85 protein-coding genes (2 of these 85 cut by a window edge) are annotated in these 115,343 nt (G+C 50.6%); 56 read left to right on the top strand and 29 right to left on the bottom strand.

What is annotated here, in order from left to right:
- On the bottom strand, positions 1-1,665 hold the 5' portion of the coding sequence (gene sppA, locus BMX82_RS03470) for a signal peptide peptidase SppA (protein ID WP_091766086.1). 144 nt of this gene lie to the left of the window's left edge; 1,665 of the gene's 1,809 nt are visible here — the first part of the coding sequence; its start codon is at positions 1,663-1,665; its stop codon lies off the left edge, out of view.
- Between the two features lie 133 nt (positions 1,666-1,798).
- Here sppA and BMX82_RS03465 point away from each other — a divergent pair, with 133 nt between their 5' ends.
- The 9 genes from BMX82_RS03465 (at position 1,799) to BMX82_RS03425 (ending at position 16,125) form a co-directional block, all read left to right on the top strand.
- On the top strand, positions 1,799-3,148 hold the full coding sequence (locus BMX82_RS03465; protein ID WP_091766084.1) for a rhamnogalacturonidase: 1,350 nt from the start codon (positions 1,799-1,801) through the stop codon (positions 3,146-3,148).
- A 117-nt stretch (positions 3,149-3,265) separates the two neighbouring features.
- Positions 3,266-3,538, top strand: coding sequence for a co-chaperone GroES (locus BMX82_RS03460; RefSeq protein WP_036913332.1), 273 nt, complete (start codon positions 3,266-3,268; stop codon positions 3,536-3,538).
- A 141-nt stretch (positions 3,539-3,679) separates the two neighbouring features.
- Entirely contained in the window at positions 3,680-5,311 is a 1,632-nt protein-coding gene (gene groL, locus BMX82_RS03455; RefSeq protein ID WP_091766081.1) for a chaperonin GroEL, read from the top strand.
- 441 nt (positions 5,312-5,752) lie between these two features.
- Positions 5,753-8,080, top strand: coding sequence for a fimbrillin family protein (locus BMX82_RS03450; RefSeq protein ID WP_177172001.1), 2,328 nt, complete (start codon positions 5,753-5,755; stop codon positions 8,078-8,080).
- Positions 8,081-8,637: 557 nt separating this feature from the next.
- Positions 8,638-11,592, top strand: a complete 2,955-nt coding sequence (locus tag BMX82_RS03445; RefSeq protein ID WP_091766075.1) for a DUF4450 domain-containing protein — start codon at positions 8,638-8,640, stop codon at positions 11,590-11,592.
- A gap of 41 nt (positions 11,593-11,633) precedes the next feature.
- A complete protein-coding gene (locus BMX82_RS03440; protein ID WP_091766072.1) occupies positions 11,634-13,181 on the top strand; it encodes a RapZ C-terminal domain-containing protein in 1,548 nt (515 codons plus the stop codon).
- A 73-nt stretch (positions 13,182-13,254) separates the two neighbouring features.
- On the top strand, positions 13,255-13,992 hold the full coding sequence (locus tag BMX82_RS03435; RefSeq protein ID WP_036913321.1) for a nucleotidyltransferase family protein: 738 nt from the start codon (positions 13,255-13,257) through the stop codon (positions 13,990-13,992).
- 5 nt (positions 13,993-13,997) lie between these two features.
- Positions 13,998-15,608 carry a glutamine-hydrolyzing GMP synthase gene (gene guaA, locus BMX82_RS03430; RefSeq protein WP_036913318.1) on the top strand — a complete coding sequence of 537 codons (1,611 nt, stop codon included), beginning with the start codon at positions 13,998-14,000 and terminating at the stop codon, positions 15,606-15,608.
- Between the two features lie 25 nt (positions 15,609-15,633).
- A complete protein-coding gene (locus BMX82_RS03425) occupies positions 15,634-16,125 on the top strand; it encodes a nucleoside deaminase (RefSeq protein WP_036913730.1) in 492 nt (163 codons plus the stop codon).
- 58 nt (positions 16,126-16,183) lie between these two features.
- On the opposite strand, the gene mscL is transcribed toward BMX82_RS03425, so the two are convergent.
- Positions 16,184-16,564: a large-conductance mechanosensitive channel protein MscL gene (gene mscL, locus BMX82_RS03420; RefSeq protein ID WP_091766069.1), complete on the bottom strand. Its 381-nt coding sequence runs from the start codon at positions 16,562-16,564 to the stop codon at positions 16,184-16,186.
- A gap of 259 nt (positions 16,565-16,823) precedes the next feature.
- On the opposite strand from mscL, the gene gap reads away from it, so the two are divergent.
- A complete protein-coding gene (gene gap / locus BMX82_RS03415) occupies positions 16,824-17,849 on the top strand; it encodes a type I glyceraldehyde-3-phosphate dehydrogenase (protein ID WP_027451058.1) in 1,026 nt (341 codons plus the stop codon).
- Between the two features lie 108 nt (positions 17,850-17,957).
- Positions 17,958-19,472: a helix-turn-helix transcriptional regulator gene (locus tag BMX82_RS03410; protein ID WP_091766066.1), complete on the top strand. Its 1,515-nt coding sequence runs from the start codon at positions 17,958-17,960 to the stop codon at positions 19,470-19,472.
- Between the two features lie 27 nt (positions 19,473-19,499).
- On the opposite strand, the gene ald is transcribed toward BMX82_RS03410, so the two are convergent.
- Positions 19,500-20,600, bottom strand: coding sequence for an alanine dehydrogenase (ald, locus tag BMX82_RS03405; RefSeq protein ID WP_091766063.1), 1,101 nt, complete (start codon positions 20,598-20,600; stop codon positions 19,500-19,502).
- A gap of 218 nt (positions 20,601-20,818) precedes the next feature.
- Here ald and BMX82_RS03400 point away from each other — a divergent pair, with 218 nt between their 5' ends.
- From BMX82_RS03400 to BMX82_RS03340, 13 genes are all read left to right on the top strand, one after another.
- Positions 20,819-21,004: a hypothetical protein gene (locus tag BMX82_RS03400; protein ID WP_036913307.1), complete on the top strand. Its 186-nt coding sequence runs from the start codon at positions 20,819-20,821 to the stop codon at positions 21,002-21,004.
- 42 nt (positions 21,005-21,046) lie between these two features.
- Positions 21,047-21,466: a bactofilin family protein gene (locus tag BMX82_RS03395; RefSeq protein WP_143058301.1), complete on the top strand. Its 420-nt coding sequence runs from the start codon at positions 21,047-21,049 to the stop codon at positions 21,464-21,466.
- A gap of 46 nt (positions 21,467-21,512) precedes the next feature.
- The gene (locus tag BMX82_RS03390; protein ID WP_091766060.1) at positions 21,513-22,937 is read left to right on the top strand and encodes a TMEM43 family protein; all 1,425 of its coding nucleotides are present in this window, start codon (positions 21,513-21,515) and stop codon (positions 22,935-22,937) included.
- A gap of 15 nt (positions 22,938-22,952) precedes the next feature.
- A complete protein-coding gene (locus BMX82_RS03385) occupies positions 22,953-24,530 on the top strand; it encodes a YARHG domain-containing protein (protein WP_091766057.1) in 1,578 nt (525 codons plus the stop codon).
- A 43-nt stretch (positions 24,531-24,573) separates the two neighbouring features.
- On the top strand, positions 24,574-25,611 hold the full coding sequence (locus BMX82_RS03380; protein WP_081911148.1) for an AAA family ATPase: 1,038 nt from the start codon (positions 24,574-24,576) through the stop codon (positions 25,609-25,611).
- 20 nt (positions 25,612-25,631) lie between these two features.
- Positions 25,632-26,042, top strand: a complete 411-nt coding sequence (locus tag BMX82_RS03375) for a hypothetical protein (protein ID WP_091766054.1) — start codon at positions 25,632-25,634, stop codon at positions 26,040-26,042.
- Between the two features lie 79 nt (positions 26,043-26,121).
- Positions 26,122-27,036, top strand: a complete 915-nt coding sequence (gene miaA, locus BMX82_RS03370; protein WP_177172008.1) for a tRNA (adenosine(37)-N6)-dimethylallyltransferase MiaA — start codon at positions 26,122-26,124, stop codon at positions 27,034-27,036.
- Positions 27,027-27,962, top strand: a complete 936-nt coding sequence (locus BMX82_RS03365; protein WP_036913294.1) for a diacylglycerol/lipid kinase family protein — start codon at positions 27,027-27,029, stop codon at positions 27,960-27,962. The genes miaA and BMX82_RS03365 overlap by 10 nt, the downstream gene beginning before the upstream one ends.
- Positions 27,963-28,110: 148 nt before the next feature.
- Positions 28,111-30,060 (top strand): glycogen debranching enzyme N-terminal domain-containing protein, encoded by a 1,950-nt coding sequence (locus tag BMX82_RS03360; RefSeq protein WP_091766051.1) that lies wholly within the window; start codon positions 28,111-28,113, stop codon positions 30,058-30,060.
- Positions 30,061-30,072: 12 nt separating this feature from the next.
- Positions 30,073-31,344, top strand: coding sequence for a glycosyltransferase family 4 protein (locus BMX82_RS03355; RefSeq protein ID WP_036913290.1), 1,272 nt, complete (start codon positions 30,073-30,075; stop codon positions 31,342-31,344).
- A gap of 36 nt (positions 31,345-31,380) precedes the next feature.
- On the top strand, positions 31,381-32,784 hold the full coding sequence (locus tag BMX82_RS03350) for a glycoside hydrolase family 57 protein (protein ID WP_091766048.1): 1,404 nt from the start codon (positions 31,381-31,383) through the stop codon (positions 32,782-32,784).
- Positions 32,785-33,008: 224 nt separating this feature from the next.
- Positions 33,009-34,904 carry a rhamnogalacturonan lyase gene (locus BMX82_RS03345; protein WP_410524400.1) on the top strand — a complete coding sequence of 632 codons (1,896 nt, stop codon included), beginning with the start codon at positions 33,009-33,011 and terminating at the stop codon, positions 34,902-34,904.
- A gap of 7 nt (positions 34,905-34,911) precedes the next feature.
- On the top strand, positions 34,912-36,306 hold the full coding sequence (locus BMX82_RS03340) for a glycoside hydrolase family 88/105 protein (RefSeq protein ID WP_091766045.1): 1,395 nt from the start codon (positions 34,912-34,914) through the stop codon (positions 36,304-36,306).
- On the opposite strand, the gene BMX82_RS03335 is transcribed toward BMX82_RS03340, so the two are convergent.
- Positions 36,296-37,639, bottom strand: coding sequence for a histidine-type phosphatase (locus BMX82_RS03335; RefSeq protein WP_091766042.1), 1,344 nt, complete (start codon positions 37,637-37,639; stop codon positions 36,296-36,298). The genes BMX82_RS03340 and BMX82_RS03335 overlap by 11 nt on opposite strands.
- 216 nt (positions 37,640-37,855) lie before the next feature.
- On the opposite strand from BMX82_RS03335, the gene xyl3A reads away from it, so the two are divergent.
- Positions 37,856-40,438 (top strand): xylan 1,4-beta-xylosidase, encoded by a 2,583-nt coding sequence (xyl3A, locus tag BMX82_RS03325; RefSeq protein ID WP_091766036.1) that lies wholly within the window; start codon positions 37,856-37,858, stop codon positions 40,436-40,438.
- Positions 40,439-40,715: 277 nt separating this feature from the next.
- Here xyl3A and BMX82_RS03320 read toward each other — a convergent pair whose 3' ends face one another.
- From BMX82_RS03320 to BMX82_RS03295, 6 genes are all read right to left on the bottom strand, one after another.
- Entirely contained in the window at positions 40,716-42,812 is a 2,097-nt protein-coding gene (locus tag BMX82_RS03320; protein WP_091766259.1) for a RagB/SusD family nutrient uptake outer membrane protein, read from the bottom strand.
- A 19-nt stretch (positions 42,813-42,831) separates the two neighbouring features.
- Complete coding sequence (locus BMX82_RS03315; RefSeq protein ID WP_036913276.1) at positions 42,832-45,852, bottom strand: SusC/RagA family TonB-linked outer membrane protein; 3,021 nt, start codon at positions 45,850-45,852, stop codon at positions 42,832-42,834.
- 160 nt (positions 45,853-46,012) lie between these two features.
- Complete coding sequence (locus BMX82_RS13270; protein ID WP_091766256.1) at positions 46,013-50,779, bottom strand: glycoside hydrolase family 88 protein; 4,767 nt, start codon at positions 50,777-50,779, stop codon at positions 46,013-46,015.
- 112 nt (positions 50,780-50,891) lie between these two features.
- The gene (trpC, locus tag BMX82_RS03305; protein WP_091766033.1) at positions 50,892-51,683 is read right to left on the bottom strand and encodes an indole-3-glycerol phosphate synthase TrpC; all 792 of its coding nucleotides are present in this window, start codon (positions 51,681-51,683) and stop codon (positions 50,892-50,894) included.
- Between the two features lie 18 nt (positions 51,684-51,701).
- Positions 51,702-53,489: a glycoside hydrolase family 2 protein gene (locus BMX82_RS03300; RefSeq protein WP_091766030.1), complete on the bottom strand. Its 1,788-nt coding sequence runs from the start codon at positions 53,487-53,489 to the stop codon at positions 51,702-51,704.
- Between the two features lie 27 nt (positions 53,490-53,516).
- Positions 53,517-54,503: an ROK family protein gene (locus BMX82_RS03295; protein WP_091766027.1), complete on the bottom strand. Its 987-nt coding sequence runs from the start codon at positions 54,501-54,503 to the stop codon at positions 53,517-53,519.
- A gap of 165 nt (positions 54,504-54,668) precedes the next feature.
- On the opposite strand from BMX82_RS03295, the gene BMX82_RS03290 reads away from it, so the two are divergent.
- The 9 genes from BMX82_RS03290 to rpe all read left to right on the top strand — a co-directional run bounded on the left by BMX82_RS03290 (position 54,669) and on the right by rpe (position 63,923).
- Complete coding sequence (locus BMX82_RS03290) at positions 54,669-55,334, top strand: LysE family translocator (RefSeq protein ID WP_036913263.1); 666 nt, start codon at positions 54,669-54,671, stop codon at positions 55,332-55,334.
- Between the two features lie 36 nt (positions 55,335-55,370).
- Positions 55,371-55,916 (top strand): DUF4924 family protein, encoded by a 546-nt coding sequence (locus BMX82_RS03285; RefSeq protein ID WP_036913261.1) that lies wholly within the window; start codon positions 55,371-55,373, stop codon positions 55,914-55,916.
- 147 nt (positions 55,917-56,063) lie between these two features.
- A complete protein-coding gene (gene rfbD, locus BMX82_RS03280) occupies positions 56,064-56,951 on the top strand; it encodes a dTDP-4-dehydrorhamnose reductase (protein ID WP_091766024.1) in 888 nt (295 codons plus the stop codon).
- Positions 56,952-57,045: 94 nt separating this feature from the next.
- The gene (locus BMX82_RS03275; RefSeq protein ID WP_036913255.1) at positions 57,046-57,456 is read left to right on the top strand and encodes a GxxExxY protein; all 411 of its coding nucleotides are present in this window, start codon (positions 57,046-57,048) and stop codon (positions 57,454-57,456) included.
- Positions 57,457-57,575: 119 nt separating this feature from the next.
- Positions 57,576-59,162, top strand: a complete 1,587-nt coding sequence (locus BMX82_RS03270; protein WP_091766021.1) for a peptide chain release factor 3 — start codon at positions 57,576-57,578, stop codon at positions 59,160-59,162.
- Between the two features lie 139 nt (positions 59,163-59,301).
- On the top strand, positions 59,302-59,886 hold the full coding sequence (locus BMX82_RS03265; protein ID WP_036913252.1) for an L-threonylcarbamoyladenylate synthase: 585 nt from the start codon (positions 59,302-59,304) through the stop codon (positions 59,884-59,886).
- Between the two features lie 214 nt (positions 59,887-60,100).
- The gene (locus BMX82_RS03260) at positions 60,101-61,906 is read left to right on the top strand and encodes a chloride channel protein (protein WP_091766018.1); all 1,806 of its coding nucleotides are present in this window, start codon (positions 60,101-60,103) and stop codon (positions 61,904-61,906) included.
- 220 nt (positions 61,907-62,126) lie between these two features.
- The gene (gene fmt, locus BMX82_RS03255) at positions 62,127-63,101 is read left to right on the top strand and encodes a methionyl-tRNA formyltransferase (protein ID WP_091766015.1); all 975 of its coding nucleotides are present in this window, start codon (positions 62,127-62,129) and stop codon (positions 63,099-63,101) included.
- Between the two features lie 174 nt (positions 63,102-63,275).
- On the top strand, positions 63,276-63,923 hold the full coding sequence (gene rpe / locus BMX82_RS03250) for a ribulose-phosphate 3-epimerase (RefSeq protein WP_036913244.1): 648 nt from the start codon (positions 63,276-63,278) through the stop codon (positions 63,921-63,923).
- A gap of 1 nt (position 63,924) precedes the next feature.
- Here the strand turns inward: rpe and BMX82_RS03245 are convergent, their stop codons facing one another.
- A complete protein-coding gene (locus tag BMX82_RS03245; protein ID WP_255396538.1) occupies positions 63,925-64,521 on the bottom strand; it encodes an RNA polymerase sigma factor in 597 nt (198 codons plus the stop codon).
- Between the two features lie 186 nt (positions 64,522-64,707).
- Here BMX82_RS03245 and BMX82_RS03240 point away from each other — a divergent pair, with 186 nt between their 5' ends.
- The 11 genes from BMX82_RS03240 to BMX82_RS03195 all read left to right on the top strand — a co-directional run bounded on the left by BMX82_RS03240 (position 64,708) and on the right by BMX82_RS03195 (position 80,660).
- Positions 64,708-66,639, top strand: coding sequence for a sugar phosphate nucleotidyltransferase (locus BMX82_RS03240; protein ID WP_091766009.1), 1,932 nt, complete (start codon positions 64,708-64,710; stop codon positions 66,637-66,639).
- Between the two features lie 496 nt (positions 66,640-67,135).
- Positions 67,136-67,690 carry a DUF3575 domain-containing protein gene (locus tag BMX82_RS03235; protein ID WP_091766006.1) on the top strand — a complete coding sequence of 185 codons (555 nt, stop codon included), beginning with the start codon at positions 67,136-67,138 and terminating at the stop codon, positions 67,688-67,690.
- A gap of 38 nt (positions 67,691-67,728) precedes the next feature.
- Positions 67,729-68,724 (top strand): hypothetical protein, encoded by a 996-nt coding sequence (locus tag BMX82_RS03230; RefSeq protein ID WP_036913233.1) that lies wholly within the window; start codon positions 67,729-67,731, stop codon positions 68,722-68,724.
- On the top strand, positions 68,717-69,868 hold the full coding sequence (locus BMX82_RS03225; protein WP_091766003.1) for a fimbrillin family protein: 1,152 nt from the start codon (positions 68,717-68,719) through the stop codon (positions 69,866-69,868). Before BMX82_RS03230 ends, BMX82_RS03225 begins: the two co-directional genes overlap by 8 nt.
- Positions 69,869-69,964: 96 nt before the next feature.
- Positions 69,965-70,942 carry a fimbrillin family protein gene (locus BMX82_RS03220; RefSeq protein ID WP_091766000.1) on the top strand — a complete coding sequence of 326 codons (978 nt, stop codon included), beginning with the start codon at positions 69,965-69,967 and terminating at the stop codon, positions 70,940-70,942.
- A 26-nt stretch (positions 70,943-70,968) separates the two neighbouring features.
- The gene (locus BMX82_RS03215; RefSeq protein WP_091765997.1) at positions 70,969-71,979 is read left to right on the top strand and encodes a fimbrillin family protein; all 1,011 of its coding nucleotides are present in this window, start codon (positions 70,969-70,971) and stop codon (positions 71,977-71,979) included.
- An 18-nt stretch (positions 71,980-71,997) separates the two neighbouring features.
- Positions 71,998-74,439 carry a fimbrillin family protein gene (locus BMX82_RS03210; RefSeq protein ID WP_091765993.1) on the top strand — a complete coding sequence of 814 codons (2,442 nt, stop codon included), beginning with the start codon at positions 71,998-72,000 and terminating at the stop codon, positions 74,437-74,439.
- Between the two features lie 85 nt (positions 74,440-74,524).
- Positions 74,525-76,789 carry a fimbrillin family protein gene (locus tag BMX82_RS03205; protein WP_091765991.1) on the top strand — a complete coding sequence of 755 codons (2,265 nt, stop codon included), beginning with the start codon at positions 74,525-74,527 and terminating at the stop codon, positions 76,787-76,789.
- A gap of 134 nt (positions 76,790-76,923) precedes the next feature.
- Entirely contained in the window at positions 76,924-77,100 is a 177-nt protein-coding gene (locus BMX82_RS12950; RefSeq protein WP_177171999.1) for a hypothetical protein, read from the top strand.
- A 173-nt stretch (positions 77,101-77,273) separates the two neighbouring features.
- Positions 77,274-79,679: a fimbrillin family protein gene (locus tag BMX82_RS03200; protein WP_091765988.1), complete on the top strand. Its 2,406-nt coding sequence runs from the start codon at positions 77,274-77,276 to the stop codon at positions 79,677-79,679.
- 69 nt (positions 79,680-79,748) lie between these two features.
- Positions 79,749-80,660 (top strand): sensor histidine kinase, encoded by a 912-nt coding sequence (locus BMX82_RS03195; protein ID WP_177171998.1) that lies wholly within the window; start codon positions 79,749-79,751, stop codon positions 80,658-80,660.
- An 87-nt stretch (positions 80,661-80,747) separates the two neighbouring features.
- Here the strand turns inward: BMX82_RS03195 and rfbA are convergent, their stop codons facing one another.
- A complete protein-coding gene (rfbA, locus tag BMX82_RS03190; protein WP_091765982.1) occupies positions 80,748-81,620 on the bottom strand; it encodes a glucose-1-phosphate thymidylyltransferase RfbA in 873 nt (290 codons plus the stop codon).
- A 167-nt stretch (positions 81,621-81,787) separates the two neighbouring features.
- Between rfbA and BMX82_RS03185 the strand changes: the two genes are divergently transcribed.
- The 4 genes from BMX82_RS03185 (at position 81,788) to rny (ending at position 84,669) form a co-directional block, all read left to right on the top strand.
- On the top strand, positions 81,788-82,402 hold the full coding sequence (locus BMX82_RS03185) for a hypothetical protein (protein WP_036913213.1): 615 nt from the start codon (positions 81,788-81,790) through the stop codon (positions 82,400-82,402).
- A gap of 76 nt (positions 82,403-82,478) precedes the next feature.
- Positions 82,479-82,775, top strand: coding sequence for a coiled-coil domain-containing protein (locus BMX82_RS03180; RefSeq protein WP_036913210.1), 297 nt, complete (start codon positions 82,479-82,481; stop codon positions 82,773-82,775).
- Between the two features lie 16 nt (positions 82,776-82,791).
- Positions 82,792-83,112, top strand: a complete 321-nt coding sequence (locus tag BMX82_RS03175; RefSeq protein ID WP_036913207.1) for a cell division protein ZapA — start codon at positions 82,792-82,794, stop codon at positions 83,110-83,112.
- A gap of 15 nt (positions 83,113-83,127) precedes the next feature.
- Complete coding sequence (rny, locus tag BMX82_RS03170; protein WP_036913204.1) at positions 83,128-84,669, top strand: ribonuclease Y; 1,542 nt, start codon at positions 83,128-83,130, stop codon at positions 84,667-84,669.
- Between the two features lie 45 nt (positions 84,670-84,714).
- Here the strand turns inward: rny and BMX82_RS03165 are convergent, their stop codons facing one another.
- Positions 84,715-85,119 carry an FMN-binding protein gene (locus BMX82_RS03165; protein WP_255396537.1) on the bottom strand — a complete coding sequence of 135 codons (405 nt, stop codon included), beginning with the start codon at positions 85,117-85,119 and terminating at the stop codon, positions 84,715-84,717.
- A 184-nt stretch (positions 85,120-85,303) separates the two neighbouring features.
- Between BMX82_RS03165 and eno the strand changes: the two genes are divergently transcribed.
- Positions 85,304-86,611, top strand: a complete 1,308-nt coding sequence (gene eno, locus BMX82_RS03160) for a phosphopyruvate hydratase (RefSeq protein ID WP_036913197.1) — start codon at positions 85,304-85,306, stop codon at positions 86,609-86,611.
- Positions 86,612-86,716: 105 nt separating this feature from the next.
- Here the strand turns inward: eno and BMX82_RS03155 are convergent, their stop codons facing one another.
- The 5 genes from BMX82_RS03155 to BMX82_RS03135 all read right to left on the bottom strand — a co-directional run bounded on the left by BMX82_RS03155 (position 86,717) and on the right by BMX82_RS03135 (position 92,946).
- Positions 86,717-87,859: a Rid family hydrolase gene (locus BMX82_RS03155; protein WP_091765979.1), complete on the bottom strand. Its 1,143-nt coding sequence runs from the start codon at positions 87,857-87,859 to the stop codon at positions 86,717-86,719.
- Positions 87,856-88,437 carry a hypothetical protein gene (locus tag BMX82_RS03150; RefSeq protein WP_091765976.1) on the bottom strand — a complete coding sequence of 194 codons (582 nt, stop codon included), beginning with the start codon at positions 88,435-88,437 and terminating at the stop codon, positions 87,856-87,858. The genes BMX82_RS03155 and BMX82_RS03150 overlap by 4 nt, the downstream gene beginning before the upstream one ends.
- Entirely contained in the window at positions 88,438-90,192 is a 1,755-nt protein-coding gene (locus tag BMX82_RS03145) for a di-heme oxidoredictase family protein (protein WP_091765973.1), read from the bottom strand. It abuts the gene before it with no gap.
- A gap of 85 nt (positions 90,193-90,277) precedes the next feature.
- The gene (locus BMX82_RS03140; RefSeq protein ID WP_091765970.1) at positions 90,278-91,600 is read right to left on the bottom strand and encodes an imelysin family protein; all 1,323 of its coding nucleotides are present in this window, start codon (positions 91,598-91,600) and stop codon (positions 90,278-90,280) included.
- A gap of 44 nt (positions 91,601-91,644) precedes the next feature.
- A complete protein-coding gene (locus BMX82_RS03135) occupies positions 91,645-92,946 on the bottom strand; it encodes a hypothetical protein (protein WP_036913186.1) in 1,302 nt (433 codons plus the stop codon).
- 207 nt (positions 92,947-93,153) lie between these two features.
- Here BMX82_RS03135 and BMX82_RS03130 point away from each other — a divergent pair, with 207 nt between their 5' ends.
- Positions 93,154-94,116, top strand: a complete 963-nt coding sequence (locus BMX82_RS03130; RefSeq protein WP_177171997.1) for a LuxR C-terminal-related transcriptional regulator — start codon at positions 93,154-93,156, stop codon at positions 94,114-94,116.
- Between the two features lie 36 nt (positions 94,117-94,152).
- Here the strand turns inward: BMX82_RS03130 and BMX82_RS03125 are convergent, their stop codons facing one another.
- From BMX82_RS03125 to BMX82_RS03105, 5 genes are read right to left on the bottom strand one after another with little or no spacing between them, the layout of a single operon-like run.
- Positions 94,153-94,746 (bottom strand): response regulator transcription factor, encoded by a 594-nt coding sequence (locus BMX82_RS03125; RefSeq protein WP_036913707.1) that lies wholly within the window; start codon positions 94,744-94,746, stop codon positions 94,153-94,155.
- Complete coding sequence (locus tag BMX82_RS03120) at positions 94,746-95,903, bottom strand: sodium ion-translocating decarboxylase subunit beta (protein WP_036913184.1); 1,158 nt, start codon at positions 95,901-95,903, stop codon at positions 94,746-94,748. Before BMX82_RS03120 ends, BMX82_RS03125 begins: the two co-directional genes overlap by 1 nt.
- 3 nt (positions 95,904-95,906) lie before the next feature.
- Positions 95,907-96,362, bottom strand: coding sequence for a biotin/lipoyl-containing protein (locus BMX82_RS03115; RefSeq protein WP_091765967.1), 456 nt, complete (start codon positions 96,360-96,362; stop codon positions 95,907-95,909).
- 17 nt (positions 96,363-96,379) lie between these two features.
- Positions 96,380-97,321: an OadG family protein gene (locus BMX82_RS03110; RefSeq protein WP_081911142.1), complete on the bottom strand. Its 942-nt coding sequence runs from the start codon at positions 97,319-97,321 to the stop codon at positions 96,380-96,382.
- A gap of 57 nt (positions 97,322-97,378) precedes the next feature.
- Complete coding sequence (locus tag BMX82_RS03105; RefSeq protein WP_036913176.1) at positions 97,379-99,070, bottom strand: putative transporter; 1,692 nt, start codon at positions 99,068-99,070, stop codon at positions 97,379-97,381.
- Positions 99,071-99,281: 211 nt separating this feature from the next.
- On the opposite strand from BMX82_RS03105, the gene mutA reads away from it, so the two are divergent.
- The 3 genes from mutA to BMX82_RS03090 are packed head-to-tail and all read left to right on the top strand — an operon-like array spanning position 99,282 to position 104,400.
- Complete coding sequence (gene mutA, locus BMX82_RS03100; RefSeq protein WP_091765964.1) at positions 99,282-101,171, top strand: methylmalonyl-CoA mutase small subunit; 1,890 nt, start codon at positions 99,282-99,284, stop codon at positions 101,169-101,171.
- 19 nt (positions 101,172-101,190) lie between these two features.
- A complete protein-coding gene (gene scpA / locus BMX82_RS03095) occupies positions 101,191-103,356 on the top strand; it encodes a methylmalonyl-CoA mutase (RefSeq protein ID WP_036913170.1) in 2,166 nt (721 codons plus the stop codon).
- Complete coding sequence (locus tag BMX82_RS03090; RefSeq protein ID WP_091765961.1) at positions 103,357-104,400, top strand: NAD(P)/FAD-dependent oxidoreductase; 1,044 nt, start codon at positions 103,357-103,359, stop codon at positions 104,398-104,400. It begins immediately after the preceding gene.
- Positions 104,401-104,418: 18 nt separating this feature from the next.
- Here BMX82_RS03090 and BMX82_RS03085 read toward each other — a convergent pair whose 3' ends face one another.
- From BMX82_RS03085 to radA, 3 genes are all read right to left on the bottom strand, one after another.
- Positions 104,419-104,820, bottom strand: a complete 402-nt coding sequence (locus tag BMX82_RS03085; protein WP_143058300.1) for a hypothetical protein — start codon at positions 104,818-104,820, stop codon at positions 104,419-104,421.
- A gap of 170 nt (positions 104,821-104,990) precedes the next feature.
- Positions 104,991-106,265: a phosphoglycerate kinase gene (locus BMX82_RS03080; RefSeq protein ID WP_091765958.1), complete on the bottom strand. Its 1,275-nt coding sequence runs from the start codon at positions 106,263-106,265 to the stop codon at positions 104,991-104,993.
- 151 nt (positions 106,266-106,416) lie between these two features.
- Positions 106,417-107,802, bottom strand: coding sequence for a DNA repair protein RadA (radA, locus tag BMX82_RS03075; protein WP_091765956.1), 1,386 nt, complete (start codon positions 107,800-107,802; stop codon positions 106,417-106,419).
- A gap of 117 nt (positions 107,803-107,919) precedes the next feature.
- On the opposite strand from radA, the gene BMX82_RS03070 reads away from it, so the two are divergent.
- Both BMX82_RS03070 and BMX82_RS03065 read left to right on the top strand, forming a co-directional pair.
- The gene (locus tag BMX82_RS03070) at positions 107,920-108,837 is read left to right on the top strand and encodes an ABC transporter substrate-binding protein (RefSeq protein ID WP_091765953.1); all 918 of its coding nucleotides are present in this window, start codon (positions 107,920-107,922) and stop codon (positions 108,835-108,837) included.
- 12 nt (positions 108,838-108,849) lie between these two features.
- Complete coding sequence (locus tag BMX82_RS03065) at positions 108,850-111,024, top strand: tetratricopeptide repeat protein (RefSeq protein ID WP_091765950.1); 2,175 nt, start codon at positions 108,850-108,852, stop codon at positions 111,022-111,024.
- Here BMX82_RS03065 and BMX82_RS03060 read toward each other — a convergent pair.
- The 3 genes in view from BMX82_RS03060 to BMX82_RS03050 are tightly spaced (at most 4 nt apart) and all read right to left on the bottom strand, a layout consistent with a single transcriptional unit that may run on beyond the window.
- Entirely contained in the window at positions 111,012-112,127 is a 1,116-nt protein-coding gene (locus tag BMX82_RS03060; RefSeq protein WP_091765947.1) for an acyltransferase family protein, read from the bottom strand. The genes BMX82_RS03065 and BMX82_RS03060 overlap by 13 nt on opposite strands.
- Positions 112,128-112,131: 4 nt before the next feature.
- The gene (gene cls / locus BMX82_RS03055; protein ID WP_091765944.1) at positions 112,132-113,370 is read right to left on the bottom strand and encodes a cardiolipin synthase; all 1,239 of its coding nucleotides are present in this window, start codon (positions 113,368-113,370) and stop codon (positions 112,132-112,134) included.
- Positions 113,367-115,343 carry the 3' portion of an AraC family transcriptional regulator gene (locus BMX82_RS03050; RefSeq protein ID WP_091765941.1) on the bottom strand. Its footprint extends 1,806 nt past the window's final position, so the window shows 1,977 of its 3,783 coding nt (coding positions 1,807-3,783); its start codon lies off the right edge, out of view; the stop codon is at positions 113,367-113,369. The genes cls and BMX82_RS03050 overlap by 4 nt, the downstream gene beginning before the upstream one ends.

The raw sequence follows: 115,343 nt of genomic DNA, 5'->3' as shown, positions 1-115,343 counted from the left end.
CTTCTCTTCAGAAGACATGAACTGATCCAGCCAACTGCCTTTTGTGGGATAGGCAGACGTGTAGTATTCATCCAGTTTGGCCAGTTCGGCAGCCTTCTTCACGGCGTCACCCAAACTGCCGATCTTGTCTACAAGCTTGATCTTTACAGCATCGGTAGCCAGCCAGACGCGGCCCTGTCCGATTGAGTCAACCTCGGCAGGCTTCAGTCCGCGACCTTCCGATACGATGTTCAGGAAGTTCTGGTAACCACGATCTATGTAAGTCTGCAACTGTTTCATCTCTTCAGCGTTATCCTTGCTAAGTATGAGGTTGGTCTCGTAGTCAGTAAACTTGTTGGTGGTCACGCCGTCGAAGGTCACACCCAGTTTGTCTGTTACCAGGCCGCTGAAGTTAGGAATAAGACCGAAGATACCGATGCTACCGGTGATGGTGGTCGGTTCTGCAATGATGTAGTTGGCCGATGAACTGATCCAGTAACCACCGGAAGCAGCTGCACCACCCATCGATACAACCACAGGTTTCTTGGCCTTCAGCAGCTTGATGGCATGGCGGATCTGCTCAGAAGCTACAGCACTACCGCCGCCGGAGTTTACACGGAACACCACCGCCTTCACGTCGTCATCGTCTGCCAGTTTGCGCAGATCCTCTGCAGTGGACTTACCTACGATGCTGTGGCCAGAGCCCGACAGCAGATCCATGGCGTCGCTGTCAACGATGTTGCCATATGCGTAGTAGATAGCAATCTTCTCGCCATCCATCTTGTTTTTTGTCTTCACGTTCAGCATGTCTGCCAGACTCAGCTGGTTGACGTCGTCATCCTCGTCGAGCTTCAGACGGCCCTTGATCTCTGCCTTGATATCTTCAGGGAACAGCACCTTGTCGATGAGTTTGGCTTTCACGTAGTCGTCTGTGTTTAAAAGAGCCACGATGCTCTCGTCTGCCAGTTTGTTCAGCTGCTCAGGTGTCACCTTGCGACTCTCGGCGATATCCTTCAGCCAGTACTGCCAGATGCCGTTATATAATACGGTGCGCTGTTCGCGGTCGTACTCGCTCATGCCCGTCAGGGTGTTGCTCTCCACGTAGCTCTTGTACTTTCCTACTTTGGCCACCTGATACTTGATGCCCAGCTTGTCGAAGAGCCCTTTATAGTATTCGCTCTTGCCGCCGAGTCCCTTGAAGTCAATGGCACCCTCGGCGTTTAGGTAAATCTTGTCTGCCACAGAAGCAACATAGTAGGCTCCTTGCAGATATTGGTCGGCATAGGCCACGATCCACTTACCGCTCTTCTTGAAGTCTTTCAGAGCGTCGCGCAACTGCTGAGCAGTGGCAGGCGAATCGAAGGAGGCCACACCACCTTCCAGATATATACCTTTAATATTATCGTTGTTCTTGGCTTTCTTAATACATGATTTCAGGTCGTCAAGGCCCATGGCGCTCATGTCTCCCATATTCAGAAATGCGTCAAGAGGCGAACCGCTTTCAGCCCGCTCGTTGACAGTCCCGTCCAGTTTGATTACGAAGACAGAGTTGTCCTTTACCTTGGTCGATGCTGAATCGCTGGCAATCATGCCAACCAGTGAGATCACGAGAAATAGTCCAGATACCACCAGGAAGATGGCAATACCACATATTGTGGCCAGAGTCATTTTAAAAAACTGCTTCATAATTAGTTGTTGGTTTACGTAAACTGTGGGCAAAGATAGTGTAAAAAGAGCGAATAACCAAAGTAAAAAGCGAAAAATTTGGTATTTATCCTGTTTTTCTGTATCTTTGCACCCCAAACTAATCACTTAAGCAATGAAAAATAGAATCTTATTGTTTGTGCTGATGCTGGCTGTTACGGCAGTCGCTTTTGGCAAACGCAAAGTCAAGGCTGTTGATTTATGGCCTGACGGTACAGAGATTTCAGCATGGTTCTCTGATACGAGCAGGGTCGATCTCTCTGGGTTGAAACACTACGACGTTACAGCCTATGGTGTCGATCGCTATGCCGATGGTGTGCAGACTCAGCAGTTACAGGCTGTCATCGACCGTTGTGCTGCCGAGGGCGGTGGCGTGGTAGTCATTCCCCGTGGCACGTTCTTGAGTGGTTCACTGTTCTTCAAGCCTGGTACCCATCTGAAGATCGAGGAGGGTGGTGAACTGAAAGGCTCCGACCGCATCCGTGACTTCCAGATCGTGAAGACCCGTATGGAAGGTCAGACGCTCGACTACTTCGCAGCCTTGGTCAATGCCGATGGTGTCGACGGTTTTACAATCACAGGTCCTGGCACGATTAACGGTAACGGACAGAAATATTGGGAGGAGTTCTGGATCCGTCGTAAGTACAATCCCCAGTGCACCAACCTCGAGGCCATGCGCCCTCGAAACGTCTATATCTCCAACTCCAGGAATGTCACTGTTCAGGATGTGAAGATCATCAACTCTCCTTTCTGGACCAACCATCTCTATCGTTGCGAGAATGTACGCTATCTGGGCTGCTTCATCTTTGCGCCCACCGAGAACGTCACACCAGTAGATCCCCGTCGGGGAGGACCGAGTACGGATGCCATTGACCTCGACGTGTGCAAGAACGTGCTCATCCATGGCTGCTATATGCATGTCAACGACGACGCTGTGGTACTGAAAGGCGGCAAGGGCACCTGGGCCGACCAGAATCCCGATAATGGTCCCTGCTCCAACATCATCATCGAGGATTGTACCTATGGTAAGGTGCATGGCTGCCTGACGCTGGGCTCTGAGAGTCTTTTCGATCATAACATCATCCTGCGCCGCATCGATGTGAAGGCCGCCAGCCGTGTGCTTTGGCTGAAGATGCGCCCCGACACTCCCCAGCACTATGAGTATGTCCGTGTCGAGGATATCAAGGGACAGTGTGGCTCGTTTCTTGTGGTTCGCCCCTGGACGCAGTTCTTCAAACCCGAGCAGCGCGACGACATGCCCCTGTCGCAGTGCAATAATATATACATCAGGAACATTCAGATGAAGACCAGGAACTTCTTCGATGTAGGTACCTCCGACAAGTACCGCCTGGTCGACTTCTCATTTGAGGACGTGGATGTGACCGACGAGAAAGATGCCTTCGACAAGACCATGATAGAGCGTTCTGTGGTTAAGAATGTCACGATCAATGGCACAAGTCGCTGACAAGTTGGCACAACCATAAGAGTTGGCACGGTTTTGGCTGAGAATATGGCGAGATGGTCGTAAGACTGTCTCGCCATATATATTAATAAGGTATAAACATTAAAATATTTCAAGATTATGAACATCAAACCATTAGCAGACCGCGTGTTGGTATTGCCAGCACCTGCAGAAGAGAAAGTTGGCGGCATTATTATTCCTGATACCGCAAAGGAAAAGCCCCTACATGGAACAATCAAGGCCGTAGGCCAGGGCACCAAGGATGAGGCTATGGTCCTCAAGGAGGGTGATGAGGTTCTTTATGGCAAGTATTCTGGCACCGAGCTCGAGTTCGAGGGCACAAAATACCTTATGATGCGTCAGTCTGACGTTTTAGCAGTCATCGAAAAATAAAGTTTAATCGGAGACAAGGAGACAGGGAGTTCAAGGAGTTCAAGACAAATGTCTGCAACTTCCTGTCTATGGAAAAAGGTAATGTCCTGAACTCCGTGAACTCCTTGTATCCTTGTTTACAAAATAAATAAATACAAAATTATGGCAAAGGATATCAAATTCAATATTGACGCCCGCGACGCTATGAAGCAGGGCGTTGACCAGTTGGCTAACGCAGTAAAGGTAACACTCGGTCCTAAGGGTCGTAACGTAGTTATCGAGAAGAAGTTCGGTGCTCCTCAGATCACCAAGGACGGTGTGACCGTAGCAAAGGAGATCGAGCTCGAGGATAAGTTCGAGAACACAGGTGCTCAGCTCGTTAAGAGCGTAGCTTCAAAGACTGGCGACGACGCTGGTGACGGTACAACAACTGCTACCATCCTGGCTCAGGCTATCGTATCAGAGGGTCTGAAGAACGTTACCGCCGGTGCCAATCCCATGGACCTGAAGCGTGGTATCGACAAGGCTGTGAAGGCCGTTACTGAGCACATCGCTAAGAGCGCTGAGCAGGTTGGCGACAACTACGATAAGATCGAGCAGGTTGCTACCGTATCAGCCAACAACGATAAGGAGATTGGTGAACTGCTGGCCGAGGCTATGCGCAAGGTTTCTAAGGATGGTGTCATCACCATCGAGGAGAGCAAGAGCCGCGACACACACATCGGTGTTGTCGAGGGTATGCAGTTCGACCGTGGTTACCTCTCAGCTTACTTCATCACCGATAGCGAGAAGATGGAGTGCGTGATGGAGAACCCGTACATCCTGATCTACGATAAGAAGATCTCAAACATCAAGGACTTCCTGCCTATCCTGCAGCCTGCTGCTGAGAGCGGACGCCCCTTGCTGGTTATTGCCGAGGATGTTGACTCTGAGGCTCTGACCACACTCGTAGTAAACCGTCTGCGTGGTGGTCTGAAGATCTGTGCTGTCAAGGCTCCTGGCTTCGGCGACCGTCGTAAGGCAATGCTTGAGGATATCGCTGTTCTCACCGGTGGTGTAGTTATCAGCGAGGAGAAGGGTCTGAAGCTTGAGCAGGCTACCCTCGAGATGCTGGGTACTTGCGACAAGGTAACTGTTTCTAAGGACAACACCACTATCGTTAACGGTGCTGGCGACAAGCAGGGCATTCAGGATCGTATCGCTCAGATCAAGAAGGAGATCGAGAACACCACTTCATCATACGATAAGGAGAAGCTGCAGGAGCGTCTGGCCAAGCTGGCTGGTGGCGTAGCAGTACTCTACGTAGGTGCTAACTCAGAGGTTGAGATGAAGGAGAAGAAGGATCGTGTAGACGATGCACTTTGCGCTACCCGTGCTGCCATCGAGGAAGGTGTTGTAGCTGGTGGCGGCACTACCTACATCCGCGCTCAGGAGGCTCTTGCCAACGTGAAGGGCGACAATGCCGACGAGCAGACTGGTGTAAACATCATCCGTCGCGCCATCGAGGAGCCTCTGCGCCAGATTGTCACCAACGCTGGTGGCGAGGGTGCCGTAGTTGTTCAGAAGGTTCGCGAGGGTAAGGGCGACTTCGGTTACAATGCCCGTCTCGACAAGTACGAGGATCTGCGCGAGGCAGGAGTTATCGATCCTGCCAAGGTTGCTCGTGTTGCTCTCGAGAACGCCGCTTCTATCGCAGGTATGTTCCTCACCACCGAGTGCCTCATCTGCGACAAGCCCGAGAAGGAGCCCGCTATGCCGATGGCAGGTGCCCCAGGCATGGGTGGCATGATGTAATCAATTGAGTATAATATGCACTTGGCGAAATGATATATTTTTGCTAAGCCAACATAACAAAAAGAGGGATGGATTTTCGAATTCATCCCTCTTTTTTAGTATTTTATAGACGAATAATGTTATTTTTACGCTTAAATGCTTGGCAGAATAAAAAAAGGTATTACCTTTGCAGCGTGGAAAGGAGTATATTCCTTTATCAAGATAGTATTAGAGACTTTTGAGTAAAAGATATTTTTTTGATTTGTTTTAGTAGATTAGTTTTTAAGTAGTTTGTTTTTTGGAAGCGGTTGTCGTGAGACAGTCGCTTTTTTAAGTCCCTTAACTGACCGGAATCTTGACAAAATAACCTCTCTTTAACTTTCTTTTGCGCTTTTTTCTTCTTGATTCACACATTTTTGCGTATATTTGCCCCCAAGTAAGGTAAATCTATCAGTTATGAACATGAAAACTAATATAACGATTATAGTGGCATTGCTGTTGTTTGGCGCTTGCACTTCCTACGAGGAAAGGCGGGCAGTGTCTCCCATGTCCATACAGCTGACGGCGTCTGTCGCCGCAGAGACGCTGTCGCCAGGCGATGCTACGGCCTGGAGCCGCGAGGCGTGGAAGGAGCTGACGAGCCGCCGCGCCACCCGAGGCCTTTACGAGACGGCCATTGCCAACGGCGAGAAAGTATATGTATGGGCCGATAAGGGCAGCGCTGGCACATACGCCTTTTTGAAGGCGTGGACGCTGACCTCTGACGGCAGCGGCGGTCTGACGGGCTCAACGAAGTATTACCCCAGCGACGGCGACGGACTCACCTTCCGTGCCGTTCATGGCAATTTCTCTACTGCTCCTACTGAGGGCACGGCCATCGGCACGCTGACGCATACCGTGCTGGCCGACCAGAGCGCCACGGGCAACTACGAGAAGTCCGACCTTCACTATGGTGAGGGCTCAGGCAGCTATGAGACCGTGGGCAGCGCGCCCCTGAACTTCACGCATAAGCTGTCGAAGATCGAGGTGAACCTTACGGCAGGCATCGGGCTGATTCCCAGCAACGTAACCAATGTCACGGTGAAGGTAAGGAATGTGAAGCCCTCCATCACCATCAACCCCTCTACTGGTGCCCTTGGCTCAGCCAGCGGCACGGCCACCACCATCACCGCCCGCCATACTGGCAATGGTGTCTTCGAGGCGGTCATTCCTCCACAGGCAGCACCGTCGGGCGTGCTTACAATCACCATGGGCAACGTCACGGTCACCGTTCCCAACACGGTGGCCACGTTCGCCGAGAACGCCAAGTACGTGTATAACGTAAAGTGCGACAACAAAGACAAGCGCCTGAATCCGCTTTGGTATGTGGCCGAGAATAACGTAAAGAGCTATAACACGAGCACAAAGGTCGTTACCTTAGAGACCAACCCCGCCGCAGCAGGCTCTGCTCAGTGTTATAACTGGTACGACGCTATGGGCTATTTCTCGAAAACAGGCGCCTCATACGATACTTATTGGGCTGGTGACATCACGGACGGCACCACAGGTTTTAAGTATCATTTGCCTTGTCGAAAGGAGTGGTTTAGTATAATACCTTCTGAGTCTAATGTATTCACTGCCGATTTCATGCCGTCGGGAGGTCTCGTATCTTCAGCTCAGACCTGTATCTTCGGCTACAGCGATGCGACCAAGACGACGGGTATTGCCGACTGGACGTATTGGAGCACCTATACTACAGCCAATGTACGTTATGCCCTCCGATATCTCGGTACCCCTTATTGTAGTGCATGGAAATATGAGTTCAACACATCTACTCATGTGATGACCATTACGGCCAAACTAATCGATTACTTGGACAAGAATGATGCAACGTTGGGCACAAAGCTTTCCACATATATGAACGATGCCTCTTTCTGGACATCTGTCAATGAAGATGAGGGAGCTCTGAAGCGCCAGTTCTATGCTGTCGGCTATAGGAATAATAGTAATAACGGAGGAACCGGCGCTGCCGATCACAGTATCGATATGTACGACAACTTCTGGTCGACTACGGAGACATCGGGTGAGAATGCTCGTGACCTGCTCTTCGGTAGTGGCTACCTGATTGTCAACAACGATACCAAGAGGTGGGGCTTATCCGTCCGTCTGTTCCGCAACGAAGGAGTTGGCGAGGCGCGTAATGCTGATCCTGGTGTGGATCTGTCAAGTAGTTCTATCCAACTTGGCTGGGTGATTGCCAATAATGCCAAGGCCTATCCTTATGGTGGTCTCGCTCGAGCTTATAATCACACGCCTGTAGCAGTAGTGACCTACAAAGGAACTGCTACAGCCAACGGCACTTACAAACACGGCTTGGCCTTGGCTATGTCGGATGCGGGCCGTATTGGTTGGAAAACGTCGAATACATCAGGTGGTCACTCATATAGGGCAACCACTGAGAACTTCTCTTCTGAGGATGGTTTATCATATAATTCATCACACAATAGCAGTACTTATCCCGCATTTTATGCAGCAATACGAAATAATGGAACTGCCGCTCCTTCCAGCACCACTGGCTGGTTCCTGGCTTCTGGTTACCAATGGAAGCAAATGATAAATGCTATGGGAGGATTTGATGCTTTGCGTACAAGTTTTGTAAAACATGGCGGAACAAATATAGATGAATATGATTATTGGGCAAGTACAGAGTATAACGATACACGAGCATGGTATTTTATCTTTGCTAGAGATCTTGTATCGAACTATGACAAGACTGCTGCCAACGCTGTGAGATCTGCTCTTGCTTTTTAATAGTGCATAAGGCCATGCCTTGGAGCATAATGGCCTGAAAATGTAGTAATTGTCAATAAAACATACATAAAAAAGCGCTTCTCGACTGGCTCATTCTAGGGCGGCGGGAGGCGCTTTTGGGGTTTCATTACGACTAACGATGGGTTTGTCGTAATGAAACTTGGGGTTTGTCGGTAGCAAACTTAGGGTTTATTCGGCGTAGAGTCTACCCTTTTTTGTGTAAAACAAGTTGTTTTATGCGCGCTCAAGTAGTCTCCACGGGGGGTGAAGATAGTCTTTTCGGGAACAAAACAAGTTGTTTTGTTCCGAAAGATGACGTCTGAACGAGGGCTGGAAATAAGGCTTGTTTGTAACGTTCATGTTCTCAATGACTTACGGAAACGGCTCAAAACTCGCGTGTTTGCGGACGAAGGGCGGCTTGCTCGTAAAGACACGATTCTCACGAGCCACTTTGTCGTGTTGTTTTACTCGTTCTGAGGTCTGGCAGTTAATAGAAATAACGGATATTATTTGGTTTTCTTCTCGTTTAATCGTACCTTTGCACCAAAACAAACACGATGAGAAAACGGATACTACTATACGCTATGCTTCTGAGTACGCTGGCTTCTGCGCAGAAGCAGAAAATAGGCGATTTTATTGAGTCGACGTCGTATAACCTCGACAAGATAGGGGTGGAGCGACGGCTGCAGTATGAGCCTCAGGGTAATGCCTTCTTCTGTGAGAACGGAACGAATCGTTTTACGAGGGCGCTTTATGGCAGTCATACAGACTGGCGGTTGGAAACCAGTGACCGTCCGGTATTCGCAGTCGTCAAGAAGGGGCATCACCGCAATATCCGTTTTGAGGTGAATGGCGTGCCACTTGATTCCGCGGCTATGTGCAGGGCCTGGTATCGTAATGGCATCCGTCATTACCTCGTTGGAGACAGACGTTGGAAGTGGACGCTGTATGTGATGGCTGTCGCATTGCCTCAAGAGGAAGGGGCTGTGTTTATGTTCTCCAAATCAGCGTCGTGTTCTGATTTGGAGGCAATAAGGGAAAGGCTCAGCATAAAAGTCCTGTCGGCCCCTATTGCCCAGCCTAAACTGCATCGTAACGGCGATATCGGGGCCGATCCTCCTGGCGTTTTTGAACCATTATCCGATGAGGTGACGGTTGATGCTGCCATCATGGGAAAAGAAGGGGATGTCGCGTTTGTTGTCGTTAAGCTCGACCAAGTCGTGGATATGCCTTTCCAGGAGGCGAATCAGTTGTTCTCTTCTTCTGTCTCATATTTTAAGGAACTGTCTGGCCGCATCCGGTTCCAGACGCCCGACCCCTTTATCAATACGCTTGGCGGAGCCCTAACGCTGGCGGCTGATGGCGACTGGGACGGACAGACGTGGCTGCACGGCTGCATAGGCTGGCGCATGCCGCTGGCAGGGTGGCGGGCAGGCTATCTGGGCGATGTGCTGGGGTGGAACGACAGGGCTGTGAGCCACTTCGACGCCTATGCCAAGAGTCAGGTGACGGAGGTAGAGCCCGTGATTCCCCATCCCTCGCAGGACACGACCATGAATCTTGCCAGAGCCGAGAAGAAGTGGGGCACGCAGATGTACTCGAACGGCTACATCTGTCGCAATCCTGAGCGCAACGACCAGATGCACCACTATGATATGAACCTGAACTACGTCGACGAGCTGCTGTGGCACTTCCAGTACGACGCCGACACTACCTATATGCGCAAGATGTGGCCTGTGCTGACATCGCATCTGGCATGGGAGAAGCGCAACTACGACCCTGACGGCGATCACCTCTACGATGCCTACTGCTGCATCTGGGCATCTGATGCCCTCTATTACAGCGGCGGCGCCGTGACGCACAGTTCGGCTTACAACTATCGCGGCAATAAGCTGGCGGCTCGTATCGCTGAGTTGCTCGGTGAGGACGCAGCGCCCTATCGCACAGAGGCCGAGGCTATCCTCAAGGCGATGAACGAACGCCTGTGGTTGCCCGAAAAAGGTGTGTGGGCAGAGTATCAGGACGCGATGGGACTGAAGCGTAAGCACGACCATCCTGCCGTGTGGAGCATCTATACGCCCATCGACTGCGGCGCCTGTACGCCTCAGCAGGCCTATGAGGCCACCCGTTATGTGGACAGGCATATCCCTCATATCGACGTAGAGGATACGGGCTATCAGACCATCTCGACGAGCGACTGGCTGCCCTATTCGTGGAGCATCAACAACGTGGCGGCTGCCGAGGTGATGCATACGGCGCTGGCCTATTTCGAGGCGGGAAGAGCCGAGGAGGGCTACCGTCTGATGAAGGCGAACGTGCTGGATCAGATGTATTACGGCGCCAGTCCCGGCAACTTCGGACAGATCAGCTATTACGACGCTGCCCGTGGAGAGTGCTATCGCGACTTCGGCGACTGCATCGGCATCAGCAGCCGTACGCTGTTGCAGGGGCTGTTCGGCATCATCCCTCAGGCGCTGGACGGGAAGTGCATCATCCGTCCGGGATTCCCTGCGGAGTGGGAGAACGCCAGTGTGAGGACACCTTATCTGGAATATAAATATACACGAAAGGACGATTGCGACGTTTATGAGATTACCCAGCATTTCCGTCAGCCGCTGAAGATTGTGCTGAGACAGAACCTTGGCGGTGGGGCGTATCGTGATGTCGAGGGTACGGACGAGGCGCATCAGCTGATTTCTGTACAGCGGACAACACAAAGGGACGGCGCTTCTGTGTCAGTGACAGACTCGGCAGAAGCGAGTAGCCCCTCCGTGCCGGGAGTGGCAGAGCCTGACCTGACGAAGGCGTTCCGCCAGGTGAAGATCGACAGGCGGTTTAATGCCGAGGTGGATGATATCTTCAAGAACGAATATCTGAGTCCGCGCCCGCAGTCGACGACGCTGCAGATTCCCAAGCAGGGCATTGGCGAATGGTGTCACCCACAACTGACGGCAGAGATTAACGACTCCGTGTTCCGTACGCTCATCAGAAAAGGCGTCTTTACTGTGGCAGGCGTTCCGTTCCGTACGCCGGCAGAGGGCGAAAACATCATCTATACCTCTCTTTGGGACAACTATCCCGACTCTGTGGTCATCCCTCTGAAGGGCAGGGCTAAGAGCGCTTACCTGCTGATGGCTGGGTCGACCAACCACATGCAGAGTCGCATAGACAACGGCGTGGTGACAGTAACCTATGCCGACGGCTCGACTGACACGCTGGCACTGAGGAATCCCGATAACTGGTGCCCCATAGAGCAGGACTACTATGCAGACGGCAAGGCCTTCAAGACGGCAGGCCTGCGCCCTTATCGCGTTTGCCTGTCAACAGGCGATGTGAGCCGTGACCTGGGTAAGGCGCTCGGCATTCAAGGTGTCTATGGGCGAGAGATACCCGGTGGGGCTGCACAGATGCTGCGCATGACACTGAACCCGGAGAAGAAACTGAAATCGCTCACCCTGCGCACACTCTCTAACGATGTGGTGATAGGATTGATGGCGATTACTTTGCAATAAGTTTGGAGGTCTCGTAAAAAAGTCGTAATTTTGCAGGCGATATGCAAAAGTTGTTAGAACTCTATAAACAATGGAAGGGGGAAGAGCCTGCTAACGTTCAGCAGATTCCTGGTGCCGGCAGCAACCGCACCTATTTCCGTCTGACAGACAGCGACGGGAAGAGCGTAGTGGGTGTCGTGGGCACCAGTCGTGACGAAGATCATGCTTTCATCTACCTGACGGAGCACTTTACACGGCGCAAACTCCCAGTCCCCAAGATACTGGCGGCATCTGACGACCAGTTGCGCTATCTGCAGACCGACCTTGGCTCGACCTCGCTCTTCGACGCCGTGCGTGGCGGACGAGAGGCTGGCGGACGTTACACGTTGAAGGAGCAGGAACTGCTGAAACGTACCATCCGTGAGTTGCCCAACGTGCAGATCCGCGGGGCGCGCGGCCTCGACTTCTCGAACTGCTACCCGCAGGCTGAGTTCGACGTGGACAGCGTGCTGTTCGACCTGAACTACTTCAAGTACTGCTTCCTGAAGGCAACGGAGATAGACTTCCATGAGCTGAAGCTCGAGGCCGACTTCCGACTGCTGGCCAAGGACCTGACAAACGACGAATACGAAGTGGGCGACTGCTTCCTGTATCGTGACTTCCAGGCACGCAACGTGATGCTGGACGGCGATGGGAGACCTTACTTCATAGACTATCAGGGCGGGCGCAAGGGACCGTATTATTACGACCTGGCCTCGTTCCTCTGGCAGGCTTCCGCACGCTATCCCCACAAGCTGCGCCGCGACCTGGTGTATGAGTACTACAACTCGCTGAAGGACTATACCGAGGTGCCTCCTGTGCGCCACTTCGCCAACCGCCTGTCGCTGTTTGTGCTCTTCCGCACACTCCAGGTGCTGGGCGCTTATGGCTTCCGTGGCTATTTCGAGCAGAAGAAGCACTTCATCGACAGCATACCGCCTGCCATACAGAACCTGCGTGAACTCCTGAACAGCTCTTCGCGGTTCGACTATCCTTATCTGATGGAGATACTGAAACAGCTGACAGAACTGCCGCAGTTCCAGCAGATAGAGGCCACGGCCAGTCGTGCCGACGGCTATAAGACCACAGAGCTGAACCCCTACAAGGCGCATCCGCAGGACGGACCCGCCACTTTCTCGAAGTACGATGCCCAAGGACCGCTGGTGGTGAAGGTGTATAGCTTCTCTTACGGCAAGGGTATCCCTCAGGATGAGAGCGGTAATGGCGGTGGCTACGTGTTCGACTGTCGCAGCACGCACAACCCCGGCCGTTATGAGCCATATAAGAAACTGACGGGACTCGACGAGCCCGTGATCCGCTTCCTTGAAGACGACGGGGAGATACTGACGTTCCTCGACTCGGTATATAAACTGGCTGATGCTCATGTGAGGCGCTACATCCAGCGAGGCTTTACATCGCTGATGTTCTGTTTCGGATGTACGGGTGGTCAGCACCGCTCTGTCTATTCAGCCCAGCATCTGGCTGAGCATATACATGAGAAGTTCGGCGTTGAGGTGCGCATCACCCATCGTGAACAGAATATCACACAGACCCTTGAGGCTGCGGAATAAGCATGCCGACGGGAAAAAAACAGGAGTTTTATTTGTGTAGATGGAAACTTTTGAGTAATTTTGCACGCCAAAGATGAAACAGGCGATGATTTTTGCCGCAGGGCTCGGTACAAGACTGAAACCGCTGACCGACACGATGCCGAAGGCACTCGTAAGGGTAGGGGGAGAGCCTCTGCTGTGGCATGTCATCATGAAGCTGAAGGCTGCCGGCTATGAGCGCATCGTTGTCAATGTCCACCATTTTGCACAGCAGATCGTCGACTACCTTCAGGCAAATCACAATTTTGATGTCGACATCCGTATCTCTGACGAGACGTGTGGACTGCTCGAAACAGGCGGAGGCATCAAGAAAGCGCTGCCGCTCTTCGATAAGGACAGTCCTATCCTGATTCATAATGTGGACATTCTGAGTAATCTTGATTTCGACTCGCTCATCGCTGCTGACAGCGAGGCGACACCCGACGCCCTGCTGGTGGTAAGTCAGCGGCAGACGAAGCGCTATCTGCTCTTCGACGACGAGATGATACTCGACGGCTGGACAAACATCGAGACTGGTGAGGTGAAGAGTCCGTATGCCGGGCTCGACCCTGACGATATGAAGCGTCTGGCCTTCAGTGGTATCCATGTGCTGTGGCCTCGCATATATCCCCTCTTCGCTGAGATGCCGGAGCGTTTCGGTATCATGGATTTCTATCTGAAGTACTGTCATCAGTTTGCCTTCATGGGTCTGGAGAAGAAAGACCTGCGACTCATGGATGTGGGCAAGCTCGACACGCTGGAACAAGCAGAAACATTCATTAAACAATTATAAGACTTATGCAACAGAAGATTATTATTTTGGATTTCGGCTCACAGACGACTCAGTTGATCGGTCGTCGTGTTCGTGAGCTGGACACCTTCTGCGAGATTATGCCTTACAATAAGTTCCCCAAGGATGACCCTTCTGTGATTGGTGTTATCCTGAGTGGCTCGCCCTACTCAGTACACGATCCGGAGGCTTTCAAGGTCGACCTGTCGCAGTTCGTAGGTAAGTTGCCTGTGCTGGGCATCTGCTATGGCGCACAGTTCATCAGCCATACCCTGGGTGGACGAGTTGAAAAAGCCGACTCTCGTGAATACGGACGTGCCAACCTTCAGACGGTTGACACTACTAATCCCTTGTTCAAAGGCTTCGAACAGCATTCACAGGTGTGGATGAGTCATGGCGACACCATCACTGCCATTCCTGAGGATTTCAAGGTAATCGGCTCTACGGCTGATGTGAAGAATGCTGCTTTCGCTTCTACCAAGCAGCCTGTATGGGCAGTGCAGTTCCATCCGGAGGTGTTCCATACGTTGCAGGGCAAACAGCTGCTGCAGAACTTCGTGGTAGACATCTGTGGCAGTAAGCAGGAGTGGAGCGCCGCTTCATTCGTTGACTCTACCGTGGCAGAACTAAAAGAGCAGCTGGGACAGGATCGTGTCATCCTGGGTCTCTCGGGTGGTGTCGACTCTTCGGTAGCTGCTGTGTTGCTGAACCGTGCCATTGGCAAGAACCTGACCTGTATCTTCGTTGACCACGGCATGTTGCGTAAGAACGAGTTCCAGCAGGTGATGGAAGACTACAAGGTGCTGGGGCTGAATGTGATTGGCGTGGATGCCAGCGAGAAGTTCTTCTCTGACCTGGCTGGTGTGACCGATCCAGAACAGAAACGTAAGATTATCGGCCGCGACTTCGTGGAGGTGTTCAACGCCGAGGCAAAGAAGATTACCGATGCCAAGTGGCTGGCTCAGGGCACTATCTACCCTGACCGCATTGAGTCGCTGAACATCACCGGTAAGGTGATTAAGAGCCACCACAACGTAGGCGGACTGCCTAAGGAGATGCATCTGCAGCTCTGTGAACCGCTGAAGTGGCTGTTCAAGGACGAGGTGCGTCGTGTAGGACGTCAGCTGGGCATGCCTGAGCATCTGATTACACGTCATCCCTTCCCTGGTCCCGGTCTTGCCGTTCGTATCCTCGGTGATATCACGCCTGACAAGGTGCGTATCCTTCAGGATGCCGACGATATCTATATCCGCGGACTCCGTGAGTATAAGGTACGCCTCTCTGGCGAGGAAGCACGTAAGGTGCTGGCTGCCGGGGTGCCTGCAGAGATGCAGGATGGTGAGATCGAGGTGTCGCTCTATGATCAGATCTGGCAGGCTGGCGCTATCCTTCTGAGCACTGTCCGCTCGGTAGGTGTGATGGGTGATGAGCGAACTTATGAGCACCCCGTGGCTCTGCGTGCCGTAACCTCTACCGATGCGATGACTGCCGACTGGGCTCATCTGCCTTATGACTTCATGGCTAAGGTATCTAACGAGATTATTAATAAGGTGCGTGGTGTGAACCGCGTTTGCTACGATATCTCTTCAAAACCACCCGCAACAATCGAGTGGGAATAAGTAGAACCCCTTTATCCTGATGCTTATGGACAAAGTGTTTTATATCTCAGAGAAAGACAAGGAGATGATGCGCGAGGCTATCCGTCTGGCCAATGAGAGCGTGAAGAACGGCGGCGGCCCCTTCGGGGCTGTGGTCGTGAAGGATGGTGAGATTGTGGCTGGTAGTGCCAATAGTGTTACCGTCGACAATGACCCTACGGCTCATGCCGAGGTGAACGCCATTCGCAAGGCGTGCAGGAAACTGGGCACGTTCGACCTCACTGGCTGCACGATCTATACCTCATGCGAACCATGTCCCATGTGTCTTGGTGCCATCTACTGGGCACACATCGAGCGTATCTACTATGGTAACAACCGTAAGGATGCCCGTGAGATCGACTTTGCCGACGATTTTATCTACGACGAAATGGATAAACCGCTGGAGAACCGCAGTGTTCCTATCATCCCCATGCTTCGTGATGAGGCGCTGGAAACGTTTCGTCTGTGGAGTGAGAAAACGGATAAGGTAGAGTATTGAAAAAATAATAGCCTCACCAGTCGGTGGGGCTATTATTATATAAATAAGGTATAAGGGCTTACTTGTTCTTCAGCAAGTCGCGGATCTCTGCCAGCAGCTCTTCCTGTGTAGGACCTGCGGGTGCCTCGGGAGCGGGCTCTTCATTCTTCTTGTTGAGTTTGTTCATACCCTTGATCATCAGGAAGATACAGAATGCGATGATAACGAAATCGATGACACTCTGAACAAACTGTCCGTAAGTGATATTGGCATCGCCGATGGTGGCCTTCAAACCTGTAAAGTCGATACCGCCAGTCAAGATACCGAGGATAGGCATCAGGATGTCGTTTACCAGACTTGTAACAATCTTACCAAACGCGCCGCCGATGATAACACCGACTGCCATGTCCATTACATTGCCCTTAACGGCAAACTCTTTGAATTCCTTAATAAATCCCATAACTTTTAATGTTTAATAGTTAATGATTAATATTTATTGTTTATAGAATTGTAATCTGCATTTTGCAATCTCAAAAGTATACTTCTCTCCGAAGTGCCAATGTTGACTAATTTGTTCTGTTTAATCTTATTTAAGACAGAAATCTGATGCAAATATAGGTTTTTTTTTGTAACTTTGCACACGAAAAAAGAAAAAAGTGCATTTTTTGCGCAAAATAGTTAGTAAATTAGGTATAAACCCTTTAAATATTTAAGTAAAAATGACAAAAGTAGCAATTAACGGTTTTGGCCGTATCGGTCGCCTCGCATTCCGTCAGATGTTCGAGGCTGAAGGTTATGAAGTAGTAGCTATCAACGACTTGACAAGCCCCAAGATGCTCGCTCACCTGCTGAAGTATGACACAGCACAGGGTGGTTTCTGCGGTAAGTTCGGTGAGAACAAGCACACTGTAGAGGCTGGTGAGGACTTCATCGTAGTTGATGGTAAGAAAATCACTATCTATGCTATTCCTAACGCTGCTGAGCTGCCTTGGGGTAAGCTGGACGTAGACGTTGTTCTGGAGTGCACAGGTTTCTACACATCTAAGGAGAAGGCTTCTGCTCACCTGACTGCTGGTGCTAAGAAGGTTGTTATCTCAGCTCCTGCTGGTAACGATCTGCCTACTATCGTTTACAATGTAAACCACAAGACTCTGACTCCTGCTGACACTGTTATCTCAGCTGCTTCTTGTACAACCAACTGCTTGGCTCCTATGACCAAGGCTCTGAACGACCTGGCTCCAATCCAGAGCGGTATCATGACAACTGTACACGCTTACACTGGCGACCAGATGATCCTCGACGGTCCTCAGCGCAAGGGTGATGTTCAGCGCGCTCGTGCTGGTGCTCAGAACATCGTTCCTAACTCAACTGGTGCTGCTAAGGCTATCGGTCTCGTTATCCCCGAGCTGAACGGTAAGCTGATCGGTGCTGCTCAGCGCGTTCCAACTCCAACTGGTTCTACAACTATCCTGCACGCTGTTGTTAAGGGTGATGTAACTGTTGAGAGCATCAACGCTGCCATGAAGGCTGCTCAGAACGAGTCATTCGGTTACACCGAGGAGAAGCTCGTTTCTAGCGACATCATCGGTATGAAGTTCGGTTCACTCTTCGACGCTAACCAGACCATGGTAAGCAAGATGGAGGACGGTAACTCACTCGTACAGGTTGTTTCTTGGTACGACAATGAGAACTCTTACACTTCTCAGATGGTTCGCACCATTAAGTACCTCGCTGAGCTGAAATAATATTAGCCCATATAGGTAAACCATGAGCCACTCGATTTTATATCGGGTGGCTTTTTTTTGTGCTTTTTTTTGGTTATTCGCTCACTTATTATTATCTTTGTCGCCGAAATGAGACTAAAGACGTTTTTCTGGTATATCCTTTTGACCCTGTTGCTGCCTTTGGAGGCTCTGGCCGCTGATGGCAGTAAGGGCGAACTACTAGCGAATGAGGCCGATAGCCTGTACAGTCTTCAGCAGTATGCAGAGGCTCAGAGGGTGGCTACTCAGGCGCTTAATGCCATGCGTAGTGAGCGTAATGCCGAGGGCGAGGCCGATTGCCTGAACCTGTTGGCAATTATCAATATCCGTCTTGGTGATTTCAATGAGGCAGCTAAGTATGCAAAGCAGTGTTATGTGCTCGATGAGAAGTCGGGCGATCCTGATGCTATGTCGTCAAGCCTCAATACGTTGGCAGCTATCTATATGTCAATGCGCCAGCCTAAGGAAGCTGAAAAATATGTTCTCAAGGGAATAGAGTATTCTAAGAAAGCCGACAATCCACAGCGTCTGGCCATACTGCATGGCATGGCTTCTGAGGTGTACCACTACCTGAAGCAGGATGAGCGCTCTTTGCAGTATGCCACCATGGCTTATGAGATGGAGCAAAAGCTGGGCCGTAAGGATAAGATGGCAGTCCGACAGGCTGAACGTGCCAGTGCCTTGATTGCCCTGAAACGTCATGATGAGGCACGTAAGGCGCTCGATGAGGCCATCCCCGGGCTACGTGCCAGTGGTAACATACACTCATTAGGTATCGCCTGTAATCAGATGGGACTGATGCTGCATAACGAAGGCAACGACGCTGAGGCTGTTACTTATTTCAATGAGGCCTTGAACATTTTCCTTGCCCAGCATGACCTCTACAATGAGGCTATGAGTCGTCAGGGACTTTACGAATCGCTTCGCCACACCGATCCGGATAAGGCCATGGAGCATAACGACCGGTATATGGCGCTTCGTGACTCGATTTATGATAAGGATACTGGTGAACTGCTGACCAAGTATGCCGTTGAGTATGGTTACGACCAACTTCAGGCCGAGAACATCAGCCTGCTTCAGATGCGTCGTATCTATCTCATCGTTGGGGTCATCATGCTGCTGGCTCTCCTTGGGTTTGGTCTGTGGCGCAGTCGTCGTGATCGTCTGCGCATGCAGGAACTCATCCGCCAGATAGAGAATATGCGTATTGCTGAGGTGGGCGAGGTTGAACCACAAATAAAAGAGGAGACTGAGCAGAATTCTCAGGAGGACGTAGCCACTGAAGATCGTCTCTTTGTCATGCGTCTTGTTCAGGTGGTCAACGATGGTCTCTCTACAGGTCAGTATGGTGTCGAGGCTGTTGCCTCGGAGATGAATATGAGTGTGCAGACTTTCCGCCGTCGTCTGATGAGTGTTACAGGCGAGTCGCCCAAAGCCTTCATCTCAGCCATCCAGATGGAGCGTGCCGCCAAGCTCCTGACCGACAATCCTGATATGTCTATCGCCCGTGTAGCCACCCTTTGTGGCTACGACGAGACAAATTCCTTTGGCCGCTCTTTCAAGCGTGCCTATGGCGTGACTCCCTCACAATATCGAGGACAGTAATATTTTCTGTCTTGCGGAAAGTCTGTATCAGATATTTCCGCAAGGAAGATTGAAGACGTCGGCTACGGCTTTGTAAACCACTTTCCCCTCTACAATGTTAAGTCCTTTGGCCAAGGCGGAATCGTCTTTGCATGCCTGTTGCCAGCCCTTGTCGGCCAGAGCAATGGCATAACGCAGGGTCGCATTGGTCAGGGCAAGGGTAGAGGTGTTGGGTACAGCGCCGGGGATGTTTGCCACGCAGTAGTGTACGATGCCTTCTTCAATATACACAGGGTCGCTATGGGTGGTAGGTCGTGAACTTTCGAAGCATCCGCCTTGATCGATGGCAACGTCGACGAGTACTGTGCCCGGTTCCATGAGTTTCAGCATCTCGCGGGTGATGAGGTGGGGAGTCTTGTCGCCTGGTACGAGTACGCTGCCCACGATGATATCCACTGTAGGAAGCATCTGTCGGATGTTATGCTCAGAGGAGTAGATAGTATGAACATTGGCAGGCGTCTCGATGTCAAGCTGGCGCAGACGGGGCAGGGATATATCGGCGATGGTCACATCAGCTCCCAGGCCAGCCGCCATCATTGCGGCTGCTTCGCCAACCACGCCACCGCCTAAGACAAGCACCTTGGCAGGACTCACACCTGGTACACCGCTAATCAGTTTACCCTTGCCACCTTTGGTCTTCTGCAGGTAGTATGCACCATTGAGTGTCGCCATGCGACCGGCCACCTCGCTCATGGGCTGTAACAAGGGAAGTGAACCGTTGGGCAATTGGACGGTTTCGTAGGCCAGACAGACAGCCTTACTCTTGAGCATGGCCTCAGTCAGTTCGCGCTCACAGGCAAAGTGGAAATAGGTGAACAGCAATTGACCAGGGCGAACGAGCTCGTATTCTGGTTCGATGGGCTCTTTCACCTTCACAATCATGTCGCACTCACGATACACTGCCTCGATGGTGGGCAGTATGCGGGCACCGGCCTTGATATAGTCGTCGTCGGAGAAGCCACTGCCTTCGCCTGCTGTGTGCTGCACACTCACTTCATGACCGCGACGTGATAATTCTGCTACTCCCGCAGGGGTCATGCCCACGCGATTTTCGTTGTTCTTAATCTCTTTTGGAATTCCTACTTTCATAATGATGCTGGTTTTAGTTAATTGAATATTTTCTGCAAATATACAATTATTTCTCTTCCATTGTACTCGAAAGACCTGTTTTTTATTCGTTTTAGGGGGTAATATGGCAGTTTGGAAGATTTTGCAGGGTGTTTTGGAAGAAAATGTTCACATGATGTAAAAAGTTTCTTTGTATCTTTGCAGCGATATAATCTTTAGCCATAGATATAAATAGCTAAATGCAAAAGAAGACGGATCGACAAAAGCAAGCCAGACAACTGGCAACAGACTATCTAGGTTTTCTGATGGACCAAGAAAGACTCGTCAGACGGGTGGTTGATGAACGGGTGGCAGAACTGCAACCTGAGTTAGAAGCCCTCGTCGACGAGCGAATCCGTCAACAGTTGAAAAAGCATAATAAATAAATCAAACCATATTAATAACAAAATTAAAAACTTAAGAGAGAGATGAAAAAACAAAGTAACTTTTTGAGACTGGCTATGGCCGTTGCTTTACTAATAGCAGTGAATGTCAACGTGATGGGCGACACGCTTCGCAAGGGTGGCAGTGTGGTAGGTAAGATTGAGTCGAATGGTGACGTGCGCCTTAATGGTTCCATCGTGGGCCGGTTCGAGTCAAATGGTGATATCCGTGTTGGCGGCTCCATCGAAGGCAGGATTGAGAACAATGGCGACATCCGCAAGCGCGGCTCTATCATCGGTAGAGTAGAGTCGAATGGTGATATCCGTCTTGGTGGTTCCATTGTCGGAAAGGTTGAGAATAACGGCGATATCCGAAAGAATGGTTCTATTATCGGTAAGGTAGAGCAGATGACCAATAAGCGTCGCGTGGCCGTGATGTATTTCTTCGGATTCTTCAAACTATAGCTGTATTCATTGACATTTGATCATATTAACTTAATACATTAAAATTATGGCTTATACAGAAACATCTACTACTGGGTATGGTACTCGTGTGGGCAATTCGTTCAGGGCTATTGGCAGTGGCCTGCTGTTATTCGTACTTGGAACGGCATTATTGTGGTGGAACGAAGGACGTGCCGTGAAAACAGAGAAGATGCTTAACGAGGCAGGGAATGCCTACGTGGAAATGGAGAATCCTAACAAGAAAGACGCATCGCTGGAAGGGGAATTGATCTGTGGTACGGCGATGGCTACTACGGAAGACTCGCTTATCGATGCTCAGTTTGGCATTGGTGCCAAGGCGATAGCCATGCATCGTACAGTGGAATACTACCAGTGGGTAGAGCATGCCCAGGAGAAGAGTGAAGACAAACTGGGTGGTAAGGAAGTAACCACAACAACCTATACATATTCAAAGGAGTGGGTGAGGCGTCCTATTGACTCGAGTCAGTTCAAGGATCCTGCCTATCAGAAGAAGAATATGGTGCTCACTACTGTTGAGGATGCTGAACAGTATGCCGAGAATGTATCGTTTGGCGCCTATAAGCTGAGTGAGAGCCTGATTCACCAGATATCTTCGGACGAAGGTATGGAACTGGCCATCAGCGAGGATCTGCTGAAGCAGTTTGATAAGGCTGCTCAGACAGCCTATGAGCGCTTCTATGGCGTCGTCAAGAAACAGCAACCTGTTCAACAGCAACAGCCTGTTCAGCAGTTGCTTATCCCCGATTCCGTCAGGGCTTTGCTCTCTGATTCAGCCAAGGCGGTGATTGATTCTATTCAGGCATATAACGACTCTATCAAGGCTGTTACAGACAGTCTGATGGCTAATGCCGAAAACAAAAAAGATCTGGCGTATATCCATCAGGCAGGAAATGTGCTTTACTATGGTCGTGTGCCAGGTTCTCCTGAGGTTGGTGACGTTCGCGTGACATTCGAGAAGGTGGTACCTGCCAAGGTGACTGTGATGGCTGTGGTAGATGGCGACAGCTTCAAGCCGTTCAAAGCCAAGAACGGTAAGCGTTTCCAAACACTGGTGATGGGAAAAAAGAGCGGTGATGAGATTATCGACGCAGCTAAAGAGTCGAACAATGCCCTGCTCTGGATATTCCGTTTGGTTGGCATCCTGATGGTGATTGGCGGATTGAAGGGCATCTTTGGCTTCCTCTCGACGATTCTCAAGGTGGTTCCTTTTATCGCGAATATCTTTGGTTGGGGCATTGGTATTGTATGCACGGTTATTGGTATCGCATGGAGTCTTATTATCATTGCCATCGCATGGCTGTTCTATCGTCCTCTGCTTGGCATCACTCTCCTGGCTCTGGCAGGTTTCCTCATCTGGGTATTTGCCTTTAAAGGCAAGGATAAACTGAAGGAGCTGGCCGCTAAGGCTAAACAGAAAGGTTCGGCAACAGCTTCTGTGACAGAAGTGTAAATCAGAATAACGTTTATGAAGAAGATAGTATTATCAATGGTATTGTGTCTGTGCGTCCTCTGTGGCGCTCAGGCACAGACCATTCTGAATAACAGCAAGTGGTTTGACGGTGCTGTACTCTTTACCGCAAAAGTGGTGGGTAACAGTGTCACGATGAATGGCGTAAGTAATCATGAGGGTGGATTCGTATTCCATCTGACAAAGGTTGCCGACAAGTCTGGTGAGTATATTCTCACTGGTACTGATGAGGAGGCTGAGGCTCTTCGTGCTAAGGTTGGCTGGAGGGTGCAGTATATCCGTCAGGAGGGTATGTACTTTCTCGTCGTGCGTAATCTCAAGGGCGACGCAGTGTGGGAGATGACGTTGACGCCTGATAATCTGGAGAATAGTCTCGCTTTTGAACGATATATGGAGCAGCAACCAGTGAGTGAGCAGCTTGCCAATTGTCTGCTGAACACAACTTATCTGGCCCGATTCTCTAAGGAAGAGTTACGGTTGATGCGCAACGAGATTCTTGCCCGTCATGGCTGGAAGTTCCAGTCGAAGGACCTTCAGGAGCATTTTGGTGCCCAGCCTTGGTATAAGCCAGGTAGTAACAATAAAGACATTCGGCTTAATATCATTGAACAATTGAACATTCAGCTTATCAAGAGCGAGGAGCGGGTACCTGATGAAGAGCGTGGCTATTTCCCCAAGCCAGAGGACTTTCCTGGCGGACTTGCCGATGATGGGCGTGGTCCTGACGAGCTCGATGGTGAGGAGGTCAGTGTGGTCTACAATGAAGCCGGTTTTATTGCTAATCTGCGATCGAACCATATCGTGCAGATTGCTGACAATGTGCACCTGAACCTCTCTCGTATTCTTGAGAACGAAGAAGAGTTTAATGGTCGCGTTGGAAGGCGCTGGACTGCTGATGCCTCAGCGATTGTCAGTAAGAGCCCTCTGGTAGTGAGTGAGAGTGTGTTTGACGGACAGCAGCTGGCTCTTGTCAATATGAGTAATCTTATTATCAGAGGTGGAAAGAATTCAAGTATAGAGGTAGACCCCCGCTATTCTTATTGTCTTTATTTCATAAACTGTGACCACTGTGAGGTGCAGAACCTCACCATCGGCCATACAGAAGGCGGCTATTGCTCCGGAGGTGTTATCGGCGTGAATGGCGGACGACAGAACGTGGTGAAGGATTGCGACTTGTATGGCTGTGGGACATACGGACTCGACCTCATGGAAACCACTGATTTCGCAATGCTTAACTCTAACGTCCATGATTGTACCTATGGTATCATGCAGCTGCGCAGTTGCATGGCTGTCAGGTTTTCCGATTGTGACTTCTTTAACAACCGTGAGTTTGCACTCGTCGAAGGATGGGGCAACGAGGGACTGTCGTTCTCTGACTGCCGCTTCTTCGCAAATTGGGGCGATGCACCTCTTTTTGATCTCGATAATACCTTCTATCTGATGAGATGTGAGATATATCACCCCATACAGAATCTTGGCAGCATCGACATATCTGAGCAATTGCAGGGGAAAACTAAATTTGTGGATAATCCGCTCGACACGAGTATTAAGCCCCGAGATGTCGGCCCCAGATAATTCCAGAATAACGTAAGGTAGAAAATAAAGATATTCTTTTGGCATGGATATAAATGACTTTAAGGAGATGATGGGTAAAACGCTCAAGGGCTGTGGCTGTCTGAGTATAGGTTTCGTTGTGCTGTTGATCGTTGTCGGTATCTTTGTTGATGACGAAGAGCAGAAAGATACAGCTAATGAATCCGTGCAACAGACAGAACAGGTGGAGAAGAATGACTCCGTCGTCGTAAATGAACCGTTGGAAGGTGATCCTTATGCCGAACTCGACGAACTCATTGGCTTGGGTGATGTGAAGAAAGAAGTGCGCTCACTGGCCAACTTCGTGAAACTGCAGAAACAGCGTGAGGCACAGGGACTGAAAACTGCCAAGGTGTCTTATCATCTCGTGTTTTATGGATCGCCAGGTACTGGTAAGACCACTGTGGCCCGTATCGTGGGACGTATCTACAAAGATCTTGGTGTGTTAAAGAAGGGACATACGGTAGAGACCGACCGTGGCGGATTGGTGGCTAAGTATATGGGACAGACGGCACTTAAGACGGATACGGTCATTCGTCAGGCTCTTGATGGAGTACTCTTTATCGATGAGGCATATTCACTTGTTCCTGAAGGAGGCAACAGCAACGACTATGGTCAGGAGGCTATTTCAACGCTGTTGAAACGTATGGAAGACTATCGTGACCGACTGGTGGTGATTATTGCCGGCTATAAGGATGAGATGAAGCGTTTTATCGACTCTAATCCCGGACTTCAGTCGCGCTTCAATCGCTATATCGATTTCCCTGACTATTCTGGTGGAGAACTGACTGAAATCTTCAAGATGTATATGAAGAAGAATCAGTATGTCCTGGCCGATGGTGCCGAAGCTTTTCTTAAGGAACAGTTCAATGATGTCGTGGCTCATAAAGACCGAAATTTCGGTAATGCCCGTTTTGCCCGTAATGTGTTTGAAAAGAGCATTCAGCAGCAGGCTAACCGCTTGGCAGGCGAATCGAACCTTAGCAAGAAACAGCTGGTGGAACTGACTGTCGAGGATCTGAAGGGTGGCTTCTCTGTCAGGTCACGCATAGGACAAAATTAATATTATATAATTTAAGGTGTATGAAAAGAAACATCCTGCTGATTGTTGATACGCAGAATGGTTATGTGGGTTTCGAAGAATCTGAGATGGGGGAAAACAGAATGGTCATTGAGTGCTGCTATTGGAATTATGCCGATAGAAAGCACAAGCTGGTGGCTGTTTCTAATGACTATTACCAGAACGGACAAGCCATTGCCGGACAGTATACTGGTGTTACATTTTATAAATACGACAATACCACCCGTAAGATGAGAGTGGCTTCTGCTGTGGATTTAGGTCTGGAGTTCGATGCTCCTCCTGGCACATTTGCTACGACGCATAGTCTGCCTCGTCGGGGAAAGACCATTGCCTACACCTTCTACGTACCTGCTGGAAAGATTGAGAAGCGTATGACATGGAATGGTAATGAATTCATAGCAGGAAGTAAATAAGGATATAATATCAAAAAACTGGCTGTCTGATTTTGTCGGACGGCTTTTTTTATGTATCTTTGCAAACGATATGCAGAAGATGATAACGATACTTGGACCCACTGCTTCAGGAAAGACGCCTGTCGCAGCTCACTTGGCAGCAGAGATTGGTGGCGAGGTTATCTCGGCCGACTCTCGTCAGGTATATCGTCGGATGGATATCGGAACAGGAAAGGACTTGGAAGACTATGTCGTTGACGGTCAGCCGATTCCTTACCATCTGATAGATATCCGTGAGCCGGGTACGAAATATAATCTTTTTGAATATCAGCAGGATTTCTTCGATGTCTATGAAGCAATACGGCACCGAGGTACAGTGCCTATTCTCTGTGGAGGTACAGGACTTTATATCGAAGCCGTACTGAAAGGTTATAAGCTGTCGCCTGTTCCTCAGAACCAGGAACTTCGCGATAGGTTGGAAGGCAAGTCGCTGGGCGAACTTACTGAGATGCTTGTAGGTCTGAAGGCGCAGAGCGGTTCTAATATGCATAACAAGACCGATGTGGACTCGTGTCAGCGTGCCATTCGTGCCATTGAGATAGAGACTTACAATCTGGAGCATCCTACGCCTCGGCGTGAATTACCGTCAGTGGATTCGCTGATTATCGGTATTGATATCGATCGTGAACTGCGGCGTGAGAAGATCACCCGTCGCCTGAAGTCTCGTTTGGAGAACGGTATGGTTGATGAAGTCAAGGCCTTGCTCAATGAGGGTATTCCTGCAGAAAACTTGATTTATTACGGACTGGAATATAAGTTTGTGACGGAGTATCTGACAGGGCAGTCCACTTATGATGAGATGTTTACCCGTCTGGAGATTGCTATCCACCAGTTTGCCAAACGTCAGATGACGTGGTTCAGGGGAATGGAGCGACGGGGCTTTGTGATTCATTGGATAGACGCGACCCTCCCGATGGAGGAAAAGATAAATAGTATTAGGCAATTATGGCAGTAGAAACAGGAAAGTGGGGCATCTTGTATTGTCCAAAGGCAGGTGCCACCAACAAACGTAAACGTTGGGAGAAAATCCAGAAAGTGCTCGATGAGCGCGGGGTTAATTATGACTTTGTGCAGAGCGAGACGAGTAATAGTGTGGAACGTCTGATGAAGATGATGATATCTAATGGCTACAAAACCATTGTCATTGTTGGAGGCGACTCTGCGCTGAACGATGCCGTAAACTGTCTGATGATGGAAGAAAAGGCTGTTAGAGACAGTATTGCTCTAGGTGTTATTCCCAATGGCGTGATGAATGACTTTGCACGTTTCTGGGAATTCGATGAGTATAAGGTTGAACAGACCGTTGATTGGCTTGTCCAGCACAGAGTGCGCAAGGTCGATCTGGGCTGTATCCGTTACTCTAATGCCCGTGGAGAGCGGTGTCATCGCTATTTCCTTAACTGCGTCAATATCGGTATGACGGCTGATATCATGAATCTGCGCCGTCAGACCCGTCGCCTGTTTGGTTCGCGTACCTTGTCTTTTGTTTCGTCACTGTTTGTCATGCTCTTCCATCGTATGGAGTATAAGATGAAACTGAAGATCAATAGCGATGTAATCGACCGTAAGGTGATGACCGTTTGTATTGGTAGTGGTCTTGGGTATGGTCAGACACCTAATGCCGTACCTTATAATGGCATGCTTGATGTCTCGGTGGTCTATCACCCAGAGGTGGTTCAGCTTATTGAAGGACTATGGCTCTTGGTGACTGGCAGGTTCCTGAATCACCGCAGTGTGCACCCCTACCGCACGAAAGAAGTATTGGTGGAGTCGGCTAAACATGCCATGGTTGGCGTTGATGGACGACTGATGAAAACACCTGTAGGAGCCTTCAGTGTCAATGTTGAATTGGAAGTGATTAATTTCCTGATTCCCGCATAAAAAAGCTGGCAAGTTACTGAAACTTGCCAGCTTTTGCTTAAATATTTGTTAAATATCGGGAATTCCTTTGCCACTTGCTTGAAAATACCTACCTTTGGGGAATTAAAGACTAATGTATTACTATTATTAAAATACCTTTACAGGAACTATGAGTTATTTACGATTAGAAAAAGCCGTGATGACAAACCTGCAGGAGAGTCTTCGTCGTGAGTTCCTTAGGACCAACCGATCTGGCGCTTATAGCAGTTCAACGCTGGTTGACTGTAATACGCGTAAGTATCATGGTCTGCTGGTTGTACCTGTACCGGAACTCGACGATGATAACCATGTGCTCTTGTCCTCGCTCGACTGTACGGTCATCCAGCATGGAGCAGCATTCAACCTGGGGCTGCATAAGTATCAAGGCAATAACTTCAGTCCTAATGGACACAAGTACATTCGTGAGTTTGATGCCACGACTGTACCTACGACAACCTATCGTGTCGGTGGCGTAGTGCTGAAGAAGGAAGTGATTTTCCAGCATTATGAAGACCGTATTCTCATCCGTTATACATTGGTAGAGGCTCATTCTGCCACAACCTTGAGGTTCCGTCCTTTCTTGGCGTTCCGTTCCGTTCGCCAGTTTACTCATGAAAACAACACGGCCAGCCGTGAGTTCAGTCAGGTCGACAATGGCATCAAGACTTGTATGTATGCCGGATACCCTGACCTTTACATGCAGTTCTCAAAGAAAAACGAGTTCATATTCCAGCCCGACTGGTATCGTGGCGTGGAATATCCCAAGGAGCAGGAACGTGGTTATGCTTCTAATGAGGACCTCTACGTACCGGGCTACTTTGAAATGCCAATCGAGAAAGGCGAGAGTATCATTTTCTCCGGATCGACTTCGCAGATAAAGACTTCGAGCCTGAAGGCTCTGTTTGATGAAGAGGTTGGCGAGCGTGTGCCTCGTGATAACTTCTATCATTGTCTGGTTACTGCCGCTCATCAGTTCCATAAGCGTGAGAAGAACAACGACCGTTACTTGTTGGCTGGCTATCCTTGGTTCAAGTCGCGTGCTCGCGATACATTCATTGCTCTTCCGGGATTGACGCTCTCTATTGGTGAGGTCGATTATTTCGAGAAGGTTATGAAGACCGCAGAGAAGGCGCTTCGTGAGTTTATGGACGAGAAACCCGTTACAGGAAAGTTGTATGAGGTGGAGCAGCCCGATGTGCCCCTTTGGGCTGTCTGGGCCATGCAGCAGTATGCTAAGGAGGTAGGTCGCGACAAGTGTTTTGAGATGTATGGCAAACTGCTTCAGGACATTGTACGTTTCATTCTGGATGGTAAGCATCCTAACCTTCGCCTTGACGAGAATGGCCTGCTTTACTCTAATGGTCGTGATAAGGCTGTCACTTGGATGAACTCAACAGCTAACGGGAGGCCTGTTGTTCCCCGTTCTGGCTATATCGTAGAGTTCAATGCCCTTTGGTATAACACGCTGAAGTTCTGCGCTTCAATGGCAGCGGAGAAAGGCGATGTCAAAGGTGCTGAGAAAGTTGAGGCCATTGCTGCCAAGGTGAAGGCTTCGTTTGTTGATACGTTCGTTAACGAATATGGATATCTGCTCGACTATGTAGATGGAAATATGATGGACTGGAGTGTACGTCCGAACATGATCTTTGCCGTAGCGCTCGACTATTCGCCGCTGAACCAGCAGCAGATGAAGAGTGTGGTGGATATATGTACACGTGAACTGCTGACACCAAAGGGACTGCGCTCGCTCTCACCGAAAAGCGGTGGCTATAACCCCATTTATGTTGGGCCGCAGACGCAGCGTGACTACGCTTACCATCAGGGCACTGCCTGGCCTTGGCTGGGAGGCTTTTATATGGAAGCCTGTCTGAAGCTTTACAAGCGCAGTCGTCTCAGCTTCATCGAGCGTCAGCTGGTGGGTTATGAGGACGAGATGGATTATCATGCTATTGGAACTATTTCTGAGCTGTTCGATGGTAACCCGCCATTCAACGGGCGCGGTGCCATGTCGTTTGCTATGAACGTTGCAGAGATTCTCCGTACATTACAGCTCATGGATAAGTATTCATATCAAAAATAAGGAGGATAGACTATGAAAGTATTAATGTTTGGATGGGAGTATCCTCCTCATGTGTTCGGTGGACTCGCCACAGCTAATTACGGTATTTCCGAAGGACTGAAAGCTCAGGGCGATATAGAGACGGTGCTGTGTCTGCCTCATCCCTTCGGCGATGAAAGTCAGCATGCCTGTCGTATCGTAGCCATGAATGCTGTGCCCATAGCTTATCGCGATGTCAGTTACGACTATGTGAAGCAGCGTGTAGGTAACATTATGGATCCTGATTACTATTTCAAACTTCGTGAACATATCTATGCCGATTTCAATTATATGAATGTGAACGACCTCGGTGCTATGGAGTTTGCCGGGGGCTATCCTGGCAATTTGCACGAGGAGATCAATAACTACTCTATTATCGCTGGTCAGGTGGCTCGCGCTGAGGAGTTCGATATCATCCATGCTCACGACTGGCTCACCTTCCCTGCCGGTATCCATGCCAAGCAGGTGAGCGGAAAGCCGCTCTGCATTCATGTTCATGCTACTGATTTCGATCGCAGCCGTGGTAAAGTTAACCCCACAGTTTACTCGATAGAGAAGAACGGCATGGACTGGGCCGACTGTATCATGTGTGTGTCGGAGCTGACACGTCAGACGGTTATCAACCAGTATCATCAGGATCCTCGTAAGTGCTATACGGTTCATAATGCCGTATACCCGCTGCCGCAGGAATACCAGGATATTCCCCGTCCTGACCATACTGGTAAGGAAAAGGTGGTTACCTTCTTAGGCCGTATTACCATGCAGAAAGGACCCGAGTACTTTGTTGAGGCTGCCACGATGGTGCTTCACCGTACCCGTAACGTGCGTTTCTGTATGGCGGGCTCTGGCGATATGATGGATGCCATGATACAGCTTGCCGCTGAGCGTGGCATTGCCGATCGCTTCCATTTCCCGGGCTTCATGCGTGGCCGACAGGTTTACGAGTGCCTGAAAGACTCTGATGTATATGTTATGCCTTCTGTAAGCGAACCGTTTGGTATCTCGCCATTGGAGGCTATGCAGTGCGGAACGCCTACTATCATTTCAAAGCAGTCGGGCTGTGCTGAAATTCTCGACAACTGTATCAAGGTTGACTACTGGGACATCCACGCGCTTGCCGATGCCATTTATTCTATCTGCCACAACGAGTCGCTCTTCCAGTATCTCAAGGAGGAGGGTAAGAACGAGGTCGATCAGATAACGTGGGAGAAGGTGGGGCGCTGGATACGCACGCTCTATAGAAGGACTTTGGGATGGGAAGAATAAAAGGTAAAAAAGTAAAAAGGTAAAAAAGTAAAAGATATGAAAACGATTTGTTTATATTTCGAGATACATCAGATTATTCATCTGAAGCGCTACCGTTTCTTCGATATCGGTACCGATCATTATTACTACGACGATTACGAGAACGAGCGTAGCATCACCGACATTGCCGAGCGTAGCTATATGCCAGCCCTCAATACCCTCCATGACATGATCAAGGAGAATGGTAAGTTCTTCAAGGTGGCATTCTCTCTGTCGGGTACTGGCATCGAACAGTTGGAACTGCATGCCCCGCAGGTGATTGAGAAACTGCAGGAGATGAACGATACGGGTTGTGTGGAGTTCCTGGCCGAGCCTTACAGCCATGGTCTGTCTTCACTGGCCAACCCCGAGACTTTTGCGCTCGATGTGAAGAAGCAGGCTGCCAAGATTGAAGAACTCTTTGGCAGGAAGCCAACCGTAGCTCGCAACTCTTCGCTCATCTACAGCGATGATATCGGTGCTCAGATTGCAGCCTTGGGCTTTAAGGGCATGCTCACCGAAGGTGCCAAACATGTGTTGGGCTGGAAGTCGCCTCATTATCTGTATCACTGCAATCAGGCTCCCAACCTCAAGTTGTTGCTGCGTGATATTGAGTTGAGTGATGATATCTCTCTGCGCTTTAACAACTCAGAGTGGGATGGCTATCCTCTCTTTGCTGACGCTTATATCGATCGTATTGCCAGAATGCCTGAAGAAGAGCAGATCATTAATATCTTCATGGAACTGTCTGCCCTGGGTATTGCCCAGCCGCTTAGTTCCAACATTCTCGACTTTATCCGTGCACTGCCTGCCTGCGCCAAGGCAAAAGGTATCAACTTCATGACGCCTACTGAGATTTGCAAGGCCTGCAAGAGCGTCAGTCAGCTTGATGTGCCCGATACGCTGTCGTGGGTCGATGAAGAGCGCGATGTCAGTTCCTGGCTTGGTAACGCTATGCAGCACGAGGCATTTAATAAACTTTATAGCGTAGCCGATCGCCTGCGTATTGCCGATGACCCCCGTATCAATCAGGACTGGGATTACCTGCAGGCAAGCAACAATTTCCGCTTCATGACCACCAAGCCTTCTAACGTTGGTCTTGACCGTGGTATCTATAGCGGCCCGTTCGATGCTTTCACCAACTATATGAATATCCTGGGCGACTTCATCAACAGGGTGAATGCACTTTATCCGCTCGATATTGATAATGATGAGCTCGAGAGTCTGCTCACCACCATCAAGAACCAGGGTGATGAGATTGAGATGAAGGACAAGGAGATTACTCGTCTCAAGGCTCGTTTAGAGAAACTTGAGAGTTCAAAGCCTGCTAAGGCCGAGAAGAAACCAGCCGAGAAGAAGCCGGCAGTCAAGAAGGCTTTAGCCAAGAAGACTGCTACCAAGAAGGCTGGGGAAAAGAAGTAGTCATTCCTATACAGACTATAAGCAAGCCAGTCCGCTTAACAGAATGTGGACTGGCTTTTGTTTTATCAGAAAATAGGGTTGGAATATCAAATAATATGGTTATTATTAGTCGGGAATGACTAACTTTGCACGCATAAACTACTGAATTAGATATGAAGATACAGCAGATTGTGCTGGGCGCAATGCTATCGGGGATGATTTCCGGTTGTGCCAGCAAGAATGAGATGCCTTGTGGAAGTGAAGGCCCCCATTACAACTTAACGAAGATGAATATCGAACATCTCGATCGTGGTGTCGTTGCCATTCCCCAAAAGGGAAAGGTCATTCTCAGTTGGCGAACGCTGATGTCGGATAGGGTAGGAGAGCCATACGACGTATACCGTAACGGTCAGAAACTCAACAAGAGTCCATTGACGAAGGGTGGTACCTTCTTCATCGATGAGCAGCCTTTGAGTGGTGGTGCCGTCTATGAGGTGCGAGGAGGTGGCAGAAAAGGAAAGTACGTCCTAGCAGCCGATGCCCCCGAAGACTATCTTCCTGTGAAACTTCAGAAACCTGCTGACGGCGTAACCCCTGACGGGCGTTCTTATAGTTATACTGCCAACGATGCCTCGGTGGCTGATGTCGATGGCGACGGAGCATATGAGATTATCCTGAAGTGGGACCCCACCAACGCTCACGACAATGCTCACGATGGCTTTACTGGTCCTACGCTTTTCGATTGCTATCGTCTTGACGGCACACTGCTTTGGCGTATCGATATGGGAATCAACATTCGTAGTGGTGCCCACTACGTACCTTTTATTATATATGACCTTGATGGCGACGGGTGCGCAGAGTTTATTGTCCGTACTGCTGACGGCACCCGCGACTCAAAGGGCCGTGTCATAGGTGATAGCCTTGCCGACTATCGCTATCGTCCGCAGCCCGATGCTCAGAATCCCACACCCGAGAAGGAGTGGGGTAAGTATAATCGTCAGGAACGACCCATGACAGGCCGCATCCTTGCAGGTCCGGAATTCATTAGTGTGTTCAACGGACTCACTGGCGAGGTGATGGACTCCAAACCCTATATCCCTGAGCGTGGCAATCTGATGGACTGGGGCGACAGCTATGCCAACCGCTCCGACCGTATGCTGGCTGGCGTGGGCTACCTCGATGGCAGACATGCCTCTGCCATCTTCTGCCGAGGCTACTACACCCGTACTGTGATTGCGGCTTGGGATTGGGATGGACATGAACTTCGTCAGCACTGGGTGTTCGATACCGACAATCCTGAGTGGGCCAGCTATGCAGGACAAGGAAATCATAACCTGCGTGTGGCCGATGTCGATGGTGATGGCTGTGACGAGATTACCTACGGCTCGATGGCTGTCGATCATGATGGCCGTGGACTCTATAACACAGGCATGGGGCATGGTGATGCCATCCATCTGATGGCCTTTGACCCCCGGAGCACACGCCTTCAGGTGTGGGATTGTCATGAGAACCGTCGCGACGGCTCAGATCTCCGCGATGCCGCCACAGGTAAGGTGATTTTCCAGGTACCTTCGAAGAGCGATGTAGGCCGTTGTATGGCAGCTGATATCGATCCTGCTAATCCTGGACTTGAGATGTGGAGCAGTGACAGTCATGGCATCCGTAATATCAAGGGCGAAGTCATCTATTCAGCACAAGACCCCGACGATCCCCAGCACCAGCAGCATCTCATACTCAACGGGCGCCACCTCTCGGTCAACTTTGGCATCTGGTGGGATGGTGACTTGTTGCGTGAACTGCTCGACCGCGAAACCGTTTCGAAGTACGACTGGACCAATCATGCTATCATCGATGTAGTGAGATTCCCTGGTGTGGTGTTCAACAACGGCACCAAGTCGAATCCATGCCTGTCGGCTGATATCCTGGGCGACTGGCGTGAGGAGGTGATAGCACGCACGCCTGACAGCAGTGAACTGCGTATCTTTGTATCGCCCATCCCTACCGACTACCGCATCAACTGCCTGATGCAGGACATTCCCTATCGTCTCTCAGTGGCAGCTCAGAACGTAGGGTATAACCAACCCTCAGAACCCGGTTTCTATCTGGGGCCTGACAATACCGTTAATCCATTCCTGAAATAAAAACGTTATGAGAACAAGAATCATATTCCCTTCGCTCTTTTGTCTTTTTACTCTTTTCACCTTGTCTGGAAGAGCGCAGATCAACGATAACAACACACCGCTCCATCTCATGAAGCCCGCTTACAAGTTGGGCTATGGTATTCCGACGGCCGAGAGCGTGAAACAGACCATGGACCGTGTACTCCGCTATATCGATGCAGAGACCCCGGCTCTGCTGGTAGATAAGTCAACGGGCAGAGAGGTGAGTCTGAAGGATTTCGATGCTGATACCCAACTGAAGCAGGGCGGCTTCCGCCTTACCAGCTATGAGTGGGGCGTCACCTACTCTGGTGTGCTGGCAGCTTACGACGCTACGGGCGACGAGACTTATCTCGCTTATGTCACCCGTCGCCACCAGCTGTTGGCATCTCTTTTTCCTGTAGCCCAGGAGGTGTATGCCAAGCATAAGACCATTGATGTGAATATCCGCAGGGTCATCGATCCGCATGCCCTCGACGACGCAGGAGCCGTATGCTGTTCCATGATCAAGTCGTTGCTCAGGGATGCCAAACAGCCTCTGCGCCCACTCATCGACAATTATGCCGACTATATCATGAACAAAGAGTATCGTTTGAGCGATGGCACCTTTGCCCGCCTCCGTCCACAGAAGAATACCGTGTGGCTCGACGATATGTTTATGGGTATTCCTACCGTGGCTTATATGGGGCGTCTCACTGGCGACGGTGGGTATTACGATGAGGCTGCCCGTCAGGTGCTTCAGTTTGCCAGTCGTATGTGGGTTCCCGAGAAGGGACTGTTCCGTCATGGTTGGGTGGAGTCGATGGATCCTCATCCCGCCTTTTTCTGGGGACGTGCCAACGGTTGGGCCATCCTGACGATGTGTGAGGTGCTCGACGTGTTGCCGCAGAACCATCCCCAGCGTGCTGACATCCTGAGACTGCTCAAGGCTCACGCCACCTCTCTGGCAGCACTCCAGCATCATGACGGCTATTGGCATCAGTTGCTCAACCGCAGTGATACCTATCTTGAAGCCTCTGCTACAGCCATCTATACCTATTGCTTGGCTCATGCTGTTAATCAAGGCTGGCTCGATGCCAAGGCCTTCGGACCAGTAGCGCTTCTTGGCTGGCAGGCGGTGAATGCTTCTGTCAATGAGAATGGACAGGTAGAGAATGTATGTGTAGGTACAGGCATGGCTTTCGATGCAGCCTTCTACGCCTATCGTCCTGTTCACGTGATGGCTGCTCATGGTTATGGTCCGACCCTCTGGGCTGGAGCCGAGATCATCAAGTTGATTCAGACCCAGCATCCTAAGATGAACGACAGTGCCGTTCATTTCTACGATCAGGAGGTAGATACCGATAAGTCTATCTTCAATTACGACGGCAGTCTCAGGTTTTAATCGGCGATGCCACTTCTTGGCGTGTAGTGGTTATGCCCGTTGTCAGCGAGTCGTATTCGTCTATCCGCTCCTGAAGTCGTTTCTTCAGGTCAGACAGCAGATAGAGTCCGTCGTCATTGGCGGTTAGTCCCTCCAGTCGCAGACTGTACACAGCAGGTGGGTTCTCTAGTGTCAGCAACTGAAGCTGCCGCAGTTGGTCTACACTCTGATAGCAGAGGTTCAGGGCTGCATATTCCTTGCCGTCGGTTCCGAGCCATTTCTCCACAACGAGTTTACATCCTATGGGTGTCTTCTGTTCTATGGCCCCTTTCAGCTCATAGTCACTCACGCCTAAGGCAGCCAGCACACTGGCGATGTTGGAGTCGTGACCGCAGAGAAACGTAAAGTGGCGCCCCTCAGTCTGCAGCTCGGTCAGCATCTCCTGTAAGAGCGGATGAGCCGCGTTGACGGCTATCAGGGGAGCGGTAAACAATACCTCGCCATACCTGCTCAGAATAGAGGCCAGCTTCTTCCAGTCTTCTTCATTCAGGTTTTCTCCGAAGGCTGCCTTCTGTTTGTCGGGCTCTTCATAGTATTGCAATACTAAAGCGTCGGCAGCCGAGCACGCCAGCTTCAGTCCGCCCGTCATGCCAGGCTCTTTGTTCAGTTCCAGTTTCACTACCGTGTCGTCGGTCTTGAAGTTGCAGGTGTCACCCTGCTGGCAGGCCATACTCCGACTGATGTCGAGCACCTGCTCCAGTAGCGCGTAGCTGGCACTCATCTTCTGTCCAATACCTGCCATCTCGCCATTGCCGAAAAGCTCGGCAATCTGTTGTAGTGCTCGCTCACGATAGTCATCGCTCACGGTAGTCAATTGTGGTGTAAAAACAGGGTCCATCGTCCCCACATCGTAATGGTGCTCGATGGCGATGTTGGCCACGGGCAGCATGCCCGACGAGAAGTACTGTGCTGTGGCGATGGTGCGCTGCATGGAGTTGGCATAGAAACGTATGGTCCCTTCGGCTGGTGTCTCGTTCTCTTTCATCAATCCCTCGTCCACGAGCCATTTGCGGAAGTACTGTCCCATCATCGTCTCCAGCACGCCGCCTCGTAGCGACAGTTCGCTTGGTGCCGATGACCAGTCGAACCATTCGTGGGGTGTGATTCTGCCAAGTGCCGATTCGGGCCCCGACAGTGGAGATCGTATGTTGTGACGACTCAGTACCACCGCTTCTGTCAGCGTGTAGCGACTATGAAAATCCTCTGTTCTTTGCAACTGAGCCCAAGTCTCTGTTGCGCTGCTGCACCATAAAGTCAGGATGGCAGCCAGTATCCATTGTCTTTTTTGTTTCATTGGTCCTTAGATGTTTCTGACCACAAAGATATGAAAAAAAATAGAATATGGTATGTTTCTTCTTTTTTTTTCGTAACTTTGCCATCAAAGATGGCGAAATTACTCCGTCTCGGCAAAAAAAGGAACGAGTTCCTTTGTTTTGCTCTCGACTTTTCGTAACTTTGTCGCAGAAATAACAAAAACAAGAATTTCAAGATTATCAAAACAAAGTCGAATATGAACAAACTACTCTCCTTGCTGTGCTGCCTTGGTTTGGCGGCAGGCCTTCATGCCCAGATGCTTCCTTATCAGAATGTAAGTCTTACTGCTTCCCAGCGTGCCGACGATCTGTTAGGCAGACTGACCCTTGACGAAAAAGTCAGTCTGATGATGGACACATCTCCCGCCATCGAACGACTGGGCATCCCGCAGTTCCAATGGTGGAACGAGGCGCTCCATGGCATCGGCCGCAATGGCTTCGCCACCGTTTTCCCCATCACAATGGGTATGGCTGCTTCGTGGGATGACGCCCTGCTTCACCAAGTGTTTACGGCTGTGAGCGACGAGGCCCGTGTAAAAGCCCAACAGGCTAAGCGTAGCGGCGACATCCAACGCTATCAGAGCCTGTCGTTCTGGACACCGAATATCAATATCTTCCGTGATCCCCGTTGGGGACGTGGACAGGAGACCTATGGTGAAGACCCTTATCTGACATCGAAGATGGGACTGGCTGTGGTGCGCGGTCTGCAAGGGGTAGGCTATAACGGTGAGGACCTCGGTATCAGCAAGTATCGCAAACTGCTGGCCTGTGCCAAGCATTTCGCCGTACATAGTGGTCCGGAGTGGAACCGCCATGAGTTCAATGTGGAGAATCTGCCCGAGCGCGATCTCTGGGAGACCTATCTTCCTGCCTTTAAGGCGTTGGTGCAGGAGGGTAAGGTGGCTGAGGTGATGTGTGCCTATCAGCGTATAGACGGACAGCCCTGCTGTTCGCAGACCCGTTATGAACAGCAGATCCTGCGCGACGAATGGGGCTTCGACGGACTGATCACGAGCGACTGTGGTGCCATTCGGGATTTCCTGCCTAAATGGCATAACACGGCCAAGGATCAGGCAGAAGCCTCTGCTCAGGCCGTCTTGGCTGGAACTGATGTGGAGTGCGGTTCGGAATATAAGAATCTGCCCGAGGCCGTGCGCCGTGGTGATATCAAGGAGGCCGATCTCGACAGAAGTCTGCGCCGCCTGCTGATTGCCCGTATCGAACTGGGTGATCTCGACAGTGATGACTTGAACCCGTGGACGAAGATTCCTGAGAGTGTCGTGGCTTGTGATGCCCATAAGCAACTGGCGCTCGATATGGCCCGTAAGAGCATCGTATTGTTACAGAACAGAAACAACGTGCTGCCTCTCCGGAAAAGCGCAAAGGTTGTTGTGCTCGGTGCTAATGCCGTCGACAGTGTGATGCAGTGGGGCAACTACTCCGGTTTCGCCACTCGCACCGTTACTGCCCTCGAAGGCATTCAGGCTCTGGCACCACAGGCCGAGTTCATCAGTGGATGCGGACTGACTCGTAATGAGGTCTTTGAGAGCAGGTTTGGCGAATTGAAATCACCCCTTGGTGGTAAAGGCATGCAGGCCACCTATTATAATAATACAGAGATGCAGGGAGCACCAGCTGCCACGGCTAACTTCACGTCGCCCATCATGCTGAGCAATGGCGGTAACACTGTGTTTGCGCCTGGTGTGAACCTTGAGAATTTCTCTGCCCGTCTGGATGCCACCTTCATACCCACAAGAGACGAGACGGTCATCTTCAGCATCAATGGCGACGACAAGGTGCGCCTCATCGTGAATGGCGATACACTTGTGAACATCTGGCAGGTGCGTCAGCGCATCCAGGGTGCTCAGAAGGAGATGGCGGTAAAGGCAGGACAGCACTACCGCGTACAGATAGACTATGTGCAGGAGGGCGGTTTTGCGTTCCTCGGCTTCGATATCCAGCATAAGGTGGCACCTACCCATCAGGAACTGCTGGCACAGATTGGCGACACAGAGACGGTTGTCTTTGTTGGCGGTATCTCGCCCAAACTCGAAGGCGAGGAGATGCGTGTCAACGAAGAAGGCTTCAAGGGAGGCGACCGCACCAGTATCGAACTGCCTAAGGCTCAGCGCGAGACGTTGGCCATGCTTCATCAGGCAGGGAAAAAGGTTGTCTTCGTCAATTGCTCTGGCTCGGCAATGGCGCTCACACCCGAACTCGAATCGTGCGATGCCATTATCCAGGCATGGTATGGCGGCGAACAAGGTGGAACGGCTTTGGCAGAAGTGCTCTATGGCGACTATAACCCCAGCGGCAAACTGCCTGTGACCTTTTATAAGAATACCGACGAACTGCCCGATTTCCTCGATTATACGATGAAGAACCGCACTTACCGCTATTATCAGGGTGAGGCCCTCTTCCCCTTTGGCTTCGGACTGAGCTACACGCGGTTTGAGATAGGTAAGCCCTCGTATAACAGTCAGAAGCTGCGCGTGAACGTGAGAAATACGGGAGACAAGGAGGGGCTTGAGACTGTTCAGGTTTATATCCGCAATCTGTCCGACAAGGAAGGTCCGCTGAAGACGCTCCGTGCCTATCAGCAGGTGTCTCTTAAGCCTGGAGAGTCGAAGAATGTCACCATCGATCTGCCCCGTAGTTGCTTCGAGGGTTGGGATGTCAAGACCAACACCATGCGGGTCGTTCCTGGTAAGTATGAGCTCATGGTTGGCAACTCCAGCGACGACAGAGACCAGAAGAAGATTGTTGTCAGCATCAGGTAATCAACTTGGTGCTGACGATAACAATAACGTCATAGCAGAATCAATAAACTGCTGAAAGACCTGAATATCATGTGCTGGTGGTCAGCGGTTATAGCGGTTCTGAATATCCTGCCTACAAGGACTTCTTGAATGTAGGCGACATCCACAGCTGTGAACCGTAGCTTTACAGTGAGTGTCTGAGGAAAAATATCATTGCCCGAAGTAGGGCATGGAAAAGAAAGGTGCGTCCCTGAAATGGAACGCACCTTTTTTATTCAGCTTATCTTAATCTGTAGGATTAATAGCCTGGGTTCTGCCACATACCTTCTGCTGTAGAAGTGTATTGCAGTACGCCGTTTGCATCCTGAGCAACAGATACTGAAGCACGGTTGGTTACAGCCTCCAGCTCGTTGAGAGGAATAGGACGGTAGTAGTGCTTCACGTCGATGTTGCCAGAAGCCTGTGCGTTGTAAGCCTTCACGTGGCTGATGAGCGTGTGGGTACGCTTCAGGTCGAACCAGCGCTGGTACTCACCGCAGAGCTCGAGGGCGCGCTCCTTCAGGATAGTCTCGATGTCGACGGTGCCGCTGATGGTGTTGTCCTTGCCACTGATGGCACGGGCCTTGCGCAGCTCGTTGATCGTAGCCAGAGCGTTGCCGCCGGTAGCGAGCTCGGCCTCAGCCTTGATGAGGTACATCTCTGCCAGACGGAGCACCATGATGTCGCGATAGCTCAGGTCGTGAGTGGGATAGTTGGCATTGTACTGGTCGTCGAGGTACTTCTTGATGCAGGGGTATGAACGGCGGCCTTCGATCTTCTCACTCTTGTAGCGGGCGTCGCCATATACATCCGAAACAGCCTTGCCACCCTCGGTGGGCAGAGCGGTCTTAGGATCGCCAGTGGTATAGACGGGGATGTCGCCACCGAATGCAAACTGCAGACGGTACTTGTCCTTAGCCTCTGCCTGGAGGGCCTTACCTTCCTCAGAGTCACCGTCGAGGATGCTGTAGAGGATGGCGATACCACCACCGTTGAAATAGTTGCCGTCTTCCTTGTAAGCCTCTTCGTAGTCCTTGAACTCCTGTTCACCCATCTTTGGGTAGTTTGCAGCGTTCTGCGACAGCTCGTAAGGAATGCGGTAGCTGGTAAGCAGTGTACCGTTGTAGCGCTGGTCGGTCTCCTTCACGCTCTCCAGCAGCTGCCAGAAGTAGAGTGAGGGCAGGTAACGGGTGAATCCGCGTCCGTAGGGAGAGTAGTATTTGCCGCACTCAATGTTCTCGCCTGTCATCTTACTCTTGATGGTGGTCTTACCGGCAGCCATACGGAAAAAGATCGACTTGTCTGTCTGTCCGTTAGGACCGATGTCGTCACATCCGTTGTTCCACAGTGAAGGGAACATCAGGTGAGTGGCGCTACCACCCTGACGGCCATAGCCTGTACGGGTGATGAGCGAGTTGTACTGACCTGTACCACCGCCAGAGTAGCGATAGGGCACGCAGTTGTCGCGACCTGCTGAGAGGTCGTTTGAATAGTGAACGGCAAAGAGGTTCTCTGTGTTAACGGTAGCCTCCTCGTTATTCATGTTCCAGGTGTCGCTGTAGCGGCTGTAGAACTTGGCACCCGAGTTGTTGATAACATCGGTAGCGGCAGTCAGGGCCTCGTTGTAGTACTGGCTCTGTCCCAGCCATGAAGCAGCGTAGAGTGCTACACGGGCATAGAGCGCCTCGGCAGAATAGTAGTAGGCGCGACCGGTACCGGTGGCTGCCTTGGCAGTCATGACGTTGGCCTTCTTATAGTTCTCCATCGAGAGCTTCAGGTCGGCGAGGATATTGGCATATACCTCAGCCTCCGGCACACGTACAGGTGTGTTGTTGATGCTGTTCACTGGCTCTGAGTTATAGGGAATCGGACCCCACAGAGCTACCATCTGTGAGTAGTAGAGCGCACGGAGGAAGTAGGCATCAGCCAGGTAGGCTGCCTTCTTGTTGTCGTCAATCACGCTGCACTCGGGCACATACTTCAGGGCGTTGTTACATACGTCGACACCGGCATAGAACATCTCCCAGTATTCGTCGAGACAGGGGTTGTCGGCCACGTTGCTGCCAAGTGCCTCTGCAGAGATGTCATACTTCAGCATGGACTTCTGCTTGTTGTCGTAACCGAAATAGAACAGGTCGCTGCCCATCTCAGACAGTCCGAGTGACGGTTCCTTACCCCACCAGCCGTGTGTGTAGGTGTAAGCTGACTGAATCAGTCCGTCGATACCCGATATGGTGTTGTACGCCAGGTCGGCAGTCTCACCAGTCTTGTTGTCCTCCTCCAGGAAGTCTGAGCAGGAGGTTGCGCCGAAGCCAATGGCTGTGGCAGCAAATAACATGCTTAATATCTTTTTCATATCGATATTCATTATAAGATTAGAAAGTTACGTTAAGACCTACTACAGCCTGCTTCATCAGCGGGAAGTTTACAGCACCGCCACGCTCAGGGTCGTAGTTGTCGAAGTGACTGAAGGTGAAGTAGTTCTTCAGAGAACAGTAGATACGTGCATTACTGATGAATGCCTTCTTCACGATATTCTTCGGCAGATTGTAGCTCAGGGTGATGTCCTTGATCTTGAAGTAGTCGCCCTTCTGAATCTGGATGGCGCTCTTGTAGAAGGTTGGTGTAGCACCTGCGCATCCAGGAGAAGGTATGTCGGCACCCTGATTGTCGGGAGTCCAATAGCTCAGGTCGCCCCAGTTTGCGTTGTCGTAGAGGTAGAGACCGTAGCCGCTGTAGCTCAGGTAGCCACCCAGACGGGCCATGGTCTGAATGCTCAGTGAGAAATCCTTATAGGTAAGGGTGGTTCCCAGACCGAGAATAGCCTTCGGTGAGCGGTTGTAGACAATCTTGTCGGCGTCGTCGATCTTGTTGTCGCCGTTGGTGTCGACAACCTTCGGTGTACCGGGATCGCCGTAGTCAGCCTGTGGCTTCTCGAAACCGGGGTGAGCAGCCAGATACTGGTCGAACTCGCCGATACCCCAGCAGCCGTCCATGTCGTATGCATAGTATGCTGATACAGGTTCGCCAACCTTCAGGATGTTGATACCATCGACAAACTGCTCGATACCGTCGGCCAGTTCCTTTACCTCGTCCTTGGCAAATGTTGCTGATGCTGTCAGGTCCCAGGTGAAGTCCTTGGTCTTAACGGGTACGGCACCTAGAGAAATCTCGATACCGCTGCCCTTGGTCTTACCGACGTTAGAGATGGTGCTGGTGAATACCGATGAGGGAGGTGCGGTCTTGTAGTACAGCAGGTCGTAGGTATTGCTGTTGTAGTAGTCGATGCTACCATAAACGCGACCGTTCAGGATGGCGAAGTCGAGACCGAAGTCCAGAGCGGCGGTCTTTTCCCATGTCAGATCGGGGTTAGCCATGGTCATGGGTGCCTTGTCGGTAGAGTTGGGAACGATAGAAGAGATGGTTGCCAGTGTCTGATAGGCCGAGATGGCGGAGTTACCAGAGAGACCCCATGATACGCGGAACTTCAGGTTGTCGAGCCAAGACTTGGTGCCTGCCATGAAGCTCTCCTCTGAGAGGCGCCAGCCGGCAGATACAGAGGGGAAGTAACCCCATTTGTGACCCTCGGCGAGTACTGAGCTACCATCGGCACGTACTGATGCCTGCAGCAGGTACTTACCGTCGAACGAGTAGTTCACACGTCCGAAGAATGACAGCATAGAGCTCTTTACGTAGCTGGTAGAAACAGTAGGAGTGCCAATTTTGCTCACATCGTAGAAAGCACTCTTCTTATAGCTCTCAGAACCAGCGTCACCGCTGATGCTGCTGGTCTCCGAAACATACTGCGACATCTCATGACCGAGCAGAACGGTGAAGTCGTGCTTGCCAATCTCCTTGTTGTAGTTGGCGGTGTTCTGCCATACATATTTCGTTCCGGTGCTGCGGTCATTGCTGATATAGGTCGTTGTAGGGCTCTGATAACGAACCTGGCTGTGATAGTCCTGATACTGACCGTCGCGAGAGGTGCTGCGGTCGGCGGTGAACTGCGACTTCAGCGTCATGCCCTTGATGGGGTTCAGCTGCAGATAAGCGCTGCCGAAGAAGCGGCTGCTCTCGATGTTACGCTGGTAGGCGCCATCGTCGTTGAGCAGCGGCGAACAGTGGGCGGCATACCAGGGGTTAGGTGTCGCGTTGATGCTGCCGTCGTTGAGGTAGGCGTGGGTGATGGTGGTCATCTTCTGTGCCTGGTTGAATACGCCGCCGGCCATCTTGTCGTTGCTCTTGTAAGCATAAGAGAGGCTGGCACCTACCTTTACGATCTTATTTATCTGGTGGTCGATGTTCACACGACCTGTGTAGCGGTTGTACTCATCGCCCTTCAGCAGACCTTTGTCGTCCATGGCAGCCAGAGAGATGTTGAAGTTCGTCTTCTCGTTACCACCCTGAACCGATACCTCGTAGTTCTGCGAAACACTGCTGTCGAGCACCATGTCGAGCCAGTCGGTATAGCTCTTGTTGTTGTAGATGTCAAGTGTCGGTGTACCGTCTTCGAGGTTGAAGGTCAGCACGTCGGCAGCAGTAGCCGAGTTGGTGAAGTTCCAGCCGTTAGCTGCAGCATCCTCGTAGTTCTTTTTGTCGATGAGACGCTGCACCTCCTTGTCGCCATACATGGGCTTCACGATACCGGTAGCACTGTTGAACGACAGATAGCCGTTAAAGCTGACCTTGGTGCGGCCAGCAGAACCGCGCTTGGTGGTAATCAGGATAACACCGTTGGCACCCTTGGTACCGTAGATAGCGGTAGAGGCGGCATCCTTCAGGATGTCCATCGACTCGATGTCGCTGGCGGGGATGTCAAGAGTAGAGCCGTACTCCACACCGTCGACGATAACCAATGGCCCGTTACCTGCCAGCAGTGAACGGTTACCACGGAGCGTCATGCTCACGCCTTCACCGGCCTGACCGCCGTTACTCTGCTGAAGGTCTACGCCAGGAACCTTAGCTTGCATGGCAGCCAGGGCATTGGCACCGGCAACCTTAGCCAGGTCTTCGGTCTTCACACTTGAAACCGAACCCGTCAGGTCCTTCTTCTTCATCGTACCGTAACCCACAACCACGATCTCATCGAGGGCTGCAGCGTCTTCCTGCATGGTTACATTGATACTGCTCTTACCAGCCACGTCGATCTTCTGATCCTTGTAACCGATGTAAGAGATCTTCAGGACACTCTTCTCAGGAACGTCCTTGATAGTGAAGTTACCGTCGAAGTCGGTCACTGCGCCGATGGTAGTGCCGTCTACGAGAATACTTACACCAATCATGGGCTCACCTGTAGCATCCTTCACTGTACCCGTGACTGACTTCTGAGCGTAAGCTACGAAGCAGAACACAGACAAAAGCAAAGCCATAGAGGCTCTTTTGATTTGATGATTCATACACGTTAGTTTTAGTTATAGATAAATAAATTATTAAAAGAGATATTTTAAGTTTATAATTCTAGATTTCATATATTGGCTACAAAGTTACGGATTATTATATGAAATAATACTAAAACATATCGATTTTCTCCTGCAAACGTTTACGTTAGATATCTGTTTACTGCATTCTCTGCAATCCCTCCCAGCGGACGTTCCAGGTGCCGTCGTGGGGGAAGCCCGGGTTGAGGGGCTCGGTGCAGCCGTCCCAACCGACACACATCATGGCGATGGCGGTGAGCAGGCCACCATTGCCTGGGAGATAGATGCGCAGGCGATCTGGGGTCTGGAAATTATGGCCATTGGGTAGATAGGTGTTTTTCTGACTGTCGATGAGCAGGGCCTTGAGGGCTGTCTCTGGATCACCAAGTCGGGCGGCAGTCATGGCTATCATACCGTAGTCCCATCCCCATGTGGTCTGCCAGTTCCAGTTCTGCATCACCCGGTTGAGTGTCTGCTTCATTCGCTCTTTATCATATAATAAGGTATAAGGGGTGTTCTCGCTGGGCAGCATACCGCAGGCACCCAGAACGGCAGGGTGGTCGTTGCGACATTTGTCGGCGAAGGTCTGTACGGGTTTGCCTGTGGCGTCGAAGGGATCGAAGGCTTCTGAGATAATGGTGCCGCCAAGGGGTGTTCCGGCAGTATAGATGCCGCCAGCTTCGGGGAGGGGCGAGAGCTTGTTGATGATATCATCCCAAAGTGCGATGCGCTGCTTACCCTGGCGTTCACGCCATTGTTGTGCTACTGCCAGACCATACTGCCAGTAGGCGAGTTCGAAGGGCTGGTTATAGGCAATGTCTTTGGTGATGGATTCCTGCATGGCAGTGGCTCCCCTGAGCTGATAGCGCCCGGTCTTTTTATCGAAGGTCACGAAATCGGCCATAAACTCGGCAGTGGCTTCTACCTGTTCGCCGTAGGTCTTCAGGGTCTCTGCCGATGGCCTGGCCCGGTACATCTCTTCGGCCAGATAGATGTAATGGGGTTGCTGCCAGATGAGAAACGAGCCTGTGTTTGACGGGGCCTCACCGGCCCATGGGTCGGTCATCTTCATCCAACGCACGCCTTTGAACCCCTGACGCTCAGCAATCTGGCGTGCGACAGGGTATGCGGTATCGTTATACCATCTCAGAATATGCGCAACGGTTTCAGGACGGTTCCATAAGGCAAAGTCTGTCACGTGCCACCAGGTCATCTCCAGATGGGGGCGTCCGAACCATGAGTTATACGTCAGTCCGGTCTCCTGTGGCGGCATGTTGTTGGCGCAGTTGATCTGGGTGAGGTATTGTGAGAGAACCACCCTTCGCTCCAATTCCTTGGCCTGCGGGGCTGTGCATTGGGAGAAGTCAACGATGGCACCTGCCTTCCACCAGTGGTTCCAATGGCGCAGGGTGGCCTTGTGATATTGATCGTACTCATAGGCAATGGCCTTTGCAGGAGCCTCGTTCAGATACTCTGCGGCAAAAGTCAGAACGTCGTCGGTTGTCGTCAGCTCAAACACATGATTGTCGCAGACTTGCAGCGTTGCGTGACCTTCCCACAGAAGACGTACGTAATAGACGGTCTTGTCGAGCGTCCGCCTGATGAGAGCAGAGTGGTTGTCCTGACTGATGACGACCGACTGGTGCTTTTCTGGTTTCGTCCAGTCGTTGGCGTCGTCGGCATGTTTTCCTGTCGGATAGGAGAAACGCAGTGTGACGGTTGCCCGCTGGTCTCTCAGCAGGTTACTCTTGATCCTGGCATAGAGGGCGTCTTTGTCTGGGTGAACGCCCGTGCTTACCTCCACCTGTTCGCCATCGGCTCTGAAGGTCGATTCTATTTCCCCGTCCCATAGTTTCTGTTCCTGACGGATAGCCTTGAGCGATGCCAGGGACAGCGGTTGTCCCTGCTTGTCTTTGAGGCTGAGGCCAATCGTACCAAGGTTCAGGCGGTGGGGATTGATACGGAAATATTCCGTAGCCTCCTTGTGGCGCCCGTCTTCATCCTTCTTGTATTCCACGGCGTAGACTTCCTGATGGCCGTGTCCGAAGTCGAAGGCTTTCTCACTCTCCTGTGGTGTCAGTCCCTTGGTGTTCTCAAACTCATGCCATCCCCAGTCCGACATCGTGTTCAGGGGCACACCTGTCTCATACTCAAAAGGGTAGCTCTGCAGACCTGTCACGTCGACCGTTGCGGCAAAGTGGCCGTTGCCCACTGAGAGAGACGACAGCCTGTCAGCCTCGGTGATGACGGGGTTATTACGATTAACAACAGCGTGACGGTCTATGGAGGCCGTCACGTTGTTTACATTATATCCTAACTTCTCTATCTCAAGTGATGCCCAGATAAACGGACCTACGCCCTTGGCATCGTTGTCGCGTACAGGTTCGCTGATATAGTACTCAAACGAGCCGTCGCGCCGTTTGTTCTCTTTGACGTTGGGAGCCGCCTTCAGCACTTTTGCACTGACACCGGGTCCCAGGCCTGCCACCTCGCAGCATTTTGTCAGGGAAATGGTCTTGTCGGCATTCACACGAATGAAGTTCTTGATAATACCCTGATAGGCTTTGATGCCTGCATCGCGGTACTTGGTTCCGAGATAGCCTTTGTTGTAGGCTTTCAACAGCACATAGGCAAACATGGAGGAACAGGTGGCTTCGAGATAGTTGCCCTCGCGTCCGGGTTCATCCATCACCTGATACCAGACGCCGCTGTCCTTATCCTGCCACTTGATGATGGCGTCAAGGTCCTTTTGTAGCAGGTCGATGACCTCAGCACGACGCGCGTAGCTCTCGGGAAGGGCATCAAGCAGTTCGATGAGTGCCATCGAGAACCAACCCTGCGCTCTTCCCCAGCAGTGCTGGGTCTGTCCGGTCGCCTTGTCAGCCCAGAACATCTCCTTGGTCTCATCCCAGGCATGACGGTTCAATCCTGTCTTTGGATCGTAAGTGCGCTGATAGGTCACGGTAATCTGATCGACGGCGTCGTCATAGATTCTCTTGGCGTCCTTGGCTTTCAGCAGGTCGCGTGCTGTCATGGTATAGAAGGGCAGACCCATGAAGATGCCGTCAAGCCATACCTGATAGCTGTAGATGGCTTTGTGCCAGAATACCTTGTCCTGAATGGTGCGGGGCTGGTTCCTGAGTTGCTTCATCAGGGTCTGTATGGCCAGCAGGTTCTTCTTCTCCGGATAGAGCTGATACATGCGAGCCACAAAGTGACCGGTACGAATCTGATCGAGGTTATAGTCCTCAATCTTGTAAGTACGGATGTCGCCTCGGGCATTGATCATGGTGTCGGTATATTCCTGACAGTACTTGCGGATGTCCTCACCACCGTATCTCAGGTAGGTGTCGAGCATCGATTCCAGTTCGATACCCATCACATAGCTCCATCGGGGCTTTTTGGCAAAGTCGAGGAGGTAGGACTTCGGTGTTCTTTTCATCTCAGAATAGGTGAGCCACTCGGAGTAATGCTCGTAAGGGGCTTTGAGCAAAGCCAGACTGCCATTGATGAAAAGGTTGTCGAAGTTGATGTTACGCGTCTTGCCGCTCATGAGGTTTCCGTCTTTCACACCGTTGAAATGACAGTCCTTGACGTTGATGTCATAGACGTAGGTGTCTTCTTCGAGTCCGATAATCTGTACACCGTACTGTGACTTCTCGCTGGTGACATTCTCCATATAGACATTACGCACGGTAGGGTAGTTACCACGGCAGCAGATCTCGTTGTGCTCATAGTCGAGGTTGATCTTCAGCACACTCTCTTTGCAGACACCCACCTTGATGTTCTTCATGTTGATGTTCTCGATGATACCGCCGCGGCAGCTGTTGGTTTTGATGCGCAGCACACGCTCCAGCTCTGGAGAGTCCATCACACAGTCGTGGGCATAGACATTCTGACAACCGCCAGAGATCTCAGAACCGACAACGACACCGCCATGTCCGTTTCTCATCTCACAGTTGCGGATGATGATATTCTTCGAGGGCATGTTACGCTCTCGGCCGTCGCGGTTGCGCCCGCTCTTGATGGCAATACAGTCGTCGCCGGTATTAAAGAAGCAGTCTTCTATCAGTACGCGGTCACAGCACTCCGGGTCGCAACCGTCGCCATTAGGACCATCGTTGATCATCTTTACACGTCGTACGGTGATGTCGGTAGAGTGGAGGGGGTGAATCACCCAGAAAGGAGAGCGTAGCAGGGTGATATCCTCCAGCAGGATGCCTTCACACTTATTGAAGCTCACCAGCTGTGGGCGCAGTCCGTCTTTCGCACCGAACACACGTTCTGGTGAACGCTCGCCTTTCTCATTATACATGGGGATACCGTCCTCACCGTTCTTCAGCAGACGGGCACGTGAGCCACCGCGCTGACTGATCATGCCCTCTTTCCATCCGAAGCGCGGACTGCCGTTCCAGGGCCACCAGGTGTCGTTGCTGCCGCCACCATCGATGATGCCCTTACCGGTGATGGCAATATCCTTGGCTTTAAAGGCATATACGCATGGGGAGAGGTTAAAGCACTCCAGCCCTTCCCATGATGTCTCAACGATCGGGTATAACTCGGGTTGGAAAACAAACTCAAGTACGGCTCCCTCCTGCACTTCCAGGTTTACACCGTCCTTCAGTGTGATAGCTCCGGTCAGAAACTTATGCCCGGCAGGTACAACGACCTTACCGCCGCCTTTCCTTGAACAGAGGTCGATGGCTTTCTGGATGGCTTTCTGGTTCTGTGCGGCGGCATTCGTATCCTTTGCCCCGTACTTCGTAATCAGATACGTCTTGTTTGCGAACTGCGGTACACGGATGCTTTGCTCTATCTGTTTGTATTCTGCGTTGTTCCAGCCTTGAGCCGACAGGGCCATGGGGAACAGCAGACAAAGTGCCAGTAATTGAAAATACTTCTTCATACAGTACATTATTTATTTCTAGTAGTTTGCTGTGCAAAGATACGAATAAAGTGTGAGACCATGAACTAAAAAAGGGGAAAAATAACGTAAACGTTATCGTTCCCCTCTTGTGTTATTGCAGTTTTGCTATAAACTGACTCAGGGCAGCTCCCGGGTCAGGTTGCGTCATGAAGTGTTCTCCCATCAGGAAGCCTCTGAAACCGAGTCCTCTTAGCATCTTCACGGTCTCTGGGTTCGACAGGCCGCTCTCGCTCACCTTGACGATGTTGTCGGGCAGAAGCCCTGCCAGGCGGATGGAGTTGTTGACATCGGTCACGAAGGTACCGAGGTTGCGGTTGTTGATGCCACACATGTCGGGCTCTAGTGCCGCATATTCGGTCTCTGCCTCCGTATGCATCTCCAATAGCACCTCCAGACCCAGTCCGTGAGCCTTTGCTATCAGTTGTCTGCATTCGTCTTTCGACAGACAGGCAGCAATCAGAAGAACCGTGTTGGCCTGATACAGTCTGGCCTGATACAGCTGGTATTCGTCGATGATGAAGTTCTTATACAGTATGGGCAGCTTGATGTCTGCCATACGGGCGTCTGTCAGATCCTGATGACTTCCACCGAAGTATTTGGTGTCGGTCAGCACGCTCATCGCCGTGGCACCGTTTTCCTCATAGCTCTTACCAATCACCTTGATCGATGCCTCTTTGCTGAACCATCCTTTCGACGGTGACTTGCGCTTGAACTCGGCTATGATGCCGGAACCAGAGCTCCTTAGGTTGGCTGACATGGATATTGAGAGACCGCCTCTGATGTTGTTCACTCTCTCTTCCAACAGAGCAAAAGGAAGCTCTTGCTTGAATACCTCTACCTCTTTTCTTTTGTTTGCAACGATTTCTTCTAAGATATCTGCCATATTGGTCTATGTTGATGATTATTTCTTGCTATACCAGTCTTTCAGCACAAAGAAGGCTTTCTTCTTCTCGCCATTATCGCTGAAGAGGCCTTTCCTGTTGTAGAAGTCCTGAATGCCTGTGAGCACGCGACGTGGTGAGCGGAAGTCCTTCAGGATCCATGGGGTGGTACCTGCCAGACCATCGATCTTGTCGAGCATAGCCGTGTTCTCCTGATACAGATTCTCCTGGAATTCCTCAGTCCATCGCTGGTTCTTCTCGCCATGCAGACCGTATCTGGCGCCTCCTCCAAACTCACTGATAATGACAGGCTTCTCGTATGGAATCTCCCATGTCATCTTCGGTGCGTCGTTCACATCGCGATACCAGCCGATATACTGGTTGAAGCTGACCACATCAACATATTCGTGCATGTTGTCCTGCAACTTGTTGTGATAGTTCGATGCCGAGATCACCTCCATAGCCATGGAGATCAGACGGCTGTCGTCCAAAGCTCTGGCACGTTTGGCCAGCTTGCTGAGGAAAGCGTCGCGTGCTTCAGAGTGCGGGGTCTCATTGGCCACGCTCCAGATGATGACGTTAGCACGGTTCTGGTCGCGAAGTATCATATTGGTCAGCTGGCGCTCTGCATTGGCATAGGTGTCGGGGTTTGTCCAGGCAATCGTCCAGTAGCATGGAATCTCCGACCATACGAGCATACCCATGCGCTCTGCTTCACGAACAGCATACTCATTATGGGGATAGTGAGCCAGACGTACGAAGTTACAGCCCAGTTCCTTGGCCCATGACAGGAGCGTATGCGCATCTTCCGTAGAGTTGGCGCGTCCACCGCCGTTGGGCTTTTCCTCATGAATGCTGATCCCCTTCAGGAAGATGGGCTGACCGTTCAGCAGAATCTGCTTGCCTTTTGTCTCAATGGTGCGGAAACCTATCTCGTCGCAGATGGTTTCTTCGCCCAGCTTGATTTCCACCTTATATAATTTAGGGTTCTCGGGCGACCATAGCTGAGGCTTGGCTTTCATGCTGATGCTGGCTGTGCCGTCGGCAGCCGTGGTGAGTGTCTTCTTGATCTTCAGCTCAGGAATGCTTAGCGTCACAAGTATCCCTGCCTCTTCACGATTCAGCTTCACGCTGAAGTTCACTAATCTGCCTTCTAAGCTTTTCAACTGCAGTTTGTAGTTCTCAACGTAGGTCGGTTCAACGGTGACGAGACAGACGTCGCGCGTGATGCCGCCATAGTTCCACCAGTCGAATATCTGTGTGGGTACATCCTCGGCATGGCGCTTGTTGTCAACCTTCACGATGACCACGTTCTCTCCGTCTTTCATGAAGTCGGTCACATCGTAGTTGAACGGTGTGAAGCCGCCCTGATGGTGACCGGCCTTCTGACCGTTCACGTAGACGTGCGCATCATAGTTCACCGCTCCAAAGTAGAGCAGTGTGCGCTTGCCCGCCTGCGGGTGGTATTCAAAACTCTTCTTGTACCAAACCGTTCCCTCATAGAAGAACAGTCTGTCGTCTTGTGTGTTCCAGTCGCCAGGGACCTTCAGGGTGGGGTTCTTGTCGAAGTCATACTCAATCAGATCCTCAGGGCGCTGTGGCTTTGCGTTGACGAAGAATCCCGAGCGCATCGGGTTCATGCGGTAGTCGTAATAGCCTTCTTCCTGAACATCCACGATGTAGTTCCATTCACCATTCAGCGACGTAGTCTGTCTGGCCATGACATTGGCAATCTGTGGCACCTCTTGGGCTGCTGCCCATAGTCCTGAGACCATGAGCAGCAGAGTAGTAGATAGTAGTTTTTTCATTGTTTAGTCTTTCCTTGTTTCTTCTTGTTAAACCTCCCAGCCGATAGCTGAAGCACCGAGTACAGCTGCAGAAGCGCCGTCAAGTCCGCTAACCAGGAACTGTGCCTTGTTCTTGAATATCTTCAGCACGTGCTCGTTGTAGGCTTCGCGTATGGGCTTCATAATCAGTTCGCCGGCCTTAACCATACCGCCGAAGAAGATGAATGCCTCAGGCGATGAGAAGGCTGCGAAGTCGGCGCAGGCCTCACCCAGCATCTTACCTGTGAACTCATAAATCTCCTTGGCCAGTTCGTCACCCTTGCCTGCAGCGATGGATACGTCGAGTGAGGTGATATCATCGGGATTCATCTCGCGAAGCAGACTCGGACGGGTGGTCTTTGCCAGCATCTCACGGGCAGTGCGTGCTACACCTGTTGCTGAGCAATAGCACTCCAGGCAACCAGTACGACCGCAACCGCAGAGACGGCCTTCTTCACCGCGAACCATTGTCACGTGTCCCAACTCACCGGCAAAACCGTCGTGTCCGTAGAGCAGCTGGCCGTTTACCACGATACCAGAGCCTACACCCGTTCCAAGGGTGATGACGATGAAGTTCTTCATACCGCGGGCCACACCATAGACCATCTCACCGATAGCAGCGGCATTGGCATCGTTGGTAAGGGCAACGGGAATGCCATTCAGCTTGTCGCTGAACATCTTGGCGAGGGGCACTACGCCATCGTGAGCCCATGGCAGGTTCGGAGCGAACTCAATGGTTCCGTTATAGAAGTTTCCGTTAGGAGCACCGATACCCATGGCTTTGATCTTCTCAATGCCGCCAACCTGGTCGATAATGACCTGCAGGGCATCTACACAAGCATCAACATAGTCCTCAACCTTCTCATAACCACCGGTTTTGATGGCTGTGGTGGCCTTGATGTCGCCTCGGGAATCTACGATGCCGAATACAGAGTTTGTTCCTCCTAAGTCTAAGCCGATAACATACGGCTTTAGCAATGCATTTTGTTCATTCATGATTGTTATAGTTTTATTTTTATTTTGATTTTTCGCTTACAAGCCACAAAGGTAAAGAAAAACTTGCGGATATCTCTCATTTTTACGGAAATTAACGATTCCCTTTTGTGAAAAACCTTTGTTTTCTTTCCCGTTTCAGCCTTTTTTTGTACCTTTGCACCCGTTATGCCGTTTCATGTACCAATAAATATATTAGATTTCATCTTCAAGGGGATGATGATCGGGGTAATTGCCAGTGCCCCAATGGGGCCGGTAGGTATCCTGTGTGTTCAGCGCACGCTGAACAAAGGCCGGTGGTTTGGTCTTGCCACAGGGTTTGGCGCAGCCTTTAGCGATATTATATATGCAGCATTCGCAGGTTTCGGTATGTCGTTCGTGATGGACTTCATTACCAATGACCAGAATCGCTTCTATCTTCAGATCGCAGGTAGTATCATGCTGCTCTGTTTCGGTCTTTACACTTACCGTTCCGACCCGACGAGAAAGATGCACCAGTCAGGCCTGCAGAAGGGTTCGCTTTGGTATAACGCGTGGACGGCCTTTCTCGTAACCTTCTCTAATCCGCTTATCGTATTCCTGTTTCTGGCCATGTATGCCCAGTTCGCGTTTGTGCTGCCCAACCATCCTTTCGAGATGCTGGTGGGCTTTGCGAGCATTGTGGGCGGTGCGCTGCTCTGGTGGTGGGGCCTCACATGGCTGGTCGATAAGATTCGTACGAAGTTCGATAACAACGGCATCAAGATTATCAATCAGGCTATCGGCGTTGCCGTGATTATCGGTTCGGTGATTATGCTCTTGGGAACAACCACCAATCTGGTGCGTTTCTTCTAAGTGATGCTTTTTTATGTATAGATTTTTTTAGGATATATGTTTATTGCACAGGATTTAAGAAAAAAGAATATTGCCGAATATCTGCTGTATATGTGGCAGGTCGAGGATACTATCAGGGCTTTCGACTGCTCGCTGACGCGTATCAAGCGCGAGTGGATAGAACGCTTCGACTATAGCGACGAACAGAAAGAAGAGGCAATCGACTGGTATGGCAACCTGATTCGGATGATGAACCAGGAAGGTTGCCGTGAGAAGGGTCATCTGCAGATTAATCGGGTGACGATGCAGATGCTCATCGAGCTTCACAGTCAGTTGCTTCAGTCTACCAAGTTCCCTTTCTACAACACAGAGTACTACAAGGTGCTCCCGTTTATCGTGGAGCTGCGCAACCGTGGCGCTAATAAGGAAGAGAATGAGATAGAGACCTGTTTCAATTCCCTCTATGGCGTGATGCTGTTGCGCTTGCAGCATAAGGACATCTCGCCCGACACGCAACATGCCGTCAAGGAAATCACCACCTTCATCGGCATGCTCTCTGATTATTACAAAAAAGATAAAGAAGAAGGTCTGAAATTCGAGTAGTGTTTTTAAGGCACGGATTACACGGATTAACACGGATTAATATTATAAGGCTGAATAAAAGAGAATAAAGAAGTGGCACAGGAAAAGACGGATACGGAAAAATCTGTGTAAATCCGTGTAATCCGTGCCTAAAGAAGAAAGAAGCATATGAGGATATTAATAACAGGATGTAACGGACAGCTTGGAAACGAGATACAGCTGCTGGAGAAGAATAATCCCCAGCACGTGTATTTTAATACCGATGTGGCAGCGCTCGACCTTCAAGGTCGCTTGCCTCAGCAAGAACTGGATATTACCGATGAGGCAGCCATCAACCGCTTTGTCACCGACAACCAGATCGACGGCATTGTGAACTGCGCTGCCTACACAGCCGTGGATAAGGCAGAGGAGAACCAGGAACTGTGCCATAAGCTGAACGCCACCGCTCCGGGATTGCTGGCCAAGGCCATCGAGAAGCGTGGGGGATGGATGATTCAGATCTCAACCGATTACGTGTTCGACGGCACCAATCATATCCCATATACCGAGGATGAGCCCACCTGTCCGAACAGTGTCTATGGCGCTACGAAACTCGATGGTGAGAAGGCAGCTCTGCAGGCATGCTCCAAGACCATGATTGTTCGTACGGCATGGCTCTATTCTACCTTTGGCAACAACTTCGTGAAGACGATGATCCGCTTAGGTAACGAGAAACGTGAGTTGGGCGTTATCTTCGATCAGGTCGGTTCACCCACCTATGCGCGCGACCTGGCCGTGGCCATCTTCGCCGCCATCAATCAGGGGGTGGTGCCGGGTATCTATCATTTCTCAAACGAGGGTGTCATCTCGTGGTACGACTTTGCGAAGGCCATCCACCGTATTGCAGGCATTAAGGACTGCAAGGTGCGCCCCCTGCACACCGCAGAGTATCCTACGCCCGCCGCCCGTCCGCACTACTCCGTGCTCGACAAGACGAAAATCAAATCCACCTACGCCCTCGAAATCCCCTACTGGGAAGAGAGCCTCAAGCAGTGCATCGAGAAGCTAGATTTTTAGGCTGGCATTTTTAGGCACGAAATCTTTAGGCACGGATTCTTGGACGAGCCAAGCGGCAAAGCCGAGCGACACGGATTAACACGGATTTATTTTTATGTTATATAACGAAGAAATAACGAGAAAGATTATTGGAGCTGCACAGGAAGTACACAGGGAACTGGGATTCGGATTTCTTGAATCTGTTTACGGAAATGCTCTCTACAAAGAATTAACTGGTCGTGGAATGAAGTGTGAGTGTCAGAAACAGATAGATGTATTTTATAAAGGTGAAGTCGTGGGACATTATATCCCCGATATGCTAGTAGAAGATGAAGTTATAGTAGAATTAAAAGCAGTTGTAGATTTAAGACCTGAGCACGAATGGCAGTTGGTAAACTATCTTACGGCATGCAATAAGAAAGTAGGCTTACTGATAAACTTTGGTCATTCAGTACAGGTAAAGAGAAAGATATTCACGGAGAACAAGCGATACAACGGAACAGAAAAAACAAAAAATCCGTGTTAATCCGTGTAATCCGTGCCTAAAAGTAAAAAGGAAGTAACGAAAGAATGGCCACCGGACGAAAAAAAAAGCCGCGTCTTTTATAAAAAGCCGTGTAATCCGTGCCTAAAAGTAAAAGAAGTATGAATCAGGAAATAGAACGTAGAAGAACATTTGCGATTATATCGCACCCGGATGCGGGTAAGACTACACTGACGGAGAAGTTCCTTCTCTTCGGTGGACAGATACAAGTGGCGGGCGCCGTAAAGAACAATAAGATCAAGAAGACCGCCACCAGCGACTGGATGGATATAGAGAAACAGCGTGGTATCTCTGTATCTACCTCTGTGATGGAATTCGACTATACGCCGGAAGGCTCAGATATAGAATATAAGGTGAACATCCTCGACACCCCGGGTCACCAGGACTTCGCCGAGGACACCTTCCGTACACTGACGGCTGTCGACTCAGCCATCATCGTGGTCGACGGTGCCAAGGGTGTGGAGACCCAGACCCGTAAGCTGATGACCGTCTGTCGTATGCGTAAGACACCCGTGATCATCTTTATCAATAAGATGGACCGTGAGGGTCGCGACCCCTTCGACCTCCTCGACGAACTGGAACAGGAACTCGAAATCAAGGTCCGTCCACTGTCTTGGCCCATCAACCAGGGCGCTAAGTTCAAGGGTGTATATAACATCTACGAACAGAAGCTCGACCTCTTTACACCCGACAAGCAGCGTGTAACCGATAAGGTGGAGGTTGATATCGACAGCGAGGAACTCGACCGTCGTGTAGGCGAGGAGAATGCCGCTAAGCTGCGCGAGGACCTGGAGCTGGTCGACGGTGTGTACCCCGAGTTCGACGTGGAGACCTATCGTGAGGCAGAGGTGGCACCCGTGTTCTTCGGTTCAGCCCTTAACAACTTCGGTGTACAGGAACTGCTCAACTGCTTTGTTGAGATTGCCCCGTCGCCACGCCCAACAAAGGCCGAGGAGCGCGACGTGAACCCCGAAGAGAAGAAGTTCACTGGCTTCATCTTCAAGATTACCGCCAATATCGACCCCAACCACCGTTCTTGTATTGCCTTCTGTAAGGTGTGCAGCGGAAAGTTCCAGCGCAACCAGCCCTATCTGCATGTGCGTCAGGGTAAGACGCTGCGTTTCTCGTCGCCCACACAGTTCATGGCGCAGCGCAAGAGCACCATCGACGAGGCATGGCCAGGCGACATCGTCGGTCTGCCCGACAATGGTATCTTTAAGATTGGCGACACGCTCACCGAGGGCGAGCAGCTCCATTTCCGCGGACTGCCCTCGTTCTCGCCAGAGCTCTTTAAGTATATCGAGAACGACGACCCCATGAAGGCCAAGCAGCTCCAAAAGGGTATCGACCAGCTCATGGACGAGGGTGTGGCCCAGTTGTTCGTCAACCAGTTTAACAACCGCAAGATTATCGGCACCGTCGGTCAGCTGCAGTTCGAGGTGATCCAGTACCGTCTGGAGAACGAGTACAACGCCAAATGCCGTTGGGAGCCTGTTCATCTCTATAAGGCCTGTTGGATTGAGAGCGACGATCCTGCTGAACTCGAGAACTTCAAGAAGCGCAAGTGTCAGTATATGGCTAAGGACAAGGAGGGCCGTGATGTCTTCCTCGCCGACAGTGGCTACGTGCTGAGCATGGCGCAGGAAGACTTCAAGAACATCAAGTTCCACTTTACTAGCGAGTTTTAATATTAGGCACGGATTTCACGGATTTACACGGATTATTTGTAATTCAATAATAACGAATATAGAAGAAGGTAATGGATAGAACGGAAACAGAAAGAAATCTGTGTTAATCCGTGTAATCCGTGCCTAAAAAGAAAAAAGTATGAAGCAAGAAGACGATATAAGAAATGCTGTTGAGACGATGCGCAAGGGTGGGGTGATTCTCTATCCTACCGACACCGTGTGGGGCATCGGTTGCGATGCAACCAATGCCGAGGCAGTGAAGCGCATCTACGAGATCAAACAGCGCGACGACTCGAAAGCACTGATCTGTCTGGTCGACAGCGATGCCCGCATGCAGCGCTATTTCAGAAACGTGCCCGATGTGGCATGGCAGTTGATTGACAGTCTGAAGGGTGCCGAGGATGCCAAGCCCACGACACTCATCCTCGACGGTGCCATCAATCTGGCAGAGAACCTCATTGCCGACGATGGCAGTCTGGGTATCCGCATCACCAACGAGCCCTTCTCCAAGGAACTCTGTTTCCGTTTCCAGAAGGCTATCGTGTCGACCTCTGCCAATATCAGTGGTGAGCCTGCCGCTCAGAACTATGGTGATATCGACCCTCGTATTCTCGAGGCAGTCGACTATGTATGCTGGTCTCGTCGTCAGGAGCACAAGCCCCACACGCCCTCCAGCATCATCAAACTGAAAGAAAACGGCGAAGTTACCGTGATTCGTAAATAAAAAGGCACGGATTTCACGGATTTACACGGATTATTTGTAATTCATTAATAACGAATATAGAAGAAGGTAATGGATAGAACGGAAACAGATAAAAATCTGTGTTAATCCGTGTAATCCGTGCCAAAAGGAAAAGAAGATAAAGAATGGCACAGGAAAAGACGGAAACAGAAAGAAATCTGTGTTAATCCGTGTAATCCGTGCCAAGAAAGAAAAAATGGAGACGACAGTTGTAGATAGAAGACCGGAGTGGCTGAGGCGGCTGCATGAGTGGCGCGTGGAGCATGTCAGCGAGAGGGCGTTTATGATCATCCTCGCACTGCTTGTGGGCTTTTTCTCAGCCGTGGCTGCCTTTGTGCTTCACTGGATCATCAACCAGATTGTCACAGTGCTTACCAGTTCTTTCGAACAGTCGCATGCCAACTGGCTCTATCTGGTCTATCCTGTCGTGGGCATCTATCTCACGTCGCTCTTTGTGCGCTATGTCGTCAAGGACAACATCTCCCACGGTATCACCCGTATCCTTTACGCCATCTCCAGCAACAAGTCGCGTCTTAAGTCACATAACTGCTGGTCGAGTGTCATCGCCTCTGCCATCACCATCGGCTTCGGCGGATCAGTGGGAGCCGAGGCGCCGATTGTACTCACCGGCTCTGCCATCGGTTCGAACCTCGGTCAGATATTCCACCTCGACCGTAAGATGCTCATGACGCTGGTCGGCTGTGGTGCTGCCGGTGCCATTGCCGGCATCTTCAAGGCGCCGATAGCAGGACTGGTGTTCACCCTTGAGGTGCTGATGATCGATATGACCATGTCGGCGTTGTTGCCTATCCTAGTGTCGTGTGTCACGGCCACCGTCTTCACCTATATCTTCAGTGGCGACGCCGCCCTGTTCACCTTCCATCTCGACAGCGAGTGGTCTGTGCAGCGTATCCCCGCCTGCGTACTGCTGGGCATCTTCTGTGGCTTGGTATCCCTCTATTTCATCCGTATGATGGGTGCCTGCGAGGATGTGTTTGCCAAGTTCAAGGAGCATCCTCATATCAAACTGGCCATCGGTGGCACGGCGCTCAGTCTGCTTATCTTCCTGTTCCCCGCTCTCTATGGTGAGGGCTATAGCAGCATCAACCTGTTGCTGAACGGTCAGACCGAAGCCGACTGGAACCGCATCCTCAACAACTCACTGTTCTCGGGTCAGGGTGCCATGCTGCTGCCTTATATCGCCCTGGTATTGTTTACGAAGGTCGTGGCCACCTCTGCCACCAATGGCGGCGGCGGTTGTGGTGGTACGTTTGCTCCCTCGTTGTTCATAGGCTGCTTTACGGGTTTCCTGTTCTCTCGCCTGTGGAACATCAACGGTCTGGGCGTCTATGTACCCGAGAAGAACTTCGCCCTGCTGGGTATGGCTGGTGTCATGTCGGGCGTCATGCATGCGCCGTTGACCGGCATCTTCCTCATTGCAGAACTGACGGGTGGCTACAGCATGTTCATGCCTCTGATGATTGTCAGCGTGTGTGCCTATCTCACCATCATCATCTTTGAGCCTCACAGCATCTATGGCTCTCGCCTGGCCAAGCAGGGCCGTCTGCTCACCCATCATACCGACCATGCCGTGCTCACCCTGATGAACCTCGACTCAGTCATCGAGAAAGACTATCTGAGTGCGCCGCCCGACATGGAACTGGGACAGATTGTCCATAAGATCAGCCGCAGCCATTCTACGGTTATCCCTGTGTTGAATGCCGGTGGCATGCTGTTGGGCGAGATCGACATCATGAAAATCCGTAATGTGGTGTTCCGCATCGAGCTCTATCACCATTTCAAAGCCTCACAGCTGATGACCGACCCGAAGGCGCTGCTGAGTGACACGATGCCCATGGCCGATGTGATGCGTGCGTTCGATCGTACGGGTGCCAACTGGCTGCCGGTGCTCGACGTAGAGTGTCGCCTCAAGGGCTACATCTCCCGCCAGCGAATATATACAATGTATAGAAAGATGGTAGCAGACATGTCGGAAGATTAATATTAGGCACGGATTTCACGGATTTACACGGATTATTTGTAATTCAATAATAACGAATATAGAAGAAGGTAATGGATAGAACGGAAACAGAAAAAAAATCTGTGTTAATCCGTGTAATCCGTGCCAAAAGGAAAAGAGTCAAAGAATGGCACAGGAAAAGACGGAAACAGAAAGAAATCTGTGTTAATCCGTGTAATCCGTGCCTATAAATAAATAGAAGATGAAAAAAGAGGATTTAAGGATTGTGTTTATGGGAACGCCGGAGTTTGCGGTGGAGACACTGAAGACTCTGGTCGAGAACGATTATAATGTGGTGGCTGTGGTGACCCAGCCTGACAAGGCCGTGGGCCGTCACCAGACCGAGCTTCAACCCTCGGAGGTGAAGAAGTATGCCTTGGAGCACAACCTGCCCGTGCTGCAACCCGTGAAGATGAAAGACCCCGAGTTTGTAGAGCAGCTGCGCTCGTATCAGGCAAACCTGCAGGTGGTCGTGGCCTTCCGCATGCTCCCCGAGGTGGTGTGGGACATGCCGCAGTACGGCACCTTTAACGTGCATGCCGCCCTGTTGCCTCAGTATCGTGGTGCAGCCCCCATCAACTGGGCAGTCATCAATGGCGAGACCCGGACAGGTGTCACCACGTTCTTCCTCGACAAGGACATCGACACTGGCCGCATCATCATGCAGAAGCCCTTCGACATCCCCGATACCGCCGATGTGGAATACGTGTACGACGGACTGATGCATCTGGGCGCCGACATCTGTCTGGAGACGCTCGACCGCATCATTGCTGCCGACGGACATCCTGAGAGCATTCCACAGGAAGACATGATTGCCGTAGGCAACGAACTGCATGCTGCACCGAAGATCTTCAAGGAGACCTGTCAGATTAACTGGGACCAGCCTGCCAAGCGGGTCTACGACTTCGTTCGGGGACTCAGTCCTTACCCTGGTGCATGGACGACCCTCGTATCGCCCGACGGCAAGGAGACCGTTCTGAAAATCTTCAAGACATCCCGCACGAGTCTCCGTCAGGGTGAGCTCCGTATGACGGCCGTGGCAGACAGGAAACCCTGCATCCGTTGCGCCGACGAGCTGCTGATGATAGAGGAGCTCCAGTTGTCAGGAAAGAAGCGCATGAGCGGGCGTGACTTCCTCAACGGTATAAAAAATTTCGAGAACTATAAAATAAAATAAGGTGTGGCTGCGTTTCTTAGGTAAGAACTCATTCTAAAAGTGATTGCCTATGAAGTATTCTACTCCAGAGAAGTTCAAGCCGAGAGCGCAGACGCTAGACATCATTCGTCAGATAGCCTACACCTATCGTACAAACATCAACCAGGCCTCGAGCCTGAACTAAGAAAAAAGTTTATGGCATTAGTATCACCTTCTTTACTCGCTGCCGACTTTCTGCATCTCGACCGCGACATCGACATGATTAATCGTAGTGAGGCCGATTGGCTTCATCTCGACGTGATGGACGGCTCGTTCGTTCCCAACATCTCGTTTGGCTTCCCTGTGCTCGAGGCTGTAGCCAAGGCCTGTAAGAAACCGCTCGACGTTCATTATATGATTGAGCGCCCTGAGCGTTATATCCAGCAGACGGCTAAGCTGGGTGCCATGATGATGAACGTGCACTATGAGGCTTGCGTACATCTGCATCGCACCATTCAGGAGATCCACAATGCAGGTATGAAGGCAGGTGTCACGCTCAACCCGTCAACACCGGTAAGCGTGCTCGAAGATATTATTGGCGATGTGGATATGGTGCTGCTGATGAGTGTCAATCCCGGTTTCGGCGGACAGAAGTTCATCGAGAACACCATCGACAAGGTGAAGCGTCTGCGCCAGCTGATTGAGACGAAGGGCTGTAAGACTCTGATTGAAGTCGACGGCGGCGTACAGGGAGAGACGGCTCCCCGTCTGGTGGCAGCAGGTGTCGACGTCCTTGTCAGCGGTTCCTATGTCTTCAGTGCTCCCGATCCCGAGCAGGTCATCCATTCCCTCCGCAGCCTGTAAACTATTCCAGGACGAGGTTGACGTTGTGCTGCTGGGTCAGCTTGCGCAGGTTAATCAGGGCGTAGCGCATGCGCCCCAGTGACGTGTTGATGCTCACGTTCGTCAGTTTGGCAATCTCCTTGAACGACAGCTCCTGGAAGTATCGCATATACACCACGTCGCGCTGCACCTCGGGCAGTGCCTCCATCAGTCGTTTCACGTCGTTCAGCACCTCCTCGTTGTTCATCTGGTTCTCGCGGTTGTCGCCCATCACCGACGCGCTGCGCAGGTTGCTCAGGTCGTTCTCCTTCGGTGCCTCCACAATCTTGCTGCTCTTCTGGGCGCGGTAGTGGTCGATAATCACGTTGTGGGCTATGCGTGTGATCCACCACACAAACTTACCCGTATCCGAATACTGGTGGTTCTGCAGTTTGGTGATGACCTTCAGGAACGTCTCCTGAAACAAGTCGTTGGCCAGGTCCTCATCCTTTACCACATACATGATATAGGTGAAGATCTTCTCCTGGTTTCTTGAAAGTAACTCGTCAAATGCACGATTATTGCCATCGATGTAAGCTAATGCCAACTGTTCGTCGGACATACTTTCTAATGTACTCATACTCCTCAAAATTTGAATGGGGTAAAGTCTGTTTCGATAGGCGATAATCTGTTTAAAGGGTTATTAATCTGGGGCAAAAGTAGCTATTTTTGTCGTAACATCCAAAAAAATCTTCAAAAATCTGCATCATCTGTGGCTTTTTTCTTACCTTTGCATCAAAAATAGCAATCTAAAACAACGAGAGAGATGAAATTATTCGTGCCAGGGCGCTTGTGCCTATTTGGAGAACATACAGACTGGGCTGGACACTATCGTACGATGAACGCCGACATCAAACCCGGCGCTGCCATCGTGACCGGAATCGAGCAGGGAATCTATGCCGAGGTCGAAAAATCAGGAAAATTTGAACTGTATAGCGACGCCGAGGAGATTAGCGACGTATGGAAGGATTTCTCGTGCCGTATGGACGAGACCGAGCTGAAGCGTATCGCCAAGTCGGGCGATTTCTTCTGCTACTGTGCCGGTGTGGCCTCCTATATGTTAGAGTGGTACAAGGTGGGTGGCGTGCGTATCCGCATCACGTCGATGACGCTCCCCATGAAGAGCGGTTTGTCGTCGTCGGCAGCCATCTGTGTGCTCGTGGCCCGTGCGTTCAACTCGCTCTATAATCTGAATCTCAACACCTTAGGCGAGATGAACATCGCCTATCTCGGCGAGCTGCGCACCAGTAGCCGTTGCGGCCGTCTCGACCAGGCCTGTGCCTTTGGTGTGAAGCCCAACCTGATGACTTTCGACGGTGATGAGATCGAGGTGCGTTCGCTGAATGTGAAAAAGCATCTGTATTGGGTCTTTGCCGACCTCTGTGCAGAGAAGAATACCATCAAGATACTCTCCGACCTGAACAAGGCCTATCCGTTCCCTACAAACGAAGCCGAGCGGCTTGAACATGAAGCGTTAGGTCAGAAAAACCTTGACATTGTCGACCGCGCCATCCGTTATATGGCAGAGGGCGATGCCGAGGCTCTCGGTAAGCTGATGACCGAGGCTGAAGCCCTTTTCGATGCTCAGGTGGCCCCCATGTCGCCCGCCTTGTATTCACCCAAGCTTCATGCTGTTCTGAACGATCCCGTCATCCAGCCCATGGTGTGGGGCGGCAAAGGTGTCGGCTCCCATGGCGACGGCTCCGTGCAGTTCCTGGCCAGGAGCGAGGAGGCTCAGCAGCAGCTGGTCGACTACCTTAACGGTCAGGGCTTGAAAGCCTATACGCTCACCCTCAAGCCCGTCCATACCGTCCGTAAGGCCATTATCCCCGTGGCAGGCTTCGGCACCCGTCTCTATCCTGCCACCCGTGCCCTCAAGAAAGACTTCTTCCCCATACCCTGTCCCGACGGTATGGTGCGCCCCGTCATCCTCATCCTGCTCGAGGAACTCATCCAGAGCGGCATCGAGGATATCTGTCTGGTGCTCGGCTCTGAAGAGGAACGCCAGCAGTATGCCGACTTCTTCGAGCGCCCTCTCTCCGAGGAACATCTGCGCAAGCTCCCTCCTGAGGCACAGGACTATGAGAACCACATCCTCGACATCGGCAAGCGCCTGCATTACGTCTATCAGCGCGAGAAGCGCGGCTTCGGCCATGCCGTCTATCAGGCGGCCCAGTTCGCCGGCAACGAGCCCGTCATGCTGCTCCTTGGCGACACCCTCTACCGCAGCGACAGCCACAAGCCCTGTGCCCTGCAGATGGTTGAGGAGTACGAGCGCCACAACTCGCTCATGGTCAGCATCCATCCCATCCCTCTGGCCGAGGTCAGCCGCTATGGCATCCTTCATGGCGTGTGGGAAGACAAGGATCACCGTGTGCTTCATGTCGACACCATCATGGAGAAACCCAAGGCCAGCTATGCCGAGGATTTCCTGGCTGTGCGCAATCAGAATGGTGAGAAAGAGTATTACAGTGTCTTTGGTCAGTACATCCTCACGCCAGAGGTGTTCTCGCAGTTGCATGAAGACATCATTCAGCGTGAGATCGACGGCGACCATGTCTCAGAGATTGAGCTTACCTCAGCCCTTGAAGCCGTCCGTCAGCGCAGCGGCATGGTCGGTGTCTGTCTCAAGGGCCGTATGTACGACATGGGCAATCCTGCCGCTCTCGTTACTGCCGTCGAGTCTTTCGGCAAATAACACCCCTTCCAGCCAAAGAAACGTCATCTGTGGGTCGTCGGGATATCTCCTGTGAGTTGTTCAGATAGTCTCTACGCCCCATGGAAACGTCATCTGTACCCCTATGGAGACGTCATCTATACCCCCATGGGGATTATCTCCGTCACCCGTGGAGATTATCTCCGTGCTCCGTGGAGACTGTCTCCGTAGACCTTAGGAGGTATTCCTTTTCCGTTATGACGTCCCCCCGTACAGAGCACCCCCTCATACTATAGCCCTCCCTCTTTACAGAGGGGAGGGCATGTATAGAGGGGGGGTAGCTCTTATCATGGGGACGTGATATTTTCTACGTGCGTTTTGTTTCGGCGTTTGTATAATTTGTGTTAAATATGATAGTATTTTGATAAATAATTGTTAATCGTGTTAATTTTATTTTGCATATATGAGAATAAAATCTACCTTTGCGATAAGAAATATACGAGACTCTATTAACGGAGGAACCTAAAAACAATTTAAGATGAATATCAAGAAGTTTGTATTCGTTTTCCTTTTGATGCTGTTAGCAGGGGCTAACCAGAAAGTATTAGGACAGAGTTGGACGATACGTACCAATCTGGCATATGATGCCATGTTAATTCCCTCACTGGGTGCAGAGTACGCTCTTAGCGATCGACACAGTATTTCGCTGATGGGGACCTACAACCGTTTCAACTCTGGTGACAAGAAATGGAAGAACTGGAGCGTACAACCTGAGTTGCGCCTGTGGCGAGAGGCTCCCTTCATGGGATGGTTCATGGGTATCAACGTCATCGGTGGAGGCTTCAACATAAATAACGTCCGGATAGGAGGGCTTGGCGACAAGCACCGTCAAGGCTATATGATGGGAACAGGTCTCTCCGTGGGCTATCACAAGATGCTCTCTACGCACTGGAACCTTGAGTTCTCGCTGGGTGCAGACGTGCTGCTGACCAGCTACGACCGCTTTAATGTCGGCGAGTACGAGGGACATTTCGAAAGGGGCATTGTACTGCCCATAGGCACAGGCATCAGTCTGGTGTATGTGATCTATTAAACAAGAAACATAAATGACCGAATAAATAAAAACTTAAGATGAAAAGATTCTTTCTTCTCTTTGGACTATTAGTATCGCTGGGAGCAGCAGCTCAGTCGGCTAGTCGTTTCGACCGTGCCGATGCATCGTGGATTCGTATCGTGCCGCCATCGGCACAGGCCAGTTCTCAGACCGTTAGCGGTTCATTGCCTCTGGCCGACAGCCGTAAGCTTGGCAATCTCAGTAAGCAGCGCTTGGGCGAGGCCCTGGCCGACGAGATTCGTCAGCATATTGGTACGCTGTCTCCCGATAAGATGCTTTCGAGCGTAGAGCTCATCTGCTATGGTGCGCCTTCTGGCAATGCCCGTCGCAGTGAGATGCGTGGTAGTCTGAAGATGCAAGAGCTGAAGAGTGTACTCACCAACCGACTCGCAGCAGGAAAAGTGACGGTGGCCTGGATCCCGGAAGACTGGGAGGGCATCATCCGTCTGACCCGCCAGCTGCAGAACCTGCCCCTGCAGGCCGCTGCTCTCGACATCATGGAGCATATAGACGTGCAGAAGGGCCGCGAGCAGCAGCTCAAGATGCTGGCCGGAGGCGAGACCTACCGTCAGTTGCAGCAGGAAGTGTTCCCGCAGGTGCAGCGCATCGACTACGATGTACTGATAGCCTCGCGCCCCGTCGCTGCCGACGGTTCGCAGGTGTCGCTTCAGGGGCTCTATGCTACCGCTGCCAACCACAAACCAGGATCAACTGAATATTCCGATATCATAGACCTTGCCGCCCGATTGTTCCCTGACAATGCCGAGGCCGCCATCAATGCGGCCGGTGTGGCGCTTCTCAGGGGAGATGTAGAACGTGCGGCTGCCTACCTCCATCCATGGCGGCAGGACAGTCGTGCCGATCTTCACCTGGGCGTTATGTTCCTCCTCAAGGGTGATGCCACCCGTGCCGAGGTACATCTCCGTCTGGCGGAAGCCCAGGGTGTACAGGAGGCCACTACGGCCCTGCGCGCACTGAAAGCTGAGACCTATAATTGGAATAATAATGATTAAAAGAGTTGAGAAAAAGAAAAGAGTAAAGACTAAGACTAAACGCTTTTCGTGGCTGCTTGCAGCCATCCCCTTATTAATGTCGGGATGTATCTTTGACGGTAGTGATGGCGACACCGCTGCCCCTAAGGAGATACGCTTCAGTACCGACGTGTGTGAACCATCTACGCGTGCCTCTTACACTGGTGCCACGTTCACCGAGTTTCTGGTGACGTCCTTGGGTGATGCTAACCCTTACTTCCAGAACCTGAAGGTGACGAAGCAGTCGGGTGGCGATTGGGAGACGGCCTCTACGAAGTACTGGCCTCCTTATCCTCTGAGGTTCTTCGGCTATGCCCCGGCGAGTCTGAAAGAGCAGGTGACTGTGGATAACTCCCAGCAGAAGCTCACGGGCTATCAGCCTGCGTCGAACGCCATCAATCAGGCCGATATCGTGACGGCTTATGTGCGTGCCAACCAGAACAGTGCCAAAGGAGCAGCCGTGCTGGGCTTCCGTCATGCGCTGTCGCAGATTGAGGTGGTGGCTAAGAACGGCGATCCGACCAAGTACACCGTCGAGGTGCTGGGTGTGAAGATCAGCCGCATACCCTCTACGGCCGACATGACGTTCCAGACGGATGCGAATGCCGATCCTGTGTGGAGTACAGCCTCAGGACCTGAGGACTATATCATCAAGGGCACTACGCCCATCACGCTGACGTCCACACAGCAGAGCATCATGTTCGGCGATCATAATTTCCTGCTCATCCCCCAGGAGCTTCTGGCGTGGACGGGTGGCTCTGCGGCCGACGGCGCCTATCTCTCTGTGCTCTGTCGTATCAAGGACGAGCTGAGCAACTGCATCTATCCCACCGACCCCACTAAGTATGGCTTTGCCGCCCTGCCTGTCGATCAGGTCTGGCAGTCGGGACATAAGTACATCTATAACGTGGCGTTCTTTACCAACGGCGGTGGTGCAGGTAAGATTGACCCGAACCCAGTGAACCCTCAAGACCCCAGCGATGCAGATGTCGACACCACGCCTGGAGGCCCGGGTAGACAGGGCGGCGATCTGGTGATCAGTGACACCTTGCTGCCTATCGAGGTTTCCGTCAGCATCATCGACTGGACTACAGGAACTAACGACAACATTGATTTGGAATTCTGACAAATAACACAAATTGAAGGAAAAAGAACCAATTAAAAACAAATAATAATAAGTGATTAGGTAATATTAAGTAACAATCTATAAAACATTACAATTATGAAAAAGCAGTATTTTTATCTGATAGCCGCCTTGGCTACGGCAACTATCTCTGTATCTTCGTGCATCAACGATGAGTATGACCCTATGCTTGTTCACCTCTCAGTAGAAGGTCTCGGTAGTGACCTCACCAACAGGGCTGCTACCCGTGCTTCTGAAACAGACGATCTGCAGAACACCCAGTTCATCAGCGGCCTTGGCATCGAGGTTGAGGCTTATCCTACAGGTGGTACAACCACCTACACTACTGCCACCTACACTACCACAAGTACGGCAGGAACAACGGCAGGAAGTATCCAGCTTAGCGGTACGATGTACTACCATCCTACGCAGAACATCGACATCTGTGCCTTTTATCCCTCAACAGTCGTAAGTACACCTACTCCTACAGCGACGTTTACGGTGAATGCCGACCAGACAACGACCAATGTGGCCAACTATCGCAGCAGCGACCTGATGTATGCCACGAAGCTCACCAATAAGGCAAAAGGCAGTACCCACGGGCTGACATTCAACCACGCCATGTCGCAGATCATCGTGACGCTTCAGCCTGGCAACGGTATTACAGCATCGGATATTTCTACCAACGTGACTGCCGTGACTATCAACAACACCATTCCTACGGCAAATCTTACTTTCGGCGCTGACGGTGGCGGTGTCCCAACAGGAGAGGTTACTGCCACGGCAAGTGGTACGGTCGGCGATATCGCCATACTTGGTACGCTGGATTCTGGTAGCGCCTATCTGAGCAATGTAGGTATCATCGTGCCGCAGATGGTGGCGACTGGAACCACGCTATTCACCATCACCTACAACAGCCATGACTATACCTTTGACCTTCCTGCAGACCAGACATTTGCAGCCGGTAGCAAGTATACCTACAATTTCACGCTTAATCTGGCAGGACTGACACTTGAATCAGTGACAATTAATGACTGGACCGCTGGAAGTACGACGCCCGGAACGATCAATCTCTAATCCGACGTGTAAACAACATTACGGCTATGCGTAAGAAAAAGTTTATATACTCCGCGTTAGTGGGGCTGCTATTGCTGGCTACTGGCTGCATCAACGACGACCTGCCGACAACACCGTCGAATGACGGCGGTGTCGAGGAAGGTCCGCAGCCAAAACCTGCCTTGGCACGAATCTGGCTGGCTACGTCTGTGGCCATGCAGGGCGACATGCTTGGGTTTGTGCAGGAGAACCCAGAGGCAGGGTTTACCCGTGCCGGCACAGCAATACAGTCTACGCAGTTCGATTCGGGCGAACATTTCTACGCCTACTTCCCTAATGGCGTACGCATAGGAACCACGGATGGCGACCATATCACGTTCTCCACCGATGGTTCCACGACCCCCACGACTGCGCAGCAGCTGTATTTCCCGGCGGCCGTCACAAACGTTCCTGTGCATGCCTATTACCCCTCGGCGGTTACAAACACCACGTCGTCGTTCTCTGTGGCGGCCGATCAGACCGCTGATGCCAATTACAAGGCCAGCGACCTGATGTATGCCTACGGCGAGGCCACCCGCAACCCGGGGGATGCCCAAGGCTCCGGCACGCTTACCTTCTACCACCGCATGGCGAAGATCATCGTATCGGCTACGGCCAATACCAGCAAGGGTGTGAGCACCATCACCGACATACGTATCGTGGGTGGTCACCGCACCATCGACATCGCCACGCCACAGACTTGTACCCTCGGCACCACGCTCACCGATGCTAATACGACAAGCGACTATATATCCGTCTATACAGGCGGTACGTCGGCCACGGCAGAACGTGCGGCCCTAGTAGTGCCAGAGACCATTACGGGAGCATTCCTACAGGTGGTCACCAATATGGGTACGGCTACATACAGTCTCGATAATAAGACGTTCGCCAGCGGTAGCTCCTACACATTTAACATCACGATCAGTGCAGCGTCTATCGGCATCACGACTGCCATCACCAACTGGGACAATGGCGGTACGGAGACACTGGTGAACGACGGTACTGAAGCGCTTAATTAAGTAAACACGAAGAACGGTATGAAACAGCTCAATACAACTCTTAGCACGCTATCGCGCTCGCTCATGCTAGGCGTCGTCATGCTACTGCCCGTCAGTTGCATAGAAGACAGCATGGACAAGTCGGCAACGGGGGAGGGGATGGTGCCTATCAACCTCACGATAAGCCCCAAGGCTGTTTCAACCCGTACCGCCACCACCGACATCCAGTCGGCCCAGCTGGCCAGTGGACAGACGTTCTATGCCTACTTCACCAGTGCCGACGTGGTGCCGCAGAGCAGCACCTTTACGGCCGACGGGGCAGGTGGCACCACGCCTGCCAGTCAGCCTTACTTCAAACTCTCTGAGACCAGCACCGGCGTCAGGGCCTATTACCCGTCGTCGGTCACAGAGGAGACCACCTCGTTTACGGTTGAGGCCAACCAAAGCGGCGACGATGCCTATCGCGCCAGCGATCTGATGTTCGCCTCTGCTAATATCACGAAGGTCTTCCCCGCATCGACGGGTGCGCTTACCTTTGCCCATAAGATGGCGAAGATAAAAGTAACCACCACCACGCGTGTGTCGAGCATTAAGACGATTAAGCTGAAGGGCATACTGCCCACAGTGCCGTTTACGGCTTCTACCGGAGCTCTTGGGACAGCCACGGGATCTGCCACCGACATCACCATGTACAGTCATTCGGGACAGACGGCGAACATAAACTGCGTGGCGCTCATCCCGCCGCAGAGCAAGGCAGCCGATGCCACCCTCATCGAGGTGACCTCCGCCTTACACAGCAGCACGCCGCTGACCTACAAGCTGCCTAACGCCATCACGTTCCAGAGCGGCCTGCAGTACATCTTCAACGTCGACCTCCACGAGGAGCAGCTCGTCGTCACCTACACCGTCTCCCCTTGGTCCTCCACCACCACAAACAGTGCAGCTGTGGATGTGTATAGAAATAAATATATGAATCCGCTCTATTATGTAGCTGAGAACAATGTAAAGAGTTACAACTCCAGCACGAAGGTGGTGACATTAGAGACGAACCCAGCTGCGACGGGATCCAGTTATTGTTATAAATGGTCTGACGCGATGGGCTATTTTGCATATCAAGGTGCACCTTATGATACTTACTGGGGTGGCGATATTACAGACGGTACCACTGGGTTTAAGTATCATTTCCCCGTACAGAAAGAGTGGTTCAGTGTGTTGCCCTCCAACGCCAACGTGTTTAATAATACCTCTAGTTCCTATCAGCCAAGTGGCGGCCTTGTATCTTCAGCTCAGACCTGTATCTTTGGATACAATGATGAGACGAAGACGGGTGTTGACGACTGGTCGTATTGGAGCACTTACACCGCGTCGTCCAAAGTCCGCTATGCCCTCCGATACCTTGGTACGCCTTATTGTAGTGCATGGAAGTATGAACTCAGCGGAAGTGTACTGACCGTGACTGCCAAGCTAATCGATTATTTGGACAAGAACGATGCATCGTTGGGCACTAAGCTTGCGGCCTATATGAACGATGCCTCTTTCTGGACAACGCTCAATGAAGATGAGGGCGCCATGAAGCGCCAGTTCTATGCCGTCGGCTATAGGAATAACAGCAGTAATGGAGGAACTGGTACTGCCGACTACGATATCGGTACGTACGGCCACTACTGGACGGCTACGGAGACTTCGTTTGAGAGTGCTCGTCAACTATACTTCCACAGTGGCGGCCTACACGTCCATATCATGGACAAAAAGTGGGGCTGCTCCATCCGCCTATTCCGCAATGAAGGTCTCGCCGAAGCCCGTGCAACTCATTTGACTCCTGATGATATCGGTAAGGTGCTGGGTGCCAATGGTAAGGTCTATAGTAGTGCGAGTGCTGCTACTTCTGCCGGTACTACGGCTTCAGGAATAATAGCCTATGTGGGTGCCAATGTAGATGTTACCAATCCGTCCTACAATTCTCTTGTACGAGCTATGACTACTGTCAATAATCAGGCCGTAAGTACATGGTACGCCTATGCAAGTGGTACGTGTGTTACCCAGGTGTCAAATGAAGATCAAGCTTTAACATATTTGAATGGTATAGACTGTACCAACACCTTGGCCAACAGTAATGGTACGGGTGTGACAAGTAATTGTGTTGGACATACACATACTCCAGCACAGCGGGCTAAGAATTTTTCCACAGCACGTCCTAGCGGTGCCAGTCAGTGGTTCCTTGCAAGTGTTGGTCAATGGAAATTGATAGCTGAGGGATTGGCATCAAAGACAGCTAGTCCTGCTAATTATGGAGCTTCAAACATTAATACCGTGATTAGCCCAACCGGTGGAGAAACATTCTGGCAAAATGGCTATTGGACGTGTACGGAGTACAGTACAGCTGAAGCTTGGGGTTGGACGGCCTATAATGTTGGTGGTGCGTACCATCTTGCTAAAAACAGTAATTCTCAGTATCCCGTATTTCCTGTCTTTGCCTATTAACAACATATAGAAGCGCTCTCTGAGGCTCCGCCTCGAGAAACGCTACGCTCGAAAGAGCTTGTATGCACGCATACATTGTATAGATATGATGAAGATAAAGAACATAATACTGATGATGGCAGCGATGGGGCTGCTGGGGGCTTGTGCCGAGGCTGACGAACAGCAGAAGGCGCAGGTAGGTGAAGCTGTGACCATACAGCTTACTGCCAATGTGGCGTCGGAAACCCTCGCTATGGGCGATCCCTCGGCTTGGACCCGCGATGCCTGGGATGCTTACCAGAGTCGCGCCTTGACCCGTGGCATACAGGAAACCACACTGATCAACGGTCAGAAAGTATACCTCTGGGCCGACAAGGGCACCGCTGGCACCTATGCCTTCCTGCAGGCCTGGAACCTCACCTCCAACGGCAGTGGCGGCCTGACGGGATCTACGAAGTATTACCCCAGCGACGGCGACGGTCTCACCTTCCGTGCCGTTCATGGCAATTTCTCTACTACTCCTACGGAGGGTACGGCCATCGGCACGCTGACGCATACCGTGCTGGCCGACCAGAGCGCCACGGGTAACTACGAGAAGTCCGACTTGATGTATGGCGAGGGAACCGGCAGTTGGGAGTCGGCCGGCACCGTCAACTTCATCCATAAGCTCTCGAAGATCGAGGTGAACCTCACCCCTGGCATCGGGCTGATTCCCAGCGATATGACAGATGCTACGGTGCAGATACGCGGTGTGAAGCCCACCGTCAGCATCAACGCCCAGACGGGTGACCTCGGCTCGGCCAGTGGTACGGCCGTCACCATCACCGCCCGTCATACGGGCAATGGTACGTTCGAGGCCGTCATCCCGCCGCAGACTGCCTCCAGTGGCATGCTCACCGTCACCATCGGCGACGTCACAGCCACCATCCCCAATGCCGTGGCTACCTTCGCCTCGAATTCCAAGTACGTGTATAACGTGAAGTGCACTAATAAGGACAAGCACCTGAATCCCCTCTGGTATGTGGCAGAGAACAACGTGAAAAGCTATAATAGCAGTACGAAGGTGGTCACCTTAGAGACCAACCCCGCCGCCGCAGGCTCCAGTTATTGTTATAAATGGTACGATGCCATGGCCTATTTTGCTAATCAAGGTGCTTCGTATGATACTTACTGGATAGGCGACATCACCGATGGCTCCACTGGGTTTAAGTATCATTTACCTTGTCGGAAGGAGTGGTTGAGTATAATACCTGCACTTGTAATCCCTTCAGATATTGAGAATATATTTGCTACAAGTGATAATGATCCTTTTGTCACGTCGGGCCTCTACACAGAGAATTCTTGCATATTCGGTTATAATGCAGAAACTCAGGCAGGTCGTCAGTATAAGTCATATTGGAGCAATTACGACGCTACAAACAGACCTCTTACGCGATATGCCATCCGTTTCCTTGGAACTCGATATTGCTCAGTATGGAAGTATCAGTTAAGTGGATACGTGTTGACAATAACGGCCAAGCTTATCGACTATATTGCTGAAGATGATACATCGCTATCTAGCAAACTTAATAGTTATATGAGCCAAAGCGATTCTTGGTGGAACACCAATGATGAAGGTGAGGGAGCTATACAACGTAAATTATATGAGGCTGGATATCGTTATAATAGTCAAAATGGAGGCACTGGTGTTGCCGATGTGAATATTAATGAAGCGGGTCGCTATTGGTCTTGTTCTACAGAGACTGCGACAGGCAATGGCTATAGTAGCCGTATTTACTTTACAAATCTAGGTATGGCTGTCGACTACACCGATAAAAAATGGGGTCATACTGTCCGCCTATTCCGCAATGAAGGAGTTGGTGTGACTCGTCTTGGTTTAGGTGTAACCTTGGCTAATTCTTCTCCAGGTTTTCTCGTTTGCAGTGATGGTAAGGCTTATGACTTGAATTATAAGAGTCACTTAGCAAGTGGAGTTAAGGTTGCTGGAGTCGTGGTCTATAAGAGTGGTACTTCCGGATATGCTGTGTCGCTATTTAATGTTGGTGGCTCGGCTTCGAGTGATGGTACACTTTATACATATGCAAATCGAACAAGTGGAATGAGTAGTGTTACTGCGGTATCAGGGCGCTCTTGGGTGGTTGGCACATATCCGCAATACGCTGCGGCATTTAATAATAACTATACAACATTTAATAGTTATATCACTGCTGCTGGCGGTCGTGCAATGGGAACCCTTACATACTGGTGTAACGATATAGCAACTTCCAACTTCCCATGGTTCGTCTATGAAGGAGGTCAGTTCGCTTATAGCAGCTATATGACCTCGACCAATTCCGCTACGGCACGTGTACGTCCGATGATTGCATTCTGATGTACAAAATATTAAGAAAGCGCTCTTTAACTTACTGACACACAACCGCCGCAGGATGAAAGATTTCTTGCCTTTTTCTTGGTACATTCGAATTATTGTCGTAAATTTGCGCCCAGAAACGGAATTAAAGTATTATGGAAGCAAAGACAAATTATAAGAAACGAACACGCGAAGAGGTTTTGGCTTGGCTTCAAAGAGCCAGAGACCGCAAGGATGCTTTCCAAAGAAAGGCAAACGAGATATTCGCTGAAGAGGAGCGGCTGAGGAAAATCGCTGCTGATTCACATTATTATGATATAGCAGTGAAATGATAACTGCCCTTGACATTACGCGTATCAACATTTGGTCTCTTATAAAAAATGTTCAATGAATTTAAACCTTAGTATATAAGGTTTCTGATATTCCCCCCTGCGGCGTCCTGACTTGAATAAAGTCAGGGCGCTTTTGCGTTTGTATGTGTCGCGCGATAGATTGATAGATAAATATGATGAAGATAAAGAACATAATACCGATGATGGCAGCGATGGTGCTACTGCCCGCCAGTTGCATAGAAGACAGCATGGACAAGTCGGCAACGGGAGAGGGGATGGTGCCTATCAACCTCACGATAAGCCCCAAGGCTGTTTCTACCCGTACCGCCACCACCGACATCCAGTCGGTCCAGTTGGCCAGCGGACAGACGTTCTATGCCTACTTCACCAGTACCGACGTGGTGCCGCGGAGCACCACCTTTACGGCCGATGGGGCAGGTGGCACCACGCCTGCCAGTCAGCCTTACTTCAAACTCTCTGAGACCAGCACCGGCGTCAGGGCCTATTACCCGTCGTCGGTCACTGAGGAGACCACCTCGTTTACGGTTGAGGCCAACCAGAGTGGCGACGATGCCTATCGTGCCAGCGACCTGATGTTCGCCTCTGCTAATATCACGAAGGTCTTCCCCGCATCGACGGGTGCGCTTACCTTTGCCCACAAGATGGCGAAGATAAAAGTAACCACCACCACGCGTGTGTCGAGCATTAAGACGATTAAGCTAAAGGGCATACTGCCAACAGTGCCGTTTAACGCCTCTGACGGAACACTCGGCACAGCAAGTGGCAGCGCCACCGACATCACCATGTACAGTCATTCGGGACAGACGGCGAACATAAACTGCGTGGCGCTCATTCCGCCACAGAGCAAGGCGGCCGATGCCACCCTCATCGAGGTGACCTCCGCCTTACACAGCAGCACGCCGCTGACCTACAAGCTGCCTAACGCCATCACGTTCCAGAGCGGCCTGCAGTACATCTTCAACGTCGACCTCCACGAGGAGCAGATTGTCGTTACCTATACCGTCTCCCCCTGGTCCTCCACCACCACAAACAGTGCAGCTGTGGATGTGTATAGAAATAAATATATGAATCCGCTCTATTATGTAGCTGAGAACAATGTAAAGAGTTACAACTCCAGCACGAAGGTGGTGACATTAGAGACGAACCCAGCTGCGACGGGATCCAGTTATTGTTATAAATGGTCTGACGCGATGGGCTATTTTGCATATCAAGGTGCACCTTATGATACTTACTGGGGTGGCGATATTACAGACGGTACCACTGGGTTTAAGTATCATCTGCCTTGTCGGAAGGAGTGGTTTAGTATGCTGCCTTCTGAATCTAATGTATTTACTACCGATTTCATGCCGTCTGGAGGTCTTGTGTCCTCTGCCCAAACCTGCATCTTTGGATACAATGATGAGACGAAGACGGGTGTTGACGACTGGTCGTATTGGAGCACTTACACCGCGTCGTCCAATGTCCGCTATGCCCTCCGATACCTTGGTACGCCTTATTGTAGTGCATGGAAGTATGCGTTAAGCGGCAGTGTACTGACCGTAACTGCCAAACTAATCGATTATTTGGATAAAAACGATGCATCGTTGGGCACTAGGCTTACGTCCTATATGAACGATGCCTCTTTCTGGACAACGCTCAATGAAGAAGAGGGCGCCATGAAGCGCCAGTTCTATGCCGTCGGCTATAGGAATAACAGCAGTAATGGAGGAACTGGTACTGCCGATGGCAATCTCGGTACGACCGGCCGCTACTGGTCGGCCACGGAGACTTCGTTTGACAATGCTTTTCTCCTGAACTTCAACACTGATTACCTGTTCGTCTACAACTACGGCAAGAAGTGGGGCTATCCCATCCGCCTATTCCGCAATGAAGGTCTCGCCGAAGCCCGTACTACTCATTTGACTCCTGATGATATCGGTAAGGTTCTGGGTGCCAATGGTAAGGTCTATAGTAGTGCGAGTGCTGCTACTTCTGCTGGTACTACAGCTTCAGGAATAATAGCCTATGTGGGTGCCAATGTAGATGTTACCAATCCGTCTTACAATTCTCTTGTGAGATCTCTGACAGAAAGTGGGGCCCAATTTTGGTACACCTCCAATGGTGGTACATGCGTTACTCAGACATCAAATGAAGCTACAGCTTTTACGTATTTGAATGGTATAGACTGTACCAATACCTTGGCTAATAGTAATGGTACGGGTGTTACTTCAAATTGTGTAGGTCATACCCATGCTGCTGCGACTTGGGCAAGAAACTACAGCACAGCCAGACCTGCAGGCGCCAGTCAGTGGTTCCTTGCGAGTGTAGGTCAATGGCAGTTGATTGCAGAAGGTTTGGCATCAAGGACGGCTAACCTCACAAACTATGGTGCCTCTAATTTGAATGCTATAGTTACAGCAGCAGGTGGAACTGGATTTAGGGCAAACGGTTATTGGTCGAGTTCGGAATATAGTACCACCAACGCTTGGGGCTTTACTTTCTATAATCGTGGCGGCACATATAGCCCATTAAAAAGGTATCCTGATGGTTATTGGGTTTTTGCTGTCTTTGCCTATTAACAACATATAGAAGCGCTCTTTATATAGAGAAAATGTACAACATATAGAAATATTATAATTATGACAACGATGCATGTCTTTTTACATACGCTGATACCCTTGGTGCTGATGGCCTTGGCGATTGGCTTGACAGCGCTCTACTGGCGTAAGGTGGTGAAGAAGAACAGTATGCTTGCCAATGCCCAATACGAGCAGCTCAAGTCTGACAGTGAAGTGAACCTGCAGAATCGGTTAGGACAGCAGATGGAAGCCGTACATATGGACCGCATGAGGGATCGGGTGGCCATGGACAGACAGGCTCATGTGATGAATAGCAAACTGGATTTCTATCACAAAGTGCTCCTCGAAGTGCAGACGTTACAGGAGTGTATGGCCAGCTACACGAAACTGATCACCTCGACGGACTTGCAGCCTGGCCAAGGGGAGTGGAACATGGTGCGCAACGAACTGAAGAAACGGACGGATCAGATGGCCGAGATGGTGAACGGCACACTGGAACTGATGGACTATGAGGACATGACCGAGATAGAACGGAACGACCAGATACCTGTGAACAGCTTCTGTCAGGATGTGTTCGATAGTTGCCTGACCTACCGGGACGGCAACGTGGATATGCGCCTGGAGACTTGTCTGGACGACGATGAGACCGTGACGACAAACATGAAGTGTCTGCAGAAGGTGCTGGTCAACCTGCTGAAATGCTCGATGCAGTTTACCCACGAGGGCGAGATCGTGCTCGTGGTGAAACGATGCCATCAGCAGAACGAATTGTCGTTTGCCGTCAGTGATACAGGACTTGGTATTCCTGAGGAAGCAAAAGAGAGTGCCTTCGAACGGATACGGAACACTGATGTGTCTATCAAGATAGTCGTGGTGCGTCTGCGCCTTTGTCGTGCGCTGGTACATCTGCTGGGCGGCACCATCTATCAGGATCCGCATCGGAAGAAAGGCACGTCGATGGTCTTTACCATAAAAGCATGAATGCTTTACATCTTTGGTGTATAATTTAATACTTTATTAGAGCTGAATCCCCGCTGTCGTGATGACACCGGGGATTCTTTTCTTTACCTATTTCGTGATGTTTATGAGGTATCGGCCGTACTCGTTCTTGATCATGGGCTCTGCGAGCCTGCGTACTTGCTCCTTGCTGATCCAGCCTCGCTTGTAGGCTATCTCTTCAAGACAGGCCACCTTGAGTCCCTGGCGCTTCTCAATCACCTCGATGAAGGTGGATGCCTCAGAGAGCGAGTCGTGGGTGCCTGTGTCGAGCCAGGCGAAGCCGCGCTGAAGTGTCTGGACCAACAGCTCTTTCTTGGCGAGATACTGCTGGTTGACGGTGGTGATCTCCAACTCGCCACGGGCTGATGGCTTGATGTTCTTGGCTATCTCGACCACGCTGTTGGGGTAGAAGTAAAGGCCTACCACCGCATAGTTCGACTTGGGGTGCGCGGGCTTCTCCTCAATACTGAGACAGTTGCCGTCGGCGTCGAACTCTGCCACACCGTAGCGCTCTGGGTCGTTGACGTAGTAGCCGAACACCGTGGCGCGATTGTTCTGCTCGGCATTGGCGACTGCCTGCTTCAACATACCTGTGAAACCACTGCCATAGAAGATGTTGTCGCCAAGCACAAGACAGGCACAGTCGTCGCCTATGAACTTCTCGCCGATGATGAAGGCCTGTGCCAGCCCGTCGGGCGATGGCTGCTCGGCATATTCAAAACGTACACCTATATCTGACCCGTCGCCCAACAGACGCTTGAAACCTGGCAGGTCGTAAGGGGTTGATATGATGAGTATCTCGCGGATGCCTGCCAGCATCAGGGTTGAGATAGGGTAATAAATCATCGGTTTGTCGAAAATGGGAATCAGCTGCTTGCTGATACCTTTTGTGATAGGGTAGAGGCGTGTGCCAGAACCACCGGCTAATACGATACCTTTCATATTTTCACTTTGTTCAAATATGCATCATCGGCGGCGCCTCAGCCATTAAAAACGAGTTTTTATGGCATTCGGCTTGCACGATAATTCATAATTATTTTAATATTCGCTGCAAAGTTACAATTATTTTTCGTAACTTTGCAGCCAAAATTGTATAAAAAGTATAAAACATGGGTTTTTGGAATCATATTTTCGGTAAGAACGATGAGCAGAAAGTAGGTGGCATGGAGGACTTCATGACGCTGATACGCGTATACTTCCAGGCTGCGATGGCATCGGACCTCGGTATCACCAACCTGGCTGCACTGCCCGATCTGCGCGTGTTCAAGGCAACCCTCAAGGTGCCAACGGTTAATAATAAGTTGGGAGTGGGCGAACGTAGTCGCTGTAAGAAAATGCTGAAAGAGATGTATGGCATGGAGGACGATTTCTTCAAGGAGATAGACCAGAGCCTGCGCAAGCGTTGTAAGAAGGTGCAGGACGCTCAGACCTATATGCTCCAGTTTCAGGGCTTCACACAGGACATCATGATGCTCACAGGTAATCTGATGAAGTTCAAGCTACGTCTGCCGGGCTTCATGAAGAAAGCCCTCTACGGCATGACCGAGAAAACAGTGGGTGACATCTTCAATAAGAACGACTTCAGCGACGCATCGGTGATGAAGACTGTTGTGGCTGTACGTGAATATAATCGCCGACTGGGCTTCTCGCAGAAATGGGTGACCGACTTTGTATACAAGGTCGTGATGCTCGCCAAGAAGGAACCTAAAAGGAACGAAGATTAAAAAATATTAAAATGTCAGCTTTGAAGCAGACATTCTGATTATTTTGCTTTAACTTTGTACACCAAATAGTTATGTGATGAATCCAAACGAGAAGGCATTAGCGACTTTCGAAACGCGTGTGCGGCAGATGATTCTCCGATTTCAGGATATGAAAAAGGAGACGGAGAGCCTGCGTGCGCAGATTGAGAAAAACGGCCAGGACATTAAAGACCTGCAGGCCAAGCTGACTCAGGCGGAAAACGACTATCAATCGCTGAAGATGGCCAAGATGATTGAAATCACCGACGGTGATCTGGAGAGCGCCAAGGGGCGGCTGTCCAAGATGATACGCGACGTGAATAAATGCATCGCCATTCTCAGCGACGAAGAATAAATAAAGGTGCTATACAATGCCAGAAGTGAATGACGAGAAACTACATATCAGGCTGCACGTCTACGACGAGGAAGTCGAGGTGACGGTCAATCGCTCCGACGAGGAGTATTACCGTAGGGCAGCCAAGCTCATCACTGACCGTTATAATGCCTATGCACAGGCTTATAAGGGCAGGAAAGGCGAGCACACCATCGCGCTTATGACGCTGATTGATGTGGCCTTGATGTATGAGCGGGAGCGTGGCAAGAACGACACGGCTCCCTTCAAGGATATTCTCTCTAAGTTGACTTCTGAGATTGAGGAAGCACTGGATGATTCGGAGAGAGTATCAATTTAACAACATAGATTATATATGGATTTAATTTTTGTATTACTGATTGCTGCCGGTGCCCTCGTATTAGGAGGCGTTGGCGGATATCTTGTTTTCCGCTATGTGTTGAAAGGGAAATACAAGGAAATGATCGACTCTGCTACGAAGGAGGCTGAGGTGATCAAAGAGAAAAAACTGCTCGAGGTGAAGGAGAAGTTCCTGAACAAGAAGAGCGAGCTGGAGAAGGAGGTGCAGCAGCGCAACCAGCACATCCAGCAGAACGAGAACCGCCTGAAGCAGCGCGAGATCTCGCTGAACCAGCGTCAGGAGGAGTTGGGACGAAAGAAGAATGAACTCGACAACCAGCAGAACCGCATCGACAACGAGAAGAAGTTGCTGAGCGTGAAGGCTGAAGAACTGGAGAAGATGCAGCTGAAGGAGCGCGAGAAGCTGGAGGAAGTTTCCGGTCTGAGCGCTGAGGAAGCCAAGAACCGACTGGTGGAGTCGATGAAGGACGAGGCTAAGACTGCTGCTGCCAGCTATATCAACGAGATTATGGACGAGGCTAAGCTCAACGCTAACCAGCAGGCTAAGAAGATTGTGATTCAGACTATTCAGCGCGTGGCTACTGAGACGGCTGTTGAGAACTCGGTGAGCGTGTTCCATATCGACAACGACGACGTGAAGGGTCGTGTGATCGGTCGTGAGGGACGTAACATCCGTGCACTGGAGGCTGCCTGCGGTGTTGAGATCGTGGTCGACGATACGCCTGAGGCTATCGTTATCAGCGGTTTCGATCCTGTGCGTCGTGAGACTTGTCGCCTGGCCCTGCATCAGCTGGTGAGCGACGGTCGTATCCATCCTGCCCGTATCGAGGAGGTGGTTGCCAAGGTGAAGAAGCAGCTCGACAACGAGATTATCGAAACTGGTAAGCGTACGGCCATCGACCTGGGTATCCATGGTCTGCATCCTGAGCTGATCCGTATCATCGGTAAGATGAAATACCGTTCTTCATACGGTCAGAACCTGTTACAGCATGCCCGTGAGACAGCTAACCTCTGTGCTGTGATGGCTGCTGAGCTGGGACTGAACCCGAAGAAGGCTAAGCGCGCAGGCTTGTTGCACGATATAGGTAAGGTGCCCGATGAGGAGAGCGAGATGCCACACGCACTCTATGGAGCCAAGATTGCAGAGATGTATAAGGAGAAACCCGATATCTGCAATGCCATCGGTGCCCACCACGACGAGATGGAGATGCAGACGCTGCTGGCTCCGATCGTTCAGGTGTGCGACGCTATCTCTGGTGCCCGTCCTGGTGCCCGTCGTGAGATCGTGGAGGCTTACATCAAGCGTCTGAACGATCTTGAGGCCATCGCCATGAGCTATCCCGGTGTTACCAAGACCTACGCCATCCAGGCTGGTCGTGAGCTCCGTGTGATTGTCGGTGCCGACAAGATGAACGATGCCGAGAGCGAGGCTCTGAGCAGCGATATCGCCACGAAGATCCAGAACGAGATGACCTATCCCGGACAGGTGAAGATTACCGTCATCCGAGAGACACGTTCTGTAGCTTACGCAAAATAAACAGATTGCATACAATAAAAAAGGGCTCGCAACTGCGAGCCTTTTTTATTTGTTCTTCTGGTAGTAATCGAGTGCCAGCTGGACGTTCTGGATGACGGACTTGGACGAGTAGGTGGCGCCTGTAACGGCATCGACCTGTCGGGTCTTGGCATCCTTCACCTTCAGGCCGTTCCATTTCTCGGCCAGGGCCTTCTTGACCTTAGCATAGTATTTGGGAGATTCCTGCGACTTGAGGAACTCAACCTTCTCTACCTTATTCTTTTTAATATAGACCTTCAGTGGGGTGGGACCGTTATAGCCCTCGATGTTCTTGCCAATCGTAGTGGTATTGATGACATAGACATCATTCTCTTTTGTGATGGTGTTGTCGCCAACCATGAAACTCTGTACTGCGAATACGGCTGCCATCAGTGCGCAGCCGCCAATAATCCTAAAACTAATCTTTCTCATGTCTTCTTATTAAATATTTCGGGGTGCAAAGTTACGGATTATTTATTTCTTGTGCAAGAGCCGATACGCAAATTGTTGCTCTGGACAAAGAAAATCATAATTTCTAAGTATTGTCCGGGTGATTATTTATTTGTAATTTTGCACACGGAAATAATGGTTTTGTTATTTGAATAAAAGAGTAATTATGAAGATTGAAAAGATTCATGCAAGAGAAATCCTCGATTCAAGAGGTAATCCTACAGTTGAAGTTGAAGTAACGCTTGAGAATGGTGTCATGGGACGCGCAGCCGTTCCCTCTGGTGCTTCTACAGGCGAGAACGAGGCTCTGGAACTTCGTGATGGCGACAAGGGTCGCTATCTCGGTAAAGGTGTGCTGAAGGCCGTTGAGAATGTAAATAAGGTGATCGCACCTGCATTGAAGGGCGACTGTGTGCTGGAGCAGCGTGCCATTGACTATAAGATGCTGGCACTCGACGGTACACCAACGAAGTCAAAACTCGGTGCCAATGCCATCCTCGGTGTGTCGCTGGCATGTGCCCAGGCTGCTGCCAAGGCTCTGAACATCCCCCTTTATAGGTATATCGGTGGTGCCAACGCCTATACGCTGCCTGTTCCTATGATGAACATCGTGAATGGTGGTGCTCACTCTGCCGCTCCTATTGCCTTCCAGGAATTCATGATCCGTCCGGTAGGTGCCAGCAACGAGAAAGAGGCTATCCGTATGGGTGCTGAGGTGTTCCACAACCTGGCTAAGTTGCTGAAGGCCCGTGGTCTTTCAACAGCCGTAGGTGACGAGGGTGGTTATGCGCCTGACTTCGATGGTATCGAGGATGCGCTCGACACGATTGTCGAGGCTATCAAGAAGGCTGGTTACGAGCCTGGTAAGGATGTGAAGATCGCCATGGACTGTGCCGCCTCTGAGTTTGCTACCTGTGAGGACGGTAAGTGGTTCTATGACTATCGTCAGCTGAAGAACGGTGCCAAGAAGGATCCTAACGGCAAGAAGCTCTCTGCCGATGAGCAGATTGCTTATCTGGAGCAGTTGATTACCAAGTATCCTATCGACAGTATCGAGGATGGTCTTGATGAGAACGACTGGGACAACTGGGTGAAGCTGACTGAGAAGATCGGTGACCGTTGTCAGTTGGTGGGCGACGACTTGTTTGTGACCAACACCAAGTTCCTGGAGAAGGGCATCAAGATGGGAGCTGCCAACTCAATCCTGATTAAGGTAAATCAGATTGGTTCGCTCACTGAGACCCTTGAGGCTATCGAGATGGCTCACCGTCATGGTTACACCACTGTGACCTCACACCGCTCTGGTGAGACCGAGGATACCACGATTGCCGATATCGCCGTGGCTACCAACAGCGGTCAGATTAAGACAGGTTCGCTGAGCCGCACTGATCGTATGGCTAAGTACAACCAGCTTATCCGTATCGAGGAGGAGCTTGGCGAGCAGGCTGCTTATGGTTATCAGCGACTGAAGTAATATAGAGTTAAATAAACAACTTTTTTTGTATAAATCATTGATAATAAGAATGCGGATAGACTGTGAAGCCTGTCCGCATTTATTTTGTTTGGGTAATAAGGGAAATCAGAACTGAGGCAGGGCCGGTAGGTTGACTGCTTTAATGGCCATGCACTCCATCTCTATCAGCCAGCCCGGGCGACAGACGGGGGCGTGGACAATGACGCAGGGCTTACCGGGGAAACGCTCCTCGAAGAGAGAGCGAACCAGGTCGTAGTCGGCCACGTCGCGCAGATAGACAATCATCTCTGCCACGTCGTCGTAGGTGCATTCGGCTTCCTTCAGCAAAGCCTCGACATTCTCCCACATGCGAAGGGTCTGTTTCTCAATGTCCTTAGGGAACATAATCTCTCCCTTGTTGTTGATAGAGGCTGTTCCCGAGATAAAGACATGGCGTCGGTCGGCATAGTCGACATAGGTGCCGCGCTCGAAACTTACACCGTAGTCGCTGGTACGATTGAGATGGGTGGGGGCATACAGATAGTGAATCTGCTCCTGGCGGATGCCGGCGATGGCATAGTTGTCCATCTGAGAGAGCACATTAGGATCCTGCTGGCGGCCACCGATGCCTGTAGAGGCAATGAAGTGGGTATGGACGGTAAGGCCCTGGGTAAAGAATACCTGGTTACGGGCACGAACCACACCGCCGTAGTTTAAGTCGATATCGTTGACGAAGAGCCATGTGCGGATGCAGTTCTCGGAGAGTTTACAGCCCTCCTCTGCCAGTTGCATGATATACTCGTTGAAGAGCAGACGCATCTGGTATTCTGAGTTGGCTGCAAGGTTATGGGCTGAGGCATTATAGAGATGGCGGAACTCGCCATGACTGACCTCATAGAGGCCGCTGTTGGTCATGCCCGTCTGAACGTTGGTCATGAGATAGACCCACAGGGCAATCTTCGTGCCGTCGAGCGGGGCCTGTTGGATGATACTCTTCGCACAGTCGGTGACATCGGCCACAATGACATCGTCGGCCTGATTGGCTGCGTCGCTCAGGAAGTAGCGCTTAAATACGGCTTGAGTGCCTGGCAGCTTGTCGAGTAGTGTCTGGTATGCGTTCATAATGGCTTCCAGCTGCTTGGCATACGGCAAACGCTGGTCGCTGACATGAAGCATCGCATGATATTCGCAGACATCGGTGCCGCAATCGAAGCAAAAGACTTCGGCGCGTGTGTCCTTAAAATCCAGGTTTATGAGTTTTGGTTTCATTGTTTTGTTCTTTTAGGGTGCAAATTTACGAATATTATTCGAGAAATAAGCAAAACCGCAAAGAAAAGTGCAACAACATAGATCAGGTAAGACGGTGTAGAGACTGCCTGATCGTTGTTAGCGAACTTGCATTGGTATTCAATCATCTTGTCGATATAGGCATCGACGGTGGTCCAATGGCCTGCCTCTATCTCTGCCTGGAGGTGGGGGAAGACCTCGTGGATATACTTCTGGTGTTCAGTGCTGACCGAAGCGGGAAGGAGGTCGGATGCTGAATACCAGGCAACAGTGCCGTCGGTCTCGGTATGGGGGAAAATGCGCAGCGTGATCCAGTTGGACTGTCTGAAGATGTAGGATGCGAATATCTGCTCAGAGGTCAGACTGTCGTTGGCCGCCATGAGCCGATGGGCATGCGAACTGAGCGGGGCGATGCTCTCTCCGTCGTTGATGAGTAACCTGCAGAAATGTGCTGCCTGAGCTTTCGGCATGATGAGCGGTGCAGGCATAGCAAATACTGACCCTGCCATAAACAGCAGGGCCAGTATGAGTGTTGTATAGCGTCTGTTACGATTCTGCATTTAGATGGACTCTATGAATTTGACAATGGCATCACGGTCGGCCTTGGGCAGATTATAGAACTTCTCTGTCGGACGGTAGGCGTCGGACTTCTTGCTATAGCCATGCCACATGATAGCCTCGATAACGGTTCGGGCACGGCAATCGTGCAGACGGTCGTCGGCACCTGTCAGCTGGCGTGAGAGACCACGACCCCAAAGTGGCGTGGTGCGGCACCAACCGGTACGAATGTCGTTCATCATGAACAGACGGTGCTGAACCAAGTCGGTATAAGGCCAGATGGTCTGGTTGGCATAACGGGGCATGATGCTCTTGGCATCCTTGCCGATGCTCTTGGCGTAGGCCTTGATGCTGGCGTCGATCCACAGATTGTCGGCACCGGTCTTCCATGACGGGCGATGACAGTTAGCGCAACCGATCTCGGTGAAGAGGGTCTTGCCGCGCTTTACGGCATCGTCGTTCAGATTACGGGCGGCAGGAACGGCAAGACCGCGGTGCCATACCATGAACTGGTAGTACTGCTTGTCGTTCATCTCTTCCTCACCACCATAGTACTCATCGTTAAGCAGGTATTTCTCGAAAGTGTCCTTGTAAGCGATGGATGGTGTGTTCAGCACTTCATAGACACGTGCGGCAATGCCTTCGTCGGTACCGTCGGCATAGTAGGGATGCAGAATGCTGGCAAATGAGGAACCGTGCTCTTTGATATAGCTGATGACCTCAGGATCCTCGCTCTGAGCCTTAGCCCAGGCTGTGGTGGTGTAGAGCCAGTGGCGGTCGCTACGTGTCACGTTGGTGATGTTCCAGATGGCATTGGCACCGGCACCGTCCTGCAGAGAGCCACGGGTCATGGCGTAAGTGAAACGCTTCAGAGGTCCATGAGAACCGTGATGAACACCTGTGTCGTTATAGGGAGCGCTGTAGTAGGCACTGGCCTTGAAGGTGTTGGCCTCTTTGTCCCACATGGCAGGATTCAGCTCGGCATGCTTAGCCTCGGCAGCCCACTGTTTCTCAATCTCCTCGTCGTCGATGGCGTCGAGCAATCCCGTACCATAGACACCGATGGTCGACTCTAAACGTACATCGTAGTTGGTTGGCTTAGGATTGGTGTTGAAAGCCGACTGAGGAATACGAACCTCCGGATAAATCAGCTCGTACTTCTCACCATCAGGGAATGTCATAGCCAGTCCGCTCTCCATGGCAGTCACGGTCTTCCAGTCAATCTGTATCTGGTTCTCGTCGATTGGTGCTTTAAACGGAGCCATGGCTGCCGTCTGCGGCATACCAGTCACCTCTGAGATGTAGGCGTTGTTGTCGGGGTGGTAGATGACCAGCAGATAGCCGTTGCCGATGGTGTTGGCACGGTATTCCGTCTGGCGCTTACCATGGCCGTAACTTGGGTGACAGGCTATGCAGCTGTTACGAACCCATGCCGGGCCCAGACCTTTACGAGGTGCTACGTCGAAGGTGTAAAGATGCTCGAAGAAATCCTCACCTGTATTGAAATGGTCCTCCATACCTGCAATTTTCACGACAGCAGGAGTAGGGGCAGAGTAACTGGCTTTCTCGGTAGTTCCTAATTCTCCACCGGGAAACCACTCTTCAGCGCTGAAGACATCGTTGGCCTTGCCGAAGGCTTGTTCCTCGGGGACCAACGGACCAAGTTCACTGCTATTGTCGTCAGAGCAACTTGTAAGGCCCTGAAAGGCTAACAGACTGATAAGCGTGAACTTTGAGATGCTTTTAAAATTTGTCATAAAGAATTGTTTTGTATATTTTAAGCGATAAAGCGTCCCACCATGTTTCAGGTGAGGCGCTGTTGTATAACGTATAGAGATATTCCTACTCTTCTACTTCCCAGTCTTCATCATCTTCGAAAGCAATGCCCCAGATGGTGCTGCAGTACTTTACGAATGCTGATGGCATATTACTGATGGCCTCGATGGCCTTTAAATAGCCATTCTCGACGGCGGTGTTGACACCCTCGCTCTTTACACTGGCAAAGAATGTGTGGAAGCTGTAATCGTTGGCTTTCTTATCTGTAGAACCCAACCAGATGTTACGGATAGAGCGGATGTTGTCGCGGAAGTCGGCAATAGAGTTGTAGCTATAAGGTGACTCTACATAAGAGATGTCGCCTGAGGCAAACGGATTGGCAATCTTGGCTGTACCAACCTCGTTGGCGATACCTACGCAGCTACCCTCATCGTCGGAAAGGATCTGTGAGATGGCGGCCTTCAGAGTTGGGAAGGTGCTCTTGCTGCCGTCAATACCGGCGTTGATGAGGTTGTCGCCATAAGAGAGGCCTGCCTCAGTGGTGTAGTCGAGACCAGCGGCCTTGACAACAGCTACACGACTGCTGTTCTTCTCGCCTTCCCATGCAACCTGCAACTGGAAGGTGCGCTGCTTCAGCAGCGTACAGATGGTCTGGGCATAAGCCAGCTCCTTAGCACCGGAAATATTCTCGAAATTCTTATAGGTGTCGTTGGCCTGCAGCTCAGCAACCTTACGTGGCTGACCGTCGCGGAACAGGATGAACTCCAAGGCGTGGAAACCAAGGATGGTGGCATCCTCCAGCATCTCGTCGTTCATACCGTTATTGAAATAGCTCAGCAGCAGCGAGCGGTTCAGAGGCCATGAGTCGATAGTCGGGTCAACGTCGAAGTCGGAAGCGGCACCCATCAGGAACGCTTCACTACGCTCCCAATACTTACGTGCTTCCTTGAAGTCCTCACAAGCTGAGTTGATCTGTGCCTGTGTGATGGTGCTTACAGTCAGTCCGTTGAGGGTCTTTTCCAGTTTCTCAGTCTCATCGGCCAGCTGGGTATAGGTGGGGATGATGACATTGCTAACCAGATTCTTCAGCACCTCGCGGAGATAAGTCTCCTGAGCCTCAGACAGCTTTGCCTGCTGAATAGCGGCATTAGCTGAAGTCAGCTGGTCGACCAGGTCACCGCAATTGTCGATGGCTGCCTCGCCAAAACTCTTAACAGAATAGTTAGCAGCAACTGTATTCAGGTCGTAATTGTCCTCGTCTACAATTGGTGTTGTCTTAACAAGATCGAAAGAGGTCTCTTCGTTCTCGTTTTTGTCATCATCGCTACATGATGTAAAAGTCATAGCACCCATCAGGAGTGCAGCTGAAAGAATAAAATACTTTTTCATTGTTGATAATTATTATGTTAACTTTTTACTTTTATGATTATGCTTTACAAGAAAAAGCCCTCGTATGCAACACCGATGTTTACGGAAGGCTCGTTGTTGTAGAGGCTCTTCAGAAAACGTTTTGAGTATTCTGCCTTAATGGCTATCTGAGGTACGGGATGGTAGTTCACACCGACAGCCATGCGTTTTACTTCTGTATAATCGTAGGCGGTGCCTTTTGTGTTACTGGCATAGGGGTTGTATTGCTCATAACGTCCGAAAACGAAAAGTTTCTTATTGTCATCACGCAGCTGCTGTATCTGTGAGAAGATGTCGTAGCCTGCTTCGATGCCAATGGCATAGGCATTTTTGCTGACAAAGGCGGAGTGCTTGTAAGGCGACTTGGAGTTGAGGCGATTGTATACGTACTTCAACTGGTCGGCATCACCCAGATATCCATAGTCTGCCTGTCCGCGAACAATCCAGTTGTGTCCTTTGTAGGTGAAGTCGAAAGCACCAATCAGAACATCTCCTTTGTATTCGGCGTCGACACCATTGGCGTTGCGGGGATAGCTGTTGCCGATGCTCTGGCCATAGTAGCCGCTCAGACCAAGGCGCAGACCGGGAACAGAATAGTTGTCGATACGGAGCGCTACACCATATTTGTTGGCAACGTCAAACTCCAGAGGTGACTTATGGCCTTTACGAACCCATCCTACATTGGTGAAATTGTCGGCATTCAATCCAGCAAGGAACTGTGCCTCATAGCGGAACTTACCGGCACGTCCCCAGAAACTGACACCGGTCTGATGCCATGTAGAGGGCATGATGGTGTTCTCGCCTTCTGGGCGATAGACCGTGAAGAAGTTCAGCGGTTCATGATAGGCATTGGTGAGTCCTACGGGTACAACGATATGACCGAATTTCAGATGGGCTGCATTCGAGAAGGTCTTCTGGATCCAGAACTGCTCAAGTTCTACCTCACCGCCTTTCTCTGTCTCCTGCTCCCATTCGCCACCTTCCTCATCTTCTTTCTCATAAGCGATACCGGTACCGCCATGTTCAAACTCGATCTCAGTACCGAAGGTCCAACCCTTTCCGAAGTCGTAACCCATATATACTACCATGTGGGGAATATCGAAACGTCCGTGGCTGGGGTCGTTCTTATGCTGTTCCGGCTGACTGTACCGGCTTACGTGGTCGCTAAAATAATTACGGCTGTAAGCAATTTCGCCATAACCTCCTACAGAAAACTTCTTGCCAGTGGCATGTTGCATCACGCTGTCGCCAGCCACCTCTTGTGCCTGTAACGTGGTGGTAAAAAGACCAACCATGGCACACATTGTAAAAATAGTCTTATTCTTCATTTTGTATAAACCTAGAACCATTACTAAAATCGGCTGCAAAGGTAGACCTTTCCAAGTGATTATACAATACCTAAAAATTATGAAAATGGGTTAAATAGACCTATATAATAGAGTTAGGAGGATAAAAATACCTAATAATGATTATTGCGTATTCCAAAAATAATGTATAATTTTGCAGCCGTAATCATTATTAGGTACATACAAAAGATGAAGAATCAAAAGATGTATGAAGCGGACGATAAGATGATCTCTTTGATCCGCGATAATTATGACCTGCTGCAGTCGCTTGGCAGTTTCGGCATCAGTCTTGGCTTCGGTGATAAGACCGTGAAAGAGACATGTGAGGATAATAATGTAGATACCTATACTTTCCTGGCTGTGGTCAACTATACCATCAACGGTTATGGTGAGTTTGATGCCGATGAGCAGATCAGTGTTCCTACGCTGATGCATTATCTGGAAGCCAGTCACGCCTATTTCCTTGACTTCCAGTTGCCCTTTATACGCCGAGAACTTTCTGAGTCGCTGAACGAAGATGACTCGTTGGCCAGACTGATACTGCGATTCTACGACGAATACGCCCATGAGATACGTCGTCATATGCAGTACGAGCAGAAAACACTGTTCCCTTATGTGCAGACATTGCTGGAAGGACGGCCGGCCAATGATTATAATGTAGAGACATTCTCGAAGCATCATGGTGCTGCCGACAAGAAGTTGCGTGAGTTGAAACTGCTTATTATCAAGTATCTGCCTCAGGACGGCTTGCATAATAACCAGCTTACGGCAACCCTGCATGATATCTACGACAACGAGGCCTGGCTGCGTCAGCATGCACAGGTGGAGGATCATATCTTCGTGCCTGCCATTCGTCGTCTGGAGCAGATGACCAAGCAGAATGATGTGTCGAAGAATATCTCAGACATGGTGTTCAAGAATGGCGTTGCGCAGAATCAGGATGCCCTCTCTGACCGTGAGAAGGATGTGATTGTCGCATTGGTACAGGGGATGGCGAATAAGGAGATTGCCGACCACCTGTGTATCTCTATCAACACAGTGATTACGCACAGAAGGAACATAGCCCGCAAGCTCCAGATACATTCTCCTGCAGGCTTGACGATTTATGCCATCGTAAACGGACTTGTTGATATAAGTAGTGTGAAACTATAAAAAAAATCCCCACCATTGCGGCGGGGATTTTTTGTTTTATATGGCGTTGATGTCGACATAGCCATGCATGACGGCATAGATGGTTAGTGCCGAAACACTCTTCATGCCCAGTTTCTCCATGATGTTTTTACGATGGGTGATGACTGTTGCCAGACCAATATTGAGTTTGTCGGCTATCTCCTTGTTGATATAGCCCTGAACAATAAGACTCATCACTTCGATCTCACGGTCGGTAAGAATCTTCTGACTTAGCACCTTTGGCATCGGTGGCAGGTTCTCACCCTTCCCATGAGCATGCTGCTCGAGCATCAGCAGTGAGCGTACCAGTTCTTGTTCGGGAACATTGATACACAGACAGTGGAACTCGGAGAGCTGTGACATGGTGTCGAGGCTGAGCGTCAGTACGATGGTCTTGCGACGATGCGCCATGAAAAACTCCTTATGCTCCAGAACAATGCTCATAGCGACAAAGAAGTGGAAGTACTTCTCCGGGTGGTTGGCCTCTAGCTCAAGAAAAGAACCGTAGGTGTCGACTGTCATGATGGGCATGACAGTCTGTAACATCTGTTTTAATCCCAGCGATGAGAGCGTGTTGGGATCGATGATAGCAACCTTCGGTCTTCCTTGCATCATGATAAGAATCCTAATAAAGCACCTGCGGCAACAGCAGAGCCGATGACACCTGCAACATTCGGACCCATGGCGTGCATGAGCAGGAAGTTGTGGCGGTCGTACTCCAGACCGAGGTTGTTACTGATACGTGCAGCCATAGGTACGGCACTGACACCGGCATTACCAATCAGCGGGTTCAGTTTCTTACCCTCAGGCAAGAAGAGGTTCATCAGTTTGACGAAGCATACGCCTGATGCGGTAGCAATCATGAAGGCCATTGCGCCAAGTGCAAATATCTTGATGGTGTTGAAGGTCAGGAACTCAGAAGCCTGAGTCGAGCAACCTACGGTGAGACCCAACAGCATGACTACGATATCATTGAGGGCTGCTCCAGCGGTCTTTGCCAGGCGGGTGGTCTTGCCACTTTCTTTCAGCAGGTTGCCGAAGAAGAGCATACCCAGCAGAGGCAGACCTGATGGCACGATGAACGTGGTCAGCAACAGTCCGATGATCGGGAAGAGAATACGCTCAGTCTGTGACACGTTACGCCCAGGCTTCATCTTGATGACGCGCTCGTTCTTGGTGGTAAGCAGACGCATGATGAATGGCTGAATCACGGGTACAAGAGCCATATAAGAGTAAGCACATACGGCAATGGCACCCATCAGGTTGGGTGAGAGTTTAGAACTGAGGAAAATAGCTGTAGGACCATCGGCACCACCAATGATAGCGATACCGGCAGCCTGTGAAGGTTCAAAGCCCATGGCAAGGGCCACCATGTATGCTCCGAAAATACCAAACTGGGCTGAAGCGCCAATGAGCATGAGCTTTGGATTAGCCAATAGCGCCGTGAAGTCGGTCATGGCTCCGATGCCCAGGAATATCAGAGGTGGATACCAGCCTTGGCGTACACCTTGATAGAATATGTTCAGCACGGAATTGTCTTCATAGAGTCCGATCTCCAGACCGGCATCTGCTCGGAAAGGAATATTGCCGAGAATGATACCAAGTCCGATAGGAATGAGCAACAGAGGCTCGAAGTCTTTCTTGATGGCCAGCCAGATGAAGAAGGCCCCCACCGCAATCATGATCAGGTTTCCGACTGTGGCATTTGCAAAAGCCGTGTAAGTCAGAAACTCATGAAAGTTCTGTATGATAAACTGTCCTAAATCCATAGCTTATCCGATGGTTAAAAGAACTGAACCTTCCATGACGCTCTCGCCTTGCTTGACAGCAATGGAGGTAACGGTTCCTGCATATTCTGACTCTATGTTATTCTGCATCTTCATAGCTTCGAGTACGAGTACGGTATCACCAACGTTCACCTTGTCGCCTACGTTGACCTTCACATCGATGATGGTGCCTGGCAGTGGTGCTTTTACAGAAGAACCGGCAGCTGCAGATGGAGCAGGAGCTGCGGCGGGGGCAGCAGCGGCAGGAGCCACTGCGGGGCGAGCCACGGGCTTGGGTGCCTCTATACGCACCTTCTTCAGCGAACTGGTAGGATTGATGGGCTGCTTCAGTTCTACGTCGAAACGGATGCCGTTTACGTTCACCTTGGCTACGTTACCCTCTACTTCTTCTATTTCTACGTCGTAATCGACGCCTTGTACTTTATATTGATACTTGTTCATATCTCTTAATCTGTAAGTTATTTAATAATATTCCATCCAGACTGTCTTGCCTTGATGGTGATGATACCACTTTCTACGTCGTGTACGTCTTCCTGATACTGCTTGAGTGCCATGGAGATGACGGCTATGTAAAGCTCCTTGTCGATGCCCTTGGTCTTAAGACCGTCTTGCAGGAGGTTGCCTGTAGCATGGGCGATGTCGTGAGTTACTTCTACCGTCTTGGTCACTGTCTTAATAGGCTGTGTGTTGACAACCTTCTTTGCAGTGTCAAGGTGCGCCATAATCAATCCGAAGAACCAGAAGAAGATGAACAGGACGGCCAGACAGAAGAATACGATACCCATGGCCAGCAGAGTGATGCCGAATCCGTGGGGGTCTTCGCGCTTCAGTTTGGCGTCTTTCGTCTCGTCGGTCTTGATAAAGTTCTCAATACCGGGCGTGACGTTTTCAGCTTTCTTGATGCTCCAGTTGTTACCATGGCGTGCATAGCTCTGGTCGGCAGCCAGTGCGGGTACCGTAACAGAGTCGATCAGTTCCACAGCATTACCATTGTAGAAGCCAATCCATACAGGTTCCGAGATAGGAACGGGAAGTGAGAGGTGCAACTTACCCTTGGTAGGGGTAGAGTTTGCAAAGAATACCAGATGCTGTCTACCGCCGATCTGCGTACGAGGGTCACCGTTAGGGATTACACTCATGCGCTTGATACGTTCGGGGACGCTCATCTCTTTGTCAAGGACATGCCGGTCGGTGGTAAGATACATGCCGCGGATATTGTAGGTAGTAAACGAGATGTTTTCCAACTCAATCCACGCCTCACGTTCACCGAACTCATCCTGAATGCTGGCAGTATTGTTGGTAAGCACCTCGCTGATTCGAATATTCCTGGCTCCCTGAGCCATACTCGCCGAGGCGCTTATCAACATCATACTGCAGAGCAGAAGTCTGTACTTGTTCATGTTGTTGTTTAGGTGTATTATTATATTTATGTTTATGTCTAGTTATATACCTAATTCCTATCCGCAGAAGAACAGCACGACGATCTGTGCCGTGAAGATGCGCAGGAACATTGCGAGCGGGTAGACCGTCGAATATCCCAATGCAGGAGCCTCCTTTGAACAGATGCTGTTCGCGTAAGCCAGTGCGGGGGGATCGGTATAGGTACCAGCCACCATACCAGCGATGGTAAAGTAGTTGAACTTGAACCTCATGCGTGCGATAGGACCGACTATCAAGATAGGTATGATGGTAATCAGGAAACCTGTCAGTACATAGAGCAAACCATCGCCCTGTACTACTGTCTCGAAGAAGTTGGCTCCAGCCTTGATACCTACAGAGGCCAGGAAGAGCACCAGTCCTATTTCTCGCAACATCATGTTTGCCGAAGTGGTGGTATAGGTTACCAGATGAATCTTATAGCCATATCGGCCAATCAGGATAGCGATGATCAGCGGACCACCTGCCAGACCCAGTTTCACAGGAACGGGCATGCCAGGGATAGCAATAGGCAGTGAACCGAAAATCAATCCCAAGAAGATTCCAACGAAGATGGTGGCGATGTTTGGCGCATCCAAACGGCGCAGGCTGTTTCCCATCTTGCCAGCCACATTGTCGACAGCATCCTCAGGACCTACGACCATGATGCGGTCGCCTACCTGCAAGGGCAGGGTCGGAGAGGCGAAGATGTCCATGCCGTGACGGGTTACACGGGTTACGTTAACACCATGAACGCTCGAGAAGTGGAGCGATGCCAGTGTCTTGCCATTCACCTTCGGGTTAGTAATCACAATGCGCTTTGAAACCATAGGCTGATCCTGCTGCTCGAAGTCGATGTCGAGCTTGGGACCGATAAAGGCAGTGATAGCCTCCTGATCGGCTTCTGCACAAACAATCAGCATCTGGTCGCCCATGTGGAAGATGGTATCACGGTTAGGGATAAACAGTTCGCCTTCGTGCACCAGGCGTGACACCACAAAGTCGCGGTTCAGGAAGTCGTGTACCTGCAGCAGAGTCTTACCCTCCAAGTATTTGTTGGTTACCTCCAAGTGCATCTTGTAAGGCTTCTTGTTGGTGTTGGTTTCCTCCATTGCAATCAGCTCTTCCTCTTCTTTTTCAAGCTTTACATTGCAGATATACCTTATTAATATAGTTGCGCCGATAATACCCAGTACGCCGAGCGGATAGGCACAGGCATAAGCCGATGCAATCTGGGGAGCACCATTGGGGAATACTGTGTTCAGTGCTTCATTGGCAGCACCAAGTCCAGGAGTGTTTGTCACGGCACCATAGAGCGTACCTACCATCATCGGCAGGTTGGTTACTTCGTTGGTATCAAAGAAAATGTAATAGCAGGCAAACATGACGAGGATGTTCAGCAGAATAGCACTCGCTGCCAGTCCGTTGAGCTTAACGCCCTGAGTACCAAAGCTCTCGAAGAAACCTGGTCCGACCTGCATACCAATCATAAAGACAAAAAGAATCAGTCCGAAGTCTTGTACGAAAGTCAGAATCGGGGCGGGGGCTGTGAATCCAATGTGGCCTGCCAGAATACCGGCAAATAAAACGAAAGTAACACCAAGAGAGATTCCAAAGACCTTGATTTTTCCCATATATACACCAATGGCGATCACGATAGCATAGAGCAAGGTGATGTGAGCCACGGTGTCAGTGGTTGTAAACAGGTCTTTCAACCATTGAAAAGATTCCATAAATACTACTAACTTTTTTTATTCTCAAATTTCGAGTGCAAAGGTACTAAAAAATGCGCAACTTATGCAATTTTGTGTGCTTAATTTTGAATAAAAACCGTTTTTTTATTTCTTTCACAATTCAATTGATTGATTTGTCTAAAAAGTTTGTATCTTTGTCGCCTAAATAAATTGCAGCTTAAAACAACTTATATAATAATTTTACGTATCTATGGCAAACAAAGAAAAGCTCTTTACCGAGTTTACAGCTCCGAGCACACAGGAGTGGCTCGACAAGATTGAGGTCGACCTGAAAGGTGCCGATTTCCAGAAGCGCTTGGTATGGAGAACTAATGAAGGTTTTAATGTACAGCCCTTCTATCGCCGTGAAGACCTGGCGAACTTGAAAACACCCGATGCTCTCCCAGGAGAGTTCCCGTTTGTACGTGGTAACAAGAAGGACTCTAACACATGGTATGTTCGTCAGAACATTTCTTTAGATGGCGCGGGTAACGCAACATCTAAAGAGATTGCTAAGGCGGCCAATGCCAAGGCGCTCGACATCCTGAATAAGGGTATCGACTCGTTGGGTTTCCACATCCCTGGTAAAATGGTTTCGATGGATACTATCGAGACGCTGCTCGATGGCATTTACTGCGAGTGTGTAGAGGTTAACTTCTCTACCTGTCAGCGTCATTCGCTCGAACTCGCCGAAATCCTGAAGACCTATTGGCAGAAGAAGGGCTATGATAAAGAAAAGATAGTAGGCTCTATCGAGTGGGATCCCATGAAGAAGATTGTGATGACGGGTAAGGATGTAACACCTGTTCTCGCATTCGGTCCCAAACTGGCTGAGTCGCTCAAGGAGTATCCCAACTTCCGCAGTATCATCGTTCATAGCGATGCACTTAACAATGCTGGCGCTTATATCGTTCAGGAGTTAGGCTATGCATTGGCTTGGGGTAACGAGTATCTGCAGCAGTTAACCGATGCTGGGGTAGATGTTGATCTGGCCGCTAAGAGCATCAAGTTTAATATGGGCGTTAGCGAGAACTATTTTATGGAGATTGCCAAGTTCCGCGCTGCCCGTCTGCTGTGGGCTCAGATTGTCAAGCAGTACGAGCCAAAATGCGACTGTGCTTGCAAGATGATTATCAACGCCACCACCTCTACTTATAACCAGACGCTGTTTGATAGCTATGTGAATCTGCTGCGTTCGCAGACCGAGGCTATGAGTGCTGCTCTGGGTAGTGTTCACTCGATGGTGGTAACACCATTCGATGCACCTTACGAGGAGGCAACCGATTTCTCTGAGCGTATCGCTCGCAACCAGCAGTTGCTGATTAAGGAGGAGAGCCATTTCGACCGTATCGTCGACCCATCTGCAGGTTCGTATTATATCGAGCACCTCACCGATGCACTGGCTACCGAGGCTTGGAAGATATTCCTGAAGGTAGAAGAGGAGGGCGGTTTCCTGGCTGCCATCAAGGCTGGAACCATTCAGGACGATATCAACGCTACCAACGTGAAGCGTCATGGTGATGCTGCCAAGCGTAAGGAGTTCCTGCTGGGTACCAACCAGTTCCCGAACTTTACTGAGAAGAGCGAGAACAAGCGCGCCTACAAGCACCATTGCGGTTGTGGTGGTGTGCACCATCAGGGCGAAGAGAACGTTGCGTTCAAGGCTATCGAGACTACCCGTCTGGCTGCCGACTTCGAAAATCTGCGCATCCATACCGAGGAGACAAAGGTGCCAACTGCGTTTATGCTCACCATCGGTAACCTTGCCATGCGTCAGGCTCGTGCGCAGTTCTCATGTAACTTCCTGGCATGTGCTGGTTATAAGGTGATCGATAACCTCGGCTTTAAGACCGTTGAGGAAGGTGTTGATGCCGCTCTCGAGGCTAAGGCCGATATTGTGGTTATCTGCTCGAGTGACGATGAGTATGCCGAGTATGCTATCCCTGCTTTCAAGTACTTGAATGGTCGTGCGATGTTCGTCGTAGCTGGTGCGCCCGCTTGCATGGAGGATTTGAAGGCCGCTGGCATCGAGAACTTCGTTCACGTCAAGTGCAACGTACTTGAGACTTTGAAAGAATATAATCAGAAACTTGGTATCTAAAGAATAGGAGACTTGAATTATGCGCAAACAATTTAAAGATATAGATATCTATGCAGGCATCAAGGCTCAGGATGGTGCCAAGTGGATTAAAGACAATGGAATCGTAGAAAACTGGAAGACCCCAGAGCATATTGAGGTGCGCCCCGTTTATACGAAAGAAGACCTTGAAGGTATGGAACACCTTGACTTCACTGCTGGTATTCCTCCCTATCTGCGTGGTCCGTATTCGATGATGTATCCGTTCCGCCCGTGGACCATCCGTCAGTATGCCGGATTCTCAACGGCTGAGGAGTCGAATGCATTCTATCGTCGTAACCTGGCAGCTGGTCAGAAGGGTCTTTCTGTAGCCTTCGACCTGCCGACGCACCGTGGTTATGACCCCGACAACGCCCGTGTGGTGGGCGATGTAGGTAAGGCTGGTGTGTCTATCTGCTCACTTGAGAATATGAAGGTTCTCTTCAATGGTATCCCCCTCAACAAGATGTCGGTCTCTATGACCATGAATGGTGGCGTGTTACCGGTATTGGCCTTCTACATCAACGCAGGTCTGGAACAAGGCGCAAAACTGGAAGAGATGGCTGGTACGATTCAGAACGATATCCTGAAGGAGTTCATGGTTCGTAACACCTATATCTATCCGCCCGCATTCTCAATGAAGATTATCGCTGATATCTTCGAGTACACCTCGCAGAAGATGCCTAAGTTCAATAGCATCTCTATCTCAGGTTATCATATGCAGGAGGCAGGTGCTACGGCTGACATCGAGTTGGCTTATACCTTGGCCGACGGTATGGATTACCTGCGTACTGGTGTCAATGCCGGTATCGATGTGGATGCTTTCGCTCCTCGACTCTCATTCTTCTGGGCTATCGGTATGAACCACTTCATGGAGATTGCCAAGATGCGTGCCGGTCGTCTGCTGTGGGCTAAGATCGTGAAGAGTTTCGGCGCCAAGAATCCGAAGTCACTCGCTCTCCGTACCCACTCACAGACATCTGGTTGGTCGCTCACCGAGCAGGACCCTTTCAACAATGTAGGTCGTACCTGTATCGAGGCTATGGCTGCCGTACTGGGTCATACCCAGTCGCTGCACACCAACGCCCTCGATGAGGCCATCGCCCTGCCTACCGACTTCTCGGCTCGTATCGCTCGTAACACCCAGATATACATCCAGAACGAGACGAAGGTCTGCAAGCAGATCGACCCTTGGGCTGGTTCGTATTATGTAGAGACCCTGACCAACGAGCTCGTTCACAAGGCTTGGGAGCATATTCAGGAGATTGAGAAACTCGGCGGTATGGCTAAGGCCATCGAGACGGGCTTGCCCAAGATGCGTATCGAGGAGGCAGCAGCCCGTACTCAGGCTCGTATCGACAGTGGCGTTCAGACCATCGTGGGTACCAATAAGTACCGCCTCGAGCACGAGGATCCTATCGATATCCTCGAGGTCGACAATACAGCCGTACGTACTCAGCAGGTAGAGAACCTGAAGGAGCTCCGTGCTCATCGCGACGAGGCTGCCTGTCAGGCTGCCCTGAAGGAGATTACGGAGTGTGTTCGTGAGTTCAATGAAGGTAAGAAGTCGAAGAACAACCTGCTCGACTTGGCAGTAAAGGCTGCTGGCTTGCGTTGTACTCTGGGTGAGATCAGTGATGCCTGCGAGGAGATCGTAGGTCGTTATAAAGCAGTAATCAGAACAATTTCAGGCGTGTATAGCTCAGAATCAAAGAACGATAGCGACTTCGAGTTGGCTTGCAAGCTGACCGATGAGTTCGCAGAGAAGGAAGGTCGTCGTCCTCGTATCTTCATCGCCAAGATGGGTCAGGATGGTCACGACCGTGGTGCAAAAGTGGTAGCTACCGGTTATGCCGACTGTGGCTTCGATGTGGATATGGGACCGCTGTTCCAGACTCCAGAGGAGGCTGCCCGTGAGGCTGTCGAGAATGATGTCCACGTGGTGGGCGCTTCATCGCTTGCTGCCGGTCACAAGACCCTCATTCCTCAGCTCATCGAAGAGTTGAAGAAGCTGGGTCGTGAGGATATCATGGTCATCGCCGGCGGTGTGATTCCTGCTCAGGACTATGACTTCCTCTACAAGGCTGGTGTGGCTGCCATCTTCGGTCCAGGAACTTCTGTGGCTAAGGCCGCCGTTGAGATGATGAAGATATTATTGGACAAAGAATAAATGAAACATGTAGATGTACTGATTATCGGAGCCGGCCCGGCTGGTTCTGTTTGTGGAAGTCTGTTGAAGCAGGCTGGTGTTGATTGCTTAATAGTAGATCGTGCGTCGTTTCCACGCGACAAGGTGTGTGGTGGCGGACTGACGGTAAAGGCATGGCGTTTGCTCGACATGCTGTTGCCTGGTATCAAGTACGAATATCGTCCTATCGCCCGCATGCGTTGCCAGTTCGAGAACGACCCCGTATGTGAGTTCCAGGCGGAGTATGCCATTCGCATGACGCGTCGTAAGGACTTTGATTACGCCTTGTTGCAGTATTATCAGGCTCATGGTGGTGAACTGATGAAGGGATCTTTCGAGCGTTTTGAGCAGCAGGCAGATGGTCGTGTCCTTGTTACTCTGAAGTCTGGTGAGCAGATTTCATGCCGCTATCTGATAGCCGCTGATGGTGCTGGCAGTCTCATCCGTCGTCAGATACATGGTGCTCCTAAGTTGCATGCATTGTTCCTTGAACAGTACAATGAGGGTGAGACCGATAACGACGTGTTTGTTCATTTCTCGAGCAACTATAAGCCTGGAGTGTTTTATAAGTTCTCCAGCTTAGGTCGTGACATGTATGGTTTTGCTTCTTTAGAGTCGAACGAGGATTTCCCTCGTCATAAAGCGAAGTTCTGTGAGACTCTCACTAAGTTCGGCGTGCCCTTAGGACAGATTCGTGGTGCATATATTCCATTGAACACCGTTCCTCCTACAGCAGATAATGTTATTCTCATCGGTGATGCAGGCGGATTTGCCAATAAACTCACGGGCGAGGGTCTTTACGATGCTTTCAAGACTGCTGCCAATGCCAAGCGTGCCATAGTAGAGGGAATACCATTCCGTGAAGCTAATGCGGAGGAATTCCGTAAGATGGAGCATCAGGTTAAGGTCTTTAAATTCTTCTTCAGTCCTATCGGCTGGCGACTCATCCGATGGGGTATGCGTTATCCTAAAGTCATCAAATGGCTTTTCGATGCTAAGATGAAACGCGAGACCTTCCGTGCATAAAACAAGAAAATCCCAGTATTAATTTACTGGGATTTGTCTTTTAAGTTTGATGGTCTTGCCGGTGAGGGGGCCGTACCAGATCATTTCGGTGTCGGTGATTTCCTTGACTTGGGCCGACCAAGGCATGTTGTTGATAATCATTACCAACAGGTCGCCGTCCCACTCGTATGTGCCTGTGCCTGTATAGTGCTCGCCCTGTACGTTGGTGAAACTGCCATCAGCATCATACCACCATTCGGTACCGACCATGTCCTGGTCGTAACCTTCTTCTACGTAATAGATGGTCCACTTGCCTACAAGCTTCGATTTTATCAGCTCCTGGGTTTGTACGGGATTGTCTTCGTTGGCGCAACTATTCAATACTACGGTCGGCAATAAACAGCATGCTGCCATTGTTAAGGATACAAGAAGTTTCTTCATGCTTGATGAATTTAGTTTGAATTTTAAAGCACAATGACCGCCTGCGGAATGCAGAACGGTCATTGATTGGTTATTTAAAATCGGAGTTTAATCAGATTTAACTCACCCTTGAGGCTTCGCCTCTAGAAAACTCACGCTCGACAATAAGAGCAAACTCTTACTGTACTCGCTTAATCGTTTCCTTTGATAGCAGCTACGCCAGGGAGAACCTTACCCTCGATGGCCTCGAGCAGAGCACCACCACCAGTAGAGATGTAACTAACCTGATCAGCCAGACCGAACTTGTTGACGCAAGCAACAGAGTCACCACCACCAATCAGAGAGAATGCACCATTCTTGGTAGCCTCAGCGATAGCGTTGCCAATGGCGCGTGAACCAGCGGTGAAAGCGTCGCACTCGAATACACCGGCAGGACCGTTCCACAGGATGGTCTTTGCACCCTTGATAGCCTCGGCGAATGCCTTCTGGCTCTCAGGACCAGCGTCAACACCCTCGAAACCAGCAGGTACGTTGTTTGCAGGGCAGTTGATGATCTGAGCACCTTCCTTCACACTCATGGTGCCGAAGTCGAGACCGTTGGTAGCGGTGCAGTCAGAACCGAGAACGAGCTCTACGCCGTTCTTCTTAGCCAGCTCCTCAACACCCAGAGCTACATCCAGCTTGTCGAGCTCAACGATAGAATCACCAATCTCACCGTTGTGAGCCTTTGCGAAGGTATAGGTCATACCACCGCAGAGGATGAGCTTATCAACCTTACCGAGCAGGTTCTCGATGATACCGATCTTAGAAGATACCTTAGAACCACCCATGATGGCAACGAAAGGACGCTTGATGTTAGAGAGAACGGCGTCAACAGCCTGAACCTCCTTCTCCATCAGCAGACCCAGCATCTTGTTGTCAGCGTCGAAGTAATCAGCGATAACAGCAGTAGAAGCGTGCTTGCGGTGAGCTGTACCGAAGGCATCCATTACGTAGCAGTCAGCGTAAGAAGCGAGAGTCTTAGCAAACTCCTTCTGGCTGGCCTTCATTGCCTTCTTAGCCTCGTCGTATGCAGGATCAGCCTTGTCGATACCTACAGGCTTACCCTCTTCCTCAGGATAGAAACGCAGGTTCTCAAGCAGCAGAGCCTCACCCATCTTCAGAGCCTTAGCAGCATCAGCAGCCTTAGCGCAGTCGGGAGCGAAAGCAACGGGAACGCCCAGAGCCTTCTCAACAGCCTCGCGGATCTGACCGAGTGACTTCTTTGCATCTACCTTACCTTTGGGCTTACCCATGTGGCTCATGATGATGGTAGCACCACCGTCGGCCAGAATCTTCTTAAGAGTGGGAAGGGCACCACGGATACGGGTGTCGTCAGTGATTTTACCATTCTCATCGAGGGGTACGTTGAAGTCTACACGTACGATTGCCTTCTTACCGGCAAAGTTGAATTCGTTGATTGTCATGATCTTAATATTTTAATATGTATAAAACTTCATTTTTGAAACGCCTGCAAAGTTACAAAAATGAAATGAAAAATGAGAATCGGGAATTGAGAATTTATACTTTTTTTACGTAACGGTCTGTATATTGTAAGGTACGCATTGCAAAAGAGCTTTATCCGAAAAGCTCACGGAGGGCTTCTTCGACTTTACGCACAGGGTGGAGGCGGATATGGAACTTCTTCTGATCGAAACCCTGAAGGTTGTGCTTGGGGATAATCATATCGGTGAAGCCCAGCTTCTCGGCCTCGGCGATGCGCTGCTCTATGCGGTTCACAGGGCGTACCTCGCCCGAGAGTCCCACCTCACCACACATGCACCAGCCCGACTCGATGGGTGTGTCGACATTCGAGGACAGTACGGCAGCGATGATACTGAGATCCATGGCGAGATCAGTGACACGAAGACCGCCGGCGATATTGATAAACACATCCTTCTGCATGAGCTTGAATCCCACACGTTTCTCGAGCACGGCCAGCAGCATGTTGAGGCGGCGCTGGTCGAAGCCCGTAGCAGAGCGCTGAGGGGTGCCGTAGGCTGCGGTAGAGACAAGGGCCTGTGTCTCGACGAGGAAGGGACGGACACCCTCGATGGCCGACGAGATAGCAATGCCGGAGAGACCGTCATGGTCTTGTGAAAGCAGCAGTTCAGAAGGATTGCTCACTTGGCGCAGACCGCTCTGTTGCATCTCGTAGATGCCCAGTTCGGCGGTAGAGCCGAAACGGTTCTTGATAGAGCGGAGAATGCGGTACATGTAGTGCTGGTCGCCCTCGAACTGGATGACGGTGTCGACAATGTGTTCAAGGATCTTGGGACCTGCCAGAGTGCCTTCTTTGGTGATGTGCCCAATGAGGATCACGGGCACACCGCTGGTCTTGGCAAAACGTAGTAGCGAAGAGGCGCACTCTCGTACTTGAGCGATAGAGCCTGCTGAAGACTCGACATCCTCGGTCATGATGGTCTGAATGGAGTCGATGACAACCAGTTCGGGCTGCACCTCTTTAATATGGTCGTAGATATGCTCAAGCGAATTCTCGCAGAGGATAAGGAAGTGGTCGCTCTCCTCATGGGGAATACGGTTGGCTCGCATTTTAAGCTGGTGGGCGCTCTCTTCGCCGCTGACGTATAGAATGCGCTTCTCTGGCATGCGGAGCATCGTCTGAAGCGAGAGAGTGGACTTGCCAATGCCAGGCTCGCCACCCAGAAGAACGATGCTGCCAGGAACGAGGCCACCGCCCAGTACGCGGTTAAGCTCGTCGTCGTGCATATCGATGCGAGGGTCGTCGTGGTTGGAGATATCGCTCAGCTTCAAGGCCTTGTTCTTGCGCAGGGCATGGCCAGCTGAGGCGGCAGCCGTAGTGGCAGCCTGCTGCTTGGTGTCGGCAGCCACCCGTATCTCCTTAAACGTATTCCACTGCCCACATGCAGGGCATTTGCCTATCCACTTCGGCGACTCCTGGCCGCAGTTGGAACAAACGTATGCTATCTTGTCTTTTGCCATAATTGGTGCAAAAGTAATAAAAATGCTACAGATTTCGCTGATTCAAAAGGAAAAAAAACATAAATCTGTGATAATCTATGACGTCTGTGCCAAAAAATTGCTACCTTTGCAGTGTTTATGAAGAAACTGATGATTTTTATCGTGACTGCGCTGCTGATTATAGGCTGCGGACAGTCGTATGAGGAAACAAAGCGACTCACAAGGGCTCAGCGCCTGAAGTTGTGGCGTGAGGACTCGGCTGCACTGAAGATTGCCGTGATGCCCACGCTCGATTGTCTGCCTATATTCATAGCCAAGGATCACCAGATGTTTGACACTGCGGTGGATATCCGCCTGAAGCATTTCAATGCCCAGATGGACTGTGATACAGCTCTGATACGTGGAAGGGTGGAAGGGACTGTCAGTGACTTGGTGAGAACAGAGCGTATCATCAAGCAGGGCATACCCCTGAGATATGTGGCTGCCACGAATGCCTACTGGCTGCTGATCAGTAATCGCCAGTTGAGAATGTCGAACCTGAAACACTTGAACGACCGCATGCTGGCTATGACGCGATACTCAGTGACGGATATGCTGGGCGATATCGCTGTCGACAGTGCCAAACTAAAACCAGAACAAGTGTTCCGCATACAGGTGAACGACGTGAACATCCGCCTGAAGATGCTTGAAAACAACGAGATGGACGCTCTTCTGATGACAGAGCCGCAAGTCACTCAGGCTCTGCTTGGCAAGCATAAGGTGCTGCTCGACACCCGTCAGATGGATATGCAGATGGGGGTGTTGGCTTTTCGTGAAAAAGAAATGAACGATAAGAACCGCATGCGTCAGATGGACGCATTCCTGAAAGGCTATAACGAGGCGTGTGACTCAATCAATCATTATGGGGTTCGCCATTATAGTGATGTCATCAAGAAGAATTATAAATTGTCGGAACAGACGTTGAAACAACTGCCAGATTCACTGAAATTCGAGCATGCTGTGGCTCCACGCCAGAAAGATGTAGAGAAGGCTCGGCAATGGCTCGCAAGAAAATAGGATAACGATGCTATGATTAAAAATGATGCTTTAACAGTCGTATATGATCATCTGCTTCACCGCAATCTCGGTGAAGCCATTATTGCGTTGGAAGCTTTCTTGGCCGTTCATCCGCATCAGATAAACTCGGACCGGCTGCATGCCATCAGAACAGACCTGCAGCTGATGACCGACTACTGGCAACACGGGTTTAAGGACCCGCAGCTGGACAGCCTTTACAACAACCTGTTGAGGCGCATGTACATGCTTTATGCTAACATAGCCAGTAACTATAATATCAGGCATACACCTTATCTGTCGTCGATGCTCTTCAAGGTCCATGCATCACTGAGAGACTGGTCTCCTCTGGCTATAAAGGAGGAACTTGAATCGTTTGTGTCGGATGTGGCAATGTTAGAACTGGAGCCGTCTCATACAGCAGAGTCGAAACAGAAGGAACTATATGCTAAGCATCAGCAGCAGATGGCGGATCTGTTTTATTATATTCTGACTTCAGACCTGTGGAGCGACACGTTTGCTGCAGGTATAGAAGATATATTGCTCTCGCCAACCATCGACACGGTAGACCAGCAGCAGATCCTGAGTAGCGTGATGCTCTCGACAATGACCTTCTTTGATATCGCGAAGTTCAGAACGCTGGTACATGTGTATCAGCGAGCTACAGACGATCGGGTGCAACAGAGGGCACTGGTCGGCTGGGCGCTCTCGCTGAATGCAGACATTGCACATAGCATATATCCTGAAGAAGAGGAGCTTGTAAAGCAGTTGTTGGAGGATGAACACTGTTGTGAAGAACTGGCAGAGTTACAGCGTCAGCTAATCTATTGCGTCACCGCAGAGCAGGACAATATGACGATTCAGCGCGAGATTATACCAAACTTGTCGCCGACGACAAGTAAAAACTCTGATTCGCCCATTACCATCAAGCTGATAGATGAGGAGGATTTGGAGAGTCAGCTGGATGATATTCTGCACCCCAACGAGGCGGAAGAGAAACTGGAGAAGATGGAAAGCAGTTTTATGCGGATGATAAATATGCAGAAGCAGGGCTCAGACATCTACTTCTCGGGTTTTGCGCAGATGAAACGCTATCCGTTCTTCAACGAACTCGTGAACTGGTTTGTACCATTCTACTTTGAGCATCCTGAAATGAGCGAGATATACGATAAGTACAAGCACAATATGCTCTTGAAGTCTATGTTGGGTACAGGACCATTCTGCAATAGCGACAAGTATTCGTTTATGCTGGCATTTGAGCAAGTAATGGCCTCAATTCCCAAAAGCGTAAGAAAGCTATTGGATCGTCGTGATAATAAACTCTTCCCCCTCGACCAGTTCGTGAATAAGGACTTTGATAAGCCTACCTATCTCAGAAGAATATATTTGCAGGACCTCTACAGATTCTTCAGACTGAACGCACAGCATGAAGCGTTTAAGAATGTGTTCAATCCGGAGGAACGTGATTATCTGTTGTTTGCTAACGACATGTTCTCGGATACACCGTTACAGCGCTATTATAACGAGATAACAGCTTTCTTGCTTAAGAAGAAGCGACGCAAAGATGCAAAACGCGTGATGAAGTATGTGGATGTTGATAAGCGCGATTTCCAGTACTACATGATGCAAGGTTATCTGAATCCATATAATCTGGATTATTTCATGAAAGCTGTGGAGCTGGAGTCTGAGAACGAGCGGGCGTTGGCGGGTTATGCCAGAGCGCTCTACTCAAATGAGGAGTATGAAAAATCGCTGGAGGTGTATGAGAAACTATTGAAGATACAGCCAGAGAAAAAGTCGTACTTACTCTATAAGGCAGTCTGCCAGATAGAATTGCATCAGTATGAAGAGGCAGAGAAAATGCTGTTTAAGCTGAACTACGAGGAGCCTGACGATGTGAATGTGGCTCGTTCGCTGGCATGGGTGCTGACGTGTAATGGAAAATATGAGCAGGCCGAGAGGCTCTACTCACAGTTACTTGCGAAAGAGAAGGTAGAAAACGAAGATCTGTTGAACTTTGGCTACTGCCTGTGGTTTAGCGGAAAGATCGACGAGGCAGCCAACTGCTTCCGCCGTTACCTGAAAGAAACGGGTGAGGAAAAGGGTTATATCATAGATAACGAGGCAAGACTGTTGAGCGAAAAAGGCATCTCAGAGGCTGAGACCTTGATGATGCTCTATATACTCTGATACCTCTTCCTGATTTTCTGACTCAGCCAGGTAAACGTCAATGGCAGGCCTACGCCTGCGATGGTGTAGAGTACCCAGAAGCAGTCTTGCTGAGAGTATTCGTGAATCACCATGTGGCATCCTACCTGTCGGATGTCGAGACCGTAATACCATATCTTTATGAGACTGACCACCTTGTAGGCCACAATGTGGAAAATGAAGATGTTTAGCGTATTGTCGCCAGTGTAGACGAGGAAACGCTTAAGCCACCCATCGTGCCTGTCGAGCCATAGACTTATGTTGTATGTCATGAGGAAACCCAAAAGGGCAGGGACGGGCAAAGAGAGAAACTGCTTATAAGTAGAGCGCCAGTTCATGTTGGCCGTCAGATACTTGGAAAAAAGAAATACGATAAGTCCGAAGACTATAGTCGTCCAGAAGGCGAGGCCATATTTGGATATAAACGAACGGTATTGCTCAACATACTGTTTGAAGATAAAGCCGCAGCCAAAGAAAAAGCATCCCATCAGGTCGCGATAGCCACCTTGCACAAGGGTAATGATTTTCAGCCCCTCGTATGTTTTCCAGGCACATATCAATAACATGAGGAGACAGATGACATAAGGCGCGGCATGGTGAATCTTGGTGGGAAGGATACGGATCGTGAGTTTATATATAATAAGGTACAGAATGCTGGCCACGAAAAGTCCGCGGAAGAACCAGAAGGCTCCGCAGAGAAACTGGTCGTAGCCCCCCATAGCGGTAAGGATGGTCCAGAGGTTCTGTTGTATCTGATGCCACGTGTAGGGATGAGTAACGCCTCCGGCATCGTTGCCAAAGCGTTCGTTGAGTACGCCAAGGTCGAACATCCAGTTGTGGATGACGAGGAAAAACACAGACCATTTGACGAAGGGCCAGTAAAGCCCTTTCACCCTTTTCTTGACGAAGGTCGCTTCGTCGTTGAGGTATTTCAGTGAAAAGAAATAGCCAGCCGTAATGAAAAACAGCGGCATGTGGAATTCAAAGATGAACTTACACAACCAGCCTGGAGCTTCTGCGTGGGCTATCACCATCAAGATGATAGCAATACCTTTAGCGATGGATATGACGGTGTCGCGTTTCATGTGGCTATAGTACAAATGTTAGTAAATGACCCAGCCAACCTCTGAACCGCTGCCAGGTGGTGCGGCTCTTCTTCCATTCTTCAAGAGTCAGGAGGTCGCTTTTCCTCGTGTCTTCTATAAACAGATTATCGAGTTCGCGGGTGGTGGCTTCGTCTGCGATGATGGCATTTGCCTCGTAGTCATAACGAAGGCTGCGTGAGTCGAGATTGGTGCTGCCAATAGTGCAGACTTTTCCATCGACCATCATAATCTTTGAGTGATGGAAGCCTGGGCGGTAGCGCCATACGTTGGCACCTCGCTTGATGAGCTTCTTCATGTTGTACATCACGACGTCGGGGGTCAGTGGCTCGTCATACTTCGAAGATATGAGGATGTCCATCTTCACACCTCGCTCAGCGCAACGCTTCAGCGCTTTGATAACTTTGTTAGTGGGGACAAAGTAAGGATTGATAATCTTGACGGAATCTTTGGCATTGTCGAGCATACTGACGTAGAAGCGGCGCATGATCTCGTTGGAGGTGTGAGGCTCACGGTTGGCGATGCCGATCATCTTTGAGCCGCTGGGCACGCCCTGAAAATATTTCTGGTTGGTGAGCTCTTCTTTTGCTACGAGTTTCCAAAAACGTACGAAGATTCTTTGCAATTCATTGACCGCAGGACCTTCGATACGGCAATGCATATCGCGCCATTCGCCCACCTGCTCTGTTCCCACCAGATAGTAGTCGGCTACGTTCATACCACCTGTATAGGCGATTCGGCCGTCGATGACTACAATCTTACGATGGTCTCTTGGCCAGATATGATTCACCCAAGGAAAACGGATGGGGTCGAACTCATAGATGTCGATACTGTCTGCACGAAGTTTCCGCAGGTGTTTTTTCTTCAGCGGCTGATTGTTAGAGTCATTGCCGAACCCGTCGAAAACGGCTCTGACTTCTACGCCTTCCTTTCTCTTCTCTCTGAGAATGTCGAACAGTAGCGAGGCTATAGAGTCATTGCGGAAGTTGAAGTATTCCAGATGTATACTGCTTTTGGCTCGTCGGATATCGTCGAACATCAGTTCGAACTTCTCGACACCAGAGGTGATGACCTTCACCTGGTTGTTTTTGTAGAAATCGATGCCTTGATTCCGCATATCGCCGACGATAAGGGAATCGCTGGTTTGCGCGTGTCCTGTTAGAGAGAGTAGCAGGAATAGTGCTGTGCCGACTATTCCTGCTATCCGATGGTATTCATTTATCATTTTCGGTGTTTCAATCTATATTCAAGTGGCGTCATGCCGAACTTCTCGCGGAAGATGTTGATGAAATTCTCCGCAGTCATAAAACCTACGTTGACGGCCAGCTCACTCATATTTATATTTGTACGCTTCAGCAGAATGCAGGCGTGCTTGAGTCGCATGTCACGAACGAGCTCGGCTGGAGTCTTGCCCGTCAGGTTGCGAATGCGGTGGAAGAACGGCACGCGTCCCATTCCCATAGCGCTCGACATCTCTTCAAGACTGATCTGTCCGCGACTCATGTTCTGCATCACATATTGCTCGATGTTCTTGATGAGTTGCTGATCCATGGCGTCGAGCATCGAGTAATCTGAAGAGACTTCTTCGCCCAACTCGTTTTCTGGGAGAATGCCTTCAGGCAGATTGTTCATCTTTGTCAGCGACGTCTTTCTTACAATTGTCGTATCAACCTTGTTCATCGGGTCGTCGGCAGAGATTTCCGTATCAGTATCGATAGCGATGTCCTCCATACCGATGTTCTCGGTAGCGGTGGTCATACTGGTGTTATGCTCTTCAAGCATGCGCGTCTCTGCTCCCTCGATAAGGTTGCTGTTCATCTTAATGGGACCTAATCCGAGCACCTGATTGAAGCGCATGGTAGCTTCCTGCATATTGAAGGGCTTGGCCAGATAATCGTCAGCAGAAACCGTGATATTCTTGGTATGCATATCCTGCGGTGTAAGCACACCGTCGGTCATAAGTACGAACTTGATGTTCTGCGTAGCGAAGTTGGTCTTAAGCTGGTTGCACAACTCACTACCCGTCATACCTGGCATCTCCTGCTTGCAGACTACGATGTCGCACTTCATCTCGTCGAGGTCGTCGGCAGCCTTCATGATGTCATTATAGATGTGGAAGTCGTATACGTACTTCAGACGTGCTGAGGCAAACTTCAGGAAGTCTTCGTTATCGTCGATCATGACAACGATGAACTTAGATGTAGGCGAGTCGATGGTTGAATGCGAACGAGTAGCTTCTGATGTCAGAGCCTCGCTGGCTATCTCTGGTAGTTCGATTTCGCCCTTGTTATTCAGTTCCATACGATCCTGTACCACGTTCTTGGCTCTCACTTCTGGGTGCTCGAGGTTCATCTGCATATCAGTCACACGGGTGATGATCTGCAACATCTGTGAGTGGAGGGCATTGAGCTGTTCCTTTTCTTCGAGCGACTTTTCTTTCTCTGAGAGGTTACCGATGATAGAGGTCATACGGGCCATCGGCTGGCGAAGGTCATCGCTGGCAGCCTTGATTTCCTCGCGCTGAAGTTTCAGTTCCGTGATTACGGCATCCTTTCTGGCCTTGATGGCTCTCATTTGTTTTATTCCGATGCGCCAGAAGTAGATAATGACGAGCAGCACGATGAGATATGCTATAATCATCCACCATGACAGCAGCCAGTGATGCTCAACGGTTATGTCGAGTGTACGCTCCTGATTGCTGACAGCGCCCTCGGCACTAATCGCTTTAACGTGGAGTGTATAACGTCCGCTTCCAAGATCCTTGAAAGTCACACCATGGGTCAGGGCATTACCATTGCGCCAGTCTTCATCCTTGCCCTCCATCCAGTACATGAACTGCAGGCGCTCACTCTGGTTGTAGTTACCTGCGGCAAACTTGATGGTGAAGGTGTTCTGGTCATGAGCCAGGTTAATCTTATTTGTCTCGTTCATGGCCTGTGTCAGAATGACTCTGCCGTTATACTCATGTCCAACCAGCACTTCTTCCTCGCCAATGTACAGCTGAGTCAGCATAACGCGTGGCAGGGCATTATTATCTTCAACGGCTTTCTGCAATACCCAGTTGACACCGTAGAGACCGCCCAAAAGCACGTTGCCATCATCTTTGGTGAGAATGGATCCTATGTTGAATTCGTTGCTCTGCAAACCGTCAGCGGTAGTGTAGTTATACATACCGTAGTTGTTTGTACCGTCTTCGTG

The sequence above is a fragment of the Prevotella sp. khp7 genome, assembly GCF_900109055.1.
Lineage (GTDB): Bacteria > Bacteroidota > Bacteroidia > Bacteroidales > Bacteroidaceae > Prevotella.
Note: the sequence above shows the minus strand (reverse complement) of the source record. Positions and strands in the feature narration are given on the sequence as shown.

Bases quoted from the DNA above. Each gene is read 5' to 3' on its own strand.
- BMX82_RS03465 (WP_091766084.1), top strand. From the start codon at position 1,799: ATGAAAAATAGAATCTTATTGTTTGTGCTGATGCTGGCTGTTACGGCA.
- BMX82_RS03460 (WP_036913332.1), top strand. From the start codon at position 3,266: ATGAACATCAAACCATTAGCAGACCGCGTGTTGGTATTGCCAGCACCT.
- groL (WP_091766081.1), top strand. From the start codon at position 3,680: ATGGCAAAGGATATCAAATTCAATATTGACGCCCGCGACGCTATGAAG.
- BMX82_RS03450 (WP_177172001.1), top strand. From the start codon at position 5,753: ATGAAAACTAATATAACGATTATAGTGGCATTGCTGTTGTTTGGCGCT.
- BMX82_RS03445 (WP_091766075.1), top strand. From the start codon at position 8,638: ATGAGAAAACGGATACTACTATACGCTATGCTTCTGAGTACGCTGGCT.
- BMX82_RS03440 (WP_091766072.1), top strand. From the start codon at position 11,634: ATGCAAAAGTTGTTAGAACTCTATAAACAATGGAAGGGGGAAGAGCCT.
- BMX82_RS03435 (WP_036913321.1), top strand. From the start codon at position 13,255: ATGAAACAGGCGATGATTTTTGCCGCAGGGCTCGGTACAAGACTGAAA.
- guaA (WP_036913318.1), top strand. From the start codon at position 13,998: ATGCAACAGAAGATTATTATTTTGGATTTCGGCTCACAGACGACTCAG.
- BMX82_RS03425 (WP_036913730.1), top strand. From the start codon at position 15,634: ATGGACAAAGTGTTTTATATCTCAGAGAAAGACAAGGAGATGATGCGC.
- mscL (WP_091766069.1), bottom strand. From the start codon at position 16,564: ATGGGATTTATTAAGGAATTCAAAGAGTTTGCCGTTAAGGGCAATGTA.
- gap (WP_027451058.1), top strand. From the start codon at position 16,824: ATGACAAAAGTAGCAATTAACGGTTTTGGCCGTATCGGTCGCCTCGCA.
- BMX82_RS03410 (WP_091766066.1), top strand. From the start codon at position 17,958: ATGAGACTAAAGACGTTTTTCTGGTATATCCTTTTGACCCTGTTGCTG.
- ald (WP_091766063.1), bottom strand. From the start codon at position 20,600: ATGAAAGTAGGAATTCCAAAAGAGATTAAGAACAACGAAAATCGCGTG.
- BMX82_RS03400 (WP_036913307.1), top strand. From the start codon at position 20,819: ATGCAAAAGAAGACGGATCGACAAAAGCAAGCCAGACAACTGGCAACA.
- BMX82_RS03395 (WP_143058301.1), top strand. From the start codon at position 21,047: ATGAAAAAACAAAGTAACTTTTTGAGACTGGCTATGGCCGTTGCTTTA.
- BMX82_RS03390 (WP_091766060.1), top strand. From the start codon at position 21,513: ATGGCTTATACAGAAACATCTACTACTGGGTATGGTACTCGTGTGGGC.
- BMX82_RS03385 (WP_091766057.1), top strand. From the start codon at position 22,953: ATGAAGAAGATAGTATTATCAATGGTATTGTGTCTGTGCGTCCTCTGT.
- BMX82_RS03380 (WP_081911148.1), top strand. From the start codon at position 24,574: ATGGATATAAATGACTTTAAGGAGATGATGGGTAAAACGCTCAAGGGC.
- BMX82_RS03375 (WP_091766054.1), top strand. From the start codon at position 25,632: ATGAAAAGAAACATCCTGCTGATTGTTGATACGCAGAATGGTTATGTG.
- miaA (WP_177172008.1), top strand. From the start codon at position 26,122: ATGATAACGATACTTGGACCCACTGCTTCAGGAAAGACGCCTGTCGCA.
- BMX82_RS03365 (WP_036913294.1), top strand. From the start codon at position 27,027: ATGGCAGTAGAAACAGGAAAGTGGGGCATCTTGTATTGTCCAAAGGCA.
- BMX82_RS03360 (WP_091766051.1), top strand. From the start codon at position 28,111: ATGAGTTATTTACGATTAGAAAAAGCCGTGATGACAAACCTGCAGGAG.
- BMX82_RS03355 (WP_036913290.1), top strand. From the start codon at position 30,073: ATGAAAGTATTAATGTTTGGATGGGAGTATCCTCCTCATGTGTTCGGT.
- BMX82_RS03350 (WP_091766048.1), top strand. From the start codon at position 31,381: ATGAAAACGATTTGTTTATATTTCGAGATACATCAGATTATTCATCTG.
- BMX82_RS03345 (WP_410524400.1), top strand. From the start codon at position 33,009: ATGCCTTGTGGAAGTGAAGGCCCCCATTACAACTTAACGAAGATGAAT.
- BMX82_RS03340 (WP_091766045.1), top strand. From the start codon at position 34,912: ATGAGAACAAGAATCATATTCCCTTCGCTCTTTTGTCTTTTTACTCTT.
- BMX82_RS03335 (WP_091766042.1), bottom strand. From the start codon at position 37,639: ATGAAACAAAAAAGACAATGGATACTGGCTGCCATCCTGACTTTATGG.
- xyl3A (WP_091766036.1), top strand. From the start codon at position 37,856: ATGAACAAACTACTCTCCTTGCTGTGCTGCCTTGGTTTGGCGGCAGGC.
- BMX82_RS03320 (WP_091766259.1), bottom strand. From the start codon at position 42,812: ATGAAAAAGATATTAAGCATGTTATTTGCTGCCACAGCCATTGGCTTC.
- BMX82_RS03315 (WP_036913276.1), bottom strand. From the start codon at position 45,852: ATGAATCATCAAATCAAAAGAGCCTCTATGGCTTTGCTTTTGTCTGTG.
- BMX82_RS13270 (WP_091766256.1), bottom strand. From the start codon at position 50,779: ATGAAGAAGTATTTTCAATTACTGGCACTTTGTCTGCTGTTCCCCATG.
- trpC (WP_091766033.1), bottom strand. From the start codon at position 51,683: ATGGCAGATATCTTAGAAGAAATCGTTGCAAACAAAAGAAAAGAGGTA.
- BMX82_RS03300 (WP_091766030.1), bottom strand. From the start codon at position 53,489: ATGAAAAAACTACTATCTACTACTCTGCTGCTCATGGTCTCAGGACTA.
- BMX82_RS03295 (WP_091766027.1), bottom strand. From the start codon at position 54,503: ATGAATGAACAAAATGCATTGCTAAAGCCGTATGTTATCGGCTTAGAC.
- BMX82_RS03290 (WP_036913263.1), top strand. From the start codon at position 54,669: ATGCCGTTTCATGTACCAATAAATATATTAGATTTCATCTTCAAGGGG.
- BMX82_RS03285 (WP_036913261.1), top strand. From the start codon at position 55,371: ATGTTTATTGCACAGGATTTAAGAAAAAAGAATATTGCCGAATATCTG.
- rfbD (WP_091766024.1), top strand. From the start codon at position 56,064: ATGAGGATATTAATAACAGGATGTAACGGACAGCTTGGAAACGAGATA.
- BMX82_RS03275 (WP_036913255.1), top strand. From the start codon at position 57,046: ATGTTATATAACGAAGAAATAACGAGAAAGATTATTGGAGCTGCACAG.
- BMX82_RS03270 (WP_091766021.1), top strand. From the start codon at position 57,576: ATGAATCAGGAAATAGAACGTAGAAGAACATTTGCGATTATATCGCAC.
- BMX82_RS03265 (WP_036913252.1), top strand. From the start codon at position 59,302: ATGAAGCAAGAAGACGATATAAGAAATGCTGTTGAGACGATGCGCAAG.
- BMX82_RS03260 (WP_091766018.1), top strand. From the start codon at position 60,101: ATGGAGACGACAGTTGTAGATAGAAGACCGGAGTGGCTGAGGCGGCTG.
- fmt (WP_091766015.1), top strand. From the start codon at position 62,127: ATGAAAAAAGAGGATTTAAGGATTGTGTTTATGGGAACGCCGGAGTTT.
- rpe (WP_036913244.1), top strand. From the start codon at position 63,276: ATGGCATTAGTATCACCTTCTTTACTCGCTGCCGACTTTCTGCATCTC.
- BMX82_RS03245 (WP_255396538.1), bottom strand. From the start codon at position 64,521: ATGAGTACATTAGAAAGTATGTCCGACGAACAGTTGGCATTAGCTTAC.
- BMX82_RS03240 (WP_091766009.1), top strand. From the start codon at position 64,708: ATGAAATTATTCGTGCCAGGGCGCTTGTGCCTATTTGGAGAACATACA.
- BMX82_RS03235 (WP_091766006.1), top strand. From the start codon at position 67,136: ATGAATATCAAGAAGTTTGTATTCGTTTTCCTTTTGATGCTGTTAGCA.
- BMX82_RS03230 (WP_036913233.1), top strand. From the start codon at position 67,729: ATGAAAAGATTCTTTCTTCTCTTTGGACTATTAGTATCGCTGGGAGCA.
- BMX82_RS03225 (WP_091766003.1), top strand. From the start codon at position 68,717: ATGATTAAAAGAGTTGAGAAAAAGAAAAGAGTAAAGACTAAGACTAAA.
- BMX82_RS03220 (WP_091766000.1), top strand. From the start codon at position 69,965: ATGAAAAAGCAGTATTTTTATCTGATAGCCGCCTTGGCTACGGCAACT.
- BMX82_RS03215 (WP_091765997.1), top strand. From the start codon at position 70,969: ATGCGTAAGAAAAAGTTTATATACTCCGCGTTAGTGGGGCTGCTATTG.
- BMX82_RS03210 (WP_091765993.1), top strand. From the start codon at position 71,998: ATGAAACAGCTCAATACAACTCTTAGCACGCTATCGCGCTCGCTCATG.
- BMX82_RS03205 (WP_091765991.1), top strand. From the start codon at position 74,525: ATGATGAAGATAAAGAACATAATACTGATGATGGCAGCGATGGGGCTG.
- BMX82_RS12950 (WP_177171999.1), top strand. From the start codon at position 76,924: ATGGAAGCAAAGACAAATTATAAGAAACGAACACGCGAAGAGGTTTTG.
- BMX82_RS03200 (WP_091765988.1), top strand. From the start codon at position 77,274: ATGATGAAGATAAAGAACATAATACCGATGATGGCAGCGATGGTGCTA.
- BMX82_RS03195 (WP_177171998.1), top strand. From the start codon at position 79,749: ATGCATGTCTTTTTACATACGCTGATACCCTTGGTGCTGATGGCCTTG.
- rfbA (WP_091765982.1), bottom strand. From the start codon at position 81,620: ATGAAAGGTATCGTATTAGCCGGTGGTTCTGGCACACGCCTCTACCCT.
- BMX82_RS03185 (WP_036913213.1), top strand. From the start codon at position 81,788: ATGGGTTTTTGGAATCATATTTTCGGTAAGAACGATGAGCAGAAAGTA.
- BMX82_RS03180 (WP_036913210.1), top strand. From the start codon at position 82,479: ATGAATCCAAACGAGAAGGCATTAGCGACTTTCGAAACGCGTGTGCGG.
- BMX82_RS03175 (WP_036913207.1), top strand. From the start codon at position 82,792: ATGCCAGAAGTGAATGACGAGAAACTACATATCAGGCTGCACGTCTAC.
- rny (WP_036913204.1), top strand. From the start codon at position 83,128: ATGGATTTAATTTTTGTATTACTGATTGCTGCCGGTGCCCTCGTATTA.
- BMX82_RS03165 (WP_255396537.1), bottom strand. From the start codon at position 85,119: ATGAGAAAGATTAGTTTTAGGATTATTGGCGGCTGCGCACTGATGGCA.
- eno (WP_036913197.1), top strand. From the start codon at position 85,304: ATGAAGATTGAAAAGATTCATGCAAGAGAAATCCTCGATTCAAGAGGT.
- BMX82_RS03155 (WP_091765979.1), bottom strand. From the start codon at position 87,859: ATGAAACCAAAACTCATAAACCTGGATTTTAAGGACACACGCGCCGAA.
- BMX82_RS03150 (WP_091765976.1), bottom strand. From the start codon at position 88,437: ATGCAGAATCGTAACAGACGCTATACAACACTCATACTGGCCCTGCTG.
- BMX82_RS03145 (WP_091765973.1), bottom strand. From the start codon at position 90,192: ATGACAAATTTTAAAAGCATCTCAAAGTTCACGCTTATCAGTCTGTTA.
- BMX82_RS03140 (WP_091765970.1), bottom strand. From the start codon at position 91,600: ATGAAAAAGTATTTTATTCTTTCAGCTGCACTCCTGATGGGTGCTATG.
- BMX82_RS03135 (WP_036913186.1), bottom strand. From the start codon at position 92,946: ATGAAGAATAAGACTATTTTTACAATGTGTGCCATGGTTGGTCTTTTT.
- BMX82_RS03130 (WP_177171997.1), top strand. From the start codon at position 93,154: ATGAAGAATCAAAAGATGTATGAAGCGGACGATAAGATGATCTCTTTG.
- BMX82_RS03125 (WP_036913707.1), bottom strand. From the start codon at position 94,746: ATGCAAGGAAGACCGAAGGTTGCTATCATCGATCCCAACACGCTCTCA.
- BMX82_RS03120 (WP_036913184.1), bottom strand. From the start codon at position 95,903: ATGGATTTAGGACAGTTTATCATACAGAACTTTCATGAGTTTCTGACT.
- BMX82_RS03115 (WP_091765967.1), bottom strand. From the start codon at position 96,362: ATGAACAAGTATCAATATAAAGTACAAGGCGTCGATTACGACGTAGAA.
- BMX82_RS03110 (WP_081911142.1), bottom strand. From the start codon at position 97,321: ATGAACAAGTACAGACTTCTGCTCTGCAGTATGATGTTGATAAGCGCC.
- BMX82_RS03105 (WP_036913176.1), bottom strand. From the start codon at position 99,070: ATGGAATCTTTTCAATGGTTGAAAGACCTGTTTACAACCACTGACACC.
- mutA (WP_091765964.1), top strand. From the start codon at position 99,282: ATGGCAAACAAAGAAAAGCTCTTTACCGAGTTTACAGCTCCGAGCACA.
- scpA (WP_036913170.1), top strand. From the start codon at position 101,191: ATGCGCAAACAATTTAAAGATATAGATATCTATGCAGGCATCAAGGCT.
- BMX82_RS03090 (WP_091765961.1), top strand. From the start codon at position 103,357: ATGAAACATGTAGATGTACTGATTATCGGAGCCGGCCCGGCTGGTTCT.
- BMX82_RS03085 (WP_143058300.1), bottom strand. From the start codon at position 104,820: ATGAAGAAACTTCTTGTATCCTTAACAATGGCAGCATGCTGTTTATTG.
- BMX82_RS03080 (WP_091765958.1), bottom strand. From the start codon at position 106,265: ATGACAATCAACGAATTCAACTTTGCCGGTAAGAAGGCAATCGTACGT.
- radA (WP_091765956.1), bottom strand. From the start codon at position 107,802: ATGGCAAAAGACAAGATAGCATACGTTTGTTCCAACTGCGGCCAGGAG.
- BMX82_RS03070 (WP_091765953.1), top strand. From the start codon at position 107,920: ATGAAGAAACTGATGATTTTTATCGTGACTGCGCTGCTGATTATAGGC.
- BMX82_RS03065 (WP_091765950.1), top strand. From the start codon at position 108,850: ATGATTAAAAATGATGCTTTAACAGTCGTATATGATCATCTGCTTCAC.
- BMX82_RS03060 (WP_091765947.1), bottom strand. From the start codon at position 112,127: ATGAAACGCGACACCGTCATATCCATCGCTAAAGGTATTGCTATCATC.
- cls (WP_091765944.1), bottom strand. From the start codon at position 113,370: ATGATAAATGAATACCATCGGATAGCAGGAATAGTCGGCACAGCACTA.